The organism is Rhodococcus sp. 14-2470-1b (assembly GCF_002259415.1).
Classification (GTDB): domain Bacteria; phylum Actinomycetota; class Actinomycetes; order Mycobacteriales; family Mycobacteriaceae; genus Rhodococcoides.
Genome location: NZ_NPFY01000012.1, coordinates 173,015 through 286,531, shown reverse-complemented (window position 1 = coordinate 286,531; position 113,517 = coordinate 173,015). Strand labels below are relative to the sequence as shown.

Below are 113,517 nucleotides of genomic sequence, written 5' to 3'. Positions count from 1 at the left end.
ACGCCGTCGACGGGCGGTCCGATATCTGTTCCCGACGTGCCGTCGCGCCTACCGTCGGCGATCAATGTGACACCGAGGACCTTGTCAGCGGCGACGGGGCCGTTGCCCGCGCCGATGTCGGCGGCGATGTCACCGGCGATGACCGCACCCTGCGAGAAGCCGGCGAGTACGTAGCTCGTCAACGGGCAGCGATCGCTGACGCGAGTCAGTTCGGCTTCGGCCGCGGCGGTGCCCTCGGTCCTGCTGTTGTTGTAGGACTGTTGCCCGTCCGGCGGGAACGCGACCGGGTTGGAGAACTGAGCGACGTAGGGAACCGTGTACACGCTCGCCCGCGACGGATCGAACTGTTCCTGCAGCGGGCGGGTCACGTTCAGCATCAGCGACGCCGGGTTGGCCGTCGGGTTGTACGGATCGTCGCCGACGGCCGACTCCCACGTTCCCGGAATCGCGATGACCGCGACGTCGGCGCAATCGGCGGGCTGCGACTGCGGCTGATCCGGCCCTGGCCCCGGCAGAGGCGACGGGATCTCCTTCGGGAGACGTCCGGCCAGCAGGTACCACAGGGCGACGACGATCAGCCCGAGAACGACCACCACTGCGAGCAGCTTCGGCAGCAGCCTTCTCTTGCGCTTCGTTCGATTGGCCATCGACGTGTCCGTCAGGCCTTGCAGATGGTGTTCTGAGCCGACGCGATGTAGACCTGCGCGGTCTCACCTGCCTGCTCCGCGGACATCTGCGTACCGGCGGCACTCGCCTCGACGCCGACGTTGGCGGTCACGAACGTTGCGATCTCGTCGGCCGGCACGCCCTGGGACTGGGCGGAGCAGATGTACGACGCCGTCGAGATGGCGATTTCGCCGTTACCCGCAACGGTGACGCCCTGCTTCTCGAGCTCGTCCAGGAACGCCTGGCCCCGCGCGTCGACGGGCGCTTCCGTCGGCCCGGGGAATCCCTCGGGCACCGGCTGCGGCTGCTCCGGCGGTGCGGTGGCCGCATCGCCGGGGCTGGTCGTCGGAGCCGCACTCGACGTCTCCTCCGACGAGGTTGCCTCCGCGCTGGTCGTCTCGGCGGCCGTGGTGGTCGACGACGTGGACGGTGATCCGGTCGCGGTGGAATCGTCGCTACCGCAGGCGACGAGCAGGCCGCCCGCCGCGACGCTCAGTACCGCCAGGGACAGTGTCCGGGAAAGAGAAGTGCGCATGATGGAAAGTCCTTCGACGTTTCGTTGGGACCATGACCCGGAGGTCGATGGGTTCACGACCGGGCGGCCGGACGGACGACGACAAACCGAGACGCTACCGACGGCCACTGAGAGAACTCTGAGGGACCCTGCAGGAGCCGACGTGCCACGACGTCACGGCGCGATGGTGACCTTGCCGTCCTTGACCGTGATGATGCCGAACTGGAAGTTCTGCTGGATTCCGCCGCCGTCCATCTCGAACTGATCGCTCGTGACGTAGCCCAGCCGGCCGGCTTCGTAGCCGACGCTCTTCCACGCGTCGAAGATCTCCCCGTTGCGAATCGCCCAGGCGCCGGTCAAAGGGCTCCAGTAGATGTTGCCGCCCTCGAACTCGTTGAACCTGCCGCCGTCCCTGATCGGGCCGAGCTCGCTGCTCTTCGGGAAGCCGAGAGGTCCGTTCTCCCAGCCGATCTGGCCGTACTTTCCGAGGATCATGCCCTGCACGGAGTGCGTACCGAGATCAGGGTTCCAGTACATCGCACCGATCTCGAATCCCTGGACCGCGCCGGGCTTCGACGGTGTGGCGACCTCGTCCAGCACCGGGTAGCCGAGCGGCCCGGCCTCGTAGCCCTGGCGTGCCCACTGGTCGAGAATGGCTCCTCGTACGGCGTGCGCGCCGGTCTGCGGCGTGAAGTAGACCATGCCGTTCTGGAATGCATTGGCTCGTCCGCGGCCGTCGGGGGTTCCGAACTCACCGGTCTTCGGGAAGCCGAGGGGCCCCTCCGGCCCACCCGAGCCCTGGTAGTTTCCGCCGATGGCTCCGGCTACGACCTGGGCGCCGGTGTCCTGGCTGAAGAACACGCGACCGAACCGGAAGTCCTGTGCACGGCCACCCGCGACGTTGTACTCCGCCGTCAGGCAGTCGCCCAGCCAGGAGTTCGCTCCAGCGGCGTTTCCGATTGCTCCGGCAACGCTGCACGACGGCTTGTCCGCCTCGACATCGAGCGCGCTCGCGAGTTGCGGCCACAGTTGCTTGAGTTCGAACTCCCAGTACTCCCACGTGTGCAGTCCCGACGGGCGGTAGACCACCTGAGCGGGGATGCCCAGTTTGTTGAGCTTGGTAGCGAACGTCTGCGACGTGAGGCGGGACAGAATCTCGAGGCCCATGCCCGCGTAGTTGGAGCTGACGCCGGGGATGCCCGACGGCGGATCGTACGGTCCGGCAACGCCGTTGCCGCTCGAGACGTACAGGCTGATGCCCTTCAACTTCTCCGCGAGAAGGTACGGATCATGTTGTGCCCACAGGTCGTTCGACGGTGCGCCCCACATCGCCTTGGAGTCGAAGCCACCGGCGTCCGCCATCGCGTACTGGATTGCCTGCGGCATCCCGAGGGTCGTGGTCGTCAGCATTCCGGACAGCGACCCGGCGAACTTGAAGAAGCCTTCGTTGCGAGCAGCGAGGAACATCGCAGCGGTGCCACCCATCGACAGGCCCACGACGCCGCGGGTCTGGTTGGTGCGCCAGCTGCTTTCGAGAATCGGCGGGAGTTCCTTGGTCAGGAACGTCTCCCACTGGTAGTTCTTGCCGTTGTCCTGGTCCACCCAGTCCGAGTAGAAGCTCGACTGTCCACCGACCGGGAGGACGACGTTGACGTTCTTGTCCGCGAAGTAGGATTCCGCGTCGGTCTCGGCCGTCCAGCCGTTCTCCATGTCCGTGGCGCGCAGACCGTCGAGCATCCACACCGACGGGAACGTCGCCTGGGGGTTGATGTTCCAGTCGCGAGCGAGCAGGAGCTGAACCTGGATGGGAGTTCCCATCGACGGGGAGTCGATCCACAGGGCGACGCGGCGGTCGGACAGCCAGTCGACGGCCGTGACGCTCGCACCGGACGGGGCCTGCTGAGTCTGCGCCGGGGCGGTCAGGGCCGTCGGGGCGGCCTGAGCGATGCCTGCGGCTCCGAACGGGGAGATCAGCGCAGCAGCGACGACTGCAGCCGTCGCCATCCGGCGAGCTCCTGCTTTCGTGGATTTTGCTTGCCAGGCCGCCGTTCCGGCCGTTCGACCCCGGCCGAACTTGTTGGACCCAGTACGCATGGTGGTGACTCTCTTTCTATTACCTGATCAAGTCCGCACCGAACGCATGAGTCGCAGACTTGTAGTTCTCAAGTATTTCTACACGCGAAGTGCGTCGGTCAGGCCGAGGCTCGCTGTGACTGATGGTGCAATTGTGAATCAGGGATCGTCGCGATCCCGATGACACCGCTGATCGTGGCCGGAAACGCGCCGATGCCGCCCTGCACACGGCAGGACGGCATCGGTGAACGAAACACAGGTCAGGCGTTCAGAGCCTCGAGGATCTGGCCGCGAGCCTTGAACAGCTCGGCGGACCAGTACGGCCAGCTGTGGATACCGTTACTCGGGAAGCTGAAGGTAGCCGGAATTCCGAGCGTCGCCAGGCGGACCTGGAATGCGCGGCTGTTGGCCAGTGCCAGAGCTTCCAGAGCCATGCCGTTCGCGGTGTTGTAGAAGTCGATCGGGGCGCGCGGCTTGTCGAACTCACCGGGCAGGCCCGACGCGGCGGAGACGTACAGCGACAGTCCACGAAGATCGGGTGCGAAGACGAACGGGTCGTTGCGCAGCCATGCCGGGCTCCACGGAGGTCCCCACATGGAGTCGACGTTGAACCAGGACTGGCTCAGCATCGCGACGCGAATGGCTTCTCGCATGCCGGGAGCCGAGATGTTGAGGTAACCGGAGAACGAGCCGGCGAACTTGAACTGATCGCGGTGGTACGCGGCCAGCGTCAGTGCAGCCGAGCCGCCCATGGAGATTCCCAGAACAGCGTTGTTGGAGCGCGAGACTCCGTAGCCCTCCAGGAAGGCAGGCAGATCTTGCGTCAGGAACGTCTCCCACTTGTAGGTGACTTCCTGGCCGTTGAGGTTCGATGCTGCGTACCAGTCACTGTAGAAGCTGGCCTGGCCACCGACCGGCATGACGAGGGTGACGTCGTCGCCTGCGAACTGATCCTGGGCGTTGGTCTCGAAGGTCCACGCGTTGCGATCGTCGCGGGCGCGGAGTCCGTCGAGCAAGTAGAGGGCGGCGTTGCCACCGCGAGCGGCCCACTGGACCTGAACCTTGATCGGGCCCATCTCGGACGGTACCCAGAGATCTTCACGCCCACCGGCCGGAGCCTTGTGCACGACCGCGGTGGGCGCTGCAACTGCTGCTGCTCCACCGACGACACCGGCTGCGAGGGGAAGGACCAGCGCTGCCGCGCCGAGTCCGAGCAGTCGCTGCCGCCATCGTTTGGTCACACTCGGCTTTGTCGAGGGGCCGGAAAATCGCATGGATCGTGCTCTCTCTCGTTCTGCTGCGGTCTCCGCGGTCTGCGGCCCCCGGCATTCCAACAGGGCTGTCTTCGGCCCCGTCGGGCCGTAGTACTTGGGTATCTAGTTGTGAAGCGCACACGTCCAGTGGACGTACGCACCGAAGGGAGGTTATTCCACTCCTTCGCCCCGAAGCAAAACTGTGATCTGGATCTCGTGCTTGCTTCGAGGGCGATATCAGACTGTGACACTATCCTGCGCGACCGCCGCAAGCCACCCTGTCAAACCAGTGATTTCTCACAAACAAGGTGGCCTGCGGTATCGAGCGGGCTGAATCAGCCGATGTTCGCGCTGAGGTCCGGTGCCATGATGTGTGCCTGTTCCTGCCAGTAGCCCCACTGATGGGTGCCGACGGCGGGGAACGCATATGTGACGTTGTTCGCACCGATGCTGGCCATGCGAATCTGGAACGCGCGGCTGTTCGCCAGTGCGATCGCCTCGAGGCCCATCGCATTACCGGTGTTGTAGTAGTCGATGAAGCTGCGCGGGCGGTCGAGACCACCGGGCAGACCACTACCCGCGAAGACCCACACTCGGGTGCCGTTGTCACGCAGACGCGGAGCGAAGACGAACGGGTCGTTGCGCAGCCACGCCGGATCCCACGGAGGTCCCCACATGGCGTCGATGTTGTAGCGACCCGAATCCAACAGCGCCACTCGCATGGCCTCGCGCATACCGGGTGCCGAGATGTTCAGGTACCCGGACAGCGAACCGGCGTAGGAGAACTGATCCGGGTGGTAGGCAGCCAGCGTCAGAGCCGCGCTTCCGCCCATGGAGATACCGACGACTCCGTTGCGGTTGGGATTGAACCCGAGACGGTCCCGCAGGTTGTAGCGCAGGTTCTGCGTCAGGAAGGTCTCCCACTTGTACGTGGACTTCTGACCGTTGAAGTTGGACGGCGCGTACCAGTCCGAGTAGAAGCTGGACTGCCCACCGACGGGCTGAACGACATTGATGTTCCACGACGCAAGGTAGGCACCTGCGTCGGTCTCGTGCTCCCAACCGGAGATGTCGTTGGTGGCGCGGAGTCCGTCCAGCAGGTAGACGACGCGGTCGGTGTTGCCGTCGGCCGCACGCCAGATCCTGCTCTTGATCGGGCCCATGCTCGAATCGGTCCAGAAATCCTGGGCACCGGGATCGAACGCGGCGCTGGCGGTCGCACCTGTTCCGACCACGGCCAGACCGAGCGGCAGTGCAACAGCCATCACCAGAGATGTAGCTATCCGGCGGAGGCGCCCCCCGGCACCCTTCTTCGTTCTACCCAGCATGCAATTCGACCTCTCAGCAGTGTCGGTGAACCGTGCAGTCTCTGCACGCAACACCCGTTTCGGCGGTCATGCCCCTCCTTCGACGCTCATCGAGAGCGTCGACCCGGCCGACAGACCAGGGGCAGTCACACACATCTTTCGCATACATCGTCCGTGAGGCGCTGTCCGTTACCGAAATGAGATATCCCATCTTGGCGACGAACGGATTGCGACGCGACCCGATCGACTAATTGTGACCTTCCAGAATCGGAGGCTCCAAACCACATCGTTGTATTTCGTACTCGGGAACGCGATCGAACCGATATCCGGCGTAGAACAGCGACCGCTTGATGTTACGAACGAACAATTCCTTCGTCAGCGGGGCCCGGTACGACGCGATCAGCTCCTGCGTATCCGCGCAGGACAGTGCGACTCGCGCCTGCGTCACCCAGTCCTCGTCCATGTACCACGGCAGGTACGGGTGCTCGCCGACCATCCCGAGATCCGCGACGACCCAATCCGGGTACAAGTTCTTGTCGTGGCCGATGCGCCCGTTCTCCAACCTTTCGGTGTGCGATGCCAGCGGGTATGCAAGACCCATCTGATCGATCACGCGCACGTCGAGGCCGACGTTCATGCTGGTCATGCCCAGGTTGAGGAAGAACACCGTATGGCCGGCGCCGCCGGGAGGAATCGGCAGCGGTGGCGGCACGACGTCCCAGTAGGTGAATTGGGCGCTCGGCAGCAGCAGGCCACCGTCCGGGGTGTTGTCGATGGCTTCCACCATGGCGCGCATGCGCGGATAGTCCAGGTAGTCCGACGCCAGGATCGGATGCGCGTGACCGGTGTTGAGCGCGTAGAACGCACGCTCGTCGACTATGCCCGATCTTCCGACGATCGAGCCCTCGGGCATACCCGTCGTGTTCGCCGCGAAGAACGCCCAGACGACCGTCGTGACCCATACGAGACCTCCGACGGCGAAGACGGCCACCTGCCGGACGTCGGACATGCTTGTCGGGACTCGGAGCGGAATGACTGCGACCGGCAGGAGAAGCGTGAAGAGGGCGGGCAACAAGGTCCGTCCATGCATGAAGTCGCCGCCGACGCGCACTGCGTAGACCAGCGACAGCACGCCACCCACCAGAACGAACGCGACGACGGCCGTCGGGCTGCGGAGCCATTGCTGCGCGTCACGGACGCTGCGCGGAACCGTCGGGCGCGACGCGGACACGACACCCGCGAGCACCAGAAGAATCAGTGGGAGCCACAACATGTACGGGCCGAGCAGGTTCCACAGGTAGTCGAACCCCTGCGCCCACTTGGCTCCGCCCGCATCCTTGGACACCGCGGTGTTGGGATACGGCAGACCGTAGTAGCCCATCCGCCAGATCTGGTACAGCACCGGCGTCGCACCCGCGACGGCGAAGACGAGGATGCGACTCGGCCAGCTCTGTCGAGCCAGGAAGATCATGACGAGCGACAACCCCGACAAGATCACCAGCTCCGGACGCACCAGCGGGCCGAAGCCGGCCCAGAACGCCAGGAACAGCACGCCCACGGTGCTCGTGTCCCGGGTCGCCCAGCGCACCATCAGCAACCACAGCACGGCGATCCAGAAGATCACCAGGCAGGTCTCGAGCCCGGACGTCGCGAAATCGCGTGCCGGAGGAACCGCGATGTAGACGAGCACCCCGGCCGGAAGGAACGCGGTGATGCCGGCGGTCCACCGACCGGCGCGATGCAGCGTGAACGTTCCGATCATGGCCACCGCGACGGCGGCAGTCGACAGGACGAGTGCGATCGTGAGCACCACGTACTCGAGGCGCACCTCGCTGAGCCAACTGCCCGCGTACACCAGGTAGGTCCAGATGGTGCTCGTGTTCGTCTCGACGCGTTCACCTGCGTTGAACACAGGCCCGTTGCCCGCCAACAGGTTGCGCACCGTGCGGAGGACGATCAACCCGTCGTCGGCGATCCAGCGCCGTTCCCAGGCACCGATGAAGAAGAGCACCGACGTCACGACGACGCCGACGGCGAAAATCGCCTTGCTCGTCAGGCCCCCGCGTGAAGCCTGCTGATCTACCTCAGCCGGCGACGTATACAGCGACACCGACTACTCCGATCCACGCAAGAGCCAGCACCTGCAGCACCCTGTCGCCGAGCGCGATCTCTTCGGGCTCACCGGCCTGCCCACCGTCGACGTCCACGGCGTACCGCAGGATCGCGATCGTGAACGGAATCATCGAGATGGCGAACCAGTTCGAGTTCGTCTCGGCGTCTTGTTCGAAGGCCCACAATCCATAGCAAATCACGACTGCCGTGGCGGAGAGCGTCCAGACGAAGCGAAGGTAGGTGGTGGTGTAGTTCTCGAGGGATTTGCGGATCTTCGCGCCGGTGCTCTCGGCGAGCTGAAGCTCGGCGTAGCGCTTGCCTGCGGCCATGAACAGCGAACCGAACGCCATGATCAACAGGAACCACTGCGACAGCGGAATCGACGCGGCGACGCCACCGGCGATCGCGCGCAGCAGGAAGCCGGACGACACGATGCAGATGTCCAGCACGGCCTGATGCTTGAGGCCGAAGCAGTACGCCAGCTGGATCGCGATGTAGACGCCGATGACCAGCGCGAGCTTCCAGTTGGCGATGAACGACAGACCGATCGCACCGCCCAGGCACACCACAGCCATCGCGTACGCGAGGTTGACCGGAAGGACACCCGCGGCGATCGGACGGAAACGCTTGGTGGGGTGGGCCCGGTCGGCCTCGACGTCCATCGCGTCGTTGACGAGGTAGACACCCGACGCCGCGAGGCAGAACACGACGAACGCCAGCGCGACCGGCAGCAGCACGTCGGCCTGCGTCACCGAACCAGCGGCGAGCGGCGCCGCGAGAACGAGAACGTTCTTGACCCACTGACGTGGACGAAGCGCCTTGATCACACCGTCGAGCAGATTCTTCGGTGGCGCTCCGACGGCGGTGGCTTCCTCGCTCATTTGTCTCCTTCGAACTTGCACACTGCGGCTGCAGACAAAGCGCCGAGCGCAGATCCTGCAAGAACATCTGTGGGGTAATGCACGCCGAGCACCAGCCGCGACAGCAACATCGGCGGTACCAGGACCGCAGGCAAGGGTAGCCCCGTCAACCGACCGAGCAACACGGCGGCTGCTGTGGTCGACGTGGCGTGCGAGGACGGGAAGCTGAGCTTGCTCGGTGTCGACACGTTGATCTTCACCGACGGATCGTTGGGACGAGGGCGCCTGATGACACGCTTGACGACTATCGACGCGGCGTGCGCGCCGACTGCTCCGACGGCCACTCCGGCCCACTGCCTGCGCCGGCCCGGGTCGGCGACGGCGCCGATGCCGGCAACAGCCACCCAACCGAGGGCGTGCTCGCCGAAGTGGGACATGCCCCTCGCGACCGACACCACGCCGGGCTGTGCCCCGATCGTCGACTGGATCGCCGACAGGATGCGTACCTCGGCGGCGGATTCGGTCTGGTTCTTACGCCTCGTAACGAAAGACACGTTCCCAGGTTTCCTTACTGGTGAGGTGAGGGACGGCGTCGCGGTAGCGACCCTTCAGTTCGGGGAACCGGCGCGACAGCTCGGCTCGCAGCGACATCGCTTCCTTCAGCAGCGCTGCTGCCTTGTCTCGGTCGCGCTGGCGGTAGACCACCCCTCGTCCGTCGGCGGTGGTGACGGTGACGCCGTCCACCTGCGACAGCAGGAACCAGCGAGCGTCGAGCGTCGGGACATTGAGCTGCGGCCGCTCGTGGTGCCGCTCGTGGGCGGGCCGGACATTGTGCAGCAGTCCCGACGCGAGGCGCTTGACCTTCGCGAGCGGATTCTTCGGCTCGCCGACGGCTCCGACTTCCTCACCGGATGCGTGCGGTAGTTCCGTCGAGGATCCGACGACGACGGCGTCGGGATAGGTCTTGCGCAGTGCGTGCACTTCGCCGAGCGACGTCGGAAGGATGTCGAGAATGTGCTCGGGTCCGGCGAGGAAGTCGCGGATCGCCTTGTTCTGGATCGCGACCGTCGAGTACTCCAGGCACAGCAGGTGCTTGACGGTGGCCTTGACGGTGTCGACCACGATGCCGCGTCCGTTGCCCGGAGCGTGCAGCGCGGCGACCACCAGGCGGTTGCGGAGGTGGAAGTACGCCTGCCAGTCGATGGCGTCGTCCTTGTCGCTCCACGCCATGTGCCAGATCGCGGCACCCGGCAAGGTGACTGTCGGGTATCCGGCTTCCCGTGCGCGCAAACCGTATTCGGCGTCGTCCCACTTGATGAACAGCGGCAGCGGTTGGCCGATCTCCTCGGCGACGACGCGCGGGATCATGCACATCCACCAGCCGTTGTAATCGACGTCGATGCGGCGATGCAGCAGCTTCGACGAGCGCAGCGGGTCCTCGGAGAAATCGTGGTCGTACTCCACGTTCTGAGCGCCGGTCCACATGAAGTTGCCGCGGTTGATCACTTCACCCATGACGTGCAGGTGACTGCGCGCCTGCAGGTTCAGCATCTGACCGCCGACCAGGGTGGGAACTTTGGCGAAACGCGACATCGCGAGCGCACGCAGGATCGAGTCCGGCTCGATCTCGATGTCGTCGTCCATGAACAGAATGTGCTGCGCCGACGTGTTCTTCAGCGCCTCGTACATGATGCGGCTGTATCCGCCGGAGCCGCCGAGGTTCGCTTGATCGTGGACCGCCAACTTGCCGCCGAGACCGGCTGCGGCCTCGGCGAACCCGGGCTCGTCCTTGGCTTTGCGGGTGCCCTGGTCCGGCATGATGACGGCCTCGACGACGTCGAGGACCAGCGGGTCCGAGCCAAGCGCGACAAGGGCTTTCACCGCGTCGGTGGGCCGGTTGAACGTCGGGATGCCGACGGCGACGCTCGCCTCCCCCGGCGCGTCGATCGGCGCGTACCAGCCGGCGCTCTCGAGGACGACCTCTGAGTCGGAGGTGATGTCGAACCAGATCCAGCCACCGTCCTCGAAGGGACCGAGGTCGATCTCGAATTCCTGCGCCGCATCGCTCGGGGTCACTTCGCGGCCTTCGACGTGAATGCGCGACGCATCGGCCTTCGACCGGTAGACGTCGATGCGGCAGTGCCCGGAGACCTCGACACGCAGGACCACGGATTTCAGGATGCTGTAGCGACGCCAGTAGCTCGCCGGGAACGCGTTGAAGTACGTCGCGAAGGACACCTCGGACTCCGCACCGATGGCGACGGACGTACGCGAGACCGAGTGTGCCCGTCGGGCATTGGTTTTGGCTTCTTCGAGGTACAGGGTTCGTACGTCGAGCGGCTCCCCGGACCGCGGCAGCAGAATCCGCTGCAGCAGTGATTTACCGAGAACAGGTGCTACGTCGGCGATTCCGTCGTCGAGCAGATGTTTGGCCGTCATTTGTCCCCCGCCAGCGACGCACCGGTCTCGAAATGCGGTGCGAGCGTGTTGTCGTACAGGTTCAGCGCACTGGCGATGGCCATGTGCATGTCCAGGTATTGGTAGGTGCCGAGCCGGCCACCGAACAGCACCTTGTTCGACGCGGTTTCGGCCTTGGCGCGGTTCCGGTACGCCTCGAGCTTCTGCCGGTCGTCGGGGGTGTTGATGGGGTAGTACGGCTCGTCGCCGCTCTCGGCGAACCGAGAGAACTCGCGCATGATGACCGTCTTGTCGGCCGGGTACTCCCGCTCGGGGTGGAAGTGACGGAACTCGTGGATGCGGGTGTAGCCGACGTCGCCGTCGTTGTAGTTCATCACCGGCGTGCCCTGGAAGTCACCCGTCGGCAGCACCTCTGTCTCGAAATCGAGTGTGCGCCAACCCAGTTCGCCCTCCGAGTAGTCGAAGTACGCATCCAGCGGGCCGGTGTAGACGATCGGCGCGTCCGGGCTTTCCTTCGTCAGTTCCTCGCGGACGTCGAACCAATCGGTGTTCAAGCGAACCTCGATGAGGTCACTGGCCGCCATGTTCTCGAGCCACGCGGTGTACCCGTCCACAGGAAGGCCCTCGTAGGTGTCGTTGAAGTAGCGATTGTCGAAGTTGTAACGCACCGGCAGGCGCGTGATGTTGCCCGCGGGCAGATTCTTCGGATCGGTCTGCCACTGCTTCGCCGTGTAGTCACGGATGAACGCCTCGTACAGAGGGCGGCCGATCAGCGAGATGGCCTTCTCCTCGAGGTTTTGCGCATCCTTCGCGTCGAACTCGCTGGACTGCTCCTCGATGAGAGCTCGAGCCTCCGCCGGCGAGTAGTACTTGCCGAAGAACTGAGAAATAAGGCCCAGCCCCATCGGGAACTGGTACGACTGGCCCTTGTGCATCGCGAACACACGGTGCTGATAGCTGGTGAACTCCGTGAACTTGTTGACGTACTCCCACACACGCTTGTTCGAGGTGTGAAACAAGTGGGCACCGTACTTGTGGATCTCGATACCCGTCTCCGGCTCCGCCTCCGAATAGGCATTACCGCCCAGGTGGTGGCGACGATCCAACACGAGCACGCGCTTGCCCAGCTGGGACGCTGCACGCTCCGCCACGGTCAGGCCGAAGAACCCCGATCCGACGACGATCAGGTCGAATCGGCCGGTCACGGATGCATCGGATGAGGTGGGCTCAGGGCTTACAGCAGTCACGGGCAACCAGGGTATCCGACAGCCGAGCATTCACTTCCCATGGTCACTCCTGCAGGCTCCGCTCCCGGCTTCCCATGGTCACTCCTGCAGGCTCCGCTCCCGGCCTCCCATGGTCACTCCCGAAAGACCCCGCAGGTACTCGTCAGCGCCGAGCACGCAGTACGTAGATATCCATCACCCAGCCGTGTCGAGCCTTCAGCTCGGCCCGGATCGACGCGATCTCGTCGACCACGTCGTCGAGAACGCCCGCCACCAACTTTTCATCTTCCGTTCCCAGGTTGGCACCCCAGTAGATGTCCCACGGCCGCGATCCGACCAGCTCCCGGCAGGCCAGGCCGCCGTCGAGCATCACGACGAGGTTGTCCGCCCCCGCCGCGACGTCCTTCTGCAAGGCCCGGCCGGTGGTGATCACGATCGGTCCACCGATGCGGTTCAGCACGATGCGATGCGACGCCGCCAGCATCGACACACTGCTCACACCTGGCGTGACGTCGAACTCCACGCCCAATTGCTCGACGACACGAATAGTGCTGTCGTAGAGCGACGGGTCACCCCACACCAGAAAACCCACGACAGTGTCCGACGGCAGGCCGTCCAGGACCTCCCGGTACGCGTGCGCCCGGGCCTCGTGCCAGTCGGTCACCGCCGTGCCGTAGTCACTCGGCGTTCGATCCCGCGCCGGGTCCGGCACCTGAACGACCCGGTAGTCCCCCGTCACATGGCGCCGCAGAATCTCCGTTCGCGCCTCCGCCAGATCGCCGACGCCGTCGCCCTTGTCGGCAACGAGAAAGACATCCACCTGCTGGAGCTTCTCGATCGCCTGCACCGTCACCTGATCCGGATGCCCGCCACCGACACCGACGAGATGGACCTTCATGTCCTGGCTCGGTTCACGTCGTACAAATGCGACTCCACAGCAAGCCTCTCGGGTCGTTCCGCAGGCTCCACTCCTGGCCTTTCGGGTCGTTCCCGTCCGGGCGTGCGGCCGAGGGCTGGGCCGACCAGAATCACCGCTGCTTGTTTCAGACCTGCGGCGTCGACCTGATCCGCGATGTCGGCGAGGGTGCCCGTCAACGTCAACTGGTCCGGCTTGCTGGCGTGGAAGACGACGGCGGCCGGGCAGTCGGCACCGTAGTACCCCGCCAGCTCGTCGGCGAGCTGCCTCGTGCGCGTGATCCCCAGATGCAGCGCGAGCGTCGATCCGGTCGCTGCGAACGCGGCCAGCTTCTCGCCGTCGGGCATCGCCGTCGAACGGGCGTGAGCTCGAGTCAGCACCACCGACTGCGCTATCTCCGGGACCGTGAGCTCGACGCGCAACTCGGCCGCAGCAGCCGCGTACGCGGGCACACCCGGCGTGACGTCCCACGGAACACCCGCTTCGTCGAGACGCGCGGACTGCTCGGCGAGCGCCGAGTAGAGAGATGGATCACCCGAGCACAGCCGTGCGACGTCTTCCCCGCGCTCGTGCGCGCCGACGAGTTCCGCGGTGATCCGGTCCAGGTCGAGCTTCGCGGTATCGACTTTTCGGGCGCCCGGAGGGCAATGGTCCAGAATCGCGTCATCTATGTAGGTACCTGCATAAACGCATACCGGGCTGGTGCGCAGATGCTCGACGGCTCGCAGCGTCAGCAGATCTGCTGCGCCCGGTCCCGCACCGATGAAGTGAACAGTCACGGAACAAACCTATGCCGACGCGCCGCGGGCCGGTCAATCCATGAGCTGGCTAACTCTCAAGCTAAGGTTTAGCCTTGTGTCGGATGAGGTTGATGTGACTCCTGTGACAGAAGAGTAGTCAACCTCGAAGCAATTCGCAAGCCTGTTCGAATCGTGTCGCACAGGCACGCACCAACAACCAGGGAGTACCGCCTTGCACCGTCGAACGAAGCCGTCGATCGTTCTCGGCGCTGTCGCCTTGCTGGCCGTCGCGAGTCCCGTGGCGGTCTACAGCATTTCCGGCGACTCCGCGTCCACCGATGTTCGATCGGCAAACGAGACCACCCCTGTGACCGTGCCGACCAAGATCGTCGAAACAGCACTGACTGCGGCACCGGACATCGTCATTCCTCTGCAGGAATTGACGGGTCTGCCGTTGCCCGACCTGCGCCTGTCCGATCTGAAGTACCTGCCGCTTCCGGACAACATCACCATCCCGCCGATCCAGATTCCCGAAATCCCCGGCATCACCGTGCCGTCCCCGACGAGCCCGTCGGCTCAGGCGCCGGTGCCGGGCCGCAACGACGTCGCGGCCCCGATCGCCCCGCCTGCTTCTCCCCCGGCCGGCGACGACCCGGGCGCCCCGCTCGGAGCGGTCGTGAAGGAACTGCGTCAGGACGATCCGTTCAGCATGGTCGCGTTGACGTCGACCGCCGTGGACGGTGCCGTCGCGCAGGTTCGTCGCCAGCTCGACGACGGGTCCTGGGGCCCGTGGATCGCAACCGAGCCGATCGACACCGCAGCCAGCGACGTGGCGGCCGAGCCGGACAAGAAGGGCACCGAGCCCATCTTCGTCGGAGCCACGAAAGCCGTTCAGCTTCTCCTGACACCGCCCGCCACTCCGGCAGCGCCGGCACCCGAAGCGGCACCTGCCCCTGCACCTGCTGCGGCCCCCGCACCGGAACAGGAGCTGGGATACACCCCGGCGTCGGTCTCGAAGCCGCTGCGCCAGCAAGAGACCCAGGTGGCAGATGCGCTGGCCGACATCAGCGCCGTACTGATCCAACCCGGCAGCTCCCCCGCCGACTCTGCACTCTCCGACATCGCGACTCCAGTCGCAGGCAACGCAGGACCGAAGGTCATTTCGCGGTCGCAGTGGGGCGCCGACGAGTCGATTCGTTGCGCCACACCGACGTACGACGACTTCCTCGGCGGCGCGACGGTGCACCACACTGCGGGCAGCAACGACTACTCCAAGAACGAATCGGCCGAGATCGTGCGAGCCATCTACGCCTACCATGCACAGACGCTCGGCTGGTGCGACGTCGGCTACAACGTGCTCGTCGACAAGTACGGTCAGATCTTCGAAGGCCGCGCAGGCGGACTGGACCGTCCCGTCCAGGGCGCGCACGCCGGTGGCTTCAACGAGAACACCATGGGCATCGCGATGATGGGCGATTACTCCAGCGAAGCACCGTCGACCGAGACCCTCGATTCCGTGGGCAAGTTCCTCGGATGGCGTTTGGGCAAAGCAGGTCTCGACCCACACGGTGAAACGACGATGACGAGCGAAGGCACCAACTTCACGTTCGTCGGCAAGGGCCAGAGCGTCGACCTGCCGGTCATCTTCGCGCACCGCGACGTCGGCAACACCGCATGCCCCGGTGACGGTGCCTACGCCCGGATGGACGAAATCCGCGACATTGCCGCCGCCAACCTCGGAGGCGGCGGAAGCGTCGACACCGCCCCGGCACCGTCCGACAGCACGGACACCGAGGGCAACTCCGACTCGTCCGTACCCACCTCCGATGCGAGCAGCACTCTGGGAGAGAACATTCCAGGACTCGTCGACGAGTTGGTCCGCCTCGCCAGTTCCAACCCCATCGCCCAGAAGTGGCTGGCGTCCGGCGGCGAAACCGGCACCCTCGGTACACCCGTCAGTGGCCTCGTTCAGGTCAAGGGCGGCGGAGAGGCCGCTCAGTTCGCCAACGGCTCGATCTTCACTTCCCTTGCCGGCCAGGCTGTTGCAGTGATCGGAAAGATCTTCGAACAGTTCATGGCACTCGGCGGAGAGAACGGCGAACTCGGCTTGCCGACCACCGACGAGTACCGCGTCCCCGAGGGTCTGCGCACCGACTTCGAAAACGGTTCACTGATCTTCAACGAGCTCACCGGCATCGTCACCACGGTCATCAAGACCTACAACGACACCTACGAGCAGCAGATGCAGAACCCCGTCGCAGCCCCGATCGAGCCGGCCCCGGCCCCGGAGCCCGCACCGGTCCCGTAAATCACCACCCACAGTCGAGCGGCGATTCCGATCCACGAATCGCCGCTCGACTCGTCTCCGCCCCTCCCCCACCGACCCCACCGATGACCGACCCCACCGATGACCGAATGAACCGTTCGATCACTTGGAGTGACCGAACGCCACGTTCGCTCCCGTCGGGGGGTCAAATCCGCATTCGTACACGCCCGATGCAATGAATTGCCCGATACTTCGACGAACAGCGGAAGTCCGCCGATTTCAGAAGTATCGGGCAATTCATCTCACTGCGCATGCACCGGCGCCGCTCAGCTACCTGCCTTCCGGCAGCAGCGTCGACGCGATCGTCGTCAGAGCCTTGACTGCCGATGTGGCGTCGAGCTGGCACTGAGCTTGTACAACAGCACCATCGATCGCCACTGCGAGCGCTTGTGCCGCGCGGGTTCGGTTCGGGCCCTGCGGAAGTGTCGCTTTGATAGCCCCGACCATATCCGCCTTGTGGCGAGTGGCGATCTCGTACACCTCCGGCAGTTCAGCCCCGATCTCGTTGACACTGTTGATGAAGGCGCATCCTCGGAAGGTATCCGAGGTCAGCCACTCCTCGACTGCCGAGACCACCACCGGCCTGCGACGGTTGCCCGCAGCGTAGCGGTCCAGCGCGTCGACGAACCACTCCATCCAACGCCGATGCCGTAGGTCCAGGAACGCCAGGATCAGCGTGTCTTTGCTTGGGAAGTGGCGATAGAAGGTCACCTTTGTGACACCTGCCTCCGCGATGACTTTGTCCACACCGGTTGCTCGTATTCCTTCGCGGTAGAACAGCCGATACGCGGTGGCCAGTATGCGCTCCCGAGCGGGGAGGGCCGACACGTCGACCTGCGGATCAAGAGTCTGGGAGATGCTCACGTCGCAAGAGTAGACAAATCTGTCCACCGGCGCCACATGCATGTGGACAAGTCTGTCTACATGGCGTACGTTCTTGTCATGTAGACAGCGTTGTCTACATGGGCAGAGCACCTCGACCAACCCTTGAAGCAAAGGACGATCAATGACCGCAAATGTGGAAACCACCACGAAGCCACCGGTTCCGCCGTTCACCGACGAATCAGCGGTGCAGAAAGTCAGGCTGGCCGAAAATGCCTGGAACAGCCGAGATCCCGAGGTGGTTGCGCTGGCCTACTCGATCGACAGCGTCTGGCGGAATCGGTCCGTTTTCGTGACCGGCCGTGCGCAGATCGTCGAATTCCTGAGCGGTAAATGGAACCACGAGCACGAGTACCGCCTCATCAAGGAACTGTGGGCGCACAGTGACGACCGCATTGCCGTCCGCTTCGCCTATGAGTATCAGGATGATTCGCGTCAGTGGTTTCGAGCCTACGGCAACGAGAATTGGCTCTTCGACAAGGACGGCCTGATGACGCACCGCCACGCAAGCATCAACGACGTACCGATCGACGAAAGCGAGCGCAAGTTCTTCTGGGACCGGAATGCACCGCGACCGGCAGAGCATCCGAGCCTGTCCGACCTCGGCTTGTGACCACCTGATGCGCCGCGTTCCGCTCTGCCTGCGGACCAGCCAACCGTCGAGGCGAGGGTGACCGAATGAACCGTTCGGTCACTTGGAGTGACTAAACGTCACGTTCGCTCCCGTCGGGGGGGTCAAATCCGCATTCGTACACGCCCGATGCAATGGATTGCCCGATACTTCGACGAACAGCGGAAGTCCGCCGATTTCAGAAGTATCGGGCAATTCGTCCCACCCACCGCACCGGCCGGCGCCGCCAACGGGGACCGGGTGAGTGACCGAACGTGCCGTTCGGTCAGTTGAACTGACCAAACCCCACGTTCGGTCCGGCGACGGAGGTCACCACCAGCGTTCGAGGACCCTTGCCACGCCGTCGTCGGCGTTGGTTGTGGTGATTTCGTCGGCCGCTGCAGCTGCTTCGGGGTGTGCGTTGCCCATTGCGACGCCCAGGCCGGCCATTCGAAGCATGGGGACGTCGTTGGGCATGTCGCCGAATGCGGCGATGTCGGCGGCGGGGACGCTCAAGCGTTCGGCGACGAGGGCGAGGCCCGATGCTTTGGTCACGCCGGGTGCGGAGAGTTCGATCAATCCGTTGTCGGTGGAGAAGGTGATGTCGGCCCGGCCGTCGAGGAGAGGTGCCAAAGCGGACACCATGTCCCCGCTGGACGCGCTGGAGAGCCGGATCAGCAGTTTTACGGCAGGGACGTCGATGACCTCCGCCAACGACACTTCGGTGTTGTCGGGGTTGAGCCATGCGTGTTCGTAGCCGGGCGAGCTGACGAACTGCGGTGTCGCAGCGTCGTGCGCTGTTTCGCCGACGCGTTCCGCGGCCAGCCCGCACCCGGGCAGGGCCTCGTACGCGAGATCCGCGAGCCAGCGCAGCGTCTCGCCCGTCAGAACCTCGGCGTCGATGATTCTGTCGGTGCCGGCGTCGTAGATCACGGCGCCGTTCGCGCAGACGCACATGGGCGCGAAGCCCAGTTGATCGACGATTGGTGGAATCCAGCGCGGCGGGCGACCCGTCGACAGCACGAACGGTGTGCCGTCCTCGACCATCGCCAGTACAGCGCGTCGGGTGCGCTCGGTGACCTTCTCGCGGTGGTCGAGGAGCGTTCCGTCGACATCACTGGCGACGAGGCGGGGTGCGCGGCTGGTGGTAGGCATCGAGGTCATTGTGCCTGAGATGGCTCCGGCAGTGCCCGCCGCTGGGTCCCTTAGACTTGCGAACCGACGAGGGAGGGAGCCGACGATGCCCGGGGTGTCCGAGGACTCGCCCGACGCTCGGATCGTTGCGGCGCTGGTCGCAGGCGAACTTCCGGGCCTCGGCGACGCGTACGACAGGCATTCCGGCCACCTGTTCAGCTACGCGAAGGCAATGCTGGCCGACGAGGACGCCGCTGCCGACGTCGTTCACGACACGATGCTGATCGCAGCAAGGCGGATCTCCGTCCTTCGCGATCCGGAACGATTCCGATCCTGGTTGTACGCGATCGCACGGGGCGAATGCCTGCCTCGGCGACGCCGCGACCGGTGTGACTTCAGATCCACGATCGCGTCCGACGCCACCGACGAGGAACGGTCCGTTCAGGAGGTCGTCGCGACGGCGGCAGCGACGTCCAGCCCCGAGCATCGTGAAGTCCTCGACCTGAGCATTCGCCACGGTCTCGCCGACTCCGAGGTCGCCGCCGTCCTGGGGATCGGGACGCATCGCGCGTCGACCCTGATCTCCCGCGCGCGCGAGGAGCTCGAGCGTTCGACCGGCACCGGCCGGATTCGCGTCGCCGGAGCGGCCGCCATTCTCAGGCTTTTCCCGCTGGCAACCGCGCCGTTCGGCCTGCGCGAGAAGATATTGACCGACTCCGAGATGGGGGTCGTCGTGAATACGACCACCCTCGATCGGACCGACCGACACGGCTTCCCGACGCATGGTCCGGCCTCCGGGAAGGTCGTGTGGGCGGCGGCGGCCGGATCTGCTCTGCTGATCGCGGCGGGGATCGGATTCCTGGTGGCGGAGCCCGCGAGCCGCCCGACGGCACCGGCGCAGGTCGACGTCGCGCCCGGCCCCGTCCCGAGGACCATCCCCACCACGACGAGCGAATCGCCGTCCCCGTCGCCCGCGCCGCCGACGACTACCCCCGCCCAGGTCAACACCGTAGTCCCGGAAGCGCCTGCCCCCGTCGTCGTACCTCCCGCACCGGCGCCCGTCACCACCACTGCCGTCGTGCCGACGACGACTGCCCCACCGGTGACGACCACCGAGCCGCCCGTCACGACGACCGAACCCACCTCGACGACGTCGAACGCTCCCGTCACCACGACGACCCAACCGCGGCTCGAGAACGGCTGAGTTTCTCAGCATCGATCCGTACACTCGGCGGGATGCTCATGACGCAAGATGCTGCGAGGGCGGCTCGCTGGCGCGGATTCCACGCGTATCTCGACGTTGCCGTCGTCGTGCTCGTGTTGATCGCAACGAACCTCATCGCGCATTTCACGACGGTGTGGGCCAGCATCGCGACGGTCCCGATCGCCGCGGTCGTTCTCGTCGCCTTGACCAGGCGCCGGGGTCTGGGCTGGTCCGAGCTCGGTCTGTCGCCCAAGCAGTGGAAGACCGGTTCGATCTACGCTCTCGCAGCCGTGGGGCTGGTCCTCGCCGTCATCGCGATCGGCGCACTGTTGCCGATCACTCGGCCGTTCTTCATGGCCGATCGATACGCAACCATCTCGGCCGCGCTGGTCGCGTCGATGATCGTCATCCCGCTGCAGACCGTCATCCCGGAGGAACTCGCCTTCCGCGGCGTTCTGCACGGCACCCTGGGACGGATCTACGGGGCGCGCGGAGTGTTCGCGGCCGGCTCGCTGCTGTTCGGCCTCTGGCACATCGCGTCGTCGCTCGGCCTCACCGCCAACAACACCGGCTTCAGCAACTTCCTCGGCGGCGGACTGTTCGGCCAGGTCGTCGGCATCGTCGGGGCGGTGATCGCGACAGCTGCGGCGGGATTCGTGTTCACCTGGCTTCGCAACCGGAGCGGCAGCCTCATCGCTCCCATTGCCTTGCACTGGTCCCTCAACGGCCTCGGCGCCCTCGCCGCTGCGTTGGTCTGGCACGCCTCGACCAGCTGAGCAGTCGAGGGACAGTCGACTATTCCTTCGCCCTCCGGGCCTTTTCGTCCGCTTCGATGATCGCTGCTTCGTCGAGGGTGGGTGCGCTGCCGCCCAATCGTGCGGGTACCCACCGGGCACCTGCCGGGTGCTCGTAACCTTGCTGCGCCGCGCCGAGAGCGCTTTCCAGTCCACTGCGCAGGGCTGTGGTGAGTTCGTCGGGGGTCCCGTGCGGCGCAATTGCTTGTCCGACGGGGATGTGCACGGGAAAGTTGTGTCTGCCCAAAGCTTTCGGCATGTCCTTGGTCATGATGCGCTGCGACCCCCAGATGGCGACCGGAACGATCGGAACGCCCGCTTCCAGTGCCATCCGTGCGGCACCGGATTTGAACGCCTTCAGCTCGAAGCTTCTGCTGATGGTGGCCTCCGGGTACACGCAGACGAGCTCACCGTCCCGAAGCGACTGCACGGCAGCGGCATACGACTCGGCTCCGGCTGCGCGGTCGACTCCGATCGCTTTGCAGTGACGCATCAGGAACCCGACGACGGGATTGCGCCCCAGTTCCTTCTTCATCATGTAGCGAACTCGTCGCTTACCTTGGCGCGCAACGAGTCCGACCTGCATGAAGTCGAGGTACCCGGTGTGGTTGACGGCGAGTACGACGCCGCCGCGGCGCGGAATGTTCTCGGTTCCCCGATAGGTGATGCGTAGGCCCTGCACAGCGGTGATCGCACGAACCAGCCCGGTCAACGCGGCATACACCGGTTCGCGCGACATGGCGTCAGCCCTCCCTTTTCGCCTTTCTTGCTGCCGCGTCCGCGGCGTCGAGCTTGTCCGCTTCTTCGAGTGTCGGAGCGCTGCCACCGAGGCGTGCCGGCACCCAGTACGCACCCTGCTCGTGCGGGTATCCGTCCTGCAGTGTCAGCAGCATCTCTTTCATCGTGGAATGCAGCTTCTCGGTCAGCTCGTTCGCCGGGCCGACAGGCTCCAGCGGTGCGCCGACGGCGATGCGGATAGGAGTGTTGGTGCGGCCCAGCCTCTTGGGGAATCCTTTGGTCCAGACGCGCTGCGCACCCCAGATGACCGTCGGGATGATGGGAACACCTGCCTCGATGGCCATGCGTGCCGCGCCCGACTTGAATTCCTTGATCTCGAAGCTGCGGCTGATGGTCGCTTCCGGATACACCCCGACCAGCTCGCCCTTGCGTAGATCAGCGACCGCGGCCTTGTAGGACTCCGCGCCGGCGCCGCGATCGACAGGAATGTGCTTCAGTGACCGCATGATGGGACCGGAAATCTTGTTGTCGAACACTTCCTTCTTGGCCATGAACCGGATGTACCGCTTCACCCGCCGGGGCGGCAGCCCGGCATAGGTGAAGTCCAGGTACCCGGTATGGTTGACGGCGATGACCGCGCCGCCACTGGCAGGAATGTTCTCCTCACCCTCCACCTCGAACTTCAGGCCTTGGGACGCGAAGACGACGCGGGCGATGCCGATGACAGTTCGGTAGACGGGTTCCACAGTCGGCTAGCGTAGTCGTATCGGGCGGTCGCGAGAAGAACGCTCCGGGGAGAAGCCGTGAACGGGGAAGGTCAGCTAACCATGAGTTCGCTTAGCAGAATCGCTCGTGCCGGTGTAGGGCTGCTGGGGGCAGTCCTGGTACTCACCGCATGCGAGGGTGACGGCCAGCAGGGCATCCCCACCGATCCACCGTCGGCACCCACGACGGAGGAGACGGCCACAGCGACAACCCCGACGACGACCACCCCGACGACGACCACGCCCGAACCGCCTCCCGGACCCGCCGTCGGCGACGTTCCGGGCAATCCGCAGGCTGCGTCTGCCCTGCGGGCGTTCCTGACCGACCTGCAGGCCGGAGGGCCGCCGGCTGTGACGCCGACGTGTTGGACCGTGCCGCCGGCGGACATTCCGGTGCGGTACTCCGACGTCGCCTCGATTCTCGACGCGGCCGGTCAGCCGGGTGTCGACGGTCAGTACGCGGTGACGTGGACAGGCCCGGTGTCGACGGTGTCGATCAAGCGCAGCGAGATCGCCTCCGGTTATGCCTGCCCGAGCGTCTACCCGACCGGCACCGCACCGGTCTTCACCGACCTCGACGCGACGTACACCGTCGAGCGGTACCTCGGGCGATTCACGGGAGCGCCGGTCGACCCCGCCGACCTCGAGGGCGACTACCCCCTCGTCTGCGACGCTCGCCCGACGTGGGATCCACAGGGAACAGGCGTTCCCACGCCCGCGCCGCTGGCGAACAACCCGGGCAGGCTCACGGGGTCGGCGTCGTACGACCCGGCGAGCGTCTACGTCGCCTTCACCAACGGGGACTACAAGACGGTGTACGCCGACGTGACGAACGTGTCGGGATTCGAACAGAACCAAGTGTTCACACTGGGCATCGGGGCCAACGGGTACTGCATAGGCGACATCGCCTGACGCAGCGTCCACGAACGGGGGGTACGACACGATGCTGGGGATCGACACCAAGATACTGCTGCTGCTCGCCGGGCTGATCCTGCTGTGGGCACTGGGCCTCGGCGTGTGGAAGTACCGTCAGATGGCGACGTCGCCGACGGCTCTGGCTCACCCCTACGTCGACATCGCACACCGCGCTGCACTGATGTACTCCTTCGCGACCCTGATCCTCGCAGCCCTGGCAGAGTTCTCCGGTTTTCCGACGGCCGTGAACCTGATCGCCGGACTGGTCGTCACCTTCTTCTTCGTCGCGGCCATCGCCAGCTACATGGTTCACGGACTGTTGAAGGACACGGACAACCAATTCGAGAACCCCGTCCACGGCACCCACGCCTTCATGTGGACCCTTGCCGTCGCCGAAATCGGAGGAACCGGGGTACTGGTTGCCGGCTTCGTCGTCGGGCAGTTCTTCTGAACCCATGGCTACCCGACGTGTACGTTCGGCCGTCGATCTCGGTCGGGTTCGGCCCGGCGCAATACTTCTCTGGTCACCGGAGCGACTTCGCCGACGCCGATGAAGAGGAAACGCAGTAGGTTCACCAGTGGATTGCCCTCGGACCATTCGAAGTAGACATCGGGGCGTACATCGGTCACGTCTCTGATCTGCAGCAGCACTGCGGCAATGGAATTGGGTACGGCCGAGGCGTCGACCCACAGCACCCGGTAGTCGCCCTTCTGCTCTCCGTGGACGAGGAGGTCCGAGCTGAAGTCCGAGGCGTCCCGGATATTGGCCTCCAGGAACAGGATCGGCTCGTCCGCGGGAATGTTGCTGTCGCGGCGCTGCTGCTTTTCCTTCGCGGCATACTCCGCCGGGTCCAGATGCCGGGCGTCGTGGCAGACGATGCGTATCCGGCCGCGTGCGGCCGCTTCCTCGATGAACTGCAGTGACTCCTCGTCGAATTCGACGGAATCTGTGCGTAGTTCGAACGACCTCGTGACCCTCGACCAGAACGACACGGTCATGATCACCAGAATGAAGAACGACGCCACCTTGACGCCGTCGGGACGCTCGAAGATGTTGGTGACGGTGGTGTAGACGAAGACGACGGCGATGACCGAGAAGACCCACATCTGCACACGCTGACGGTTCCGCGCAGCGGAGATCGCGACTGCAACCGACGCGGAGGTGATGAGTACCAGAACACCCGTCGCGTAGGCAGAACTCTGAGCGTCGACGCTTGCCTCGAAGTAGAGCGTGACGGCCATCGCGATCAACGAGAACACAAGCACCAGTGGTCGAACCGCGCGAGCCCACTCCGGTGCCATGCCGTACTTCGGCAGGTAGCGAGGGACCAGGTTGAGCAGTCCCGCCATCGCCGACGCCCCGGCGAACCACAGGATCGCGATGGTGCTGACGTCGTAGGCGGTGCCGAACACTTCGCCGAGGTATTCGTGCGAGAGATAGGACAACGCGCGTCCGTTGGCTCCCCCGCCGCTCTGGAACTCGTCCTGCGGAATGAGGACCGTGGTGATGATGCTCGACGTCAGCAGGAAGCCACTCATGATGAGGGCAGCCGTGGTGATGAGCCTTCTGGCGTCGCGAATCCGGTTGGGAAGCGCATCGTCACCGTCGGCGGCGATCTGAGGCATCACGGCGACGCCGGTTTCGAAACCGGACAGGCCCAGTGCCAGTTTGGGAAAGACGATGAGGGCGACGGCGATCATCATGAGCGGGTTGCCGTGCTGCGCGGTCATGGCGTGCTGCCAGTCGGACAGCAGCGACGGATTCTTCGCGATCTCCCAGAATCCGACGAAGACGACGACGAGGTTCAGCGCGAGGAACGTCCCGACGAGGACGACGGCGATTCCGATCGCCTCGGTGAACCCTTTCAGGAAGACCGCGGTGAGCAACGCAAGCAGCACCAGGGTGACGATCACCTGCGCGCTGTCCAGACCTGCTGGCGCGAATGGGTTTTCGATCACGTGCGCCGACGCGTCGGCCGCGGACAACGTCATGGTGATCAGAAAATCCGTGGCCGCGAACCCCAACAGCACGAGCACCAACACCTTGCCACCCCACTTCGGCAGCAGCTTCTCGAGCATCGCGATGGAACCTTCACCCGTCGGGCTCTCCCGGGCGACGCGCCGATAGACCGGGAGAGCCCCGAACAGCGTCAACACGATCAGTACGACGGTGGCGAGCGGTGCAAGAGTGCCCGCGGCGAGGGCCGCGATTCCCGGCTGATAGCCGAGCGTCGAGAAGTAGTCGACGCCCGTCAGGCACATCACCTTCCACCACGGGTGGGTGTGTTCGGCTTCGGTGGGTTTGCGGTACGGACCCAGATGCCCGGATGGGTTCTCGGTCACCTCGCCGAGGAACCACGAGCGCAGACGCACCATGCGACAGAGCGTAAACCCGCCGGGCGGCAGGCGGCGGAACTACTGTGGATCCCATGACTCACGTGGTGGTAGCGGGTGCCGGTCTTGCCGGAATTGCATGTGCGCACGATCTAGGCCGAAAGGGCATCGACGTCACCCTCGTCGACCGCAACGACTATCACCAGTTCCAGCCCTTGCTGTACCAGGTGGCGACGTCACAGCTGCCCGCCGAGGACATCGCCCGGCCGTTGGCGTCGATCTTCGAGTCGATCAAGTCGGTGCGCGTCGTCCAGGCCGAGATCACCGATCTGAACTTCTCCGAACGCTCCCTCGTAGCGGGTGGCGAACGGGTGTCCGGCGACTACCTGGTGGTGGCTGCGGGTGCGACGGCCAACTTCTTCGGCACCCCGGGCGCCGAGGAACACTCGTTTCCGCTCTACTCCGTCGCCGACGCCGAGAAGCTGCGTCACCACGTCAGCGACCTCCTCCGGGGCGAACACGACCCGCTGGACGTGGTGATCGTCGGAGGCGGTCCTACCGGAGTCGAAACCGCGGGCGCGTTCGCCGAGCTGTTCACGGCGCTGCGCAAGATGAACCACCCGGGCGGCCGCGGCGAGGCGTGGTTGATCAACCACGGGCCCGCGCTGCTCGCGCCGTACAGCGAACGCTCCCACGAGTACGCCCACGACAAGCTCGTCCAGCACGGCGCGAAGGTCCGGCTCGGCGTCGGTGTGGCGTCCGTCGACGCCGACGGTGTGCAGCTGTCCGACGGCTCTCGCCTGGCCTCCCGCACGGTCGTCTGGGCAGGCGGGGAGTCCGCGTCACCCATCGCGTCCACGGCGTCGGTGACGCCCGGCCACGGCGGCCGCATCGACGTACTCGCCGATCTGACGGTACCGACGTTCGACCACGTGTACGCCGTCGGCGACGTGGCCAACATCCCCGGTTCCGACGGAAAGGCACTGCCTCAGTTGGGATCCGTCGCGCAGCAGGCAGGAGCGTGGACCGCCCGCAACATTCTGTTGTCCATCGCGGGTGAACCTCGAAAGCCGTTCGCCTACAAGGACAAGGGCATCATGGCGATGATCGGACGCGGCGCCGCGGTCGCCGAGGTGGGAGCGCACCGTCACCAGGTGGAAGGTCCGCTTGCGTTCGCCGCCTGGTTGGGTGTGCACGCCGCCCTGCTCAGCGGCGCCCACAGCAAGGTCGACGCCTTCCTGTCCTGGGCGTGGGACTATTTCGACAGCGACCACGCTGCCATCGTCGAATGCCACGGCGACCCCAAACGCATCGCCTGGGCAGGCGACGCCAAGCCGACGATCTGACGCTAGGGCCTGCCTCGGGCGTAGTGCACCACTCGGCGCGCCGATCGTGCGACGGCCTCGTCGATCAGACGTCCGTTCTTGTCGACGCCGACGCCGGATGTCGCGCGCGCAAGGGCCTCCAGGATCTCCTCGGCCTCCTGCACCGCCTCCGACGTCGGTACGAAGGCATCCCGTGCCGGAGCCACCTGGGCCGGGTGGATGCACGCACGGCCGCGGAATCCCAGCCTGCGCAGTTCCACGGTGTCGGCAGCGAACGCATCGGTGTCGCGGAACTCGACCGAGACCGCGGCAAGGGGCGGTTCGAGTCCCGCTGCCGCGCTCGCGACCACGACCTGACTGCGTGCGAACAGCAACGCGCGACCGTCGTCGCCGGGCTCGATGGACAGGTCGGCGGCGAGGTCGACCTCGCCGATCTGCAGGAACCGCAGCCTCGGGCCCGTCGCGATCGCCGGTAGGGCGAGTAGCCCTTTTCCCGTCTCGATCAGCGCCGAGAGTTCCGCGTGCGGTGCGACCGAATCCAGAATGCGCGCGGCTGCTTCGATCTCCTCCAGCGATTCGACCTTGGCTAGCCAAATCCCGGTGAGGTTCGGGCCGGCAACCGCACGAATGTCCGCATCCTGCAGAGCACCCGGATTCACCCGCACCCAGATCTCGACCTGTCCCGGTTCGCAGGCGGCCAACCACTTGGCGACGGTGCTGCGCGCCTCGTCCTTGTTCGACGCCACGACTGCGTCTTCCAAGTCCAGGACCACGGCGTCCGCTCCGGATCTCGACGCCTTGTCGAAACGAGCGGGTACGTCGCCCGGCACGTACAGGAACGTCAGTGCGGTCATCCGATCACTCCGTGGCCTGCCACGAGTGCCTTGGCGATGACGGTGCGCATGATGTCGTTGGTTCCTTCACCGATCGCCATCAGTGGGGCATCTCGGTACAACCGCTCGACCACGAATTCCGTGGAGTATCCGTAACCGCCGTGAATGCGCATCGATTCCAAGCTGGCTTCGATCGCGGTTTCGGAGGCGAAGTACTTGGCCATCCCGGCTTCCATGTCGACGCGTTTGCCCGAATCCGCCTGTGATGCCGCCCAATACGTCATCAATCTCGCGGCTTGCAACCGTGTGGCGATGTCGGCAATCTTCAGTTGGATGGCCTGGAAGTCCGCAATGGGTTGGCCGAATGCGGTCCGTTCCTTCGCGTACTTCAGCGCCGCATCGTAGGCGGCCTGGGCGATTCCGACGCTGCGGCCCGCGATGTTGAGTCGCCCGATCTCCAGCCCGGACAGCGCCTGCTGCAACCCACGACCCTCGACACCACCGAGGAGGGCCGACGCTGGAACGCGGACGTCCTGGAGGTGGATTTCGCACGACTCGGTGCCCTTGTAACCGAGCTTGCCGAGATCGCGCTGTACTTCGAATCCCTCGGTCTCGGTGTCGATCAGCAACAGGCTCATGCCCTTGTGCGCTGGATCGGCGGTGTTGTCGGTCTTCACCAGCGTCGGCAGGACGTTCGCGTAGCGGGCGTTGGTGATCCACGTCTTGGTCCCGTTGACGATGTAGTGGTCTCCGTCGCGCTTGGCGGTCGTCCGAATTCCCTGCAGGTCGGTTCCGGCACCGGGCTCGGTGAGGCCGACGCCGGTGCGATACACACCTGCCGCCAGTTTCGGGAGCAACTGTTCCTTCTGCTCCTGTGTACCGTGCTTGGCGATCATCCAGCAGGACAGGTTGTGACTGCCGAGGATGCCCGCCACACCCATCCACCCACGTGCGAGTTCCTCGTAGACCAGAGTGAAGGACACCTTGTCCAGGTCCAGTCCGCCGAACTCTTCGGGAGTGGTGATTCCGAACAGGCCCATCGCTTTGAGATGTTCGACGATTTCCGTCGGGTATCGGCCGCTGCGCTCGTATTCGCTTGCAACCGGGATGATTTCCTTGTCGACGAACTTTCGCAGTGCGGATCGAAAGTCCTGCTGTTGCTCGGTGAACGTGAAATCCATGACGTGTCCTAGGAGTCGGTTGTTCGGGAGATCTCCGCTGCCAGATCGAGCACGCGGGTCAGATCGGGTTCGAGTTCGAGATGCGCAACGATGTCGGCCAGCTCGGCGGCGCGTGGATGCTCACCACAGTTGGCCAGGAACTTGGCGCGCAGTTCGTCGTCGGTCAACGGCGAACTCGGCGTCCCTCGGCTGCCACCGACCTCACCGGTGAGCGTGGAACCGTCGCGCAGGGTGACGACGGCCTTGCCCGGTGCTGCGGCGGCCGGACCGTCGGTGGGCGCGTCGATCACCTCGACCGCCTTGGCGATCTGCAGAACATCACTGCGCGAGATCGATTCGTCGGTATAGGTCGCGATGGTCACCGACCCGTCGACGAGCAACGCGGCCACGCTCCACGGCAAATCGAACTTGGCATCGTAGGTACTCCGCGGTGCGGCCGTACCCGCGTGCTCGCCGCACACGAAGGGCGACGAATCCGGATGTACGTGTACCTGCACGGACACGATGTCCGACGGGTCGACGACGGTTCCTGCCGTCGCTGCGGTCACGGCATCGAGGGTCACGTGCATGAGCTGGCACGCCGGGTACGGTTTGATGCCGATCTGCGTTGCTTCCCAGCGTGTTCCGAGATCCTCGGTCAACACGGCGAAGTCGACGGGCCGATCGGCAAGCGCTGCGTACACACCCCGGCGACCGTCGAGCACGGTGCGTGGCCCGGTGGCACCGGCGGCGGCGAGACGGGCGGCGAGAATGCCGTCGACACTCGCGCTACCCGGGTGCAGCGACTTGGTGTCGGCTGCCGTGTCGAGGAATTCGAGGAGCCCGCCGCTCGAGGATCCGGCGATACCCAGTGCGTCGACGACGGTGTCCTCGTGCGAGCCGGCGAGTTTCGATGCCACCACGGCTGCGGCGAGTGGTCCTGCTACCGCAGTGGCGTGCAGGCCTCGTGCATGGAATCCGTGCGGACTGACGGCGCCGAGGCGGCACACCGTCTCCATGCCGATCACCGACGCCGTCAACACCTCGGCACCCGTCGCGCCTACCTCCTGGCCGACAGCGAGTGCGGCGGGAAGCACCACTGCAGTGGCATGCACGAGTCCGCCGGCGTGGGTGTCGTCGAAATCCAGTGCGTGCACCATTATTCCGGTTGCCATGGCAGCGGCAGGCGCAGAGAGTGCGACGTCTCCGCTGAGCGCTCGGGCTTCACCCGGCCCACCGAGTGCGTGCGCGACGGCCCACCCGGGAGCGCCCGCACCCAGCCTCCGCGCGGCGATGGCGTCGCCGATCCCGTCGAGGAGGTGCCGTTTCACGGCGTGGGCGACGTCATCCGGAACGTCGTCGGAACCGAGTGAAACAACCCATCCAGCAAGGGTTTCCGATGCAGTGCTCATACGGTGATGCCTACTGCATTCTTTCCGAACGCACCGCTGCGGCGAAGTTCGGCGACTGTCTCGGCGTCGTAGCCGAGCGAGTCGAGCACGTCGTCCAAGTGTTCTCCGCGGAGCGGGGCGCGGGTGTAGACGGCGGGCTCGCTGCCGAACCGAACGGGCGATGCGACCTGTTTGATCGTGCCGAGATTGGGGTGTTCGGTCTCCACGATGAGGCCGCGAGCGAGAGTGTGCGGTTCGGTCAGCGCCTCGGCGATGTCGTTGATCGGCCCGGACGGCACACCCGCCGGGCCGAGCAGCGAAAGCCAATGCGCCACGGACTCCGTCGCGAAGATCTTCTCCAGTATCGGCAGGAGAGCGTCGGCATTCTTTCCGCGTTCGGTGAAGTTCGCGAACCGTGGGTCCGACGCCAGGTCCGGCGCACCGATGGCCTCGACAAGGCGCTGCCAGAACTTCTCCTTCGCACAACCGACCACGAGCCAACCGTCCGACGCCTCGAAGGCCTGGAACGGAACGAGCGACGGATGAGCCGAGTTCTTGGTCCGGACCGGTTCGAACCCTTCGTTGAGATGCCACGTGGCCGGATAGGTCAGCAGTCCCATGGCCGTGTCGTACAACGACAGATCGCAGTCGCCGCCGACGCCGTCACGCCGTGCCGCATGAAGGCCGGCGAGAATGCTGATGGCCGCCACGAACCCGCCCGAGTAGTCGACCAGGGACAGACCGGATTTGGTCGGTGGACCGTCGGGATCACCGGTGACGGACATCCACCCGGCCAGGCCCTGGAGAATGTAGTCGTACCCGGGTTCTTTCGCGCGTGGGCCGGTCATGCCGAACCCGGTGAGGCTGCAGCACACGATGGCAGGATTCAGATGCTTCAGGTCGTCGTAGGTGATGCCGATCTTCGCCGGCACGTCGCCGCGGAGATTGGAGTAGACGACGTCGCTTTCTCGCACCAGATCCTCGAAGACGCGGCGCCCGGACTCGGTGTTCAGATCGATGGAGATACTGCGCTTGTTCCGGTTGAAGGTCTCGAAGAACAGCGAATCCTCACCCGACGCGTACGGAGGCACGTACCGCCCCACGTCACCTCCGACACCGGGGTCCTCGACCTTGAGGACGTCGGCGCCGAGGTCCGCCAGGTGGAGGCTGCCGAACGGGCCGGCACCGTACTGCTCGAGCGACAGGATCCGTACGTCTTCCAGTGGTCTCATTTCGCCACCCCGTTGGTGCCGGTCGAGACGAGGGCCGACAGTTCCAGTGGCCCGGTCTTGGCGTCGGGAAAGTAGTTCTGGCCGATTCCGCTTGCGCGAGTGGCGATCATGACCGACCGCCTCCAGGAGATGATTTCGTCGCCGTCCTGATTCAGCCCGCGCGTGATCATCGAGATGATCCCTGCATACGGCCTGGACTTGGATTCGCGTTTGTCCGTGCAGAGACTTTCCGCGTACAGGGTGTCGCCTGCGTACAGCGGGTGACTCATCTTGATGTCGGTGAACGCGAGGTTGGAGATCGCGTTCTGACTCATATCGAGCACCGAGATACCGAGAACAACGGCGACGGTGAGCCCGGAATTGACGATCACTCGTCCCTCGGTGATCGGATTCTGTTCTGCAACATGCGCGTTGAAGTGATTCTGATTGGTGTTCATCGAGAGCAGCGTGATCCACGTGTTGTCGGCTTCGCTGATGGTGCGACCGAGCGGATGCTGGTACACGTCGCCGACGACGTAGTCCTCGAAGAATCGTCCGAGCGTTGCGGGGTGAGTTGCCACGGTGCCTCCTCAGGCTTGGGCTGTAGCGTTGCTCACACCATAAACATCAGATGTTTAGCGAGTCAAGGGCTGCGTAGGGTCGAAAATGGGTGCAGCTCCGCCGTCTTCTCAGCCAGAGGGCCACGTCTTGACGGGTTAAACATCTTATGTTTAGAGTTGAGTATCTGTTACTTACGTCTCATTCATCACTGTGAGTGGCCGAGGTCATCGCGGCGGCGCTACGCCGCTCGAATCCGCAACAAGTCTACGAGGCCTGCCATGTTCCTTCATCGAACCGCCGCCCTGTCGGTGGCGTTGACACTCGCTCTCGGACTCACCGCCTGTGGGTCGGATCCGGGTCCCGACGCCGACCCCGAGAACCCCGTCACCATCGACGTCACCGTGTCCGCAGCCGCGGAGATCTACAGCATCCCGTGGCTGGTCGCCCAACAGCAGGGCCTCTTCGAAAAGCACGGGGTCATCGTCGAGAACATCGTTCCGGGCAAAGGCGGTAGCGCCACCATGCGCACGCTGCTCGACGGAAACATCCCCATCGGCGAGGTCAGCTATCCCTCCATCGTCCAGGCCGACGCAGGCGGTTCCGAACTTCGGATCGTCGGAGGTGGTACCCAGGGGCCGTACCCGATGAACTTCTACGCACTGGCATCGAATCCGTCGATCAACTCCATCGAGGACGTACGCCGGTGGGCGTACACCCGCCCCAACTCCGCCTCCGATGCGCTCACTCTTCTGCTACCCGACCTCGCGGGTGTCGACGCGAGCAAGATCGAGCGGGTGTCGTCGGGCGGCATCGGTGAAGGCCTGGCTCTCCTGGAAGCGGGCTCCGTCGACATCGCGCTCATCCCCTCCATCGTCGCCGAGCAGCGACCCGAGGACTTCAAGCTCATCGTCAGCAGCCCCGACTACATGCAGAGGTTCCTGCAGTCCACGATCACCACCACGAAGGACTACGCCGAATCCAATCCAGGTGTCGTCCGCGCCATCAACGCCGGATACACCGAGGCCGTGGCGTCGATCAAGGCCGATCCCGAAGCCGCGGCGCAGATCTACGCCGCGTACACAGGGTTCGACGCCGAGTCGGCACTGGCGGTGGTGGAACGTGCATCTTCGGTCGACACGTGGGGCGGCGGATTCGACCCGGCTTCCGTGACATCCGCACAGGCAGGCGTCGAAGCATCCGGTAGCGACCGCGAACCCGACTTCTGCACTCTCTTCGACCCCGATTTCCTGGCCGACGGCGTCGCACGCGACATGCCGATCGACTGCACCACCTGACGTCCACTCCGCCTGCACGAGAGGGTATTCCACGTGACACAGACAGACGATCGACCACGCACCACCACCACACCGAACATTGCCGTCGCCGACTCGGTGTCCCGGCACTTCGGCGACGTGACCGCTCTGCACGACATCGACCTGACGATCGGCCGGGGTGAGTTCGTCTCGATCGTCGGCCCCAGCGGATGCGGCAAATCCACGCTGCTCGAGATCTTCGCGGGCCTGCAGGACCACGACGGGGGCACCGTCACCGTCGACGACCGTCCACTCACCGGCCCACGGAGCAAGACCGCCATCATCTTCCAGGAATCGGCGACGCTTCCGTGGCGGACCGTCCGCGACAACGTCGCGTTCGCGCTCGAGGTCAAGGGCGTCGGAAAGAAGGAACGACGGGCACGCGCCGACGAGCTGCTCGCCACCGTCGGACTGTCGAAGTTCGGCGATCATTTTCCGACGCAGTTGTCCGGCGGTATGCGCCAACGCGTCGCCATCGCCCGATGCCTGTCGATGGAACCCGATCTGATTCTCGCCGACGAGCCGTTCGGCGCGCTGGACGAGCAAACTCGGCTCGTCATGTCCTACGAGCTCTTGAAGATCGTCGAAAAGCTCACGTGTGGAGTGCTGTTCATCACCCACAGCATTCAGGAGGCGGTGTTGCTGTCCGACAGGGTGCTCGTGATGAGCGCGCGGCCGGGCAGATTCATCGACGAGATGCCGATCGATCTTCCGCGGCCGCGGTCGGAGGACGTCTTGTCCAGCCCCGAGGCCATCACCGTTCACGAGCGAATCTGGTCGACTCTGCGGGACGAGGCCAAGAAGACGATGAGCGTGGAGCCATGACGACCACGTCCACCGCGGCAGAAACTACGCGACAACGCTCCGTCGTACCGGGTTATCTGCGTCCCGCACCGAAAACCGTACTGAAGATTCCAGCTGCCGGCTGGACCGCAGCGGTCATCGCACTGGCTGTGCTGGTGGTGGAGGTGTACGCACGCTCCCCGTTGGCCTCGCCACTCGACATCGTGCCGGTATCCGACATGGCCGCCACAGCCCTGCAGCTCATGACCGATCCGGATTTCCTCGTCGACGCACTCGGGCGGACCCTCGGCATCATCGTCGTCGCATTCGTTCTCAGTTCGCTGCTCGGGATCGGTGCGGCCTACCTGCTGTGGCGGTTCGATCTGTGGGACAGAGCATTTCAGCCCTACCTCAACGTGTACTACGCTGTGCCCACCTTCGCGCTGTACCCCATCATGGTCGTACTCTTCGGTAGCGGCATCGCCCCCATCGCCATACTCTCGACCATCTTCGCGTTCGGTGTCGTCGCGATGAATGCTCGAACAGGGTTCAACTCCGTCAGCCCGATCGTCGCCAAACTCGGGTCGACCTTGAGATTGACTCGGTGGCAGTACTTCCGGTCGATACTCCTGCCCTACGCATTGCCCAACATCGTCACCGGGCTCAAGCTCGGCCTGTCCTACGCCATCATCTCCGTGCTCGCCAGCGAGTTCATCCTGTCGACCCAAGGCCTCGGTCACTACATCTCCATCGCCTACGACAGCTTCGACATCGCCGAGATGTACGCAGGAATCCTGGTCGTCACCGCCCTCGCCCTTCTCGCCACCCTCGGCATCTCCGCTGCCCTGAACCGATTCGATTGGAGGCGTCGCCGATGAGCACCGTGACCGCGAAGGTTGCCACCGCACCGAGTGCCGCACCGAAACGCTCCCCCTCGCCGAAACCCAGCCTGCTGCGGCGGTTCGCACCCCCGGTCGTCGTCGCAGTCCTGGCCGTCGCTCTCTGGTGGCTCGCCGCCGTGGTGGCGGACAGCCTGATCTTTCCGACGCCCGCCGAGGCCATGTCTTCCCTCGCCGACGACCTGGGCAAAGCCGAATTCCGTGCGAACGTTCTCGATTCGTTGCGCATCCTCGCCCTCGGCTACCTCGCGAGCACCGTGGCCGGGTCGCTGCTGGGACTCGCTCTTGGAATCAGCCCGTTCTGGACTCGGTCGATCCTGCCCATCTTCTATTCCATCAACAGTATTCCCAAGATCGTCCTGTACCCGATCTTCCTGTCGTTCCTCGGAATCGGCGAACTGAGCCGAGGCGGTTTCACGTTCTACGCGGCCTTCGTACCCATGTTTCTCGTCGCAGTCGAGAGCACCGCGTCGGTCCAGCAGATCCACCTGAAGATGGCAGCGTCACTGAAGGTCAGCTGGCCACGGCTGATCCGTCAGATCGTCATTCCCTCGGCGCTGCCGGCGTTGGCCACCGGAATGCGCATGACGTTCGGCCTGGCGTTCCTGGGATTGCTTCTCGCCGAGATGTTCTCGTCGTCCAGCGGCATCGGCTACGAACTGCTGCGCAACGTCAGCCTGGTCCGCATGGAGAACATCATGGGCACAGTCGTACTGATCATGGTGATGGCGCTGCCACCCACCATCGCACTCCAATGGCTCGAGCACCGCATCACCGCCAAGTTCGGCGGATGACCCCGCGCGTCAGCGCAGAACATCCGTTCCGACGAAGGGCACCAACGCTTCCGGTACCCGCACGGTACCGTCGGCCTGCTGGTGATTCTCGAGGATGGCGACGATCCACCGGGTCGTCGCCAGGGTGCCGTTGAGCGTCGCCGCGATCTGGGGCTTGCCGTTCTCGTCGCGGTACCGAACGCCGAGACGACGCGCCTGGAAGGTCGTGCAGTTCGAGGTCGAGGTGAGCTCGCGGTAGGCGTTCTGGGTGGGCACCCATGCCTCGCAGTCGTACTTGCGCGCGGCCGACGAACCGAGATCGCCACCGGCGACGTCGATGATGCGGTACGGAAGCTCCACCGCGGCAAGCATCTCGCGCTCGAACTCGAGCAGCTTCTTGTGCTCGGCCGCAGCGTCCTCCGGCTTGATGTAGGAGAACATCTCGATCTTGTCGAACTGGTGGACCCGGATGATGCCGCGGGTGTCCTTGCCGTAACTGCCTGCCTCGCGGCGGAAGCACGACGACCAGCCCGCATAGCGCTTGGGACCGTCGGACAGATCGATGATCTCGCCCGAATGATAGCCCGCAAGAGCAACTTCCGACGTTCCGACGAGATAGAGGTCGTCGGCTTCGAGCCGGTAGATCTCGTCCGCGTGCGCCCCGAGGAAACCAGTGCCTGCCATGATCTCCGGCCGCACCAGCACCGGCGGGATCATCATCGTGAAACCGTTCTTCACGGCCTTCTGCGCGGCGAGTTGCAGCATTCCCTGCTGCAGCAGGGCGCCGTACCCGGTCATGAAGTAGAACCGTGAGCCGGACACCTTCGCGCCGCGTTCCATGTCGATCAGGCCGAGCGACTCGCCCAGTTCGAGGTGATCCTTCGGCTCGAAATCGAACGTCGGGATATCGCCGACCGTCTCGAGCAGAACGTAGTCGTCCTCGCCGCCGGCGGGTGCGCCCTCTTCGACGATGTTGGAGATCTTGCGGGCCGCGACGTCGAGGGCCGCGTCGGCCTCGTTCTGCGTCGCCTCGGCAGCCTTGACCTGAGCCGCCAACTCGGACGCACCGGCCAGCAGAGCCGGGCGCTCGTCGGGAGACGCCTTGCCGACCTTCTTGCCCAGCGCCTTCTGCTCGGCGCGGAGTTGATCCCCGGCCAGCACAGCTGCGCGACGAGACGCATCCGCCTCGAGCAACGCGTCCACCAGTGAAGGGTCTTCACCACGTGTGCGCTGCGAGGCTCGAACTACGTCAGGATTCTCGCGGAGGAACTTGAGGTCGATCACGGAGACAAACCTTACTTGCCGAGCAACCCCAGGTAGTCCTCGCGTCCGAACATCCGAGCTGCATCGATCGCCGACGGGTGACCCCCTGCCGGGTCGGCACCACCGTCGACGAGCGCCTTCACGACGTCGTCCTCGCCCTTGAACACGGCACCGGCCAGTGGCGTCTGACCTTTGTCGTTGGGTCGATTCACGTCCGCACCCCGCTCGACCAGGGCATCAACCGTCGTCGCATGCCCGTGGTACGCCGCGAGCATCACCAGCGTGTCCCCGGCAGAATTGTTCAGATCGACCGGAACACCCGCATCGACGTACGCCGTCAGCGCCTCGGTGTCCCCCGCACGAGCCATGTCGAACAGTCGTCCGGCGAGCTCGGCAACGTCGTCGGCGTCATCAGGTCCCGTCATGACAGTAGAAGTTACTCGGGCATGATGGAAGGCGATGTCCAGCAAGCCCGAGAAACCGAACCAGCGCACCGTCACCGCCCACGTCGCGCGTCGTGGCCTGGTGCTCGTCGCCATCGGCGCCGTCGCCGCCGCAGCGATCACCCTCTTCGTCTCCGACGGTTTCTCCCAGCCCGAGAAGATCACGACGCATTCCGAAGCAGGTCCCGCCACCGACGGCCCGGTGTCCGCGTCGTCCTTCGGCTCGGCCGACCCGGGCACCTGCCTCGACTGGACGCCGACCGACGACCCCGAGACCGACCGCCAGGATCTGGCGGAAGTCTCCTGCGCCGAGCCGCATCGATTCGAGGTCGCCAAGGACGTCGACATGACCGCGTACCCGGGCCTCGAGTTCGCCCCGGGAGCCGCGTACCCCGGGGCCCTACGGTTCGGGCAACTACGCGACGAACACTGCATCGACGTCGTCGACGACTACCTCGGCACCAAGTTCGATCCCAGTGGCAAGTTCAGCGTCGGGCTCATGTTCCCCAGCCAGGCCGGGTGGGCGTCGGGCGAACGAACGTTGCGCTGCGGAATCCAGCAGTCCTCCAACACCGGCATCCCGCAGGAGATGAGCGGCTCGGTACAAGGTCAGGACCAATCGAACGTGTGGGACGTCGGAACCTGCATCGGCATCAACCAGAACGTCCCGGCCGACCCCGTCGACTGCGCCCAGGCACACGCCTTCGAAGTCGCATCGATCATCGACCTGCAGCAGCAGTTTCCCAGCGGCATCCCCACCGAAGCCGACCAGGACGCCTACCTCGAACAGACCTGCACCGAAGCCGTCAACGGCTACCTCGGCTCGGACACCGCGCTGCGAGACAAGACGCTCACCCTCTTCTGGAACACCATCGACGTCACCAGCTGGCTCGCCGGCTCACGCCAGGTGAGCTGCTCCATCGGCAAGGAACTCGACGAAGGCGGCTTCGCGACCATCGCCGGATCCGCGAAGGGCGACATTCTCATCAACGGTGAAGCCCCCGTGCCGCCCCCCGCCGCTCCCGACGGCCGAGCCCTCCCCACTCCGCTGCCCGGCGCAGCGCCGATCACTCCCGGAGGGTGACATTCCCACCGACATGACCCGCGCCGAGTTCGAAGAAGCCGTCGCCGACGCCCTCGACACTCTCCCGCCCGACATCACCGACCGCATGGACAACGTCGTCATCCTCGTCGAAGAAGAACACCCGACGGAAGACATCCTGGGCCTGTACGAAGGCGTCGCCCTCACCGAGCGCTACGAATACAGCGGGCACCTACCGGACGTCATCACGATCTACCGGCTACCCATCCTCGACATGGTCGACGACGCCGACACCGCCAAACGCGAAATCGCCATCACCGTCGCCCACGAAGTCGGCCACCACTTCGGCATCGACGACGAACGCCTCCACGAACTCGGCTTCGGCTGACCCCCGGCCCGGCTGCGGGCGGGAGGCGCTAGGCCGAGACGGATTCCCGCGTAGGAGACGAGGCGCGGTCGGTGAGGAAGGCGAAGACCAGGCCGAGGCCGAGCCACAGTGTTGCCTGGGTCGCCAGGGACGACAATCGGAATTCCCAGAGCAGTGTGGCGGGGAAGTCGTCGCCGACCTCGTTGATTCCGGGTAGCAGGACGTACCCGAGTGCCGCAACGACGAGGAAGGTCAGGGCCGGGGCCCCGATGCGGATGGCGACGGAGGTCTGCGTCGACACGAGCCTGGCAACGTAGACACCGATGCCGACAGCGGCGAGTCCCAGAACCACTGCTGCCAGCCACAGCCAGGTTCGTTGGGTGATCGTGTCCGGGTCTCCGACGGCGGGTGGGTTCGCGGGGTACTTGAAGAACGGGACCGCTTCGATAGCCACCCACCCGAGGAACGCCGTCGCGAGCGCGAGGATCGATCCGGGCAGTGCGGTGAATCGTCGGGCGTAGTGCAGTACCGCGGCGAAGATCGCTCCCAGAGCGAGACCGGCCAGCCCTGTCGCGAGGAACAGTCCGGCGCGTTGTCCGTCGCGGCTGACGAGCGCTTCCTCCTCGTCGTGCGAGTGTCCGGCCGCAGCCTCTTCACCGTGCGAATGCTCGCCCGCGCCTGCGGCTTCTTCGATGGCGATGGCCGAGTCGATGTGTGGCTCACCGATGGTGAAGGCCACCGCACCAGCGAGTAATCCGGCGATCAGGCCGGCCAGCAGACCGCGCACGAGAAGCTGGAGGAACGTGCCTCCGAGTGTGGTCAGTGGCACGGGAGCCCCAGCAGGTGGCGTCCGTCGTGCATCAACTCGTGCATGTACATCCCGCTTCGCGAGATGGCGCCCTGGTCGAAGCCGACCAGGTAGAGCACGAGGAATGCGAGAAGGATGACCGCTCCCACCACGAGGGCGAGGGCTGCGGACTCCGCGGATCTGCTGGGATGGACGACTGTAGCCATGATTCGGTGTTGCCTCCTGGGATTGTGCGTCCCGTAGAAACGTCCACGACGTGTGAGTTTTCTGGCTGACAGGCCGGGGCCTGCTCACAGTGGCGCAACCGCTCCGGATTTTCATCGGATTACCTGCACACGTCGCACTTACCCGCGAACTGTGGCACCGATCTCCCACAGCTGTCAATCGAAACTACAGTGACGAGCGTGGGCAATTCGGTGCTGCGACTGACGCTGGTCAGCCATGCCGTCACCGCAGCGCAGCGTGGGGCGCGCTTCGAATCGGACGAACCGGTCATTTCCCCTGTCGCCGTTCGGTATCCAGGCATCGCCGACGCCGTCCTGATCGCTCCTGAACTGCGCGCCCGGCAGACTGCGGAGGGGCTCGGATTGACGGGCTCGACCACGCAGGCGATCGCGGACATCGACTACGGCGACTGGCGTGGCTCGACGATGGATGAACTCCCCGAGCCCGACGTTCTGGCGTGGCTGACGGACACTTCGTTCGCGCCGCCCGGCGGTGAATCCGTCGACGATCTCTTCTCTCGGGTCACCGGTTGGATGGATCGTGTCGCCTCCGATCCGGCGAGAGTCTGTGCGGTGACCCATCCCGCGGTGATCAGAGCGGCGGTCGTGAGAACTCTCGACGCACCGAGGCTGTCGTTCTGGCGCGTCGACATTCCGCCGCTGACCTCGACGACAGTGCAGTGTCGGGCGGGTCGATGGACGCTCCGCTCGGTCGCGGAAAAAATTAGCTGAGCTTTTTCTCGTTCTGCTGGAACCGATCGGGTTCCGGTCTCGTCCAATCCATACGAAGGGCGAATTCTCGGCAGCGAGGGCCGCCCCGCATCGCGAAAACAACGTGAACGAGGAGTGAGCATGCCAGGTACCGTGCGGGTCGATCCTGTGGCCCTCGACGCTGCTGCAGCGGATCTCGATGCCGCGGCCGCGCGGTTGCAGGCGAACCTCACCGCGGTGTCACTGCCCATTCAACCGATCCCCTCCGGTAGCGAGGAAGTTTCTCTGCTCGCCAACCGGTTCTTCAGGAATTCGGCGGGCACGTTCTCCCCGGCCGCGGCCCAGGCGGTGGAGGAACTGATCGAGACGGCAGCCGCCCTCCGTGCGCAGGCCGCGGCCTACCGCAACGTGGATTTCGAGCACGGAAAAGCGCTGGGCAGCTGACAACCTCCGCGCGCCGAAGAACCTTCTTTCACGCCCACTCATCCTTGGGAGCAAAACGATGACACTCGGAGTCACCGGTGTGGTGTGGATGCCACGCTTGGCGATGGTCAACTCGACGTCGCTGTTGGCAGGTGCGGGCGCTGCGCCGTTGGCCACTGCCGGCGGAGCCTGGCAGGCCGTCGCTGCTGCGTACGCGGACACCTCGATCACCCTCACTCGCGTGATGGCCGTACTCGCCGCCGGGTGGGAGGGTGAGGCCGCCAATGCCGCTCAGGAGCGACTCGGTGGTTTCCTCGCTTGGACGCAAGGCGTCACGGCGAAGGCCACTCAGATATCCGGAATGGCTGCCGGCGAAGCCGCGGCGTACTCGACGGCTGCGCTGACCATGCCCAATCCCGTCGAGATCGGCGCCGTGCAGAGTGCCAAGATCGCCGCCTACGGTGCCGGTGGTGCGCTCAACGGGAGCGCCCAGGCGCTCGAAGTCGCCGAGCGAGCCCTCGACGTCCGGGCGGGCCTGGTCATGGAGGGCTACGAGGCCGCGACGACACCCCTTGCACTGCAGGTATCGTTCGATCATCCGCCGAAGATCGTCAACGACTCTGCCGTGAGCGGAGCCGTCGACAGCGCCGGACGCCCCATCGACTCTGCGCGATCTCATTCGGAGACAGGCATATTCGGCTTCAGCGCCAACACATCCCCGGCTCAGGCAGCTCTCGCCGCCGTCGGGTCCGCGCTGCAGAATCCCGCGTTGGCGAGTGCCGCGGGCCAGATTGCGAGCACGGCAGGTTCGGTGGCCGGGTCGTCGGTCACCACCGTGGCGTCGGCGGCAACCAACATCGGCAGCGCCGCGGTGTCGTCGCTGATGAGCTCCAACTCCAGTTCCACCGGGCAGGCGTCGTCCCCTGCATCGTTCAGAACAGAGTCCCCGACGGCGGGGACGACGTCCACCCGTGCGGTGTCCGCGTCGAACGTCGGCGTGCCGGGCGCCGGTGGGCTGCGCTCGGGCGGCGGATTCGGTTCGGCTGCAGGTTCACTCGGCAGTCCGGTCGCAGGGTCACCGAGTTCGGGCCCCGGGGTGGGCAGCGAACGCGCAGTCGGAACCGGGTCCATGTTCGGCTCTGCCGCACCGGACGGCGCCGCGGCGGCACGCGGAGCCCACGGCGCAGGACCCGTCGGTGCAGGCCACAGCGGTAACAACGAAGACGACGAACACGACACACCCGGTTACCTACGTCAGTTCGAGCATTTCTCCGACGGGCGCACGGTTGCTCCCTCGGTGATCGGGGCCGATCCGTCCTGGAACGATCGTTGATCGACTTGGGAACCCAACCGCTCGGCCATACTCTCCCGTTCGCCGAGTTGGACGCGGACAGAACGGATTTCCTCGTCGACAGTTTGAGCATCGTCGAGCTGCCTGTCGTTCTCGACGTGTTCCCTCGCTACGACTCGTTCGAGAAGAAACACGAATCGCTTGCACGCGGCCATGCAGGCCTGGTCCAGGACAATCTGATCGTCGACGGCTTCATCCACCCGGACCTGGAGGCGTGGCTCCGGATTCTCGAGCAGCCACGATGGTACGTATCGGCACGTCGAGTTCCCACGCCGTACACGGAGGACAGTCCGATTCTACGAATCTGCCTGGCAGGCAACAGCACCGGCACCGTGATCGCAACCAAGGCGGAAGGCCGTCTACGGCTGCGCATTGCAGCTGCCGACCCGGCCGTCGAACTGTTCACCGAGCTCGGTAGTGGCCGGGCGCTGGAGTTCCGTGGCGTGTCGGCTCCGACGGATGGACTCGCGGAGGCGCTCGACGCTGCGCCTACCGACTCCGGAGCTACCGCGTCCCGCCTGGCACACCTCGGAATCGACAGCGATGTGGCCCGAGAGGTGGCGTCGGCGATCAGTATGTGTTCGGCGCAGGCCGAGATCACCTCGGTCACCGTCGAATCCGGGAACAGATCGGCAGGCGCTCACCCCGTCGCCTTTTTCGACACCCCCCGGGGACGGATTGCCGCGACGTCGAGCCGCGCTGCCGACGGGAGCCACTGGACCACCCTGTCTCCCGGCACCGACACCCGCATCACGGCGGCCCTGTCCGAACTGATCGGCAGGGCACTCTGATCGCCAGGGCGCTCTGATCGCCAGTACGCTCCGATCGGCAGGGTTCTAGGAGATCGGGTTGTCCGCCGTAGTGCTTCCCTTGCCTTCGAACGGCGGCAGGAACGTGCCCCAGCGCTCGCAGGTCCAGCCCGTGCCCGACGGCACCAGCTCGATCGTCTCGGTATTGTCCAGATGGTTGTCCGCAGCGAATGTGCCGTCGACATCGGCGAGGACGGCGGCGACCAATCTGATCACGGCGCCGTGGCTGACCACGACGACATCGGCTGAATCCGGGGACGTCAGGTACTGCTCGCGCAGCTCGTCGAGAACCGGCACGTATCGGTCGAGGATACTGCGCCCACTGTCCCCGCCGGGGACCGTGGCGTCGAGATCGCCTGCGTGCCAACGTCCGTAGATCTCGGTGAAGCCCTTGTGCGCGGCGTCGTCGCCGCGGTCCTCCCATTCACCTGCCTGCGCCTCGTGAATACCTTCGCGCTGTTGGGGCTCGAGTCCGGTGGCGTCACCGATGTGCGTCGCTGTCTGCACGGCACGGATCGCGAAGGACGACACGAGAACGCTCGGAGGTGTCGACGCGATCGAGGCGCCGTAGCGCCTGGCTTGTTCGTGACCGTGATCGGTCAGCTGTGCCCCCGGCAGCTTCGTGTCGAGGAGCTTGTCCACGTTGGAGAACGTCTGTCCGTGACGGACGAGTACGAGCTTGCCCGTCATCGATCCTCCTCTTCGTCTCGGTGCGCACCCCCACGTAGCGCACTCAACCATTCGATCTCCTCCTCCAACGACGGAGGACGGTGCCCTGTTCCCGTCGCGACGGGCCAAGATCCGAGGAAGCGTAATTTCATCTTGCGGTGCAATGCACGCAGTGCCTCACCGACGGCTTCGTCGTCGATGTGACCGGCGAGGTCGAGGTAGAACCAGTAGGTGCCGAATTGCTCACGCGTCGGCCGTGATTCGATGCGCGTGAGATCGATGTCCCTGATGCCCAACTCCGCGAGAGCCCGGTTGAGCACACCGGGAACGTTGTCCGGCATGAGCACCAGCGCGGTGCGATCGGCCCCGGTTCGCGGCGGCGCGGATCTCGGCGGCGCGACGAGCACGAATCTGGTGCGCGCGTTGTCGACGTCGGCGACACCCGCGGCAAGCGTCGGCAATCCTGTTTTCTCGCCGGCCAGCGGCGTGGACACCGCCGCGTCGGCCAACCCGGCCGCAACGTCCTCCGCCGCAGCGGCATTCGAGGAGGCGAATTGCACCTCCGCACCCGGGATCGTGGCGTCGATCCATTGCCGAACCTGCGCCGCGGCAATCGGATACGCACGAATCGTACGAACGTCGTCCAGCGCGACACCGGGCGCGCCGAGAATCGAGAACGCGACGTCCACCTCGGTCTCGGCGAGAATCTGCAGCCTGCTGCCCGCGCCGAGAGCGTCGAGAGTGGGTGAGACCGAACCCTCGACGGAACTCTCGATGGGCACCACCGCTGCGTCGACGTCGCCTGCCCGGACCGCGTCGAGCGACGCCGGCGGACTACCGAGTGGACGTCGTTCGATATCTCCGACGAAACCGAGATCCGCGAAGACGCCCTGCGCTTCGAACTGGCCGAGTGCCATCTCGGTGAATGTTCCCGATGGACCGAAATACGCGATTGTGGGCACGGAAGACGAGATTACGCCGACGGTGCCGGAACCAAGCCCGCTGCCGCGAGATCGTGATGCGCGGCGGTGGCGTCGTCGACCTCGATGCCGAGAAGTACCGTCCGCACCGCCTCCGCGGCCTCGGGCCGCAATGCCGCCAACGCGGCCGTGTCGGGGTTCGCCCATGCGGTGGCGATGTCGTCGCCGCGCAGGGCTGCGACGGTGGCGGACAGCAATGCGATGACCTCGGAACCGGACCGCGCCCGCGCGAAGAATCCGCCGTCGGCGTGGGCGACGACGGCGAGCACGTCGGCGACCTGCCGCGGCGACGCCGACGCGATCAGACCGGGGATGCGGTGCGCTTCGACGATCTGCGTGACCGCGTCGAGCGTCGGTCCGTCACCGAGGTCGGGAAACAGAACCAGCGGCGACGGGACGCGCAGGGCGGTGGCGTCGTCGATGGTCTCGGCGTCGACGTCGAGGTGGAACCGGACGGCTTCGTAGACGGCGCGGGATCCTCGGAGTTCGTCGGGATCGATGTCGAGGTCGACGACGAGTCTGCCGAGCGCGGGTTCCCCCGGGTGGTCGCGCAACACCGATGCGGACACGATTGCCGGACCGCTCGTCACCTCGTCGGCATCCCGCTCGACTCGCTCGGAGCTGCGGGAACGCTGGTGGAGGAGGCCGGCGACGAGGGCTCCCGGTTCCGGCCGGTGGGGTACGCCCAGGGTCAGGGGAATGGACACGGCTCTCACGCTAGCGCGGAGGAATTTCGGACGTGCACTTGCGATAGCGGCTTCCGTGATTTAACTTAGGTTTGCCTCACCTACTAGCAATCGCATCGGAGGAGCCCATGATCGGCGCCACGACGACCGGACCGTCCACCGCAGAACGAGTCCGCAGCGCCTGTGCGCGTGCCGAGGGTGCGGCATTGGCGATCGAAGGCAGCGAACCCGTCGTCACCACGCTCCATCACCTACGTTCCAACGGTGAAGTAGTGCTTGCGGTGCCCAGCGATTCTGCTACCGGCGCCATTGCGTGGCAGTCGACCCGTGCAGGGGTCCCGGCTGTCCTCGAACTGACCGATCACGCACCACTGGCGTTGCGTGAACCGGTTCGTTCGTTGGTGTGGCTGCGCGGCGAGCTGCGGCCCGTACCGGAGTCGCTCATGCGACCCATGGCCGGTGCCGTCGCCGCCGAGCACCCACACCCCGCACTGCTCGACGTCGGACATTCGACGGTGTTACTGCGGCTGATCCTCACCTCGGCCGTCGTCGCGGACAGCACCGGCGCCGAGCCGGTCGCCGTCGACGACCTGCTCTCCGCCGAGCCGGATCCGTTCTGGGAGATGGAAACCAGCTGGCTGCAGCACCTCGACGAGGACCATGCAGATCTCGTCAACCAACTTGCCCGACGCCTCCCGCCGTCGCTGCGGCAGGGACGCATCCGACCTCTCGGCATCGATCGATACGGCATCAGGTTGCGCATCGAGAGCGACTACGGCGACAACGACGTTCGCCTCGGTTTCGCCGAACCCGTCGACGACACCATGGCACTGAGCCGTGCACTCCGCGTACTCGCTGGATGCCCGTTCCTGAACGGATTGCGCGCACGGGGCTAGCTCATACTTGATCCGTGATCGATCTGAAGGGCTGGATCAACCCGCCGAACTCGGCCGTCGACCCACCGCTGGAACCGCGAGAACGACGAGTGATCAAGATCGAGATCGCGATCGTTCTGCTGGTGACCTTCGGGCTCAGCGGCGCGAGCAGCATCCTCTCCCTCGTCGAAGATGCCTTGCTCGCGGGCAGTCTGTCCGACCAATCGGTAGCGCTGAACACGTCGAACTCCTCCCTCGGTGTCATCGATCTGCTGTACCAAGTACTGCGCATCCTGCGACTGTGCGCGTGGGGAGCCCTCGGTCTGTACCTACTGTGGCGCGCCGGGCTGGGGCCGCGGCTCGTCGGGCTCGCGAAACCGAAGCTCGGGAAGGATGTGCTGGCCGGCGTCGGGCTGGCCGCGCTGATCGGCCTGCCAGGCCTGGTGTTCTACCTCGTCGGAAACGCCGTCGGACTCAATCTCACCGTTGTCCCCAGCACGATCGACGACACCTGGTGGCGCATTCCCGCCCTCGTGACCTTCGCCTTCGCCAACTCCGGCGCCGAGGAGATACTCGTCGTTGCCTACCTGATCTCCCGATTGCGGAAGCTCGGACTCGGCGAGAACTCGTCACTGCTGCTCTCCGCCCTGCTCCGCGGCTCGTACCACCTCTATCAGGGCCTCGGAGCCGGCGTCGGGAACTTCCTGATGGGCCTGGTGTTCGGACGGTTCTGGCAGAAGACCAACCGTCTGTGGCCCCTGCTCATCGCCCACGCCCTCATCGACATCGTCGCTTTCGTCGGCTACGCCCTCCTCCGCGACCATCTCTCCTGGCTACCCTAGATTTGTAGGTACATTCGACGGGTGAACGACGACGACCGCAGAAGACGAGGCACCCCGCCACAGGGTCCACCTGCTGCGCCTCGAGATCCAGGGCGTCGTACACCTCCGCCCGGTTACCGGCCACCGCCGCCGGCCGGGTCTCAGCCGCCGCCCGGTTCTCCGCCGCCGCCCGGTCATCGTCAGCCGCCGCCTCCGGCCGATCGCCGCCCGCCTCCCGCCGGCGGCCGGCCGCACGACGGTTATCGGCCGCCCCCTCCCGGTCCTCGCCCGCCGCTCCCGCCGCGGCAGGAGGGCACTCAGATCATTCGACGCGACGGCCGGCCGGACTCGCACCGGCCATCGGCGTCGCAGCAGGCGTGGTCGCAGGCACCCGAGCCGGGAGTCGTTTCACGCGATCGCACCGCCGGATATCGCCCGACCGAGCAGTATCCGCCTCGGGACAGACCCGATCGCTACAACGGTGATCACGCGCCGCGGCAGACTCCTCAGCCGTACGTCGAGGAACCTCCACGTCGCCGAACTCCTCCGCCCCCGCAGCGAGCCCTTCGACGGCCCGAGCCAGCGAAGCCTCCTCGGGTTCGCAAGAAGCGGCACTGGGGTCGACGCTTCGGCCTGACGTTCCTGGTGCTGCTTCTGGTCGTCGGCGGGTTGGTCTACTACGTGGACAGCTCGCTCACCCGCGTCGATGCGCTGACGAGCTACGACGGACGCATCGCGGACACACCGGGCACCAACTGGTTGCTCGTCGGCTCCGATTCTCGAACCGGTTTGACGCCCGAGCAGGAGGCATCGCTGTCGACGGGTGGCGAGACAGGTCCGTCTCGCACGGACACGATCATTCTCATCCACATTCCCGAGGGTGGCGGCGCCACGACGATGGTCAGCCTCCCGCGTGACTCGTACGTGTCGATCCCCGGTTACGGCCAGGACAAACTGAATGCGGCATTCGCGTTCGAAGGCGCGCCCCTGCTGGTGCAGACAGTGGAAGGTGCGACGGGTCTGCGCATCGACCACTACGCGGAGATCGGTTTCGGCGGCTTCGCGGGAATTGTCGACGCTGTCGGCGGCGTCGACGTCTGCCTGCAGAACGCGATTTCCGATCCCCTCGCCGGGATCGATCTGCCCGCCGGATGCCAGGAACTGGCCGGATCGGACGCCCTCGGATTCGTTCGCACCCGCGCGACCGCGCTCGCCGACATCGACCGCATGAACAATCAACGCCAGTTCATGTCCGCCCTGCTGGACAAGGCGACGAGTCCGTCGACGTTCCTCAATCCGTTCCGTCTGTGGCCTTTGGTCAAGGACGCAGCCGGGTCTCTCAGCGTCGACGACGGTGATCACATCTGGAATCTCGGCGCCCTCGCCTGGGCCATGCGCGGAGACCTCGTCACGACGACGGTGCCCGTCGCTGGATTCGAGAACACCGACGTCGGCAACGTTCTGCTGTGGGATTCCGACCGCGCCTCGCAGTTCTTCGGACTGCTGGCGGACGACCAGCAGATTCCGGAGGACCTCAGGACGTCAGGGCCCTGACGCAGGAGTGGAGCCTGCGGAACGACCGGGGACCTGACGCAGGAGTGGAGCCTGCGGAACGACCGGGCTCGAGCAACCCCCAGCGGTAATCTGGGGTGCATGACTTCGAGCGACGGCAGCAACGCTTTTCACGACCTACTCCGCGCTCAGGTGCATCACGAGTTCACGGCGTCTCATCAGTACTTCGCGATTGCAGTGTGGTTCGAGACCAACGATCTCCCTCAGCTCGCGGCGAGGTTCTACGCACAGGCGGCCGAGGAACGCGGGCACGCTTTGATGATCGTGCATTACCTCATCGAGCGAAAGGTGAAGGTCGGGATCTCGGGGATCGGCGACGTCGTCGACGAGTTCTCGAAGGTCGCCGAACCTGTCGAGTTGGCGCTTGCTCAGGAGAAACGGGTGACCGAGCAGATCACCGCACTCGCGCGTACGGCACGGGACAACGGTGACTACATCGGCGAGCAGTTCATGCAGTGGTTCCTGCAGGAGCAGGTCGAGGAAGTGGCCAGCATGAGGAGCCTGCTGAACATCGTGCACCGGGCAGGCAATCAACTGTTCGACGTCGAGACGTACGTTGCGAGGGAGACCGCCGCGCGAGTGAACCGCACCACAAACGCTCCGAAACAAGCCGGCGCAGTATGACTTTCTCGCTGGTCATAGTCAAGAATTAGGGCCTGTTTATTTAGGCAACCTTGACCTCAATAAGGGTGAACTTGGGTGACAACAGCCCCTGACCTGCATATTCTCTTCACCATGAGCGCAGACGTCAAAGAAACCAACCACTCCAAATTCCACGCACTCCTCCGTGATCAGATCCGGAACGAGTTCAACGCGTCGCACCAGTACATCGCCACGGCGGTCTACTTCGCCAACACCGACCTGCCGCAGTTGGCCAAGCACTTCTACGCGCAAGCTGTCGAAGAGCGCAACCACGCCATGATGATCGTCCAGTACTTCCTGGACCGCGACATCACCGTCGAGCTCACCGGAGTCGACGGCGCGAAGTCCGTCTTCACCGACGCCCGCGAGCCGATCGCTCTGGCGCTTGCCCAGGAAGAGACCGTCACCGAGCAGATCATCGCGCTCGCGAGCACCGCACGCGAAGAGGGCGACTACCTCGGCGAGCAGTTCATGCAGTGGTTCCTCAAGGAGCAGGTCGAGGAAGTTGCGAGCATGAAGACGCTGCTCAACGTCGCGGACCGTGCCGGACACAACCTGTTCGACCTCGAGCAGTTCGTTGCTCGTGAGTACAGCAACACTGTCCCCTCGGACAGCGGTGCACCTCAGGCTGCCGGCGGCGCCATCTAAGTCGCACGTCCCGCGCTCGTGAGTGGAAATGTGTCCTAGCGGACACATTTCCACTCACCACGGATTATCTGAGCGTCACCTGACGCCCACGCAGTCCGTCGCGCGACCGCCGCTGCTCCGAGGTCAGCGGCGCATCCACAGCCAAAGCCTCGGCAAGCTTGCTTCCGAACTGAACGGTGGGCGCGGCCCATTCCGTCGGGTGCATCTCCGGATCCAAATCGAACACGGGCACGAGCAGCCCGTGAGTCCGGAACGAACCGGCGTATCGAGAGCCCTCGCCGAGCGTCAGATCACCGGCAGCGTGCAGACGCGCCAACGCGAGCATCAGCTCGTCCTCGCTTTCCGGACGAACCCACCGCAGGTGCGCTTTGTCGCCCGCATCGACCCACCACGCCGCAGTCAGGCCCTCACCTTCGAGGCGAGCCGACGGCATGATGGCCCCATTGGCACGCTCCACCGTCGCCGCGACGTCGGCAGCAGGCTCAGCGCCCTCGGGAAGCCACCAGTTGAAATCCTGGTGCACGGTGATGTCGAGTTCCAGCGTCGGATCCAGCACCTCCGACAGCGCAGGAGTGTTGCCGTCCGGCCCAGCCGACTCCAACGACTCACCCGGCTGCGCGATGGACGCCCACGACAACGCACTGGACAGGTCGGCCGCGACATTCCGCGAATGCACCTGCACCTGCAGGCCAGCGAAGCCCCGCACGTCCCCGCTCTCCTCGCGCACCAGCGCAGCAACCGCACCGGGCAACACCGTCGCCACCGTCAGCGTGCGACCGTCCACCACGACCGGTGCCGTCGCCGACGGAACGAACTCACGCATCGCAACGAGATCGCACTCGGCCTGCACGCCATGGAACGGCCGCACCGGCGCCGCGGACAGGTTCTCCCGCTCGGCCGCACGCTGAGCGAGCTTCGCTGCGCGATTACTGTCCTGCTTCGGACCACTGTTTCTTTTGCTCTTACCCACGACCGAAACCTACAGGGTCTCCCCACCTGCACGTCCAGCAAGCCCAATGCTCCAGCTCACTCCGCAGGCTCCGCTCTGCCTCACCGGCTCACTCCGCAGGCTCCGCTCCTGCCCCACCGAGTCACTCCGCAGGCTCCGCTCCTGCCCCACCGAGTCACTCCGCAGGCTCCGCTCCCGCCCCACCGAGTCACTCCGCAGGCTCCGCTCCTGCCAACCAGGCGCGGGTGCGCGCTGGGTTGTTCGTGGCAATCCACCCGACGCCCAGTTCACGGCACAGGTCGACATCAGCCTTGTCGTCGACGGTCCACACATACGTCGCGCGTCCCGACGCCGCAGCCCGGTCGACTATCGACGGGTGCTCGCGCAGGCTCTTGATCGAGGGCCCTACTGCCGTGGCACCGACGGTGGTGGCCGCGCCGCCCCCGAGATAGTGCGACGAGTCGCCGAGGAGAACTGTCGGCAGCATCGGCGCGGCTCGTCTGATTCGCCAGACAGCGGTGGCCGCAAAGGACATGATCACTGCCCGCGAATGGTCGGCGGACGCAGGTTGGCCGATGCCGAAACGGTGGAGTTCGGCCAGCACCTTGCTCTCGATGAGCGACCCGTAGCGCACCGGATGCTTGGTTTCGATGAACAGCTTCGTCGGTTTGGACGTCCAGTCCAGCACCAGCTGAATCAGGTCGCTGAGTGTCAGCAGATCGGCGGGCTCGGCGCCGTCGCCGTAGTCGTAACCCCGGAGGGTGTCGTAATCCAGCTCGCTGACGATTCCGGTGCCGGAGGACGTGCGGTCGATTCTCCGGTCGTGCACGCACACGATGTGGCCGTCGCGGGTGAGCCGAACGTCGCACTCGAGGCCGTCGGCACCGTCGCGAAGCGCCAGGTCGTACGCAGCGAGCGTGTGCTCCTTCTTTTCCGCCGACGCTCCGCGATGCGCAACGACGAACGGTCCACGACGATCTCCGCTCACGACGCCGCCGCCTTCTCCGTTTCGGTGACCGAACGTGACGTTCGGTCACTCTGAGTGACCGAACGGTTCGTTCGGTCCGGGAGGGGGACGTCGGCGACGGTTTCACGTGGAACCGAGACGACCCATCGCGTCGGCGAGGGTTTGTGGGTGCCGCGCCAGCCGAGGTCGTCGATGCTGTGGAGGAGGTGGACGGTCCACAGGGCGGTGAGGACGCCCACCAGGGCGACGATGGCGGAGAGCAGTACGCCGTCGGCCTGTGCTTGGAGGGAGTCGCGCAGCCGCCAGAGGGATGCGGCGACGACGAGTGCCCAGTTCAGGACCCACAGTCCCCACCAGATGCGGATGTCACGGACCAGACGTGGCTTGCCGACGCCGGCTTTGGCGTCGGCCAACTCGGTGAGAAAGACCCCGGGCAGCGCGAGAGACAGCACCGGAACGAGTGTTCCGACGAAGATGGTGCGCGACGAGCGTGGATCTCGTGTGCCGGCTCGTTCGAAGAAGATCCGTCGTCGATCCACCAACCAGCAGGCGGATCCGACGGCTGCGGCGATTCCGATGACGATCGACGCGGTCTCGGCGAACAGCACCAACGCGTCGGACGTCACGAGGGTCATCTGCCCGACGAGGCGCGTGCGGTTGTACAACAGGATCCCGTACCGGAACAGCTCCGCTGCTGCGGCGAGGCCGAGCAACGACGCGGCCAGTACCAGCAGACCGGGCGCGGCGCCTGCCCAACGTCGAAGTCGCGGTTCCCGTTCCTGGACGTTCGATACGGGTTGATCTATCAGACCCCAGCGCGGGATCTCGTCGTACTTCGGTGTCGCGGTGCGGCGTGGATGCGACGGACCGGCCGGCCGCGAGGTCTTGTTCCGTGCTTTCTTGGCGACCCAGCGGAAGTTGCGGGTACCGGTTGCGGGCGCTTGCGCGGACACCGGAGACAGCAGCACGCCGTGGCAGCGCGGACACCACACTGCCGGTCGCGTTCCGACGGGCCACCGCGTCGCGCAGCGGGCACAGACCTGAAAAGCGGACACTAGACGATTCTCGCCTCGGCGCCGTCGTCGCGCACGAGTGGACGGCCTGCGTGCTGCCACGCCGACATGCCGCCGTCGACGTTGGTGGCCTCGTATCCGATCTGCGCGAGGTATTCGACGACGCGGAGCGAGCGCCCGCCTGCCTTGCACACGACGTACAAGTCCGCGTCGGCGTCGATCTCACCGATGCGGGACGGCACTTCGGCCATCGGGATGTGCACGGCACCGGGTGCGTGGCCCTGTTGCCACTCCTCGTTCTCACGGACGTCGAGCAGAATCACCGACTCGCTCAGCTCGGTGGGTAGCTGGGCGACGGTCACTGAGGGCAGATCCGGAGCAGACACAAAACGATCTTGTCACGCAATCCACTGGCCCTGCCACCCGTTCCCTGTGGATGGAGGGAGGAAGTTATCCACACTATCCACAGACCGATCCACAGAAACCGGACATCTGCCGGTTTCATCCACAGGCCCGGAGGGTCTCAGCTCGATTCCCTAGACTCGATTCCATGGCCTCCATCGAACTTCGTATCTTCACCGAACCTCAGCAAGGCGCCACCTACGACGATCTTCTTCGCGTCGCCCAGACTGCAGAAAATCTGGGCTACGGCGCGTTTTTCCGCTCCGATCACTATCTGGCGATGAACTCGGACGGCCTGCCCGGTCCGACGGACGCGTGGATCACGCTCGCCGGAATTGCACGCGAAACGAAGACGATCCGCCTCGGAACTCTCGTCACGTCGGCCACCTTCCGTTATCCCGGGCCGCTGGCCATCAGTGTCGCGCAGGTCGACGCGATGAGCGGGGGCCGAGTCGATTTCGGTCTCGGCGCGGGATGGTTCGAGGAGGAGCACTCGGCGTACGGCATTCCGTTCCCGCCGCTGGGCGAGCGCTTCGACAAGCTCGAGGAGTCGCTGGCCGTCATCACCGGCCTGTGGGAGACCCCCGTCGGCGAGACGTTCTCGTACGACGGCAAGCACTTCCCCATCGTCGACTCGCCTGCGCTTCCCAAACCCGCGCAGTCCCCACGCCCACCGATCCTGATCGGCGGTGGCGGCAAGAAGCGCACCCCGGCGTTGGCCGCGAAGTACGCCGACGAGTTCAACATCCCGTTCGCCTCGCTGGAGGCCACCGGAACGCAGTTCGATCGAGTGCGAGCGGCAGCGGCCCAGACCGGACGAGAACTGGTGTATTCGAGCGCGCTCGTGCTGTGCTGCGGCAAGTCCGAGGAGGAGATCGCTCGACGCGCCGCTGCGATCGGTCGTGACGTGTCCGAGCTGCGGGAGAACGGTGCAGCTGGTTCCCCCGCGGAACTGGTGGACAGGATCGGGCGTTACGGCGAACTCGGGGCATCCCGGGTGTACCTGCAGGTCCTCGACCTGGCCGATCTGGACCATCTGGAACTGGTGGCGTCGGAGGTCATGCCTCAGCTCTGAACCCTCAGCTCTGGACCCTCAGCTCTGAACCCTCGGCTCTGAACCCGCTTCGGCCCGTGCGCGCCTGCCTCAGGCGTGCGCGGGTCGACGCAGTCGGCCGCCCAGCCAGCGTGCAGCGGGAGTCTCGACCCATCGGTAGACGATTTCCGACACGGCGGCCGTGGCGACGAGAAACGCGAGGACCGCGCCCGTCGGGCCGGTGTACGGAACGACGTTCTCGTACACCCGATAGAGAATCAGTGTGTGGACCAGGTAGATCGCGTAGCTGCGGGTCCCCGTCCAGCGAACGATCGCCCAGTGCGCGATCCTGCCGTCGTACCGCGCGAGGAGCAGGACCAGACCGGTGACGACGACGATGGTCCACATGTACTGATCACCCGCCCAGTACGCGTGGACGTCGGTTGCCAGTCGCACCACCTCGGCCTGCGCGATGACCGAGACGGCAACCCATCTCCAGCTGATGATCCTGGCCCACCCGAGGTAAACGATCTGCCCGAGGAACAGCGTCGGGAGCGTCGCGGCGATCTTCGACAGCATCGGCACCGACCACGGCTGCGGGATGTAGAGGTTGTAGATCAGCACCGCCGCACACAAAAAAGCACCGACGAGGGGAACGACGACGGGCCACTTCCGCAGGATGTCGCGGGCCGCGACGCAGTACAGATAGAACATCAGCTGGACCGTCAACGTCCAGGTGACGCCCAGTACGGCGACTTCGGGCTTCAGAAAGAATCCGCCGAGCACGAAGCTGAGCGCGGCTTCGGAGTTGCTGATCCCGTTCTGACCGCTGAACATGCCGTTGATACCGAGACGCACCAGCAGAATGGCCAGCGCGACGGAGACCCACAGGGCCGGGACCAGGCGAGAGAGCCTGCTGACCGCGAAATCCCGTCGCGATTGCCGCATTGCCGAGCGGGTCACAAGCAGTCCGGTGAGGAGCATGAAGATCGCGACGCCGACGAACGAGAGATGGTTGTTGAGGCCGGCTTCCTGGATGAACACCCGGTAGACGACGTCGATCATCCACCAGCCTTCACCGCGGTCATCGATCAGGTAAAACGAGATGTGCGAGTAGAGAACGGCGAGCACCGCGATCAACCGCAGCAGGTTGGCGCCGTCGAGTTGAACCCTCGGCGCGTACACGTCCGTGACCGCCTGTCGGGCGTCGACCGCATCGGTCGACCTGCGATGGGGGCTCACGGCGGCCAGTCTAGATTCCTGTTCACCTGCCGGACCAATCGTGGCGCCGAGCTGTGACCTCGCCGTGACCTCCCGAGGCTGCCACGCAGGCGTGGTTTTATTCCGAGAAATGCGTCTCGAGTACAACAGTTGCACTGGGGGTACTAATGAGATTGGGTTGAACCCGAGAGAAGATCCGCAGCATTACGCGCCGCACTTCGTTCGATGAAGCCGGCGTCGACAAAGAAGGGAACCACGTGTCCGAGTACACCTTGCCCGACCTTGATTTCGATTACTCCGCCCTCGAGCCACACATCTCGGGCGAGATCAACGAACTGCACCACTCCAAGCACCACGCAACGTACGTCGCCGGCGCCAACACTGCGCTCGAGAAGCTCGCTGCAGCCCGCGAAGCCGAGGATCACGGCTCGATCTTCCTGCTCGAGAAGAACCTCGCGTTCCACCTCGGCGGCCACGTCAACCACTCCATCTGGTGGAAGAACCTCTCCCCCAACGGTGGCGACAAGCCCGAGGGCGAGCTCGGCGCAGCTATCGACGACCAGTTCGGTTCGTTCGACAAGTTCCGCGCACAGTTCACCGCTGCAGCCAACGGTCTGCAGGGCTCCGGCTGGGCCGTTCTCGGCTACGACTCGCTCGGCAAGAAGCTGCTGACGTTCCAGCTCTACGATCAGCAGGCCAACGTGCCGCTGGGCATCATCCCGCTGCTCCAGGTCGACATGTGGGAGCACGCCTTCTACCTGCAGTACAAGAACGTCAAGGCCGATTACGTCAAGGCGTTCTGGAACGTCGTGAACTGGGCCGACGTCCAGGCTCGCTTCGAGGCAGCCACGTCGAAGACTCCGGGTCTGATCTTCCCGTAACTCTTCCGCACCGCAGAGGGCCATCACGCATCGCCGTGGTGGCCCTTTTCGTATTGTGCTCGTTAGCACTCGACACGGCTTGTGTGCCAGCACGTTTCTGGGTCATATTGGGGTGTACCCAGCGTGGCGTACCGGATATTTCTGGGCGAACGAGGAGTGCACATGAGCGATCGCGATCTGATCGGCGTTTCCCCTTTCCATGCCGCAGGGCTGCTGCGCGGGTTCGTGATCTCCGGGCGGTGGCCGGATACGACGAAGGAATGGGCGCAGTTTCTCGTGCTGGCCGTCCAGGTCGCATCGATGCCGGGCCTACTCACGACGTCGACGGTCTTCGGGGCACGCGAGGAGCTTCCCGACGATCCGGCCCCCGGAACCATAGGTCTCGTCCTCGCCGAGGGGCCTGTCGTGGGTGAGACAGCTGTCACACCCGAACGGTTCGCGCACCACCAGCCGGCGGCGATGTTGATGCTGCATCCACCGTCGGAAACCACCCCGTCGCTACCCGAATGCGCGGGTGCGGCGTCCGGATGTGTCCTTCTTCCCGGCCTGCCGCATCTCGGCCTCGATCACCGTGCTGCCTGGGTGGAAGCCGAATCCGACGGGACCGTGACCTCGATGGTGAGTCGCATCGGCCTCGACCCGATCAGCGATCCCGACACTGCAGTTTTGGCCATGCTCCTCGCCTCCTGAACGGGGCCCGTACAAGAGTTTTCGGGTTCCCAAACTTGCTGCGGCATTGGACTTTTCGGTGTCGTCCTCCTACTGTTGACAGCAGCGAAGGGGAGTAGCCCCCAATCACAGTGTCGACATACTGGTCCGCAATCGGGCCCGGCACCGTGAACCGATACCGCACACGCACACGCTGCGTGCTCGGCGCCGGTGGGCGAGACCTTCGGTCATTCAGACGACCGAAGGAGTGTCTCCACATGCTGTCCGCGTTGCTGCTGAGTTTCGCAGTCATCTTCGTCGCCGAACTCGGCGACAAATCACAGCTCATGGCCATGACGTTCGCCTTGCGCTACAAGTGGTACGTCGTCATCGGCGGCATCACGATCGCCACCACCGTCACCCACCTCGTGTCGGTCGCCGTCGGCCATTTCCTCGGACTGTCGATCCCCACTCACCTGATCTCGATCGTCGCCGGTATCGCCTTCGTCATCTTCGGACTGTGGACGATCAAGGGAGACAAGCTTTCCGACGACGAAGGCGACAAGGCCTCCAAGGTCACCCGCTCGGCGTTCATCGCAATCGCGTCGGCATTCTTCCTCGCCGAACTCGGCGACAAGACCATGCTCGCCACCGTCACCCTCGCCGCGGACAACAACTGGGTCGGAGTCTGGATCGGCTCGACCGTCGGCATGGTCGCAGCGGACGCCCTCGCCATCGTCGTGGGCGCAGTCCTGGGCAAGCATCTGCCGGAGCGCATCATCCAGTTCGGTGCCGCGATCCTGTTCTTCGTGTTCGGCGTCTCGCTGTTCTTCGAGGGCGTCATGCCCGGAACGTCCGCGCCCGTGATCGCCGGCGGCGTCGTTCTCGCCCTGTCGGTTGCCGTGTGGGGGGCAATCGCCGCTGTCCGGCGCCGTCGCCCTGTGCCGGCCGAGGTATTGAACGACAAGTAAGAACCGACGTATCATCTGCCCCGATCAGAACCAGGGGCACATGACAACCATCGACGACATTCCCAGCAGGAAGCTGCGCAGTACCACCCACGACGACAACACGTCGTCGGAGCGGCTTCTCCGGACGGTAGCGCGCTTCGTCGCCGCCGGTTACCTCATCTACTTCGCGATTCTGCTGCCGGATTTCCTCCGCACGGCGTATGTCACGGAATCCTGGTGGACGCCCACAGCGATGATCGCCGTGTTCGGAACCGGACTGTCCATGGGTTTCGCCTCCCTGGCCGCGGACACCAAGTGGATCCGAGTCACCGGTGCCGTCGCGACATTCGCCTTCCTGGCCGCTGCACTGAGCTGGTGGCTCGCATGGGACACCTCCGTCGTCGACACCAACGGGATGCCCCTGGCGTCGTTCCCCGGCCTGGCGGGACTGGCCGCGGCCGCGTCGCTGCCGTCGTGGCTGGCCTTCGCACAGTTGACCGTCACTGTCGTCTCGGTTCAGCTCAGCATCAACATCCTCCGCGGTCCACTGCTGGACGGCCCGTTGCTGGCGGACATCACGTTCGCGCTGATGTTCTGTTCCATCTTCGTGGCCGCCACCCTCGGCGTCATCCGCACCGCGCGCATTCTCGACAGCACGCGCGACACCACCCATCGACAGGCGGCGACGGAGGCTGCGGTGAGCGCCCGGGCCGTCGAGCGGGAACGTTTCGACGCGCTCATCCATGACGGGGTGCTGTCCTCCCTCCTCGCGGTGGCTCGCCTCGGTCGCACCGAGGGAGTGATCCGACAGACCGAACACACTCTCGCTCAGCTGGACTCGCTGCGAAATCACTCGTCCGCCACGACGTTCGATGTCGACGAGGCGCTCGCCCGGTTACGTTCGGCCGCAACGAATGTCGATGAGGAGATCGAAATCGCCGTCGAATCACGCACCGACGCTTTGTATCCCGCCGAGGTCATCCGCACGGCCAGTGCCGCCTTGGCCGAGGCAGTTCGCAACAGCGTCACGCACGCAGGTTCCGACGCGACGCGGGTCGCGACGTTGTCGCTGCGAAAGGACGACATCTCCATCGTGCTGTCCGACGACGGGTCCGGGTTCGACCCCGCATCGGTCGCGCCGCATCGCATGGGGATCGCGGTGAGCATCGTCGGACGCATGCGCAGCCTGCCCGGTGGCTCCGCGCGCGTCGACTCGGACAAGAACGACGGTGGCACGACGGTGGCACTGCACTGGTCGGCACCGTCGTGATCGGCACCGTCGTGAACGGCACCCGGAGCGGGGACGACGCGTGTCAGGACGGCTCGGGCCAGGATATTCGCGACCTCATCGGACTGCGGTCGCGATTCGCGACGGGACTGGTCGCCCTCTACATCTTCACGTGTTTCCTCTGCGCGGCAGCAACGTTGGACGGAGTGAGCTCCCCGTGGCCGATCTTCGTCTCCGCTGGGTTGTGCTCGATCGGTGCGATCACGATGATCACCGCACCAGGAGATCCACTGCCGTGGCGGCACACCGCCTTCATCGCTGCCCTCGGCCCCGTCAGCTGCGCGTTGACCTACAGCGTAATTCCCGTTCCGGTCAGCAGCCCGCTGCAGACCTGGCCGCTGGGCACGAGCGTCGCACTGTTCACGGCCCTGTGTGTGCGAGGGCGAACGTCGGCGGCGTGGGCCGGGCTGGGGACGACGGTTGCCGTGACGATCTTCTGGTCCGTCCAGACCGGGCAGGGCGCCGCCTACGGCATCGCCTTCGGCGTCATCAACGCTGCCCCACTGCTGATGTCGACGTTCTTCGCGTTCACGCTCCGGCCCCTCGCTCGCTCCGTCTTCGCGCTGCGTGACCAGTCGACGACGCGAGTCGCATCCGAGGCGGCCGCCGCAGCCGTGCTCGAAGAGCGTGACTCGCAACTGCGTCGGCTCGACGAACTCGCTCGCCCACTCCTCGAACGCACAGTCCACGGCCCCGACCTGGCTCCCGAGGAGATCGCGTCGTACACCCTGCTCGAAGCCGAGTTGCGGGATTCGTTGCGTGCACGTGCACTCGTCACCGATCGTCTACGCACGTCGGTTCGGACGGCACGCGACCGCGGAGTCAGCGTCGTACTCCTCGACGACCGCGCCGACGTCGAACTCGACACCGCGGTGCGCGACCTCGTCGTCGACTCCGCAGCAGAGCACATCGACCGGATGCCGAGCGGATCGGCGACCCTGCGGCTGCTCCCCGCAGGCCGACCCGCCCTCGCCACGATGCTCGTCGATTCCGAACGGACCTACCGAATCGAATACGAGCACGACGGTCGAGCCCACGAAATCAGTAACTGACACCGAGTGTGATCCACTCCACTTCTGTCACGCCGCTGGGCGCGTCTCACTGCTGTCCGGTTATGGTGCAGGACGAGACAATCACGGTCAGCGCTGATCGTTTGCGCCGATCGTCCACCGCTCTAGTCGAGGAGATGTGTACGTGGAGATTTCGGGAACAGCAGCGTTGGTCACAGGCGGGGCATCCGGCCTCGGTGCGGCAACGGCCAAGCGCCTCGCCGACGCCGGGGTGACGGTCTTCGGCCTCGACCTGGCCCAGTCGATCGAGCGGGCGGGCGACAGCGTGCCCGCCGGCGTCACGCTCATCGCCGCCGACGTCACCAGCGAAGCCGACGTCGAGGCAGCCCTCGACACCATCACCGCGTCCGGCGTGCCCCTGCGGATCGTCGTCAACTGCGCCGGTGTCGGCTGGGCGGGACGCATCCTGTCGAAGAAGGGCCCGCACGAGCTCGAGCTCTTCCGCACCGTCATCACCATCAACCTGCTGGGCACGTTCAACGTGATGCGCCTCGCCGCCAACCGAATTCAGTCACTCCCGACGGTCGACGACGCAGGCCAGCGCGGCATCATCATCAACACCGCCTCCGTCGCCGCCTTCGAAGGCCAGATCGGCCAAATCGCGTACACGGCATCCAAGGGCGGAGTGCACGCAATGACCATCACCGCCGCCCGCGACCTTGCCCAGGTCGGCATCCGCGTCAACACCATTGCCCCCGGAATCGTGGACACCCCGATGCTCGCCGGCGTCACCGAGGAGTACCGCAAGGGCCTCGAAGCGAGCGTCCCGTTCCCCTCACGCCTCGCACAACCCGCGGAATACGCACAGCTGGTCCAGATGCTCGCCGAGCACGACTACCTCAACGGCGAAACCATCCGCATGGACGGCGCAATCCGCATGGCGCCGCGGTAGAGGTCTACCGGGCCGGACAGCCGGGATCTCAGGCTCGGGCGCGTAACGATGCGAGGGTGGGAATCTCGAGGTCCGCGCGGTCGGTCATCCACTCGCGCAGGACTTTCGTGGCCTGGACGTCGTCTTCGTTGTAGACGAGCAACCGCTCGCGCTGAGTGAGGTCGGGTTCTCCGTCGTAGCCGACGGCGTCGCGGTACCAACCCATGGACGCCTCGCCGCCGGCTTCGTCGTCACGCCAGGTGAACCCGGCAACGGGGGCGATTTTCTTCAGCCCTTTGCCGCCGGGGCAGATGAATTGGTCGCTGACGGCCTGGTAGATGTCCACCCATTGTTCACTGTCGATGAATTCGCGGATCTCGGCCTCGGTGGGCACGCCGGGTACGGCGCTGAAGCGTCGGGCAGAATCGAGGAGCCATTTGTCCTCGGCCTGACGCGAGTAGCAGTACGCAGCAAAGGTTTTGCCGCGTGCAGCGGCGTCGCGGCGCTTGCCCATCAGCCAGCCCCAGAACTCTGCGAACGATCGTCCTTCGTCGACGGTCGGCAACGGATCCCAGGTCACGAATCCTCGGTAGACCGCGGGCTGCCCTCCCTGCTCGGTGAGCAGCGTGCCCCACAGGTAGGCGCCGTGCTCCTGGAAGCTCTCCATGTCCACGTCGACCTCGACGTCGGCGCGGTGCACCGTCGTTTTCTCGGTCCGACGCAGAAGCGGCACGTCCGCTCGCCACGCCGTCGCTGCGGCAACGGCGTCGTCGAAACTGCCGAACGGCCAATCCTCCGGCTCCGGGCCGGTCCAGTCCGCGAGGTCGTCGATGGTGAAGACGCCTTGCCTGCGCAGTACCTCGGCCCGCATCCCCGACGCCACCAGAGACACGTCGCGATTGGCGGTCAGCTGCGGTTTGCAATCCGACCACCACGAGCACGATCGGCATTCGCTTACTTGGGACGGCACGGTGAAGCTCTCGCCACGCGCCACCGCGAGGCGGTCCGCGAAGCGCGAATCGTATTCCGCGAACACGGTCTCGAGGTCGTGAACGAGGATGCACTCGGCGCGGTATCCGATTGCGCCACCGACCGCGGTGGACGATGCGAAGCCCTCTCGCTCGAGCATCCGATAGAGATGCGCGAGCCGCAGTTGGTCCCGCAGCTGGCTTCGCACCTTGCGACTCTCGTCGACGCTCGGTGCCCACTCGCCGAACGGGGTGGTGGTTGCCCCGCGGCCCGGGTCGGTGACCTTGTGATTGACGACGATGACCGGGATGTATCCGGAACCGGACGGATCGAGCATCAGCATCTCGCTGCGACCGCGTCGACCGTGCTCGTGGTCGAGAGGAAGCACGGCATTCCAGATCCAACGGGCCTTCCGCCTACACGCGGCCAGGGTCAGTTCCGCCGCGGTCCTGGCGTCGGGGGCGTCGATCTCCGTCCACCCGGGTGCGGTGGCCGCGAAGGACGTACGAGTGGCTTCGCGATGCGCTGCTGCAGCCTCACGCCGTTGCCGTACGCCAGGGTTCTCCGGTTCGTCGCGCTGCAGCGCTGAGTAGGCCGTGTCCAGGTACAGCCGATGACGGCACCGCGTCAGGGACCCGGCGTCGATGAGTACCGACGACCGTATTCCGGCTGACCGTGTCGCCGCGACAGGCTGGCTGTTCACAGTTGATGAGCCTATGTCCCCCCACCGACACGCCCCATGCGACCCACCGCTGCGTCAGCGATAGGCTGTGTGTCAGCCAGCGCGAATACCGCGCCCGAACCGTACCGAAGCTGACGTTAGGGGCCTTGTCGATGGGGTTGTTCCGCAAGCGCAAGGGTCGTGCCACTCGTAAGGCCGAGGCCAAGGCGCTCAAGCACAAGGCAACACTCGAGGCCAAGCTCGGAGCGAAGAACGAGCGCAAGCAACTGAAGTCCATCGCGAAGGCGCAGAACAAGCTGAGCGCGGTCGAGGCCAAGTCGCAGAAGAACGTCGAGAAGGCGCAGATCAGGACCCTTCAGGCGCAGCAGAAGGCGGCGCTGCAGGGGTCGTTCAACGCGGCTCAGGTGCGCAAGTACATCTCGATCGCACGGGTATTGATCCCCGTTCTGACCCCCATCGTCTACCGCGGCGCTGCGGTCCTGCGGAACCGTCTGGACGAGCGCAAGGCAGGCAAGCTGGGCGTCAACCCCGCCGAGCTGAGCGAGTACAGCGGCTACGGCGCGAAACTGAGCGCACGTATCGCTGGTTCGGAGAAGTCGCTCGCCCAGGTCACGGCCAACAGTTCCGACGCCGAGACTCGCAAGTTCTCCGACGCGATCTCCCAGCGCCTCACGGATCTGGGTACCGCGGTGCGGACGTCGGAGCAGATGCCTCCCGCACGTCGCAAGGCTGCGCACAACGCCATCTCGGCCGAGCTGGACGGCATCGAAGCCGACCTTCTGGCTCGTCTCGGCGTTCGGTAGTACTTCCGGTTCCATGAGGTCGCCCGCTGCTTCGCTTCGCGGCGGAGCTGTCGGCGCGACGACGGTGTCGCTGTCCGTGGCAGCGCACGGGTGGGCCGACGGTGGTTACCCCTCGGGTTCGGCGGCCGTGTTGGTGCTGATCGTGGGTCTCGGGATCGGTGTCGTCTCCGCTGTGCCGCGGTCCGGCCGCGCGACCGTGCCGTTGCTTCTTGCGGGGTTGTTGCTCGGTCAGTTCGCGTCGCACGTCGCCCTTGTCGTCGGGGATCCGCACGCGGTGATGCACGGCCACACGATTCTGCCGAGCCCGACCATGGCTGCATTCCATGTTGCCGCATCGGCACTGGCCGCGGTTTCGGTGTGCACGGCCGAGCGGCTGTACGGGCCGATCACGGCCGTGGTCCGATCGGTAGTGGATCCACCGCGTCGCCTCGCTGTTCCACCCAGACTCACCATCGCGGCCTCGAACCCGGTCTCCGCCGCAACATTCAAGTTCACGACATCCATCTCGAGGCGTGGCCCGCCGACGTCGGCGTGAATCTCCGATCATCTCTGCCACATCGTCTTTCGAGAAAGTACCCATCACCATGAACAGCTTGATTCGTCGTGCCTCGATCATCGCAGGCACCGCATCACTCACCCTCGTCGTCGGAGCGGGTGCGGCCTCCGCACACGTCTCGGTCGTCGCACCCGACGCCGCGCAGGGCGGATACGCCGTCCTGACCTTCCGCGTCCCCACCGAATCGGACACCGCTGCGACGTCGTCGGTCAAGGTCGAACTCCCGGGCCTCAATTCCGCACGCACCCAGCCGATTCCGGGTTGGACTTCGGTCGTGGACAAGAACGCCGAAGGCCTCGCCACCGCAGTCACGTGGACTGCGAGTCCGGGCGCAGAGGTGCTGCCCGGACAGTTCCAACAGTTCCTGCTGTCCGCGGGTCCCCTGCCCGAGGAGGACACCGTCAGCTTCCCGGCCGTCCAGACCTACAACGACGGCGAGGTCGTCGAGTGGACCGAGGAACCGGCCGCCGATGGAAGTGAACCCGAATACCCGGCGCCGTCGCTGACGCTCGCGGCCGCCGGTTCCGACGGTCACGGCGGTCATTCGGTATCGACTTCCACCGAGGCGTCGGATTCCACCGAGGCAGCACAAGGTTCCGAATCCGACACCACAGCACGCTGGCTCGCCGGCGGAGCACTGGTTCTCGGTGCCCTCGGTGCCGCACTCGGCATCGGCGCGACCGTGCGAGGACGCCGGTCATGAGAAAGCTGATCGTTGCCGCAGTCGCGATCTCGGCGCTGCTGATCGGCGCGCCCACGGCATCCGCTCACTCCGTGGTCACCGGGTCCACTCCGGCCGACGGTTCCGAGATCGCCGCAGGGCCTGCGCAGGTGGCGGTCTCGTTCAACGAAGTTCCGCAGTCGCAGTTCGCAACTCTGAACGTCGTCGGACCGGACGGCAACCTGTGGTCCAAGGGTGACCCGCGGATCGAAGGCCAGAGCATCGTCGTCGACGTCGGCGAACTCGGCCCGGCCGGCGAGTACACGATCGCCTACCGCGTGACGTCGGCCGACGGCCATCCCATCAGCGGCACGATCGGGTTCACGTTGACCACCGAGGGTGCAGGTACACCAGGTGCCGCGGCGTCCGCTACCGGAGGCGGCGAGTCCGACGACGACAGCGGCGGAGGAATCCCCGTGTGGATCTTCCTCGTCGCGGGTGTCCTCGTCTTCGCAGGTGGTCTCGCCTACGCGTTGCGCAAGCCGAAGGACAAGTAGCTGAGCGCGTTCCGCCGGTGGTGGGTGCTCGCCGCAGGGGCGGCGGGCATCGTCGGGGTGGGCCTGGCATGGTTGCTCGCCCACCCCGACGGCCCCGACCCGTCGTCGGTGCTCCGCGTTGTCGCGGACTGCCTCGGGGCGACGACGCTCGGGCTTGCTCTGCTGCGCACGGATCTGTTTCCGGATCGGTCGAAGCCTCCGGTGTGGCGCACCGCCGTCGTCGTCGGTGGCCTGTGGACCGCAGTCGAGACCGCGCTGCTGGCGACGGCGGCGACGGAGTCGTTCGGGGGTGGGATCAGCAGACTGTCGGTGTCGAACTTCGCGACGTTCCTCACCGACATCACCGTGGGGCAATTGGGTGTGGTGACCGTTGCATGCATCGCAGCGGCGGTGACGTATTCGTTGTTCGCGTATCGGACGGCGATGCCCTCGAACTCTGCGAGGCAGCGTGGGCGCTGTCTGTCCCCGGTACCCGTCGTCGTCCTCACCGTCGTCGCGCTCGTGGCGCGTCCTGTCACAGGGCACATGTCGCAGCAGGTCCTCGGCGCGTTGTTCGTGTCCGTGCACACCGTCGCGGCGTCGGTCTGGATCGGCGTTCTGGCCGCGATGGCCCTGACCTTGCGTGCGCGGGGCGCCTGGGCCGCAGTGTTGCCCGTGTATTCGCGCCTGGCGTGGTGGTCGGTGTGGATTCTCGCCGTGAGCGGCACCGTCAACGCTGCTGTGAAACTCGGTGGCTTGTCGGCCCTGGTCGACACCGGATACGGCCGTATCGTCCTCGGCAAGACCGTTCTTCTCGTCGTCCTCGTGGTGCTTGCCCGACGGTTGCGCGCCACCTGGCTGGTGTCGGTAGCCGCTCATCGCACGAAAGCCGACGAGTCGACTGTGCGTGCTGCCGTCCACGTCTGCGTGCTTGCTGTTGCATTCGGTTTGGCTGCTGCTCTGGCAACGACGGCGTAGTCCTTCACGACCCGTCCACTTCGCGTTTCCCGCGGCGACCGACTCGCGTCGTTCGGGACGGTCACGATGTCAGCTTCGTCGTTCGTCAGGAGCTTGTCACGTGATACCTTTTCGCCGCCCGGCCGTGGGCGTCCTCGTTTCGATTGCCTCGATAGCTGCACTGTCCGCGTGCTCCGAGCCTGCCGATCCCGCTGCTGCCGGCACGGAGTCCAGCGGCGGCACCCTCACGGTCTACACCTCCGAACCACAGGCGAAGATCGACGCACTCAACGCGGAGTTCACTGCCGCGAATCCGGACATCGAGGTGCAGGTCTACCGCGCCGGTACCGGAGACCTCAACGCGCGCATCGCTTCCGAGCGTGAGACGGGCTCGATCGGTGCGGATGTGCTTCTGGCTGCGGATGCACCGACGTTCGAGGGGTACAAGGACGAGAACCTGCTGCTCCAGTACACCCCCGCGGACGTGTCCGCGTTGAACCCGGAGATCGTCGATCCGGACGGATACTACGTAGGAACCCGAATCATCCCCACTGTGATCGCGTACAACACCGGTGCCGTGTCGGAGCCGCCGACGTCGTGGCAGCAACTCGCCGATCCGAAGTACAAGGGACAGATCACTCTTCCCAATCCCGATGTCTCGGGTGCGGCGGCATTCAACACCGCGGTGTGGTTGAACGAGGAGTCCCTCGGCCAGCCCTGGCTCGAAGGTCTTGCTGCGAACGAACCGATCGTCGCCGAGAGCAACGGCCCTGTCGGACAATCCGTTGCGGCAGGTACTCAGCCGATCGGAATCGTCGTCGACTACCTGGTTCGCGAACTGGCGGAGAAGGGTTCGCCCATCGCCCTCGAGTACCCGACGGACGGTGTTCCGTACATCTCCCAGCCTGCGGGTATCTTCGCCGATTCGAAGAATCAGGACGCGGCGAAGAAGTACGTGGACTTCCTCGTCGGCAAGCAAGGTCAGGAGCTCGCGGTCGAGCAACAGTACCTCCCGGTGCGTGGTGACGTCGGAACTCCCGATGGCGCGCCGGCTCTCGCCGATCTGAATCTGCTGAACCCGGATCTCGACGAGATCACCGCATCTCAGCCCGAGGCGGTCAAGAGGTTCACCGAACTTGTCGGATAGTTCCTATGTGAGTGGAAATGTGTCCTGGAGGACACATTTTCACTCACAGGGTTTGTGGTCTCTGAGATTGCTGCTGTGGGTCGTGGTGTCGGTGTCGATCCTGGCGCCCATCGGCGCAGTGGTGTCGATCGGGCTGGGCGGCAACCATGTTCGCGAACTGATCGACGGCGGTATCGTCGACGCTGCAGTCAACAGCGTGGTGTCGGCGGGACTGTCGGCGTTGTTCGCCGTGGTGATCGCCGTCGCGATGGCCCTACTGCTCGACCGGACGGATCTTCCCGGCCGCTCGGTACTGCGGCTCGTCCTTTTGTCGCCGTTGCTGATTCCGCCGTTCGTCGGTGCGATCGCGTGGACCGGTCTGCTCGGGCCGAGCGGGATGATCAACTCGTTCTGGGCAGAGCGGTTCGGCGGACCGCTGTGGAACGTCTACGGCGGAGACGGCGTGGTCTTCCTCCTGACCATCCACTCCTATCCCATTGCGTACCTGATCGTCGCAGCAGCTTTGCGCCGCATTCCCGGCGACCTCGAAGAGGCTGCGCGGATGTCCGGGGCAAGCCCGCTGCGCGCGCTGACGTACGTGACGCTGCCGTTGCTGCGGCCGGCCGCGGTCGCGTCGTTCACCTTGGTGGCGGTATCGAATCTGGCGGACTTCGGGATTCCCGCCCTCGTCGGGCTGCCGGATCGATACGTGACGTTGTCGACGATGGTGTATCGGTTCATCCAATCCGGTACCGTCGCACAGCCATTGGAGGTGGTCTCGGCCATCGGAATCGTCCTGTTGCTGCTGGCGGTGGTGGCGGTAGTGGCGGACCGAGGACTCAGCCGCAGGAGTGCAGCTCTCGACGGGCCGGTCACTCCCCCGACTCGGCTCACGCTGGGGCGCAGCCGGTCCGCGGTGGGCCTCGCCACCTGGATTCTCGCACTGAGCATCACGGCAATGCCGATCTTCGCGCTCGCCACCCAGGCGTTGCTGCCCGCGCCCGGTGTTCCGCTGACGTGGGCCAACCTCACTCTCGACTCCATCGTCGCAGCAGTCACAGCACCTGGAACGGTTGTGGGCATTCAGAATTCGCTGACGTTGGCGCTCGGTGCGGCGGTGATCTGCGGAGTGGTCGGCCTGACCCTGGGCGTGGTCACGACACGCACCCGCTCACGCGACAACACCGGTCTCGACCTGGTCGCGATGCTCCCGCAGGCCATACCGGGTTTGGTCATCGCAGTCGGGTGGCTGATCGTCGGACGTTGGACCGGCTTGTTCGACACCCGTTGGGTGATCCTGTGCGCCTATGTCATGGCGTTCCTCGCGATCGTCGTGCAGGCCGTCAGGGCGCCGCTGCTCTCGACGCCGGTTCAACTCGAAGAGGTCGCCCGCTCCTCCGGCGCCTCGCCCGCGCGAGCCCTGTACGACGTCTCGTGGAAGATGACGATCCCCGCTGCCGCCTCCGGTGCCGTGCTGGTCGGCTTGACGGCGGTACGTGAGCTCACCATGTCGGTTCTCCTCGTCGCCCCCGGCACGCAGACGCTCGGGGTGTCGATCTTCAACCTGCAGCAGGCGGGCGACTACAACGCGGCGTCGGCCCTGTCCCTGCTCGTCGCCCTGGTCGGGATCGCCGGACTCGGCCTCGTCGCGGGCGTCACCGACCGAAAGAAGAGTGCCTGATGTCCGCCATCTCCCTCGATGCCGTCGACCTCGAATATCCCGGTGGCGCCGTCGGTTTACGCGCCATCGACCTTCACGTCGCCGACGGTGAATTCCTCGCGCTGGTAGGGCCGTCCGGTTCAGGCAAGACGACCCTGCTGCGCACGGTCGCGGGATTTCTGACGCCGACGACGGGCACCGTCACCATCGGCGGCGACGTCGTGGCAGGTGGGCGGCGCCCGATCGCGCCCGAACATCGCGGACTGGGCATGGTGTTCCAACAGCACGCCCTGTGGCCGCATCGCTCCGTCGGGAAGAACGTCTCCTACCCGTTGGAGCTCGCGGGGATGTCGCGCTCGGATCGCACACGGCGCGTGAGCGAAGTCCTCGAACTCGTCGGTCTCCCCGGCCTGGAGTCGCGCAACCCCGCGACCCTGTCCGGCGGACAACGGCAGCGTGTTGCGTTGGCACGTGCCCTCGCGAGGACGCCGCGGGCGCTGTTGCTCGACGAGGCGCTCTCGGCGCTCGACGAGCCTCTGCGCGATCGACTCCGACTGGAACTCCGCTCGCTGACGCGCGCCGCCGGACTCACCGTCATCCATGTCACGCACGACCGAAACGAAGCATTGGCGCTGGCCGACCGCGTCGCGGTGCTCGACGGCGGCTCGATCGCGCAGATCGGCACCCCGGAGGAACTGGTCCAGCGGCCTTCCTCGGCATTCGTCGCCAAGTTCCTGTCCGACGCCAACATCATCACCGGCATCGTCGACGGCGGCAGGTTCCACGCGGACGATCACCCGCTCGAGGTGATGCTCGATGTCGTCGAGCACGCGAGACAGGGTCGTGGAACGTTGACCGTCATGCCGTCGGACATCGCCCTGGGACCGGGTTCGCCGCACGACTGCGCGGCAGGCGTGATCACGTCGTCTCTCTTCGGCCGTGAGTCGAGCGACGTCGTCGTCGCCTCGCACGGAGTCGACTTTCGCTGCGCGGTTCGCGGGCCGCGCCCTTCGGTAGGTGACGCCGTCACCATGACCATCGAACGCGGAATGTTCACGGCAACTTCGGGGTAGTCCTTACCGTCGTACGCGGAGTCGGTCGGCTCCCTCGCGTGTCGCTTCGTCCGGATTGTCCGCTCTCGACGCCAGTGTGACCCACAAGATAGGTAAAATAGTTGTTTACCTCATCTATTTATCTATATGGTTGCGGACAGCAAGTAATTGACTCGAACCGTTGGAGCCCTCATGGCAGTACGAACTACCACCGCGGAGGCGCTGGTCGAAGAGGTTTTCCTCTTCGGTCGGGCGCTCAAGCGGGCCGTGACCACCGGAGATGAGGAATCACCCCTGCCGCAGGCACTGACCGGAGTTCTGGCCATCCTCGCGACGGAGGGTGAATGCAGACAGACCGACCTCGCCAACAGGCTCTGCGTCAGCCAGTCCGCCCTCAGCCGGCAGATCGCAGACCTGGTGGATCTCGGATACATCGACCGAACGCCCGATCCCGACGACAAACGCGCATCCAGAGTGCGCGTCTCGTCCGAAGGCGGGGAGAAACTCAAGGTCATCTGGGACCGTCGCGCGAATCGACTGCGCGAGATGTTGAGCGATTGGAGCGAGACGGAGGCGCTGGCCGCCCTCGATTCGATCCAGAAACTCAACAACACATTCAACGAAGACGCGCAGGACACAGCGCACTTGAAACTGATTGCGAGATAGAACAATGTCAACCACCGAAGCTCCGCCCAATATTCAACAGGCCGATCCCGACGCCATGTCCCACCGGCAAATCCTCGAGGCCCTCACCGGACTGCTCGCCGCGCTGTTCACCGCGCTGCTGAGCACCACGATCGTCTCGACGGCTCTGCCCACCATCATCGGTGACCTGCAGGGATCGCAGACCGCCTACGCCTGGGTCATCACCACCGCCCTACTGGCCAACGCCGCGTCGACGCCCATCTGGGGCAAGCTCGCCGACCTCTTCAACAAGAAGGTCCTCGTCCAGAGCGCGATCGTCATCTTCGTCATCGGCTCGTTGATCGCCGGCTTCGCCCACAACGTTCCGCTCCTGCTCGGCGCTCGCGTCATCCAGGGCATCGGTATGGGTGGCCTGACGGCACTCGTCATCGCCATCATCGGCACCATCGTCTCCCCGCGTGACCGCGGTCGTTACTCCGGTTACACCGGCGCTGTCATGGCTGTATCCATGTCCGGTGGTCCGATCCTCGGCGGCGTGATCGTCGACAGCCCCCTCGGCTGGCGCTGGTGCTTCTTCGTCTGCGTTCCGCTGGCCGTCATAGCCCTCGGACTGCTCCAGAAGACGCTCCACATCAAGACCGAGCGCAAGGACAACGTGTCCATCGACTGGCTCGGCGCACTTCTTCTCACCGCCGGTGTTTCGGTTCTGCTCGTGTGGGTGTCGTTCGCAGGCAAGGCCGACTACTACGCCTGGATCTCCCGTGAGACTGCATACCTGGTCGGCGGCGGACTCCTGCTGCTCGTCCTGACGGTCATCGTCGAGGCACGTCACAAGTCCCCGATCATCCCGCTGAAGATCGTCACCGAACGCACCACCGGACTCGCCATCATCGCGTCCATCGCAGTCGGTGTCGGCCTCTTCGGAGCCACCACCTTCCTCGGCCAGTACTTCCAGACCGCACGCGGCTACTCGCCCACCGAAGCCGGATTGCTCTCCATCCCACTGGTGTTCGGCATGCTCGTCGCCTCGGTCGGATCCGGCCAACTCATCACCAAGTTCGGAAAGTGGAAGCCGTTCATCGTCACCGGATCGGTACTGCTGGTCATCGGATTCCTGCTCCTCGGAACCATCGACCACGCAACCAGCCTGTGGACCGTCGGCGTCTTCATCACCATCGTCGGACTCGGAACAGGCATGTTGATGCAGAACCTCGTTCTCGCAGTCCAGAACACGGTGAGCGTCCACAACATCGGCGCAGCCTCGTCGACAGTCGCATTCTTCCGTACCTTCGGCGGCGCGATCGGCGTCTCGGTTCTCGGTTCGCTCCTCGCGACCCGTGTCGCCGAGAAGTCCGCGGCAGGCCTCGCCGAACTGGGCGTCGACGGTGCTTCGAGTGGTGGCGGATCCTTGGACCTCACGTCACTGCCCGCACCGATCCTCGCCGTCGTCCGCACCGCCTACGGTGATGCAACCGGACGGATCTTCCTGATCGCCGGATTCGTCGCCATCGTCACGCTCATCGCGGTCATCCTCATCCCGAACCGCCCGCTGCGCAAGACGATCGACTTCGCTCAGGCACCGGTCGAAGGCGAAGAGACCATCGAGATCCCGTCCTTCGGTGACACTCGCGAATACGTCGCAGCGGAACTCGACGGAACCGGGCGCCACGAAGCACCATCGGGTTCGGCACCGTTCGAGGGCCTCAGCACCGATGCACGTGATCGACTGCTGAACCTCTTGCTCCCCGAGCCCAAGGACACCCTCGAAGCACTCGACGAAGCCGAGGCCATCCGCGCCGAAGTAGTCGCACTGCAGCAGGAACTCGACGCGAAAATGCTCGACTTCGACGCCGTCTGCGAGCGACTCCGTCGCCTCGGACTCAGCGAAGATCAAATCGCCCGAGTGCTCGGTGACGCACACGTCCCTGAAAATCACACGCGCCCCGATCCTCGTCAGCACTACGTCAACTCCGGACTGAACGGCCACAGCGTCAACTAGTTCGACAGCACGAAAGAGCCCGCACACCCCCCGGTGTGCGGGCTCTTTCGGTATCGGAGCACTCCCACTTCGGAGCACTCCCTTCCCCACATTCCGGAGCACTCCCCTCCCCACATTCCGGAGCGAACGTAGCGTTCGATCAGTCAGACTGACCGAAGCCCACTTTCGCTCGGACGGATGGTCGTGGACTGACGGATGGTCGTGGACTACCGCCCCGGAAGGTACTTCAGTGCCTTCACGAAGGGAGGCATGATCTTCGCCCACAACTTCGGAGGCAATCCGCGCGGGCCGCCGAGGTTGAGCAGACGCGTCGTGGCGATGGTCTGCGATTCGGTGTACTTGAGCAGGCCGTCGGGTCCGTGGCGTCGGCCCATTCCCGAGACGCCCATTCCGCCCATCGGAGCGCCGGTGGTGCCCCACGCGGGTGCATAACCTTCGTCGACGTTGACCGTTCCCGAATGCAGCTGAGCCGCAATGGCTTCACCCTGAGCCTTCGTCTTCGCCCAGACGCTGGCGTTGAGTCCGTATTCGGTGTCGTTGGCCTTGGCGATGGCTTCGTCGACGTCGGTCACCGGGTAGATCGACACGAGCGGCCCGAAGGTCTCGCTTGCGGCGCACTCGGCGTCGGCGGGCACGTTCGTCAGGACGGTCGGCTCGTAGAAGAGCGGGCCGATGTCGGGGCGTGCGTTTCCTCCTGCGATGACCTTGGCGCCCTTGACCTTCGCATCGTCGACGTGCGCGGAGACCGTCTTGACCTGGTCCTCGGAGATGAGGCTGCCCATCTCGATGCCGAACTCGTAGTCCGCACCGAGGGTCATGTCCCGAACCCGCTGACCGAATCTCGCGGTGAACTCGTCGGCGATCGACTGCTCGACGTAGATGCGCTCGATGGAGATGCACAGCTGGCCCGAGTTGGAGAAGCACGCACGCACGGCGGCGTCGGACACTTCCCGCAGGTTCGCCCCGCGCGCGACGATCATCGCGTTCTTTCCGCCGAGTTCGGCGGAGAAACCGATGAGCCGACGCCCGGCCTGCTCGGCGAGAAGCTGGCCGGTTGCGGTGGAGCCGGTGAACATGACGTACTCGGTGTTCTCGACGATGGCGGTGCCGACGACGGAGCCAGGGCCGGGTACGACGGCGAACAGGTCACGCGGCAGGCCGGCCTTGTACAGAAGTTCCACGCAGGCCAGCGCGCAGTACGGGGTCTGGGAATCCGGCTTGAGCACGACGCCGTTGCCGGCGAGCAGCGCGGCGATGGCGTCGGACACCGCGAGGGTCATCGGGTAGTTCCACGGGGAGATGACGCCGACGATTCCCTTCGGCTGGTACCGCACCGTCGTCTTCGTCAGCACGGGGAGCATGCCCGCGACCCGCTTGGGGGCCAGCAGCTTGGCCGCGGTGCGGGCGTAGTGACGCGACGTCATCGCGATATCGAGCACTTCCTCCTGCGCGGCGGCGCGGGACTTGCCGGTCTCCGCCTGCGCCATGTCCATCAGTTCTTCACGATGGGCGAGAACCAGGTCGCGGTACCGGTGGAAGATCTCGGCGCGCTCGGACACGGGGCGCTTGGCCCATGCCTTCTGCGCGACGCGAGCGCGTGCGATGGCACCGGTGACGTCCTCGGCGGTTCCGACGGGAATGGTCGCGAGCTCTTTGCCGGTGAACACCTCCGTGATGGATTTCGTCGGCCGCGCGTCGACGTCGGGAATGGCGATCAAATCGGCGAGCCGCGAGAAGGTCGCAGCGCTCGGAGCTGGCATTTCGGTACCCCTACTGGTGAGTAGTTCTTGGAGTTACACATAACCTACATCGTCGGTGGCTGGGATCACAGTGTCGATTCCGCTGCCCTGGTCGGCACCCGTCGACGTGTGGCACCATGGGCGGTGGTCTTTCCTAGGCGTCGGGGCGCACTGGAGACGAAGCAGGGTGGGGCAATCTCATGAGAACGACCACACGCAGGGGACTCGTCGTCGCCTGCGCAGCAGCTCTAGCGCTCGCGTTGGCACCGTCGGCGCAGGCAGATCCGGTGGGTGACCTCGTCGCCCCTCCCGCGAATCCCGACGCCTATCTACCCACTCCGTTGGGGGATCCCTGGTTCACCCCTCCGGCGGGTTTCGAGAGCAGCCAACCCGGCACCGTCTTGAACACGAGAAGCGTTGCGGTACAACCCGGCACCACGTCGACACAGTTGCTGTTCCGTTCGACGGATTCGAAGAACAATCCCATCGCCGCCGCGACGACGATCCTGGTTCCCGACGCGCCGTGGACCGGCGGCGGCCCCAGACCCGTCGTCGCCTACAACGAGGCGACGGATTCGTTGGGCAACGCGTGTGCGCCGTCCTCGACGCTGCCGCGCGGAACCAACAAGGAACTCGACCGGATGCAGGAGTTGCTGGGGCGCGGGTATGCCGTCGTCGTCACCGACTATCAAGGTCCTCGCCAGGCGTACTCCGCCGGGCTGGTCTCCGGCCACACCGTGCTCGACGGGCTGCGAGCGTCCCGGACAGTCGGCATCGCACCGGACGCCCCCGTCGCGATCACCGGATACTCGGGTGGTGCGATCGCGTCGGGATGGGCGGCGCAGTTGGCGCCGTCGTATGCGCCGGAGTTGAACATCGTCGGAGTCGCGTTCGGCGGGCCTCCCACCGATTACAAGATCCTGCAGCGTTCGCTCAACGGCGGCATCGGCTCCGGGCTGTTCACCGCCGCGACCATCGGTCTGAGCCGGGAGTACCCGGAGATGCGTTCGCTGGCCAACGACAGCGGTAAGCGGCTCGCTCTGGTCCAGAAGGATCAGTGTGTGGACGTCCTGTCCTACAGCGGACTCGCACTGTTCGACCAGCAGAACCTGTCCAACGTGCCCGACGTGTTCAACCACCCGATCACGCGCACGGTGGTCGAGGAGAACCGAATGGGTCAGATCAAGCCCGAGGCACCGATCTACATCTACCAGGGCCTGCAGGACTTCCTGATCCCGAAGGAAGGCGCCGAGGCCGTGCAGGATCAGTGGTGTGCGGCGGGTGCGTCGGTCCATCTGGAAGAGATTCCAGGTGACCACACGGTGGCCGAGGGCGGCGGTAGACCCGGCGCGTTCGAGTGGCTTTCTCAGCGCCTGGCGGGCGTTCCCACCGGAGGATGCGAGAGAGTGGTCCGGTAACTGTTGACCCTCACGCCACGGGAGGCTGCACAGTGTCTTCTGTGAGCGATTCCGAAACGATGTTGGTGGGCGAAGTGGCCCGCCTCGTCGGAATCAGCGTGCGGACATTGCACCACTACGACGAGATTTCGCTGGTGGTGCCGTCCGGACGCACGGCGAAGGGCTACCGCAGCTATTCGGCAGAAGACGTCGAACGGTTGCATCAGGTGTTGACCTACCGCGAACTCGGTTTCGCGCTGGACGACATCGCTACCCTTCTGGACGACCCGTCGGTCGACGCGATGGCGCATCTGCAGCGTCAGCGGGAGCTACTCGACGCACGGATCGATCGCTTGCATCAAATGGCTGCGGCCGTGGACAAGATGATGGAGGCAAAGAAGATGGGAATTCAGTTGAGTCCCGAAGAGCAACGCGAAGTGTTCGGGGAGAACTGGACCGGCGAACAGTACGCCGACGAGGCAGAACAACGTTGGGGCCAGACCGACGAGTGGAAGCAGTCCCAGGCGCGCACGGCGTCGTTCACGAAGGACGACTGGAAGCGCATCAAGTCCGAAACCGATGCGCTGGAAGCAGATTTCGCTGCGGCGTTGGCCTCGGGAGTAGCTACCGACTCACCACAGGCGGCTGCTTTGGCCGAACGCCATCGCGCGAGCATCGAGCACTTCTACGACTGCGGATACGACATGCACGTCTGCCTCGGCGAGATGTACATCGCCGACGAGCGCTTCACCAAGCACTACGACGACATCACGCCCGGGCTCGCGCAGTACATTCGCGACGCCATCGTCGCGAATGCTGCTGGCAAGTAGGCAATTTACCCCCCAGTTGTGCGTTCTCGAGCCTCGGAAACGCACAATCGGGGGGTAGATCGCCGGTCATTGCCACGGAATCCTGTAGGGCTCTTCGTCGTCCGGTGGTGGAGTCTGCTTGGCCGGGAACCAGATCAGCGCTGGGTCTCGTTTCAGCTCGCCGACTTCGGGCGGTACAGGCCTGGACATGGTTTCGATCTCGTGCCATGAGCACTCTCGTGCCATGAGCACTCTCCAGCCGCTACGCGCCCGGCGTACGCCCGCAGTTCGGGTGACGCACTCGCCAGCGACGCGATGGCGAACATCAGAGCACCGTCGACGTTTCGCGGTTCGTCGATGGACGAGAGCGGGGTCCGTTCGACCTCGGCCCGCGTCTGTGCCATACGGTCGAAGGCATCGGTCATCTTCTGTACCGCGCGGCGCAGGATCGGGTCGTCCGGTGCGGTCATGCGTCTTCCCAAGGTTGTCTACCTGTTCCAACCGAGAAAGACTCCTTCGGAACGTTGTAGACGGGCTCGGCGGACGCGGTGTCGTACACGTCCTTCACCAGTCGAGCGTTGTGGATTCCCTTGGTGATCGGTTCGAGTTTCTGCTGGAACTGCTCGTTCAAGTAACCGCTGGGACTGGCAACGAGCGAAAGGAATTCGTTGAATGCGTCGGTGACCATCCGAATGTCATCGAGCAGCTTCTTGGCGAGGGTGTATCCCGAATACAAGATGTCGGCGATCTTGTATATCTGGTAAAGGCTCCCCAGCGGGGATACCTTTTTCGACAAGAACTCGGCAACCTTGGCGGGGCTGGACACATCGACTTGTGCTTCGAGACGTTCTCTCATCGTAGTCACGAGTGTGAACACCGACTTGCGAATTTCGTCGGCGGCTCTGTCCGCGACAGCTTCGATGACGCGACCGCACGAACCCTCCCAGCGCATCGCTGCGATCTGCCGTGCGGCGTAGTCTTTGTACGCGACGGCAGCCAACCCGTCCCAGAACTCGTCGACGCGTGAAGTCCCTTCGGCGAGAGAATCACCGCCGGCGGACATCGCCTCCCCCGCAATCCGGTATGCCGCACCGAGACGTCTCAGATCGTTCCAGTTTCCGCCTATCGGATCGATGAGTTCGCGAAGCGGACTGTGCCCGATCAGCTCCTCGATCGCGTAATCGAGGTCCCCCAGCCACCCTGCTGCATCGGCGATGACGTCGGCTACGTCGTCGGGGAAGTGTGCGGGAGCCGGATAATCCATACCCTCCGGAGACCCGTAATGTGCACAGTCGCTGTAAGGTTCAACATTTTCCCGCGCCGGTCGATCCGCGTCACCTGGGTCCGGGTACGGCACCGGTACCAGGTCCGTGTGCGCGTTGAGCGCCTCGTAGTTCTTCTTTTCCTGATCCGCGTAAAGCCAGGCCGCGGTATTGAGCTCGTCACCCAATCCGGCGCAGTTCGTTGCCAAATGGACATGCCGATCGCGCCACACATCGCGGAGAGCATCGAACGTGACGGCCAACGAACCGAACAATTCCCCGTTGTCGACCCCTGTCAATTGTCCGTGGTCATTGAAATACCGATAGGACGTCAGCGTCTGCTGTCCAATCTCGGCCGTAAGCCGGCCGAGCCCGGCGACTTCGTCGGGAAAGGCTTTGAATCTCTCGTTCATGCGACTTCACCTGACTTACTTCGTTCGACGAAGACTGGAAACGATGTCCTCGATAGTTGCGGAGGACAGATCACTGGTGTCGTGTTTTTCGCTGAGCACCATGAACACAGCGACCGTTGCGTTCGAATATCCCTGTGTGGCAACTACATCGAAGGAAGCTTGCTCCGGATCGCAATCGAAGTCCCGGTTGAGATTCGATGCACTCACCGAGTACCTGACTGCCGTAGCGCCGTCGATCTCGAACTGGGTCGGATCCGAGTACTGGAGAATCACCGAATCGCTGGGATCGTCTCGGAAGATCAGTTCTGCTGACCGGCTGAGCTCGAAGGCCGCCGTCTGTACGTCGAGGCCGTTCCGACCGGTAATGCCGGTATGTGCCTTGGTGGCGCCATCGCGGAATTCGGGACAGTAGTCGTACCCGAAGTCGGCTACGTCTCCGAACCTGACCGACCCTCGATCGCCTTCCCAACCCACTACACCCCCGCGATGGAACCTCCAATCCCCCGGCACCGTGTAGCTGAGTCCGTATTTGGTGTCGATGGGAATGGGATCGCCCTCGGGCACCTCGATTTCCGGCGGCGCGAATTCCATCGACGGGAAGCCCGGTGGCAGGGTTGCGGTAGGTGCCGGTGCTGCCGTCGACGAAGGACGGGAGGTAGGCGGTGCCGCGACGCCTTCGAACCTGCCCGGTGCCTGCGGCCCCAATTTGGGCAACAGTGCGACAGCGGCATACAGCAACGCCAGAACCAACGCCGTGCGCAGCAGCTGCTTCTTCAACCCCATGTTCACTCCCCCCGAAGTCGGCACACGCTAACACGCCGGAGCGACAACCCTTGGGTGGATACTCGTGGACATGAACCTGACGATTCGCTCGGCCGTTCTGTCCGCCGCTGTCGGTAAGGCAAGTGGGTTTCGCAGTTCCGTGGGAATCAGCGTCGGGCTGCTGACCTGGTTCCGAGGGTCGAAGTACGAGCGTTGGGCGATCGGTGGATCAGCCGTGGCCACGGCGGGAGAGCTCGTCGGGGACAAGTTGCCGTCGACGCCGTCACGTCTCGATCCGGCTCCCCTGGGTGGCCGTATCGCGGCCGGCGCCGGGGCGGCCTACGCGATTGCCCGACGCTCGGGCGACGATCCGATCCCGGCGGCCGTAGTCGGGGGCCTGTCGGCCGTCGCCGGTTCCTACGCCGGCCACGCATACCGCGGATGGGCGTCGAAGCGGGTCCCGCCGGTCGCCGCCGCGCTGGTGGAGGACGTCGTCGCGCTGTCGATCGGTGCAGTCGTTCTGAAGGAAATCGGAGCGTAAGGTCCGTGAGGTGAAACCGAACTTCTGGCAGTACCTGGGCTACCAGTTCGGCCGAGTGCTGCCGCCGTCGATGCAGGATTGGGTGCGCGAGGATCTGGTCGGTCACGGTGCCCAGGCTCGCTACCTGATCCGCTTCACGCTGCCGGTGATCCCATTCCTGTGCCTGTTCCTGTTGGTTCCCGGACCGTTGTGGATCGGGTTGGCGATGATGGCGCTGCTGTTCATTCCGCTGGTCTACTTCGCGATCGCGCTCATGAACGTGTATCGACGCCACCGCCTCCTGGTGCACGATTTGGATCCGCAGCTGCTGGGTGCCAGCACCCAGGCGAAGTTGGATCGCACCCGGGACGACTACGAGAGGCGTCACGGAAGGCTGGACTAGGCAGGAGTGGAGCCCGCAGGAACGACTCCAGTGAGCAGGAGTGGAGCCCGCAGGAACGACTCCAGTGAGCAGGAGTGGAGCCCGCAGGAACGACCCACTTATGCTGTCCGGTATGACTTCCGTCGAATTCAAGGCAACTGCTGACCTGGCCGACGAGATCGGGCCTGAAATCCGCAGCTGCGATACACAATTCATTCAGTTCGGCAAGAACACCGAGTTCGCCGGACCGATCACGACGATAAAGTGCTTCCAGGACAACCTGCTCGTCAAGCAGACTCTCGGTGAGCCGGGTAACGGTGGAGTCCTGGTGGTGGATGGCGATGCGAGCATTCACACCGCGCTCGTCGGCGACATCATCGCAGGCAAGGGAGTCTCCAACGGCTGGGCCGGGGTCATCGTCAACGGTGCCATCCGGGACTCGGCGATTCTGCGGACTCTCGACATCGGCGTGAAGGCACTCGGCACCAATCCCCGCAAGAGCACCCAGACGGGCTCCGGGGAGAAGAACGTTCCGGTCGAAATCGGCGGTGTGACGTTCAATCCGGGCGAGATCGTCTACAGCGACTCCGACGGCGTGGTCGTCGTATAACTCGCCGAAAATCCACCCACCTGTTGTGCGTCCGCTAGCCCTCGGAACGCACAACAGGTGGGTGTATTTCGCTTCGGATCAGCGACGCACCCGCGGAACCCCGCGCCATTCGTCGAACAGGAACAGAGCGAGCGCGACGACGAGCATTCCCGACGCGATCCAGGCCGCGCCGACACCCAGGCCCCGTACGGCGAAGGCGCCGAGTACGGCACCGGCGAGGAATCCTGCGATGACCGATCCGAAGTTGACGGCCCGCAGTCCGGCGGCAGCGTCACCGTCGGACAGTCGGTGGTAGATCGCCTGCGAGAAACTGCGAAGGTTGCCGGTGGTCATCGTCGTGCTGAAGGCCTGGTCGACGAGCACCCTGAAGGTCGTCACCTGCAGAGCGGCGACGAATGAGATGGATACCGTGACAACGGCATTCGGCACTGATTCCGGGACGAAGCCCACGGCGAACAGCACCAGGATCTCGATGACGAGGACGGCGCGGATCGGCCGACGAACGATCCGGCTCACGGCGGGGCTGGACAGGGATTCGGCGACGAAGACCCCGACGACGAATGCCACCAACGGCGGGAGGTATCCCGCCGCGGACCGCCAATGGCCCCCTGCGGCATCGATACCGAAGAGGACCACGTTGGCGGTCTGGGCGTTCGCGAACACTCCGTCGCGCGTCATGAAGGTGTAGACGTCGACGAAACCGCCGACCGCAGCCAGAAGGACGCCGAGTCGGACGGACTCCGAGGTCACGACCGGCTGTCGATTCTGTTCCGGCACGGCCGGATGCTACCTCGCTTCGTGAGTGGAAATGTAGGCTCTGGCCTACATTTCCACTCACATAGGCTATTTGACGAAGTTCAGCAGCGCTTCGTTCACTTCCTGGTAGTGCGTCCACAGAAGTCCGTGGGGGGCACCTTCGACCTCGACGTACTCGGCCTCGGGGAATGCCTTGGCGAATTCGCGTCCCGTCGAGTCGATGGGGAGGATGTTGTCCTTGGTGCCGTGCAGGATCAGGGTCGGCTTGCCGGACTCGCGCACCTTCTGCACGTCGCCACGGAAGTCTTCGAGCCACGTCGGGACCACAGCGTAGGCGGCTACCGGTGCGCTTCCTGCCGCGGTGGCGAAGTTGGCGCGCACGGTTGCTTCGCTGATGCGGCTGCCCAGGTTCTCGTCGAGGTTGTAGAAGTCCTTGTAGAAGTTGTCGAACCACGCGAAGCGGTCTTCGCGAGCGGCTGCGTCGATTCCGTCGAAGACCGACTGCGGGACGCCTGCCGGGTTGTCGTCGGTCTGCAGCAGGAACGGTTCGAGCGATGCCAGGAACGCGAATTTTGCGACGCGATCCGTGCCGTACTTGGCGGCGTAGCGTGCCAGTTCCCCGGTGCCCATCGAGAAGCCGACGAGGATGACGTCGGTCAAGTCGAGTTCGGTGAGGACCGCGTTCAGGTCGGCGGCGAAGGTGTCGTAGTCGTAGCCGGTCACGGGCTTGCTGGACTTTCCGAATCCGCGACGGTCGTACGTGATGACCCGGTAGCCGGCTTTCAGGAGCTCACGGCTCTGGCGCTCCCAGGAGTTGCCGTCGAGCGGGTAGCCGTGAATGAGCACCACTGCCTGCCCGCTGCCGTGATCCTCGTAGTAGACGTCCACAGGTGTGCTGTTTTCCGTGCCCACATTGACGAAAGCCATGTTGTTGCCTTTCCCTCGGGATCTTCCGAGCGGAGAACGGACGTTCTCCCGCCATGGACTACGGTAGAGAACGATGGTTCTCTGCGCAAGGAGGTGGTGGCAGTGGAAACGAGCGACGCACGATCGGCCGTCTTGGTAGCCGCTGACGAGCTCTTCTACACACGTGGCGTCCAAGCAGTGGGTATGGACGAACTGCGCACCGCCGCCGGAATCTCGCTCAAACGCATGTACTCCCTGTTCCCGTCCAAGTCGGACATCGTGGCCGCGGTACTTGCCGGCCGCACCGCGGTGTGGAACGAGCGCATCCTGATGGAGGCCTCCAAGCACGACTCGCCGCGAGACAAGGTCCTCTCCATCTTCGACTTCCTGGACGCCTGGTTTCGTGAAGACAACTTCCGCGGATGCGCTTTCATCAACTCGTTCGGCGAGCTCGGTGCAACCATGCCGGCCGTCGCCGACGCCGCACACCGGCACAAACGCGAATTCGTCGAGTACGTGACCGATCTGGCCGTCGAGGCAGGATGCCCGCAGGATCTCGGCCTTCAGATCGCATTACTTGCCGAGGGCGCGCAAACCACCGCAGCCATCTCGGAATCGCCCGAGTCCGCCACTGCGGCAAAGCAAGCCGCGACGGTCCTGCTCGACGCGGCGAGCCGATGAGCGCGGCCGGCCGATGAGACTGAAAGCGTGCATCAACGGCCCTCGAACACCGGCCGAGCACAACGCAATTCCGATCACCCCGGACCAGATCAGGACAGAATCCCTCGGCGCAGTGAACGCAGGCGCCGAGGCAATTCACCTACATCCGAAGACTCCGGACGGCACCGATTCGCTTGCCGCAGAACACGTGGCCTCCGCAGTTCGCGCTGCACGCGAAGCCGGAGTTCCGGTCGGTGTCACTACCGGAGCGTGGAGCACACCCGACGCCGCATCCCGGCTGGCCGCAGTCGAATCTTGGACCACCCTGCCCGATTTCGCGTCGGTCAACTGGCACGAGGAGGGCGCGGCGGATCTGGCAAGACTGCTGATGCGCCGAGGTGTCGGCGTCGAGGCGGGCCTGTGGACCGCCGCAGCCGCACGCGCATGGCTGGCCTCCGGCCTCACCGGAGACTGCATACGGGCCTTGCTGGAAGTCCAGCCGGGAGATACCCCGGACGTCGCCGACGAGCTCGTCGCACTCACCGAATCGAGTGGGGTACCGCTGCTGCTGCACGGTCAGGACGACACGTGTTGGGCCACTCTACGATCGGCAGTTGCACGCGGATTGGCCACACGCATCGGCCTGGAAGACACCCTGACCATGCCCGACGGCTCTCCTGCCACCGGAAACTCCGACCTGGTGACCTCTGCGCTCGCATTTTTCCGTGTCTGACGAAGTCCGCCGGTAATGTCCGAAGTGTGAACCTTCGCTCGGCAGTACTCCCGCTTGCAGCTGCCCTTGTGCTTGTCTCGTGTTCTGCTGAGCAGAGCTCGCCTGCACCCACCGATCCAGGAACCATTCGCACTGCCGACGCCCAGGCCGTCGTCGACCAGTTGGTGAGCGCGGGAGCGCCGGCCGCCGTCATCGCCCTTCGGGACGGCGACAGTGAATGGGAAGGCGCGGCGGGCGTCGTCGAACGCGGGTCCGACGAGGCCGCGTCGGCCGAGGATCCTCTGAGAATTGCCAGTATCACCAAATCCATGGTGGCGGCCGTTGTTCTGCAGTTGGTCGACGAGGGGAAATTGACCCTGGAGACAACCGTCGACGACGTGCTTCCCGGTCTTCTGCCCAAGCCGGTGACCGTCCGTCAGCTGCTCGATCACACCAGCGGTTTGCCGAACTATCTCGAGACTCTCGTGCCGTCCGACGCAGCGGGGCTCGTCGAGGCCGCCGACGACACCTATTCCGACGACGAACTGATCGCGCTCGCGCTGGCACAGCCGTGGCCCGCGGCTCCTGGTGCCCAGTTCTCCTACTCCAACACCAACTACGTCGTGCTCGGCCAGATCGTTGCTCAGCTCGACGGCAGGAGCATCGCAGATTCGTTGGACGAGCGGGTGTTCGAACCACTACAGATGACGTCGACGTCCTATCCGAGCGTCGCCGCCATTCCGGAGGACGGCCTGCACGGGTACATCCTCGAAGGTGACACTCTCATCGACATCAGCGATGTCGATCCGTCGATCTGGTCGGCAAGCGCGGCCGTCGTCTCCACCGTCGGCGACGTCAACACGTTCTTTCGCGCTCTGTTCGACGAGACCCTGCTACCGCGAACGCTCGTCGACCAGATGCAGCAGGTGACCCCGTCGGGGTACGGCCTGGGTTTGCTCGTCGGCGGTGACGCGTGCAATCCGGGGGCGGCCGAGGTGGTGTTCGGTCAGCGCGGCAACGGTTTCGGGTACCGCACACTGTCGTTCTCCAGTCCCGACGGCGGCAGGCAGGTCACTCTCGGATGGACGGCGTCGGCCATCGACCCGGCGACGGATCCATTGGAGCAACCCGCCCTGAACGGTCTCGTGGCCGGCCTCACCGCCACCTGCCCGGCGTGAACGTCAGAGAACGGTGACCCAGCCGTGCGCCTGGTCTCCGGTCAACGCGTCCTGATGGCGCTTGCGCAGCGTCGACGAGACAGGGCCGAGCACGGGCGCGGATCCGACGGCTCGGCCGTCGATCTGGAAGACGGGCGCCACTCCTGCTGACGTGCCGCACACGAACACCTCGTCGGCGATGTACAGCTCGGTGAGGTCGACGACGCGTTCCTGCACTTCGAGTCCTTCCTCGCGGGCCAGCGTGAGGATGGTCCGGCGGTTGATGCCGTCGAGGATGTCGCTCGTGACATCGGGAGTGATCAGGGAACCGTTTCTGACCAGAAAGATGTTCGCGGCGCTGAGCTCGCAGACGTGGCCGTTGAGATCGAGGAAGATGCAGTCGTCGAAGCCGCTGTCGATGGCGTCCTGCTTGGCGAGCACGGAGTTGACGTACGCGCCGTTGACCTTTGCTCTCGACGGGATGGCATTGTCCGGGATTCGGCGCCACACACTGGTTTTCAGGCGCATCCCGTCTTGCGGGACGATGGGCACCGCGTCGTACAGGAAGATGGACACCGTGGTGCTCAAACCACGGACTCGTGTGCCCGGAATGGACTCGTCCACATGGACGGTCGCTCTGACGTACACCTCGCGCTGAGGGTCGTTGGCCTGGACGACCTCGCGCACGACCTGGGTGAATCGTTCGTACGTCCACTGCTGCGCGAACGTGTCGATCCCGATTATCCTGCAGGACTCCAGAAGTCTCTGGAAGTGATCCTGAAGTCTGAACGCCGTGCGCGTCTCCGCCGATACGTGCACCGGGAACACCGTGTACACGCTGAGCCCGTACAGGACTGCGGAAGTGGCGACCCCCAGCTTCGCGTCATGGGCTTCGACGATGCCGTTTCCGAAGAACACTTTGCCGTGAGGAGTAGCCATGCGGGGGATGCTATCGGCTGCCGCAGCACCGGCGACACCGATTATCCGGCGTAGGGTCTGTAGTCATGGTTCCTACCAGAACACTGTGGAAGAACGGCCCCACCGTCGGCGCAATCGGCCTCGGCTGCATGGGCATGACCTGGGCATACAAAGCTGACGAGCACTCCGAGAGTCCCGACCGCATCATCGGCCACGCTCTCGATCTCGGGGTGAACTTCATCGACACCGCCGACGTCTACGGACCGTTCACCAACGAGGAAGTGGTGGGCGCAGCCATCGGTTCCCGGCGCGGCGAGGTCACCTTGGCAACCAAGGGCGGGCTCGAATCACACGTCGGCGACGCTGGGGAACCGGTCATTTCGGGCCCCAACGGTCACCCGGACCACCTACGTTCGGCCATCGACGACTCGCTCAGGCGACTCGGAACGGACTACGTGGACCTCTATTACCTGCATCGCCCCGATCCGAAGGTCCCCGTCGAGGACAGCATCGGCGCGATGGCGGAGATGGTGCAGGCCGGTAAGGTGCGCGCACTGGGCGTTTCGGAGTTCACCGTCGATCAGCTGGACCGTGCACAGTCGGTACATCCCATTTCAGCCGTGCAGTCGGAACTGTCGTTGTGGACGCGGGATCATCTCGCGACGTCTCTGGCGTGGACCGAACGCAACGGCGCCGCCTTCGTACCGTTCTCACCTCTCGGTCGCGGTTTTCTCACCGGCAACTTTCGTGGATCAGCGCCTGCCGCGGACGACTTCCGCGCGCAATTGCCCAGGTTCAAGCAGGAGAACCTGGATGCGAACATGGCCATCGTCGACGCCGTCGCCTCCGTCGGTCACGAGGCGGGAGCCACCCCTGCGCAGGTTGCCCTGGCGTGGGTGCTGGCACAGGGTGAGCACGTCGTCCCCATTCCCGGTACGCGGCGCTCGTCACGACTGGACGAGAACGCAGGCGCCGCGTCGGTACGCCTGACCCCCGCTCAGCTGCAGACTCTCGACGACCTCCCGGACCCGGCGGGGGCGCGTTACTGATCGCTCCGGGTGTCGAACACGCCTTCCTTCTCCCGAACTTGTCGGACTCCGGTGATACCAATGGAGCTACAGGCCAAGACGTGCAAGAGAAGGGAGTGTCGATGCGAACCGTCGAAGATCGTTGTGAAGGAACGCTCGTCATCCACGCAGTCGGCGACGCCGAATGCACGGAGCCGGACTGCGTGGATATGGAGTACGTCCGTCATTTCCTCGTGCTGGACTGCGAGGAGATCACCGGCGGATGCCAGTGCGTCGGCGTGATCGAACTGGCCGAGGCGTCGTAGGCGAACTCCGCCCCACTGGGGTAGAGCTGAGCAGCCGTGCAGAAGAACTGGTCCTCACTCCCAGACGATTCGTTCAGCCAATTCGAGCAGTTTTCGACGGCGGGTCGGGCTGGTCTCCCCTATCCGTGCGATCCGTCCGTACAGGTGCGCTCGGAAATCGGTGAGCGCGGACAGGTTCTGTTGGTCCGGGCCGGTGACGGCGCAGTTGTGCAGGATTGCGCGCAGTGCGTCGTACTCCTTTCGCGGCACCGACGGCCAGTCGTTCACCACCAGGCCGGTGAGCTGCTGGCGCTTGTGTGCACGACGCACGCGGGTCTTGTACGGATGGACCGCGAGGCCTTCGTCGGCGATGATCGTGCTCGCGCTCCAGATGATCTTGTCCGCGTCGATGTCGCCGGAGAATGCCAGGTCGTCGGCGTACCGTGTGTACCTCGCGCCCAGGGACTTCGCCAGCGCGGTCAGCCGAATGTCGAGCCGCCGCGAGACGAGGTTGGCAAGCGCAGGGGACGTGGGAGCGCCTTGCGGTAGATGGCGAGTGCGCAACAACGACGCAGTGGCGTAGGGAAATCCGTTCAGCTGTTCTGCGGGCGTAGTCGTCGTACAGAGGTAGGCAAGGTTCCACGCAACAGATTTCGGATAGCCGAGCGCATCGAACACCGCGACGACACGCTCGATTCCGATCGAGGGAAAGTAATCCTTCAGATCCACCGAGACCACGACGGTGTGCCCCGCATGCGGAATCCCGAACGTGCGTGGGCTTCGGCCCTTGACGAATCCGTGCGCAGCACTGTGAGCAGGAACGTTGTCGAGTATGCGCCGCAGTATCTTTCGCTGGATTTCCCGCAACCGCGGTTTGGGTATCTCGAGAATTCGGAATCCGACTCGCTTGGGTACGGGCGTGACGCGGTAATGCCGAAGCGGCGTCGCGGCCGTCCGGAGCCGGGACTGTGCGTCGGTGAACCACTCGATTTCGCTGATCGTCAGATCGAGCGATTCCGCCAGGTCTCCGGTACTCGCGTACCGAGGGACGTCGAACAACCACGGCTTGAAACCACCTGTGCGACGCGATGGTTCGACGGATGCAGGCTCGGGTAGCAGTGGGAGCCCGGTGATGAGTCCGCGGAGCGATTCCGGGTCGTACGGCGCGACCGGCGACAGGTCGATCAGACGATCCGCCAGACGCGGCGCCTTCTCACCCAGAATCGGCAGGAACGCCTCTTCCAGGCCACCACGCGTCCACGGAGCATCCGCAGCGAGCGACGCGAGCCACGCCGCCATCTGCGGGCTGAACTGACGGCTCATCGAGGCACCCGTTGCAGGTGCAGCGGCGCCGGACGACCTGAATCTTGTGTACTCGGCGCCGTCAAGCACGCGGAGCGTGCGGACCGGCGTCGGACGCAGTGACCAGTTCTTCTGTCTCGCCCAGGGGTTACCCCTGAGATCGGCCCAGCGGACCGACTCTCGCCCGTGCACCGCTGCATGTCCACCACTGTGCCAGATGAAAACCGTCGTCCGTGATTACTCGCTCTGATCTACACGTGCTCGGACACCAGGACTGCTGAGGTGTCGGCGTTCAGTGCTTCGAAGATGTGGGGCGCGTCGCCGGGGTAGCTGATGTAGTCACCCGGGTGGAGCTCGACGGGCTCGTCGGTGGGCCCCACGAGTGCTCGGCCGGCGGACAGGATCACGTGTTCGACGACGCCGGGTGAGTGCGGGTCGGACCTCCGAGGCTCGCCGATCTGAGCGCTGACGAGATAGATGTCGCGGCGTGCGTTCGGTGGGCAGGAGGCGAGCAGCGTCGCTACGTAGTCGGCTGTGTCGGAGGAGAACTTCGGCCCCTCTCCTGCTCGGATCAGCTGCACGCGTGGTTTCACCGGCTCGACCAACCGAGCGAACGGGACGTTCAGTGCCACGCTCAGCGCCCACAGTGTTTCGACGCTGGGGTTACCTGTTCCTGATTCGAGCTGGGACAGGGTCGACTTGGCTACTCCTGCGCGTCGGGCGAGCTCGGCCAGCGACAGTCCCATCCTGTTTCGTTCGCGGTGCAGGGACGCGGCGATGGCGGCGATCGGAGCGGACATGGTTGTTCATTCTATCGGTACGAGCGTCCATCTTGACGAACACAGCACGTAGGGTTCATTATTCTGTCCATGCGTTCGATCTGGCGAACCCGCCGCGACATCGGTCTCGTCTGCCTCGCCGACGGCCTCGTCGGTGCGTCGTTCGGCGCCATCGCCGTCGGCGCAGGCCTTCCGATGTGGGTTCCTATAGCGATGTCGGTGCTGGTCTTCGCGGGTGCGGCTCAGTTCATCGTCGTCGGAGTGCTCGCAGCAGGCGGAAATCCGCTCGCCGCGATGGCCGGCGCACTACTGGTGAACACGCGTCTCATTCCACTCGGATACTCCGTCGGAGATTCGTTCGGCGGAGTGTCCTGGACTCGCAAAATTCTGGGTGCTCACCTCGTGACGGATGAAAGCGTGGCGTTTGCAACCGCCGAACCCGATCCCCAGCGTCGACGATCCACGTTCTGGCTGTGTAGCGTCGGCCTGTTCGTCGCGTGGAACATCGGGGTGCTGGGCGGGGCATTTCTCGGCGGGAGGATCACCGATACCGCTGCCCTCGGACTGGACGCCGCATTTCCGGCGGTGCTCATCGCGCTCGTTGCTCCCGCGCTCCGCGATCCGTTGACGAGAAACACCGCTCTGCTCGGCGCGGTGATCGCCGTAGCTGCGGCGTTGATTCTGCCGCCGGGCCTGCCGGTGTTGCTTGCCCTGGCAGCGGTGGTGCCCGCGTTCGTGGCAACGAAAGCAACGGCATGAACTACGTGCTTCCCATGGTCGGGCTCGCGGCGGGAACCCTGGCGTTTCGGCTCGTCGGACCGTACCTTCGCAGCCGAACGACTATCTCGCCCCGCGTCGAGCGACTGGTGTCCGTCGCTGTGGCCGTCATCTTCGTGGCGTTGATCGCGACGTCCGCACTGATCGTGGACTACAGGTTCGCCGGGTTCGCCTGCCCGGCCGGTGTGCTCGTCGCCGCCGTCCTTGCCTGGCGCAAAGCACCGTTCGTGACGATCGTCGTGGCAGCCGCCGCTACAACTGCGGCGCTCCGATGGTTCGGAGTTGCGTGATAATGGGCGCCATGAATCCCACCCCCACCGGCCTCCTACGCGCCACCGCATCGGGCGTCGACGTGGAGATCACCCGCGAGATCACGTCAAGCCGCGACGACGTGTGGAACAGCGCCACCGATCCCGATCGGACCGCCCTGTGGTTCGGACCGTGGGAGCGGCTCGCGGACAATCGAATTCGTGTCCAGATGGTATTCGAAGACGGCGAGCCGTGGATGGAGATGAACATCGACGCCTGCGAGCCACCGCGGCGACTTGCGATCTCCACCACCGACGGATGGGCGCTCGAACTCGTGCTGACCGGGGATGGTCCGGTCACCACCGTCACCCTGATTCACCATCGCGAGAGCACCGACGGAGTCGGTGAGATCGGACCCGGTTGGGAGTACTACCTCGACATGCTGATCGCATCACGGACAGGCGCCGAGCAGCCGACATTCGAGGAGTACTACCCCGCCCAGAAGGAGTACTACGAGTCGCTCACGCCTCGGTAGCGGCGCGAGGCAGCGATGATTCTGGCGATGCCGTCAGCGACGCGCGCGATCTCGTCGGCGCCGACCTCCTTGCCGACGGAGTCCGCCCAGGCATGCTGATCGTCTCGCAACGTGGCCACCGTCTCGCGCCCACGCTCGGTCGGCTGCAGCAGCTTCGCCCGTCGATGTCGGGGATTGTCGACGTATTCCGCCCACCCCTTGTCGACGAGGATGTCGGCGGTGCGTTGCACACTCTGACGTGCCAACCCCAGGCCGACGCGACGTGCGATCTCGGCCACGGCGAGCGGTTCGTCGAGGGTCGCACCCAGCACCTGCCACCAGGCAGGCGTCAAACCTGCGGGTGCTGTGATGTCCTGTGCGGCAGCGAGGAATTCACCGTTCAGCTCGAAGGCGGGAAGCACGATGGACGTCAACGCATCACCGGCGGGAGTTCTGGTCATGCCCCGGCCAACTGCTCGTAGTACCTCTTCTCGCCGGTCGTGTAGAGCCCGTACCAGGCGTCGACGATGCTCTGCGGGAACAGTTCCAGCGCCTCGAACACAGCCTTGGCGAACTCGAGCGGCGACGTACCCGGAGCAGTGATGAGAGTGCCGTCGGCGACGGTGCGCTCGTCCCGGTACCGATCGGTGCCGGTGTACTGCTCTGCCGCCGTGAGGAATTCCGGAGCATTGCTGGTGTGCGGCCGTGAGTTCAACACGCCGAATCGAGCGAGCCCCAGCGTCGCACCGCAGATGCCGCCGACGGTGACGCCGCGATCCAGCAAGTCCACAGCCAAGCCCAGGACCTTGTCGTGCCCTTCCCCCCACGTTGCACCGCCGGGCAGAATCAACGCCGCGACGTCCGCCGTGTCGAGGTCGGCGAGGTCGCCGTCGGGCAGGATCTTGATTCCGCCGAGGCTGGTGACCTGTCCGCCGCCGTCGGACAGGACCAACAGGCGGTAGCGCTCGTCGCCTTGCTCGTTGGCCATGGCAATGCCGGCGACCAGATACGAGTACTCCCAGTCCGCCATCGTGTCGGTCGCGTAGAGAACGATGTTCTTCGCCATGACTACCTCCGTGATTGACAGTGTCCTGTCAATCTACGATTACGACAGCACACTGTCAATGCCGGCCACGCGACGCCGAATCCGGGTACACGCAACTACACACGGGCATACTGGAAACATGGTCGTCCGCGCTCGCTGGCCCAAGAGCCTCCCGCTGCAGCCGCTCCCTTCCGAATCGTGGGCAAAACAAGAGCCCACGTGGAAGGGCGCCAATCCCCAAGTCATCGAATCGGCGTTGAAGCGAGCCAAGACCCGACCGTCGGGCAACTGGTTCGTCTTCGCCGCGAGCCGCGACGTCGGGACCAAGGAACCGTTCGGCAGGACTGTCGGCGGAATGGAGCTGGTGGCCTGGCGCGACGAGAACCGCGGCATTCACATCGCACCCGGATCCTGCCCGCACCTCGGTGCGCCGCTCGACAAGGCGAAGATAGAGTGCGACACCCTTATCTGCCTCTGGCACGGCATGCCACTCGGACCGAAGGGACGCCCCGGCTGGCGACCCTTCCCGGCCTTCGACGACGGGATCCTCGTCTGGGTTCGCCTCGACGACCTCGGTGGTGAAGAGCCCACGGATGCGCCCCTCGTACCCGTCCGGCCGCCCGCCGCCACGAGCGTCGACGCCGTGATCACCCTGACCGGCATCTGCGAGCCCGACGACGTCGTCGCCAACCGACTCGACCCGTGGCACGGTGCGTGGTTCCACCCGTACTCGTTCGCCCGGCTTCGCGTACTCGACGCCCCCACCGACATCGACGTCCCCGACGAGGACGACCGCTTCCTCGTCGACGTCACCTTCCGCGTCAGCCGCGGCGTCGGCGTCCCGGTGACAGCAGAATTCGTCTGCCCGGGCCCACGCACCATCGTCATGCGCATCGTCGACGGAGAAGGTGCGGGCAGCGTCGTCGAAACCCACGCGACGCCCCTGGGCCCCGGTCCCGACGGCAAGCCTCGAACCGCCGTCATCGAAGCCACCGTCGCCAGTTCCGACCGCAAGGGCTTCCGGATTGCCCGACGCGTGGCGCCGTTGTTGCGTCCGCCGATGGGCTGGACAGCCGCCAGGCTGTGGAAAGACGACCTCGACTACGCGGAGCGTCGCTACATGCTCCGGTCGAAGGGGCTCTGACGGAAGACTGAACTACGACGAGGTCGGCGCCACGCGTTCTGGGATCTTGCCCGACGGCTATCACCACGTCCGTCGACGTGAACTGATCGGCTCGGGACGCACTGCCTTCGACGCTGCAGCTGAAACGCTGATGACCTGGAAGATGCACCGGCGGTCGTTGCCTCGGGTGCGGCCGTCTCGTGGCCGGGTGGAAGTCGGCTCGACGGTGTCACTCGTGGCGGGGTTTCGCTGCGAGGTGGTGTATCTCATCCAGGAGCCCGGCCGCATCGGCTTCGCCTACGGAACCTTGGGCGGCCACCCCGAATGCGGCGAAGAGTCTTTCCTGGTCGAGTTCGACGCCGGTGATGTCTACTTCGTGATCACAGCCTTCTCCCGACCCGGGACCTGGTACGCGCGGCTGGCAGGTCCGGTGGGCCGTTGGGCGCAGCAGCGGATCACCGATCGTTACGTCGCGGCGCTTCGCAGTTGAGCTGCCGCTCAGACGACGCGCGCGATTTTGTCGAAGACTCGGTATCGCCCGCGGGTCGGGACGGTCCAGATGTCGTGCCCGGCGAGGCCCCAGCTCTGCAGCAGGGTGTTGGCGGCGTGCAGACCGGTGGTTGCGGCGCGTTCCATGAGGGCGACCGGCAGGTCGATGCGGATGCCGTCGCCGGCCAGCACGAGTCCAGGTTCGGGCGTGCGCACCGTCGGCCTCCTGGCGAAATCACCCAGGCCGAACAACGGACAGTCGTTGCGCCATTCCGATCGAGCCGCGATCACGGTGGCATCGCGGGTCTCCGGATAGATCTCGTGCATGCGCGCCATCAACTGTTCGCGGGTGACGTCCTCGGATTCGGTTGCTGCGTAGGCGTGCAACTCCACGACGGATCCGCCGGTGCGGGAGGCCCACTCCGCTGCTTCGTCCTCGAATCGTTCGAGGACGCTGATGTTGTCGATGGGCGGCATTCCACCGGTACCGATGAACGGTGGACGGTCTGCGGCGACCGGCTTGTCGAGCCAGACTCGGTGTACGAGGAAGGGCGGAGTGTTCTGCAACGCTGCGACATCCGCGCGCCACTCGTCGGTGCCGAGTGAGCCGACGAGACTCTGCAGCCCCTTGATGTCCGCAGCCAGGACGACACCGTCGAACTTCTCGCCGTCGACGGAGAATCCGCGTTCGATCGACGACACCGAGGTTCCCATCCGGAAACCGACTCCGAGCCCACGCAGATACTCGCCCAACGGTTCCCACAGAGTCTGCGGGTACGGGCCCGTAGGCACGTCGAACACTAGCCCCTCGGACGAGCCGAGGAAGTACAGGTGGAACATCATCGCCAGCTCGGCGGCCGACATCTCCTCGGGATCGGCGAAGAAACTGCGCGAGAACACTCCGAAGGCCAGGTGCCGTGCAGCCTCGGGGAAGTTGATGCGTCGCAGGAATTCTGCTGCCGGGACCTCGTCGAGCTGCTCGTACGTCTCGGGAACGCTGACTGTCATGAGCGGCAGCGCGGCAATACCGTTCAGCGCCTTGAGGTCCCGCCACCGGAACGTCGGGCTCTTCCCGACGAAGGCGACGGCGTTCAACCCCGGCGTCGACGGTAGGCCTTTGAATCCGTCGATTCGGCCGTCCGCGTCGATCAGCGGGTAGTCCTCGACAGCGTGCAGACGCTGCAGACCCGGATCGGTGCGCTTCAACACATTGCGGAGGTTGTAGTACTGCCGGAAGAACGCGTGGAAGCCTCTGCTCATGGTGGCCGTCGAACCGTCGTCCAACGTGGTGGACCATCCGCCGACGCGGCCGCCGAGGAAGTTCTCCTTCTCGAAGACCTCCACGGACACACCACGTTCCGCCAGAGCAGCTGCCGCCGACAGTCCGGCGATACCGCCGCCCACCACCGCGACGCGCGGAACCGACGCCAACGACGACGCCGACGCGTACCCCGCCGCCGCTGGATGCAGAACGCTCTTCTTGTCAATCACGTGGCCGCGCCCCCAGGAAAGTGTGCACGATGCCGTTCTGCCACCCCGTCATCGTTTCGGTGTCGAGCGAGGTGAACCCTGCGTGCTGCATGCGTCGAGCGAATTCCGAGACACCGTCGAAACTGGTGACACTGCGCCACAGATGGCGGTAGAGCGTGAAGTCGCGGGTCGCGGCGTACCCGAGCGGGATGATGATCGCCCAGCAGACCAGCGTCCAGACGATCTTCGCGCGCAGCGACTCCTTGACCGAGTACTCGTGGAACGCAATGGACGATCCAGGCTTCAGCAGGGAGAGCAGTGACCCGAGAACGGCGTCCGGATCACCCACGTTCCGAACCAGATACGCCGCCAGAATCCCGTCGAACGGCCCTTCGACGCCGTGAGAGGCAAGGTCCTCGACCCGCGAATGAACGAATGTGACGTTCGATGGCCACTGCTTGCTCCGCGCCACCTCGAGCATCTCCGACGACGCATCGGCCGCGATGATCTCCGCATGAGGCGCGGCCTTCAGCAGCGCAGCTGTGGAAGCACCGGTGCCGCAGCCTATGTCGAGCAGACGCAGGCCGGCGCCGAGCCCGGGAAGCCGAAGCCGCTCGGCCGACTTCGCGAGATGCGCGTGGTAACCGGGGTTGGCTCCGACGAGCCGGTCGTACGATTTCGCGTCCTGATCGAACGCACTGGGCACCTGGTCACGGGGCAGACCCCGTCGGCCTACGCTCACCAGCCACCACCGTTGACGACCCGAGCAGACGGGCCTCCCTCGATCGAGACGATGTCGCCCTGATGCAGCTGCCGGCCGCGCCGAAGATCCACCTCACCGTTGACGCTGACCACCCCGTCGGCGATGAAGCTCTTCGCCTCGGCGCCGGATTCGATCAGGTTCGCGAGCTTCAGAAATTGTCCGAGCCGAATCGACTCGTCTCTGATCGGTACGTCCACTGCATCAGCCATGCCCCCATCTTGACTCATGCGGGAGCGAAGCGCCGCAATCGCAGACTGTTGGTCACCACGAACACCGACGAGAAGGCCATTGCGGCACCCGCGAGCATGGGGTTGAGCAGGCCTGCAGCCGCCAGCGGAATGGCCGCGACGTTGTACGCGAACGCCCAGAACAGGTTGCCCTTGATCGTCGCGAGAGTCTTTCGCGACAACCTGATGGCGTCGCCGACGGCTCGCAGGTCCCCGCGCACCAGCGTCAGGTCGCTTGCCTCGATGGCGACGTCGGTGCCGGTCCCCATGGACAATCCCAGGTCGGCGGTGGCCAACGCGGCGGCGTCGTTGATGCCGTCCCCGACCATCGCCACGACCCTGCCTTCGGACTGCAGTTGCGCGACGACGTCGACCTTCCCCTGCGGGAGCACTCCGGCGAAGACTTCCTCGATCCCGACGTCGGCAGCGATCTTCCTCGCGGCCGCCTCGTTGTCACCGGTCAGCATCACCGGGGTCAGTCCGAGCTCACGCAGTTCCGCGACCGCCTGCTTCGACGTGGGCTTCACCGAGTCGGCGACGACGAGCACTCCCCGCGCCTGTCCGTCCCACCCGACGGCGACGGCAGTGCGGCCGTCGCGTTCGGCGTCGGCGAAGGCGGCGGCGAGGTCCGCGGGAAGGGTCATGGACCAGTCGGCCAGCAACGAGGCTCGCCCCAGAACCACGGCCCGACCGTCGACGATTCCCGTCACGCCGAGGCCGGACACGGCCACGAAGTTCTCGACGTCCGGCAACGCGCCGCTGCGGCGGGCGGCATCGGCGATGGCTTTGCCGATGGGATGCTCCGAACCTGCTTCCAGAGCCCCGGCCACGAGCAGCAGCTCGTCGTTCTCGGGAATCACCGAGAGCAGGGACATCTGGCCGGTGGTGACGGTGCCGGTCTTGTCCAGTACAACGGTGTCGATGCGCTTGGTGGACTCCAGGATCTCCGGTCCCTTGATCAAGATGCCCAGCTGCGCGGCGCGGCCGGTGCCGACCATCAGTGCCGTCGGAGTCGCGAGGCCGAGGGCACACGGGCACGCGATGATCAGAACGGCGACGGTAGCCGTGAAGGCCGCAGCGACGGATCCGCCGGTGCCGAGCCAGAATCCGAGTGTGCCGGCTGCGATCGCGATGACGATCGGAACGAAGATTCCCGAGATTCGATCGGCGAGCTTCTGCGCCTGCGCTTTCCCGGTTTGCGCGTCTTCGACGAGCTTGGCCATCTGGGCCAGCTGGGTGTCCGAGCCGACGCGGGTAGCCGTCACGACCAACCGGCCGCCGACGTTCACCGTCGCACCGACGACCGTGTCGCCCGGCGACACCTCCACCGGCACCGACTCACCGGTCACCATCGATGCGTCGACGGCAGAGGATCCGGATTCGACGGTTCCGTCCGTCGCGATCTTCTCGCCCGGCCGGACCACGAACGTGTCGCCTACCGCGAGATCTTCGACGGGAACCTGCTTCTCGACGCCGTCGCGCAGCACCGTCACGTCCTTGGCACCGAGATCGAGCAGGGCGCGCAACGCTGCACCTGCCCGGCGCTTGGACCGAGACTCGAAGTACCGGCCGGCCAGAATGAACGTGGTGACGCCTGCTGCCACCTCGAGATAGATGTTGGCCGATCCGTCCATCCGGTCGATGGTGAGCTCGAACGGGTGTTTCATGCCGGGAACGCCCGCGGTGCCGAAGAACAGTGCGTACAGCGACCATCCCAGCGCAGCCAACGTTCCCATGGACACGAGGGTGTCCATGGTCGACGTGCCGTGCCGCAGGTTCGTCCACGCGGACTTGTGGAAGGGATACGCACCCCACACGACGACCGGTGCCGCCAGCGTCAGCGACAACCATTGCCAGTTGGTGAACTGCAGAGCCGGAATCATCGCCATCGCGATCACCGGCACCGACAGAACCGCCGAGACGATCAGACGCTGCTTCAGCGGATCCGTCTCGGGCGTGGAGTCCGGCTCGGCAGCGGGGAGTGTCGCGGTGTACCCCGCGGCCTCGACAGCGCCGATCAGATCCTCGACGGGCACACCGTCGGACCGAACACGCGCCTTCTCGGTCGCGTAGTTCACCGTCGCGGTCACTCCGTCGAGCTTGTTGAGTTTGCGCTCGATTCTGTTGGCACACGACGCGCACGTCATGCCGCCCAGAATCAACTCCGTCTCACTCATGGTCCACCTGCGCGTGTTCGTGACTTGCGGGTGCCTCACCGACAGGGCCGACCGCGCCGCCGATCAGGAATGCGGCAAAGAACACCAGTGTGATTCCGAGTACGAAGCCTGCCAGTTTGATCGTCGTGTTCACGCGAAGCACCTCTTTCGTCTCACCTGTTCTACCATACCCCCCTAGGGTATCGGGAGGTCTCGATCCGGTCACGGTGTAACGCGGGGTTCCTCCGCGGCGACTTCCGTGTAGCCACCGCGTAGTGCAGCGGCGGTGTAATCGGTTCGGGGAACAACTGATTGGGAAGCCATGTCTCTACGCGTTTCGACTCGCAGGCCTGCGAATCGTCGACGGCTCGTCACCAGCGCCGTTGCGTTCGTATCGCTGGGCGCTCTGGCCGTCGGTGCCGCCGTCCTCACGACCGACAAGCTGTCGTCGTCGGACGCCGAGGTCGAGCTCGCATCGACCGCCACCTGCTACGACATGGTCAGCATCGCCGTCGGTGGCCGAGGCGACTCGCCCGAGGCCGGCAAGACCAAGATGCTCGAAACCCCCACCGGAACGCGACTGCCCGCAGCGCTCGCCGGCGATTTCGAGAGCGACTGGATCGACCAGATGGTCGGCGCTCCCAACGGCCAGGTGAAGGACGGCTCCTACGCAGCCGTCTACATCGAGTACCCGGCCAACATGGCCAGCTACGAATCCTCGGTCGAGACCGGCGTCGCGAACACCAAGACGGTCATGAACGCCATCGCCGCGTCGTGCCCCAAGACCCGCTTCGCCATCGTCGGCTACAGCGAGGGCGCCGACGTCACGCGTCGCGCAGCGATGGAAATCGGCAACCAGCAGGCCGACACCAACGGCAAGTTCGGCATTGTCGACCCGGGCAACGTGGTCGGCGTCGTCATTCTCGCCGATGCAGGCCGCAAAGACGGCGAGACCGCATTCCCCGGTTCCGCGTCGGGCACCAACCCCGACGGCTTCGACACCAAGTACCAGAACGGCTCCGGTCCCGCCGGCGCCGGCGCTCTACCGTCCACGCAAGGCGGCTTCGGTGTACTCGACGGCCGCGTCGCCTCGTTCTGCTCACAGGGCGACCTGACGTGCGCGATGCCCAAGAACACCTCGCTGCTGCACCTGGCCGCCAACGTCGGACGCCAACTCGACGTCGACGCCATCCAGCGCGACAACACCCTGACCCCCGCCACCGGCGCCGACCTCGCCATGGTCCTCGGCAAGATCGCCGTCGCCGCCTTCGCCGACATCACCAGCCAGGACAACTGGCTCGCCGGCGACGAGACATTCCTCGACGTGCTCATCAAGGTCTCCGAGCCCGGCTACAAGCCGGCCGACCCGACCACCAAGGTCGCCGCGAAGCCCGAAACGGACGAGAACGGCGAACCGCTGCCCGCAGAGAGCGCAGTCAACCTCGCCTACCTGCCGTCGAAGATCGCCAAGGAAATCATCGGCTTCATCGGATCCAACACCGACACCATCCCCGTCGCGATGAACGATCCGTACGGTCAGACCCTCGGACCGGGCTCCGGACACCACTTCGACTACTGGCGTGACGCCGACAAGGCCAACGGCAAGCCGCTGACCTCGGCCGAATACGCTGCCGCATGGCTGACCCAGCTCGCCAAGGACGCCCAGGCCGGCAAGCCCATCAAGTCCAAGGAAGTTCAGGAGCAGGCCCGCCTGACCGTTCTGTCCGCCACCGCGACCCCCACCACGACCGCGCCGACGAGCACCTCCACAGCTGCTCCCGTCGTCGCACCCTACGTCGCCCCCTATGGCGCACCTGTGGTGCCGGAGGCAGGCGTTCCCGCCCCGATCGTCGACCCGGCCGCTCCCGTCGATCCGAACCTGACCGCAATACCTGTCGTACCCGCCCCCGACGCCGCGGGCGCAGTCGTCGACGGCTCGGTCGTCACCACCCCGCCGGCTGCTACCTCAGCAGCTCCGACCACCACAGCCGTCCCCACGACCACCGTCGTACCGGCTGGGTAGTCGTACTCCCTTTCCCATTCGGAGCGAAAGCGCCGTTCGGTCAGTCTGACTGACCGAACGGCGCTTTCGGTCTTCCAAGGGAACTGTCGGGGGAAGGTCCGGACCGATCAGGAATCGAGAAGTGTCCGACGCCGAGGCCTACTAGCGTCTTTCCACATGAACATCACCATTCATTCCTCGTTCCTTCCCCATGACGATGCCGATGCGGCGCTGGGGTTCTATCGCGATCTCCTCGGTTTCGAGGTGCGCCTGGACGTCGGGTACGACGGCATGCGCTGGCTCACCGTCGGGCCGGTCGGACAGCCGGACACGGCAATTGTCCTGACGCCACCGGCGGTAGATCCCGGCATCACCGACGACGAGAAGAAAACCATCCTCGAGATGATGGCGAAGGGCACGTACGCGGGCCTGCAGTTGGCGACGCCCGACCTGGACGCCACGTTCGACGCGCTGCAGGCCGGGGGCGCCGACATCGTGCAGGAGCCCATCGATCAGCCGTACGGTCTTCGTGATTGCGCCGTCCGCGACCCTGCGGGGAATCTGCTGCGAATCCAGCAGGCCCGCAGCTGACGGACATGCTTGAATTCGCATGATTGGATGCCAGTCCCACCGAGAAACGGAGATGTCCTGATGGCCCGACGCGCCAGTTCGACGACCGAGGTCCACAAGGCCGACAGCCACGATCTGATCCGTGTGCAGGGCGCGAGGGTGAACAATCTGCGCGACATCAGCGTCGAGATCCCCAAGCGCCGGTTGACGGTGTTCACCGGCGTTTCGGGGTCCGGCAAGTCGTCGTTGGTGTTCTCCACGATCGCCGCGGAATCCCAGCGGATGATCAACGAGACGTACAGCGCGTTCGTGCAGGGGTTCATGCCGTCGCTCGCGCGGCCGGACGTCGACGTGCTCGACGGGTTGACCACCGCCATCATCGTCGACCAGCAGCGAATGGGTGCCAATCCGCACTCGACCGTCGGTACCGCCACCGATGCGAATGCGATGCTGCGAATCCTGTTCAGCCGTGTCGGAAGGCCCTACATCGGTTCGGCCCAGGCCTTTTCGTTCAACGTCGCGTCGGCGTCCGGGGCGGGTGCGGTGAAGGTCGAGAAGGGCGGGCGTCAGACCACCGAGAAGCGAACCTTCTCGGTCACCGGCGGCATGTGCCTGCGCTGCGAGGGGCGCGGATCGGTGAGCGACATCGACCTGACCGCTCTGTACGACGACAGCAAGTCTCTCAACGAGTCCGCCATCACCATCCCCGGCTACAGCATGGACGGCTGGTACGGCCGGATCTTCCGTGGCAGTGGATACTTCGACCCGGACAAGCCGATTGCCAAGTACAACAAGAAGGAACTGAACGACCTTCTGTACCGCGAGCCGACGAAGATCAAGGTCGAGGGCATCAACATCACCTACCTCGGCCTGGTCCCGCAGATGCAGAAATCCATGCTGTCCAAGGACGTCGACGCGATGCAGCCGCACATTCGTGCCTTCGTCGAACGCGCCGTGACGTTCCAGACCTGTCCCGAATGCGACGGCACCCGCCTGAACGAGGGCGCTCGGTCCTCGAAGATCAAGGGAATCTCCATCGCCGATGCCTGTTCCATGCAGATCAGCGACCTCGCCGCCTGGGTCAGCGGTCTGAAGGAGCCGTCGGTGGCGCCGCTGCTCGACTCTCTGCGGGAAACGTTGGAGTCGTTCGTGCAGATCGGGCTGGGCTACCTGTCCCTGGAACGGCCCGCCGGAACCCTGTCCGGCGGCGAGGCCCAGCGCACCAAGATGATTCGCCATCTCGGATCGTCGCTCACCGACGTCACCTATGTGTTCGACGAACCGACGACAGGCCTGCATCCCCACGACATCGAGAACATGAACCAGCTCCTTCTGCAGTTGCGAGACAAGGGAAACACGGTTCTGGTCGTCGAGCACAAGCCGGAAACCATCGTCATCGCGGATCACATCGTCGACATCGGCCCCGGCGCCGGGACCAACGGCGGTCAGATCTGCTTCGAGGGGTCCGTCGACGACCTCCGCACGAGCGACACCGTCACCGGCCACCACTTCGACGACCGCGCGGTGATCAAGGATTCTGTACGCGAGTACTCCGAGGTCATCGAGATCCGCGGTGCGGACTCGCACAACTTGCAGAGCGTCGACGTCGACGTGCCACTGGGCATCCTGGTCGTCGTGACAGGCGTAGCCGGCTCCGGCAAGAGTTCACTGATACACGGTTCGCTCGGAGAGCTCGACGACGTCGTCTCGGTCGACCAAGGTGCCATCCGCGGGTCCCGTCGCAGCAATCCTGCGACGTACACCGGGCTGCTGGAGCCGATCCGCAAAGCGTTCGCGAAGGAGAACGGCGTCAAACCTGCTCTGTTCTCGGCTAATTCGGAGGGCGCGTGCCAGGTCTGCAACGGTAACGGCGTCATCTACTCGGATCTGGCGATGATGGCGGGCGTCGCCACGATGTGCGAGGAGTGCGAAGGAAAGCGGTTCCAGGCGTCGGTGCTCGAGTATCACCTCGGCGGTAAGAACATCAGCGAAGTGCTCGCCATGTCCGTGGCGCAGGCCGAGGACTTCTTCGGCAACGAGGTGAAACTGCTTGCTGCTCACAAGATTCTGGTCCGGCTCGCCGACGTCGGCCTGGGTTACATCAAGCTCGGCCAGCCCCTGACGACGTTGTCCGGCGGCGAACGTCAACGCCTCAAGCTGGCCGTTCACATGGCCGACAAGGGCGGAATCTACGTCCTCGACGAGCCGACCACAGGACTACACCTCGCCGACGTCGAGCAATTGCTCGGACTGCTCGATCGCCTGGTCGAGTCCGGAAAATCCGTCATCGTCATCGAACATCACCAGGCCGTGATGGCCCACGCCGACTGGATCATCGACCTCGGCCCCGGTGCAGGCCACGACGGCGGCTGCGTCGTTTTCGAGGGAACTCCGGCTGATCTCGTCGCCGACGGTTCGACGCTCACCGGGCAGCACCTGGCTGCCTACGTGGGGAGCTGACGGCACGCCCGGTTTCGGGGCAGAATCGAGCGCATGACGACACTGCTGTTCGTGCACGGCGCCGGTGGTTTCACGGAGGACAGATCGCTGGCCGACGCCCTTGCGGGGGCGTCGGGTGTCGACGTGGACATGCCCGAGTTCTCCGACGAGGACATGTCTTTCGAAGCGTGGGCGCGTCCACTGCGAGTTCGATTGGAATCGTTGGACCCGTCCGACATCCTCGTGGCGCACTCGTTCGGTGCGTCCGTATTACTACGCGTCCTCGCGGAGCGGCAGTGGGGCTTTTATGAGCCGGCCACCCTGCTGGCAATGCCGGATTGGGGGGCCGGCGGGTGGGACGTTCCCGAATACGCGTTCGACGGACCCGAGCCCACTACCTCTCTGGCACTTCATCATTGCCGCGACGACGAGGTGGTCCCGTTCGAGCACCTGGCGTCGAACGCGGCGTTGTTGCCGTCCGCTCGCATCGTGGAGCACCCGTCGGGTGGTCACCAGTTCCACGGAGCGGATTGGCCGACGATGTAGTTCGAACATATGTTCGACAAATGGCGGTTTTCGGGCTATGGTGGAGTCATGCTTTTGGGGGAGAGCGTCGACGATGTAGCCGGGGACCTTCGGGTCGATACGGCGCGTGGTGTGTTGCCGATCGAGGACCCTGCGTTGCGTGCTGCGGTGGAGGAGATGGAGTCCGCGTGGGGTGCGGTTGCGGAGGCGTCGTTGGATGGTCGGGTTGTCGGTGATGCGGACCGGCGTGCGGTGTTGGTGCGGATGGAGACGGTGTCGCGGGCGATCTACGGCACCTCGCACACGTGGTTGACGGAGTTGGTGGACGGTGACGGTTTGGCGGTGATGCCGGAGCGGTCGAATCCGTCGCGGTTGGCGTGTTTGTTGCGGATCGACTCCGCAGTCGCGGGTAAGCGCATCAAAATCGCGGGAAAATTGGCGCGGCGGCGTTCGTTGACCGGGGAGCAGCTCGATGCGTTGTTGCCGGTGACTGCGCGAGCGCAGTGCGAGGGTCATCTCGACGCTGCGCATGTGCGGGTGATCGAGAAGTTCTTCGACACCCTGCCCGCTGGGATCGATCACGAGTCGTTGGTGCAGTCGGAGATCTTGTTGGTGGACTTGGCGAAACAGGTCTCGCCGGAGCAGTTGAAGGTTGCGGCGCACAGGTTGACGGCGTTGTTGGATCCGGATGGGGAACTGCGGGACAAGAAGGACATCGCGAGGAAATGCTTTCTTAGACTCGGCCCGCAGGAGGTCGACGGGACCTCGAAGATGGCCGGTGTCATCGACGCTGAGTTCCGTGCGTATCTGGAGCCGGTTCTCGCCAAACTCGCCCGCAAGGGAGTGTTGAACCCCGACGAGCCGAAGCCCGTGCACGACACCGACCTGAGTACCGCCTACCCCGGCAGCATTCCCGACAGCAACGACAGCAACGACGATGACGGGCAGAACGAACCGGACGACATCGGCTCGGACGACGACGGTGCAGACGGTGAGGGCGCGGACGGTGAGGGCACGGACGGTGAGGGCACGGACGGTGAGGGCACGGACGGTGAGGGCACGGGCGAGCAGGATTGCGACGCCACGAGTTCCAGTACTGCGGGATCCGATGCCGCGGGATCCGATGCCGCTCGGGCGGGTGCTGCGGGATCCGATGCCGCTCGGGCGGGTGCTGCGGGATCCGATGCCGCGGGATCCGATGCCGCTGGGGCGGGTGCTGCCGGGTCGGGTACTACTTCTGCAGGGTCGCCGGGTCCGCTGACGCTGTTCGATCCCGAGGAGACTGCTGCTGCTGCTGCGGAGCTGGAGGCACGCGCCGGCCGGGACCTACGCACCCAAGGGCAACGGAACCACGATGCCGTCAAAGCGGTGTTCCGTCAGACCCTCGCAGCCGGCACCCTCGGAACCCACCGCGGACTACCGGTCACTGCGGTGATCTCGATGTCCGCCTCCGATCTGGCCACCGCGTCCGGGCATGCCGTCACCGGCACCGGATCGCTGGTCTCGATTCGCGACGCCATCCGCATGGCCGCCCACGCCCACCACTACCTCGCTGTTTTCGACGACAACGGACGCGCCCTCTACCTCGGGCGCGGTAAACGACTCGCCTCGGCCGATCAACGCATCGTCCTCATCGCCCGCGACCGCGGCTGCAGTTTCCCCAATTGCACGCGCCCCGCCACCTGGAGCCAGGTCCACCACATCGACGAATGGGCTGACGGTGGCAACACCGACATCGACGACCTGACCTTCGGGTGCGACTGCCACCACCCCCTCGTCGGCGACGGACCGAACCAGTGGGCGACCACCACCACCGGAACTGATCATCCCCAACCCGGCCGCACCGCCTGGCATCCACCCGAATCCGTCGACCCCCGACGCAAGGGGCTCGTCAACCACTACCACCATCCACAGGAATACCTCTACCCATCAGACGATCCCGACGCCGAGACCCGGACCGGATAGCTCGGCCCCCGGCACCATCGAATCGAACACCCACCCGTGAACGGCACAACCACCACCTGTGCCGCTCACACCCTTGGCCTCAGCACCCCGTAACCTGAGCACCGTCCGCGGGAAGCTCCCCGCGGACGGATGAGTATCCCGGATACGGCGATGCCGCGTTACCATTCCGGGGATGGGGGAGATCGAGGATCCGAGGCAGCGTTTGGCGCGTCTGGTGATCGAGCGTGTCACGGTCGAGGGCGGGGCTGGGGCTCGGCTGGATTCGTCGGCGTTCGCGGTGAGGTACGACGAGGCGTCTGTCCTACCGCTCGACAATTTGTTCCACGACACCGCGGGAGCGTCGGAGCTGGCGCTCGAGTCGCATGTCGCGCATTTCGTATCGACGACGATGTCGTCGAACTTCTGGCCCGGTGACTCGCACGAGGCGCTACCGAGGCTGCGTCCGGTGTTGAAACCGTCGACGTACGCGTTGGGCTCACCGTCGGGTTTGCTGTTGTCGCGGCGCGTGTTCCCGTTGGTCGACGAGCTCGTCGCGGTGGACATGCCATCCCACAGCTCGATCGTGTCGTGGGACACGATCGAGACGTGGGGTGTGGATCCGTCCACGGTGTTCGCCGCGGCCCGGTCGAATCTGGCCACCGTCACCCAGCATGCCGATCCGACGAAGGGCCGCGCCACTCAGCGGTTGGTCGACCGCGGCGGGCAGTACTACACGTCGTGGCTGTTGGACTCGGGGTGGCTCGAGTCGCACAGGTCGCGGTTCGGTTGTGCACCTGTGGCATTCGTTCCCACGGTAGACACGCTGTACGTCGTGCCCAGCGACGACGAGGACCTGCTGGCCAGACATTTCGGTCTCGCCGAGGAGCAGTACCTGCACACATCGCGGTTCCTGTCACCGCAGGCGTACACCGTCGACGACTCGGGTGCTGTGGTGACGCTCGACGTCACGGCGCCGGACAATCCAGGCAGCGCTCGGGCCCGCTGCGTGCACATCTCGAAAGAATATGCAGCACAGGCCGACTGGCTACAGCGTCAGTACGAGCTGGATCGTGTGCACTCCGAGATCGGCACGGTCACCGTCAAGTCGACCCCGTTCGGTCCCCGTACGGTCACGATCTGGGCCGACGAGGTGGACTGCACGCTGCCGGAGACCGACCTCGTGGCGTTCTGCCGCGAGGGCGTCGAGCCGTTCTTCGTCCAGTTCGCCGACGTGGCGTCCATCAGTGGTGTCCAACCGATGGCAGGCCTGGACCCGGCTCGCTATCGGGTTCCCGCCTGGCCACCGCCGGACATCGTCGAACGGTTACGCGCGCACAGCATCCTGGTGTGACCTACGACGGTCGGTCGAGCGTGTACTCGTTGATGACCACGCCGGATCCATACGGTGTGCTCGCGACGAGATTCAAGCCCGCGACCGAGTATTCGCGGTCGGCGAAGAGGCGCTTGCCCGATCCCAGCAGAATCGGGTTGATCTTGAGGATGATCCGATCGATCTCGTCGACGAGTGCGGACGCGAAGACCCCTCCACCGGCCAACCAGATGTCCGATCCGCTCTGCTGCTTCAGCTCCCGCACCAGTGCAACCGGATCCCCGTTCGTCACCGTCACCTCCGGCACAGCATCGTCGGCGGTGTGCTGGCGGGAGAACACGTACTGCTTCAGATGCTCGTACGGTCCGCCGCGCCGGTGTTCACCCTCCGCCGCGTAGGTGCCCCACCCCATCATCACCGTGTCGAACCTCGTCAGAGGCGGCGTCAGGCCGGTGGCCTGGAGGCCGAGCGTCGGGATCGTGTCGGTGTACTCCCGCAGGATCATGTCGATGTGATCGCCCGTCTGGGGGAACGCATCGAACGTGTCGTCCGGGGCAGCGATGAAGCCGTCGAGGCTGGCGGCTACGTAATAGACCAGTTCACGCATGAGAATCTCCAATCACGACGGATGTAGTGGTTCGACTCAGAGAGTACGACACCTGTCGTGGTTGCGCTAGTCTTTTTCCATGGCTCGCAATTCGCAACGCAGATCAGAGCTCGCCGACGCCGGCATTTCGATCCTGGCCGCCGAGGGCGCACGCGGGCTCACCCACCGTGCCATCGATGTGCAGGCAGGCGTACCGAAAGGCACCACGTCGAACTACTTCAAGACGCGCGAGGACGTCATCGCCGGGTTGATCGAGCGCATCGGCGAACGCCTTGCCCCGGATCCCGACGTGCATGCCCCGCTCGCCGCGAAAGCGCCGAGTGCGGAATTGTTCGCCGAGTACACCCGCGACATCGTCGCGCGGCTCCTGACCAACCGAGAAGTGACGCTGGCACTGTTCGAACTGCGGCTGGAGGCGTCGAGACGGCCGGAGATCGGCGCCGTTCTCGGCGCATGGCAACGCTCGAGCTTCCGCGGCGACGTCGAATTCAACCTTGCCGCAGGACTTCCCGGGGGCGCCAAGGAGATCGCACTGTTCCACTACGCGATCGACGGCCTCCTGTTGGACCGGCTGACCTACCCGATCGACCCGGAGACCTCGACCGACGACATCGTCGACGATTTGGTGAACGGCCTGCTCAGGTGAACTCGACTCCCTGCGCGAGAGGCAGCTCATTGGAGTAGTTCACGGTGTTGGTTGCCCGTCGCATGTAGGATTTCCATGCGTCCGAACCGGATTCGCGTCCGCCACCGGTTTCCTTCTCGCCGCCGAACGCACCGCCGATCTCCGCTCCCGACGGTCCGATGTTGACGTTGGCGATGCCGCAGTCGGATCCGGCTGCGGACAGGAACCGCTCGGCCTCACGCAGATCCGTCGTGAAGATCGACGACGAAAGACCCTGTGGCACATCGTTGTGCAACGCGATGGCCTCGTCGAGCGTCTCGTAGGTGAGAACGTACAGAATCGGCGCGAACGTCTCGTGACGCACGATGTCCGTCTGTGCAGGCATCGTCACCACCGTCGGCTGGACGTAGTAGGCGTACTCGCCGAAGATGTCGACGCGCGAACCGCCTGCCTTCACGACGCCACCAGCGCCGACGGCAGCGTCGAGCGCCTTCTGGAAGCCGGCGAAGGCCGGCGCGTCGATCAGCGGCCCGACGAGCGTGTCGGCGTCCAGGGGTGAACCGATGGACAGCGATTCGTACGCCTTCGCGATCCGCCCGACCAGCTCGTCGGCGATGGAGGAGTGCACGATCAGTCGTCGCAGCGACGTACACCGTTGCCCTGCAGTACCCGCCGCGGAGAACACGATCCCCCGGGTCGTCAGATCCAGATCGGCGGACGGGGTGACGATGGCGGCATTGTTGCCACCGAGTTCGAGCAGGACCCGACCGAACCTCTCCGCGACGCGGGGCGCCACGGCTCGGCCCATGCGTGTGGACCCGGTCGCGGACAGGAGCGCCACGCGGGAATCGTCGACGAGCGCTTCACCGGCCACGCGGTCGCCGATGACCAACTGCGCAACGAGAGGGTCGACGTCCGCGTTGGCGGCGGCACGCTCGAACAGCGCCTGAACAGCGAGCGCGGTCAGGGGCGTCTTCTCCGACGGCTTCCATACGACGGTGTCGCCGGCGACCAAGGCGAGAACGGTGTTCCACGACCAGACTGCGACAGGAAAGTTGAAGGCAGTGATGACGCCGACGACCCCGAGCGGATGCCACTGCTCCATCATGCGATGGCCCGGACGCTCGGTTGCGATGGTGTTGCCGTACAGCTGACGCGAGAGCCCGACTCCGAAATCGCAGATGTCGATCATTTCCTGGACCTCGCCCAGACCCTCGGACAGGATCTTTCCCGCCTCGATGGAGACCAGCTCGCCGAGATCGGCCTTGTACTCACGCAGTAGCTCGCCGAGTTCACGGATCAGGCCACCTCGAACCGGAGCGGGAACGGCGGACCACTCGGTGAACGACGATGTCGCCACGGTGACGACGGCGTCGACATCGGCCGCGGTGGCCGCGGCGAGGGACGCGAGATTCCCACCGGTGATCGGCGAACGGGCGACGACCGGAAGTTCCGACCTGGGCACGTCGAGGTCGGCGGTCACCCCCAGGCGTCCCAGGATTGCGCGGGTACGGACGCTCAGCTCGTCGTGCTTGACCGGGGAAGTCATTGTGAAGATCACCTTTCGTCGCCGTGGCAGCGACATTCAATCTAGCCGACGGGTCACAACGCAGTAAAAGTTCCTGCAATATGCGTTTCTTTACGGAATATTATCGGGTACGTTGGCGATCATGACGCAGGTATTGCACACCCCACATGCCTCCGGTTCCTTCGGCGCTTCGGACGTTCACGCCGCGATCGGCCGCCACATGCTCGCCGACGGCTTCGAGATGGTGCTGGACCTGACGGCGTCCCGCGGATCCACTCTCGTCGACGCGCGGGACGGCACCGAGTACCTGGATCTGTTCACCTTCTTCGCATCCAATGCTCTCGGCATGAATCACGCCCGGCTGACGGACGATGCGCAGTTCCGAGCCGACCTGCTCGAGGCCGCGATGAACAAGCCGAGCAACTCCGACATCTACTCGATCCCGATGGCTCGGTTCGTCGACACGTTCGCACGGGTGCTCGGCGATCCGCGGCTACCTCACCTGTTCTTCGTCGAAGGTGGTGCACTCGCCGTCGAGAACGCGCTGAAGGTCGCCTTCGACTGGAAGAGCCGCTGGAACGAAGCGCACGGGTTGGACGCCGGCCTGGGCACGCAGGTACTGCACCTCGAGCACGCATTCCACGGGCGATCCGGTTACACGATGTCGCTGACGAACACCGACCCCAACAAGGTGTACCGCTTCCCCAAGTTCGATTGGCCGCGCATCCCGTCGCCGTACATCCGGACGGGCGCGGACATGGACGCACTGGAGGACGACGCCCTGGCCGCGGCACGCCTCGCGTTCGAAGCCAACCCGCACGATATTGCCTGTGCCATCGTCGAACCCATTCAAGGCGAGGGCGGCGACAACCACTTCCGGCCGCGGTTCCTGCAGAAACTACGGCAGCTGTGCCATGAACACGACGCACTGTTCGTCGTCGACGAAGTGCAAACGGGTGCCGGAATGACAGGCACCGCCTGGGCTTTCCAACAGCTCGGCGTCGTACCCGACGTGGTGGCGTTCGGAAAGAAAGTCCAGGTGTGCGGAGTCATGGCAGGCGGCCGCGTCGACGATGTCCCGAACAACGTCTTCGAGGTCTCGTCGCGCATCAATTCCACGTGGGGTGGCAACCTCACCGACATGGTGCGGGCTCGTCGCATTCTGGAGGTGATCGAGTCCGAGAACCTGATCGAGCGCGCCGGTGCGCTCGGTGAACGCGTGCTGGGACGGATGCGGGACATCGCGACGCGGCACGCCGTGGTGACCGAGGTACGCGGCCGCGGTCTGATGTGCGCCTTCACCCTTCCCGACGCCACCACCCGCGACCGCCTGATCGACGACCTCCGCGAGACCGAGCACGTCCTTGCTCTCGGATGTGGCGGAAGCTCGGTTCGCTTCCGGCCGGCACTGACGATCAGCCAAGCGGACCTGGACCGAGGACTCGACGCGGTGGAGCGGTGTGTAGCACGGCTTCAGGAACACCGAACCTAGATGGGAGCGGTACTTTCGGCCCAGGGTCCGGTGGTCACGTAGCGGCCGACGGCCCAGGCTCGGTCGGCCGGGGGCACGACGGCGTCGACGACCTTGCCGTCCTGGTAATAGCTCCGGTGGTCGATCAAGCCGGAGTCGACGGCATCCCGCCAAGCAGCGGTCGGTCCTTCGCCGAACCAGAGCCACGGGGTGATGTCGTCCATGACGACGACGGTGTCCGTGGTGCTGAACGCGCGCGCGTCCGCCAGGTCCGCACGCGCGCCGTCCAGCGAATGGTCACCGTCGACGAACACGACGTCGAAGCGCACGTCGGGATTCGAGCGGGCGTACTCGGTGACGGTGGAATGCGAATCTCCCCGGATCAAGGTGTGTCGGCCCGGGAACAGTTCGTCGATGTGAGCTTTGGCGGCATCGCTGTACTCGTATTCGGCCAGATCGAACGACACGACCGTGACCGTCGGCGACGCGGACAGGAAGGCCCACGTCGAAAAGCCTGCGTTGAAACCGATCTCGCAGATCAGCTCCACGCCGTCATCGGCCGCCAATGAACTCAGATAGGCGAGCTCCGCCTCGTCGGCGCCGTACTCGAACGGCTGGCCTGCAGTGACGGTGCGTTTCACCATCGCCTCGAGCTCACTCAATCCCACATCGACCTCCGTCTCGATTCGTGTCTCGCCAGTCCACTACCCCCAACGCCGCCAACCGAACCCCCGCTTTGCTCCCGAACACCTGGGTCATCCCGACGGGCCGAGCACGCCGACCCGTCACCGAATGGTGCTCGCGCGGCGCCGACCCGTCGCTGCACGTCAACGTCGGGCTGGGTTGGATCAAGGATCGGTTCGCGGGAGTGCGACCACTTCCGGCTGTGCAGGAATCCGAGCCGATAGTAAAGTTCCCTTCGCGAAAGACCGACCGGTCTCTACTTGGAGGGAAGTTCGATGCCGTACCTCGGCCTGATCATCATGATCTTGTGGGTGTTCTGCCTGATCGACGTCATCACCGCCGACGAGGGCGGTGTACGGCACCTACCCAAGATGATGTGGCTGCTGTTGGTCATCTTCATCCCGCTCGCCGGATCCATCGTGTGGCTTCTGGTGGGACGGCCCGTCGACGGTGGAATCTGGGGCGGAGCAGGCGGCGGAAGTTCGGCTCGACGCAGCAACTCGCCGTACCCCGAATACGACACGCGCCCCGGCCGGGCAACAGGAACCACGGCCGAAGCCGACGAGGAATTTCTGCGTCAGTGCCGGGCCCGCGCCGAGGAACAGCGTCGTAAAGCTCGCGGCGACGGCGCCTGACGGCGGGGTCATCGAACAGCTCTTGTGACGAGTGGCTTGTAGGTGACCTGCGGATACGTGCCGGTCTCGTCCAATTCCACCGCCGCCCGCACGTGGTAGACCTCCTGCACCAGCTCCTGGGTGATCACGTCCGACGGCCTGCCGACGGCCACGACTTCTCCTGCTTGCAGCACCACGATGCGATCGCAGAACATCGACGCCAGATTCAAATCGTGCAATGCGATGAAACTGGTCAACGGCAGGCCCGAAATCAACGCCAGGATGTCGAGTTGGTGCTGGATGTCGAGGTGGTTGGTGGGCTCGTCGAGCAGCAGTTCGGTCGGTTCCTGCGCCAACGCACGAGCGATCTGCGTGCGTTGACGCTCACCGCCGGACAGGGTGTGCCACAACCGATCCGCCTTCGACGTCATCCCCGTGTCCGTCAGGGCCTTGTCCACGGCGATGTCGTCGGCTGCTGAATCTCCGCCGAGCAACCCGTGATGCGGGATTCGACCGAGTCGCACCACGTCGCGCACCGCGATGTCCACCTCGGTGTCCGAATGCTGATCCACCATCGCCACACGTCGAGCGATCTGCTTGCGCCGCATCGACGCCATCGGCGCGCCGTCGAGCGTGACGTCGCCGGAATCGGGTGAGACGA

118 protein-coding genes and 1 riboswitch (2 of these 119 only partly in view) are annotated in these 113,517 nt (G+C 65.1%); of the genes, 63 read left to right on the top strand and 55 right to left on the bottom strand.

Annotated elements, in window-relative coordinates:
• From CH293_RS11335 to CH293_RS11280, 12 genes are all read right to left on the bottom strand, one after another.
• Positions 1–647, bottom strand: the 5' portion of a protein-coding gene (locus CH293_RS11335) for a cutinase family protein (protein WP_094720233.1). It extends 322 nt beyond the left edge of the window; 647 of the gene's 969 nt are visible here — the first part of the coding sequence; the start codon lies at positions 645–647; the stop codon falls past the left edge of the window.
• Between the two features lie 11 nt (positions 648–658).
• The gene (locus CH293_RS11330; protein ID WP_037112563.1) at positions 659–1,201 is read right to left on the bottom strand and encodes a DUF732 domain-containing protein; all 543 of its coding nucleotides are present in this window, start codon (positions 1,199–1,201) and stop codon (positions 659–661) included.
• A 153-nt stretch (positions 1,202–1,354) separates the two neighbouring features.
• Complete coding sequence (locus tag CH293_RS11325) at positions 1,355–3,184, bottom strand: alpha/beta hydrolase-fold protein (protein WP_037112562.1); 1,830 nt, start codon at positions 3,182–3,184, stop codon at positions 1,355–1,357.
• A 329-nt stretch (positions 3,185–3,513) separates the two neighbouring features.
• Positions 3,514–4,527 carry an alpha/beta hydrolase family protein gene (locus tag CH293_RS11320; protein ID WP_176459975.1) on the bottom strand — a complete coding sequence of 338 codons (1,014 nt, stop codon included), beginning with the start codon at positions 4,525–4,527 and terminating at the stop codon, positions 3,514–3,516.
• A gap of 314 nt (positions 4,528–4,841) precedes the next feature.
• Positions 4,842–5,834 carry an alpha/beta hydrolase family protein gene (locus CH293_RS11315; protein ID WP_170945219.1) on the bottom strand — a complete coding sequence of 331 codons (993 nt, stop codon included), beginning with the start codon at positions 5,832–5,834 and terminating at the stop codon, positions 4,842–4,844.
• Positions 5,835–6,060: 226 nt separating this feature from the next.
• Entirely contained in the window at positions 6,061–7,923 is a 1,863-nt protein-coding gene (gene zomB / locus CH293_RS11310) for a flagellar motor control protein ZomB (protein ID WP_094720231.1), read from the bottom strand.
• Complete coding sequence (locus CH293_RS11305; RefSeq protein WP_037160477.1) at positions 7,898–8,806, bottom strand: decaprenyl-phosphate phosphoribosyltransferase; 909 nt, start codon at positions 8,804–8,806, stop codon at positions 7,898–7,900. Before CH293_RS11305 ends, zomB begins: the two co-directional genes overlap by 26 nt.
• Complete coding sequence (locus CH293_RS11300) at positions 8,803–9,339, bottom strand: phosphatase PAP2 family protein (RefSeq protein ID WP_052059503.1); 537 nt, start codon at positions 9,337–9,339, stop codon at positions 8,803–8,805. The genes CH293_RS11305 and CH293_RS11300 overlap by 4 nt, the downstream gene beginning before the upstream one ends.
• The gene (locus CH293_RS11295; RefSeq protein ID WP_037112555.1) at positions 9,317–11,224 is read right to left on the bottom strand and encodes a glycosyltransferase; all 1,908 of its coding nucleotides are present in this window, start codon (positions 11,222–11,224) and stop codon (positions 9,317–9,319) included. The genes CH293_RS11300 and CH293_RS11295 overlap by 23 nt, the downstream gene beginning before the upstream one ends.
• The gene (glf, locus tag CH293_RS11290) at positions 11,221–12,450 is read right to left on the bottom strand and encodes a UDP-galactopyranose mutase (protein ID WP_026348132.1); all 1,230 of its coding nucleotides are present in this window, start codon (positions 12,448–12,450) and stop codon (positions 11,221–11,223) included. The genes CH293_RS11295 and glf overlap by 4 nt, the downstream gene beginning before the upstream one ends.
• A gap of 142 nt (positions 12,451–12,592) precedes the next feature.
• Positions 12,593–13,327 carry a precorrin-6A synthase (deacetylating) gene (gene cobF / locus CH293_RS11285; protein ID WP_094720230.1) on the bottom strand — a complete coding sequence of 245 codons (735 nt, stop codon included), beginning with the start codon at positions 13,325–13,327 and terminating at the stop codon, positions 12,593–12,595.
• Positions 13,324–14,124 carry a cobalt-precorrin-4/precorrin-4 C(11)-methyltransferase gene (locus CH293_RS11280; protein ID WP_094720229.1) on the bottom strand — a complete coding sequence of 267 codons (801 nt, stop codon included), beginning with the start codon at positions 14,122–14,124 and terminating at the stop codon, positions 13,324–13,326. Before CH293_RS11280 ends, cobF begins: the two co-directional genes overlap by 4 nt.
• Positions 14,125–14,317: 193 nt before the next feature.
• Here CH293_RS11280 and CH293_RS11275 point away from each other — a divergent pair, with 193 nt between their 5' ends.
• Entirely contained in the window at positions 14,318–16,393 is a 2,076-nt protein-coding gene (locus tag CH293_RS11275; protein ID WP_094720228.1) for an N-acetylmuramoyl-L-alanine amidase, read from the top strand.
• Positions 16,394–16,681: 288 nt separating this feature from the next.
• On the opposite strand, the gene CH293_RS11270 is transcribed toward CH293_RS11275, so the two are convergent.
• Positions 16,682–17,275 (bottom strand): TetR/AcrR family transcriptional regulator, encoded by a 594-nt coding sequence (locus CH293_RS11270; protein ID WP_094720227.1) that lies wholly within the window; start codon positions 17,273–17,275, stop codon positions 16,682–16,684.
• Positions 17,276–17,417: 142 nt separating this feature from the next.
• Between CH293_RS11270 and CH293_RS11265 the strand changes: the two genes are divergently transcribed.
• Positions 17,418–17,906, top strand: coding sequence for a nuclear transport factor 2 family protein (locus CH293_RS11265; RefSeq protein ID WP_033189346.1), 489 nt, complete (start codon positions 17,418–17,420; stop codon positions 17,904–17,906).
• Between the two features lie 327 nt (positions 17,907–18,233).
• Here the strand turns inward: CH293_RS11265 and CH293_RS11260 are convergent, their stop codons facing one another.
• The gene (locus CH293_RS11260; protein WP_094720226.1) at positions 18,234–19,067 is read right to left on the bottom strand and encodes an HAD family hydrolase; all 834 of its coding nucleotides are present in this window, start codon (positions 19,065–19,067) and stop codon (positions 18,234–18,236) included.
• A 76-nt stretch (positions 19,068–19,143) separates the two neighbouring features.
• Here CH293_RS11260 and CH293_RS11255 point away from each other — a divergent pair, with 76 nt between their 5' ends.
• Positions 19,144–20,241: an RNA polymerase sigma factor gene (locus CH293_RS11255; protein ID WP_094720225.1), complete on the top strand. Its 1,098-nt coding sequence runs from the start codon at positions 19,144–19,146 to the stop codon at positions 20,239–20,241.
• A 32-nt stretch (positions 20,242–20,273) separates the two neighbouring features.
• Complete coding sequence (locus CH293_RS11250; protein ID WP_019667113.1) at positions 20,274–21,017, top strand: CPBP family intramembrane glutamic endopeptidase; 744 nt, start codon at positions 20,274–20,276, stop codon at positions 21,015–21,017.
• Positions 21,018–21,036: 19 nt separating this feature from the next.
• On the opposite strand, the gene CH293_RS11245 is transcribed toward CH293_RS11250, so the two are convergent.
• The gene (locus tag CH293_RS11245; protein WP_094720224.1) at positions 21,037–21,774 is read right to left on the bottom strand and encodes a 1-acyl-sn-glycerol-3-phosphate acyltransferase; all 738 of its coding nucleotides are present in this window, start codon (positions 21,772–21,774) and stop codon (positions 21,037–21,039) included.
• A gap of 4 nt (positions 21,775–21,778) precedes the next feature.
• Positions 21,779–22,519, bottom strand: coding sequence for a 1-acyl-sn-glycerol-3-phosphate acyltransferase (locus CH293_RS11240; protein WP_037112542.1), 741 nt, complete (start codon positions 22,517–22,519; stop codon positions 21,779–21,781).
• Positions 22,520–22,600: 81 nt separating this feature from the next.
• Here CH293_RS11240 and CH293_RS11235 point away from each other — a divergent pair, with 81 nt between their 5' ends.
• Together CH293_RS11235 and CH293_RS11230 are read left to right on the top strand one after the other, a co-directional pair.
• Positions 22,601–23,449, top strand: coding sequence for a hypothetical protein (locus tag CH293_RS11235; protein WP_255122807.1), 849 nt, complete (start codon positions 22,601–22,603; stop codon positions 23,447–23,449).
• 31 nt (positions 23,450–23,480) lie between these two features.
• Positions 23,481–23,903, top strand: coding sequence for a hypothetical protein (locus CH293_RS11230; RefSeq protein WP_094720222.1), 423 nt, complete (start codon positions 23,481–23,483; stop codon positions 23,901–23,903).
• Between the two features lie 8 nt (positions 23,904–23,911).
• Here the strand turns inward: CH293_RS11230 and CH293_RS11225 are convergent, their stop codons facing one another.
• Positions 23,912–25,828 (bottom strand): amino acid transporter, encoded by a 1,917-nt coding sequence (locus CH293_RS11225; RefSeq protein WP_094720221.1) that lies wholly within the window; start codon positions 25,826–25,828, stop codon positions 23,912–23,914.
• 53 nt (positions 25,829–25,881) lie between these two features.
• Between CH293_RS11225 and CH293_RS11220 the strand changes: the two genes are divergently transcribed.
• Positions 25,882–27,132, top strand: coding sequence for an NAD(P)/FAD-dependent oxidoreductase (locus CH293_RS11220; protein ID WP_094720263.1), 1,251 nt, complete (start codon positions 25,882–25,884; stop codon positions 27,130–27,132).
• A 2-nt stretch (positions 27,133–27,134) separates the two neighbouring features.
• On the opposite strand, the gene CH293_RS11215 is transcribed toward CH293_RS11220, so the two are convergent.
• From CH293_RS11215 to CH293_RS11195, 5 genes are read right to left on the bottom strand one after another with little or no spacing between them, the layout of a single operon-like run.
• Positions 27,135–27,965 (bottom strand): CoA ester lyase, encoded by an 831-nt coding sequence (locus CH293_RS11215; RefSeq protein WP_094720220.1) that lies wholly within the window; start codon positions 27,963–27,965, stop codon positions 27,135–27,137.
• Positions 27,962–29,125 (bottom strand): acyl-CoA dehydrogenase family protein, encoded by a 1,164-nt coding sequence (locus CH293_RS11210; protein ID WP_020111785.1) that lies wholly within the window; start codon positions 29,123–29,125, stop codon positions 27,962–27,964. The genes CH293_RS11215 and CH293_RS11210 overlap by 4 nt, the downstream gene beginning before the upstream one ends.
• Positions 29,126–29,133: 8 nt before the next feature.
• Complete coding sequence (locus CH293_RS11205; protein WP_094720219.1) at positions 29,134–30,516, bottom strand: MmgE/PrpD family protein; 1,383 nt, start codon at positions 30,514–30,516, stop codon at positions 29,134–29,136.
• Entirely contained in the window at positions 30,513–31,727 is a 1,215-nt protein-coding gene (locus tag CH293_RS11200; RefSeq protein WP_037112530.1) for a CaiB/BaiF CoA-transferase family protein, read from the bottom strand. The genes CH293_RS11205 and CH293_RS11200 overlap by 4 nt, the downstream gene beginning before the upstream one ends.
• Entirely contained in the window at positions 31,724–32,287 is a 564-nt protein-coding gene (locus CH293_RS11195) for a MaoC family dehydratase (protein WP_094720218.1), read from the bottom strand. The genes CH293_RS11200 and CH293_RS11195 overlap by 4 nt, the downstream gene beginning before the upstream one ends.
• Before the next feature lie 258 nt (positions 32,288–32,545).
• Here CH293_RS11195 and CH293_RS11190 point away from each other — a divergent pair, with 258 nt between their 5' ends.
• From CH293_RS11190 to CH293_RS11175, 4 genes are read left to right on the top strand one after another with little or no spacing between them, the layout of a single operon-like run.
• The gene (locus CH293_RS11190) at positions 32,546–33,562 is read left to right on the top strand and encodes an ABC transporter substrate-binding protein (protein ID WP_037112528.1); all 1,017 of its coding nucleotides are present in this window, start codon (positions 32,546–32,548) and stop codon (positions 33,560–33,562) included.
• 33 nt (positions 33,563–33,595) lie between these two features.
• On the top strand, positions 33,596–34,405 hold the full coding sequence (locus CH293_RS11185) for an ABC transporter ATP-binding protein (protein ID WP_037112527.1): 810 nt from the start codon (positions 33,596–33,598) through the stop codon (positions 34,403–34,405).
• Positions 34,402–35,241 carry an ABC transporter permease gene (locus CH293_RS11180; protein ID WP_094720217.1) on the top strand — a complete coding sequence of 280 codons (840 nt, stop codon included), beginning with the start codon at positions 34,402–34,404 and terminating at the stop codon, positions 35,239–35,241. The genes CH293_RS11185 and CH293_RS11180 overlap by 4 nt, the downstream gene beginning before the upstream one ends.
• A complete protein-coding gene (locus CH293_RS11175; RefSeq protein WP_094720216.1) occupies positions 35,238–36,056 on the top strand; it encodes an ABC transporter permease in 819 nt (272 codons plus the stop codon). Before CH293_RS11180 ends, CH293_RS11175 begins: the two co-directional genes overlap by 4 nt.
• A gap of 9 nt (positions 36,057–36,065) precedes the next feature.
• Here CH293_RS11175 and serS read toward each other — a convergent pair whose 3' ends face one another.
• Complete coding sequence (gene serS, locus CH293_RS11170; protein WP_019667097.1) at positions 36,066–37,319, bottom strand: serine--tRNA ligase; 1,254 nt, start codon at positions 37,317–37,319, stop codon at positions 36,066–36,068.
• A gap of 11 nt (positions 37,320–37,330) precedes the next feature.
• On the bottom strand, positions 37,331–37,723 hold the full coding sequence (locus CH293_RS11165) for an ankyrin repeat domain-containing protein (protein ID WP_094720215.1): 393 nt from the start codon (positions 37,721–37,723) through the stop codon (positions 37,331–37,333).
• A 34-nt stretch (positions 37,724–37,757) separates the two neighbouring features.
• Here CH293_RS11165 and CH293_RS11160 point away from each other — a divergent pair, with 34 nt between their 5' ends.
• The gene (locus tag CH293_RS11160; protein WP_037112515.1) at positions 37,758–38,825 is read left to right on the top strand and encodes a septum formation family protein; all 1,068 of its coding nucleotides are present in this window, start codon (positions 37,758–37,760) and stop codon (positions 38,823–38,825) included.
• 13 nt (positions 38,826–38,838) lie between these two features.
• Entirely contained in the window at positions 38,839–39,171 is a 333-nt protein-coding gene (locus CH293_RS11155) for a metallopeptidase family protein (RefSeq protein WP_019667094.1), read from the top strand.
• Between the two features lie 28 nt (positions 39,172–39,199).
• On the opposite strand, the gene CH293_RS11150 is transcribed toward CH293_RS11155, so the two are convergent.
• Positions 39,200–39,979, bottom strand: coding sequence for a CbtA family protein (locus CH293_RS11150; RefSeq protein WP_037112512.1), 780 nt, complete (start codon positions 39,977–39,979; stop codon positions 39,200–39,202).
• Complete coding sequence (locus tag CH293_RS11145) at positions 39,970–40,164, bottom strand: CbtB domain-containing protein (protein WP_019667092.1); 195 nt, start codon at positions 40,162–40,164, stop codon at positions 39,970–39,972. The genes CH293_RS11150 and CH293_RS11145 overlap by 10 nt, the downstream gene beginning before the upstream one ends.
• 57 nt (positions 40,165–40,221) lie before the next feature.
• Positions 40,222–40,285: riboswitch (cobalamin riboswitch) on the bottom strand.
• Positions 40,286–40,362: 77 nt separating this feature from the next.
• Here CH293_RS11145 and CH293_RS11140 point away from each other — a divergent pair.
• The 4 genes from CH293_RS11140 to CH293_RS11125 all read left to right on the top strand — a co-directional run bounded on the left by CH293_RS11140 (position 40,363) and on the right by CH293_RS11125 (position 43,458).
• Positions 40,363–40,914: a histidine phosphatase family protein gene (locus tag CH293_RS11140; protein WP_094720214.1), complete on the top strand. Its 552-nt coding sequence runs from the start codon at positions 40,363–40,365 to the stop codon at positions 40,912–40,914.
• 120 nt (positions 40,915–41,034) lie between these two features.
• Complete coding sequence (locus tag CH293_RS11135) at positions 41,035–41,337, top strand: PE domain-containing protein (protein ID WP_170945216.1); 303 nt, start codon at positions 41,035–41,037, stop codon at positions 41,335–41,337.
• Positions 41,338–41,395: 58 nt separating this feature from the next.
• Positions 41,396–42,649 carry a PPE domain-containing protein gene (locus CH293_RS11130; RefSeq protein ID WP_255122806.1) on the top strand — a complete coding sequence of 418 codons (1,254 nt, stop codon included), beginning with the start codon at positions 41,396–41,398 and terminating at the stop codon, positions 42,647–42,649.
• A gap of 5 nt (positions 42,650–42,654) precedes the next feature.
• Positions 42,655–43,458 (top strand): ESX secretion-associated protein EspG, encoded by an 804-nt coding sequence (locus CH293_RS11125; protein WP_255122805.1) that lies wholly within the window; start codon positions 42,655–42,657, stop codon positions 43,456–43,458.
• Positions 43,459–43,503: 45 nt separating this feature from the next.
• Here CH293_RS11125 and CH293_RS11120 read toward each other — a convergent pair whose 3' ends face one another.
• The 3 genes from CH293_RS11120 to CH293_RS11110 are packed head-to-tail and all read right to left on the bottom strand — an operon-like array spanning position 43,504 to position 45,832.
• Complete coding sequence (locus tag CH293_RS11120; RefSeq protein WP_037112505.1) at positions 43,504–44,166, bottom strand: histidine phosphatase family protein; 663 nt, start codon at positions 44,164–44,166, stop codon at positions 43,504–43,506.
• Positions 44,163–45,107 (bottom strand): prephenate dehydratase, encoded by a 945-nt coding sequence (pheA, locus tag CH293_RS11115; protein WP_094720211.1) that lies wholly within the window; start codon positions 45,105–45,107, stop codon positions 44,163–44,165. Before pheA ends, CH293_RS11120 begins: the two co-directional genes overlap by 4 nt.
• 11 nt (positions 45,108–45,118) lie before the next feature.
• Positions 45,119–45,832, bottom strand: a complete 714-nt coding sequence (locus tag CH293_RS11110; protein WP_094720210.1) for a hypothetical protein — start codon at positions 45,830–45,832, stop codon at positions 45,119–45,121.
• A 107-nt stretch (positions 45,833–45,939) separates the two neighbouring features.
• On the opposite strand from CH293_RS11110, the gene CH293_RS11105 reads away from it, so the two are divergent.
• The 5 genes from CH293_RS11105 (at position 45,940) to CH293_RS11085 (ending at position 50,369) form a co-directional block, all read left to right on the top strand.
• Positions 45,940–46,707 carry a DUF2470 domain-containing protein gene (locus CH293_RS11105; protein WP_037112501.1) on the top strand — a complete coding sequence of 256 codons (768 nt, stop codon included), beginning with the start codon at positions 45,940–45,942 and terminating at the stop codon, positions 46,705–46,707.
• Positions 46,708–46,730: 23 nt separating this feature from the next.
• Positions 46,731–47,528, top strand: a complete 798-nt coding sequence (locus CH293_RS11100) for a CPBP family intramembrane glutamic endopeptidase (RefSeq protein ID WP_255122812.1) — start codon at positions 46,731–46,733, stop codon at positions 47,526–47,528.
• 300 nt (positions 47,529–47,828) lie between these two features.
• Positions 47,829–49,061: an LCP family protein gene (locus CH293_RS11095; protein ID WP_255122811.1), complete on the top strand. Its 1,233-nt coding sequence runs from the start codon at positions 47,829–47,831 to the stop codon at positions 49,059–49,061.
• Positions 49,062–49,160: 99 nt separating this feature from the next.
• Positions 49,161–49,703, top strand: a complete 543-nt coding sequence (locus CH293_RS11090; protein WP_037110553.1) for a ferritin — start codon at positions 49,161–49,163, stop codon at positions 49,701–49,703.
• Between the two features lie 111 nt (positions 49,704–49,814).
• On the top strand, positions 49,815–50,369 hold the full coding sequence (locus tag CH293_RS11085) for a ferritin (protein ID WP_019667080.1): 555 nt from the start codon (positions 49,815–49,817) through the stop codon (positions 50,367–50,369).
• A 64-nt stretch (positions 50,370–50,433) separates the two neighbouring features.
• On the opposite strand, the gene CH293_RS11080 is transcribed toward CH293_RS11085, so the two are convergent.
• The 4 genes from CH293_RS11080 to CH293_RS11065 all read right to left on the bottom strand — a co-directional run bounded on the left by CH293_RS11080 (position 50,434) and on the right by CH293_RS11065 (position 53,660).
• On the bottom strand, positions 50,434–51,339 hold the full coding sequence (locus CH293_RS11080) for a DUF5926 family protein (protein WP_176459974.1): 906 nt from the start codon (positions 51,337–51,339) through the stop codon (positions 50,434–50,436).
• 187 nt (positions 51,340–51,526) lie between these two features.
• Positions 51,527–52,306: a glycerophosphodiester phosphodiesterase gene (locus tag CH293_RS11075; protein WP_037110556.1), complete on the bottom strand. Its 780-nt coding sequence runs from the start codon at positions 52,304–52,306 to the stop codon at positions 51,527–51,529.
• Entirely contained in the window at positions 52,303–53,340 is a 1,038-nt protein-coding gene (locus tag CH293_RS11070) for a DUF4328 domain-containing protein (protein ID WP_217900752.1), read from the bottom strand. The genes CH293_RS11075 and CH293_RS11070 overlap by 4 nt, the downstream gene beginning before the upstream one ends.
• Positions 53,340–53,660 carry a rhodanese-like domain-containing protein gene (locus CH293_RS11065; protein ID WP_020111775.1) on the bottom strand — a complete coding sequence of 107 codons (321 nt, stop codon included), beginning with the start codon at positions 53,658–53,660 and terminating at the stop codon, positions 53,340–53,342. Before CH293_RS11065 ends, CH293_RS11070 begins: the two co-directional genes overlap by 1 nt.
• A gap of 188 nt (positions 53,661–53,848) precedes the next feature.
• Here CH293_RS11065 and CH293_RS11060 point away from each other — a divergent pair, with 188 nt between their 5' ends.
• A complete protein-coding gene (locus CH293_RS11060) occupies positions 53,849–54,775 on the top strand; it encodes an LLM class F420-dependent oxidoreductase (RefSeq protein WP_037110559.1) in 927 nt (308 codons plus the stop codon).
• 69 nt (positions 54,776–54,844) lie between these two features.
• Here CH293_RS11060 and CH293_RS11055 read toward each other — a convergent pair whose 3' ends face one another.
• Positions 54,845–55,918, bottom strand: coding sequence for an acyltransferase (locus tag CH293_RS11055; protein WP_255122810.1), 1,074 nt, complete (start codon positions 55,916–55,918; stop codon positions 54,845–54,847).
• A gap of 293 nt (positions 55,919–56,211) precedes the next feature.
• Here CH293_RS11055 and CH293_RS11050 point away from each other — a divergent pair, with 293 nt between their 5' ends.
• The 6 genes from CH293_RS11050 (at position 56,212) to CH293_RS11025 (ending at position 61,683) form a co-directional block, all read left to right on the top strand.
• A complete protein-coding gene (locus CH293_RS11050; RefSeq protein WP_019667073.1) occupies positions 56,212–56,835 on the top strand; it encodes a superoxide dismutase in 624 nt (207 codons plus the stop codon).
• Positions 56,836–56,997: 162 nt separating this feature from the next.
• A complete protein-coding gene (locus CH293_RS11045; protein WP_037110562.1) occupies positions 56,998–57,525 on the top strand; it encodes a hypothetical protein in 528 nt (175 codons plus the stop codon).
• A 236-nt stretch (positions 57,526–57,761) separates the two neighbouring features.
• Positions 57,762–58,454 carry a TMEM165/GDT1 family protein gene (locus tag CH293_RS11040; protein ID WP_037110564.1) on the top strand — a complete coding sequence of 231 codons (693 nt, stop codon included), beginning with the start codon at positions 57,762–57,764 and terminating at the stop codon, positions 58,452–58,454.
• Positions 58,455–58,494: 40 nt separating this feature from the next.
• The gene (locus tag CH293_RS11035) at positions 58,495–59,703 is read left to right on the top strand and encodes a sensor histidine kinase (RefSeq protein ID WP_094720205.1); all 1,209 of its coding nucleotides are present in this window, start codon (positions 58,495–58,497) and stop codon (positions 59,701–59,703) included.
• Positions 59,700–60,773: a hypothetical protein gene (locus tag CH293_RS11030; RefSeq protein ID WP_255122804.1), complete on the top strand. Its 1,074-nt coding sequence runs from the start codon at positions 59,700–59,702 to the stop codon at positions 60,771–60,773. Before CH293_RS11035 ends, CH293_RS11030 begins: the two co-directional genes overlap by 4 nt.
• Positions 60,774–60,915: 142 nt before the next feature.
• Positions 60,916–61,683 (top strand): SDR family NAD(P)-dependent oxidoreductase, encoded by a 768-nt coding sequence (locus tag CH293_RS11025; protein ID WP_094720260.1) that lies wholly within the window; start codon positions 60,916–60,918, stop codon positions 61,681–61,683.
• 28 nt (positions 61,684–61,711) lie between these two features.
• Here the strand turns inward: CH293_RS11025 and CH293_RS11020 are convergent, their stop codons facing one another.
• The gene (locus tag CH293_RS11020; RefSeq protein ID WP_094720204.1) at positions 61,712–63,334 is read right to left on the bottom strand and encodes a TM0106 family RecB-like putative nuclease; all 1,623 of its coding nucleotides are present in this window, start codon (positions 63,332–63,334) and stop codon (positions 61,712–61,714) included.
• Between the two features lie 131 nt (positions 63,335–63,465).
• Here CH293_RS11020 and CH293_RS11015 point away from each other — a divergent pair, with 131 nt between their 5' ends.
• The 10 genes from CH293_RS11015 (at position 63,466) to CH293_RS10970 (ending at position 73,308) form a co-directional block, all read left to right on the top strand.
• On the top strand, positions 63,466–64,116 hold the full coding sequence (locus CH293_RS11015; RefSeq protein ID WP_019667066.1) for a DUF6474 family protein: 651 nt from the start codon (positions 63,466–63,468) through the stop codon (positions 64,114–64,116).
• A 13-nt stretch (positions 64,117–64,129) separates the two neighbouring features.
• The gene (locus CH293_RS11010) at positions 64,130–64,651 is read left to right on the top strand and encodes a hypothetical protein (protein WP_037110567.1); all 522 of its coding nucleotides are present in this window, start codon (positions 64,130–64,132) and stop codon (positions 64,649–64,651) included.
• A gap of 49 nt (positions 64,652–64,700) precedes the next feature.
• The gene (locus CH293_RS11005; RefSeq protein ID WP_094720259.1) at positions 64,701–65,375 is read left to right on the top strand and encodes a YcnI family protein; all 675 of its coding nucleotides are present in this window, start codon (positions 64,701–64,703) and stop codon (positions 65,373–65,375) included.
• Complete coding sequence (locus CH293_RS11000) at positions 65,372–65,890, top strand: copper resistance CopC family protein (RefSeq protein ID WP_094720203.1); 519 nt, start codon at positions 65,372–65,374, stop codon at positions 65,888–65,890. The genes CH293_RS11005 and CH293_RS11000 overlap by 4 nt, the downstream gene beginning before the upstream one ends.
• A 24-nt stretch (positions 65,891–65,914) precedes the next feature.
• Positions 65,915–66,847 (top strand): CopD family protein, encoded by a 933-nt coding sequence (locus CH293_RS10995; protein ID WP_094720202.1) that lies wholly within the window; start codon positions 65,915–65,917, stop codon positions 66,845–66,847.
• A gap of 100 nt (positions 66,848–66,947) precedes the next feature.
• On the top strand, positions 66,948–67,973 hold the full coding sequence (locus CH293_RS10990) for an ABC transporter substrate-binding protein (protein ID WP_255122803.1): 1,026 nt from the start codon (positions 66,948–66,950) through the stop codon (positions 67,971–67,973).
• Positions 67,974–68,025: 52 nt separating this feature from the next.
• Positions 68,026–69,633, top strand: coding sequence for an iron ABC transporter permease (locus CH293_RS10985; protein ID WP_255122802.1), 1,608 nt, complete (start codon positions 68,026–68,028; stop codon positions 69,631–69,633).
• Positions 69,633–70,685, top strand: a complete 1,053-nt coding sequence (locus CH293_RS10980) for an ABC transporter ATP-binding protein (protein ID WP_094720200.1) — start codon at positions 69,633–69,635, stop codon at positions 70,683–70,685. The genes CH293_RS10985 and CH293_RS10980 overlap by 1 nt, the downstream gene beginning before the upstream one ends.
• 171 nt (positions 70,686–70,856) lie before the next feature.
• Positions 70,857–71,330, top strand: a complete 474-nt coding sequence (locus CH293_RS10975) for a MarR family winged helix-turn-helix transcriptional regulator (protein ID WP_037110572.1) — start codon at positions 70,857–70,859, stop codon at positions 71,328–71,330.
• 4 nt (positions 71,331–71,334) lie between these two features.
• Positions 71,335–73,308: an MDR family MFS transporter gene (locus CH293_RS10970; RefSeq protein ID WP_094720199.1), complete on the top strand. Its 1,974-nt coding sequence runs from the start codon at positions 71,335–71,337 to the stop codon at positions 73,306–73,308.
• Positions 73,309–73,514: 206 nt separating this feature from the next.
• Here the strand turns inward: CH293_RS10970 and CH293_RS10965 are convergent, their stop codons facing one another.
• Positions 73,515–75,068 carry a succinic semialdehyde dehydrogenase gene (locus CH293_RS10965; RefSeq protein WP_094720198.1) on the bottom strand — a complete coding sequence of 518 codons (1,554 nt, stop codon included), beginning with the start codon at positions 75,066–75,068 and terminating at the stop codon, positions 73,515–73,517.
• A gap of 179 nt (positions 75,069–75,247) precedes the next feature.
• On the opposite strand from CH293_RS10965, the gene CH293_RS10960 reads away from it, so the two are divergent.
• Complete coding sequence (locus CH293_RS10960) at positions 75,248–76,465, top strand: lipase family protein (protein WP_094720197.1); 1,218 nt, start codon at positions 75,248–75,250, stop codon at positions 76,463–76,465.
• Positions 76,466–76,524: 59 nt separating this feature from the next.
• Entirely contained in the window at positions 76,525–77,274 is a 750-nt protein-coding gene (locus CH293_RS10955; RefSeq protein ID WP_094720196.1) for a MerR family transcriptional regulator, read from the top strand.
• A 152-nt stretch (positions 77,275–77,426) separates the two neighbouring features.
• On the opposite strand, the gene CH293_RS10950 is transcribed toward CH293_RS10955, so the two are convergent.
• The 3 genes from CH293_RS10950 to CH293_RS28565 are packed head-to-tail and all read right to left on the bottom strand — an operon-like array spanning position 77,427 to position 79,711.
• Positions 77,427–77,723: a DUF2019 domain-containing protein gene (locus tag CH293_RS10950; RefSeq protein ID WP_255122801.1), complete on the bottom strand. Its 297-nt coding sequence runs from the start codon at positions 77,721–77,723 to the stop codon at positions 77,427–77,429.
• Entirely contained in the window at positions 77,720–78,928 is a 1,209-nt protein-coding gene (locus CH293_RS10945; RefSeq protein WP_094720195.1) for a hypothetical protein, read from the bottom strand. Before CH293_RS10945 ends, CH293_RS10950 begins: the two co-directional genes overlap by 4 nt.
• A gap of 15 nt (positions 78,929–78,943) precedes the next feature.
• Entirely contained in the window at positions 78,944–79,711 is a 768-nt protein-coding gene (locus CH293_RS28565) for a hypothetical protein (protein ID WP_255122799.1), read from the bottom strand.
• Between the two features lie 70 nt (positions 79,712–79,781).
• Between CH293_RS28565 and CH293_RS10930 the strand changes: the two genes are divergently transcribed.
• The 3 genes from CH293_RS10930 to rraA all read left to right on the top strand — a co-directional run bounded on the left by CH293_RS10930 (position 79,782) and on the right by rraA (position 81,202).
• Positions 79,782–80,231 (top strand): hypothetical protein, encoded by a 450-nt coding sequence (locus CH293_RS10930; RefSeq protein WP_241483790.1) that lies wholly within the window; start codon positions 79,782–79,784, stop codon positions 80,229–80,231.
• 10 nt (positions 80,232–80,241) lie between these two features.
• Positions 80,242–80,613, top strand: coding sequence for a DUF5313 family protein (locus CH293_RS10925; RefSeq protein WP_033189378.1), 372 nt, complete (start codon positions 80,242–80,244; stop codon positions 80,611–80,613).
• Positions 80,614–80,725: 112 nt separating this feature from the next.
• The gene (gene rraA, locus CH293_RS10920; protein ID WP_255122798.1) at positions 80,726–81,202 is read left to right on the top strand and encodes a ribonuclease E activity regulator RraA; all 477 of its coding nucleotides are present in this window, start codon (positions 80,726–80,728) and stop codon (positions 81,200–81,202) included.
• 78 nt (positions 81,203–81,280) lie between these two features.
• Here the strand turns inward: rraA and CH293_RS10915 are convergent, their stop codons facing one another.
• Entirely contained in the window at positions 81,281–81,979 is a 699-nt protein-coding gene (locus CH293_RS10915) for a YoaK family protein (RefSeq protein ID WP_094653359.1), read from the bottom strand.
• A 66-nt stretch (positions 81,980–82,045) separates the two neighbouring features.
• Positions 82,046–82,885 carry an alpha/beta fold hydrolase gene (locus CH293_RS10910; protein WP_176459973.1) on the bottom strand — a complete coding sequence of 280 codons (840 nt, stop codon included), beginning with the start codon at positions 82,883–82,885 and terminating at the stop codon, positions 82,046–82,048.
• A 93-nt stretch (positions 82,886–82,978) separates the two neighbouring features.
• Between CH293_RS10910 and CH293_RS10905 the strand changes: the two genes are divergently transcribed.
• From CH293_RS10905 to CH293_RS10895, 3 genes are read left to right on the top strand one after another with little or no spacing between them, the layout of a single operon-like run.
• On the top strand, positions 82,979–83,545 hold the full coding sequence (locus CH293_RS10905) for a TetR/AcrR family transcriptional regulator (protein WP_037104809.1): 567 nt from the start codon (positions 82,979–82,981) through the stop codon (positions 83,543–83,545).
• Between the two features lie 13 nt (positions 83,546–83,558).
• On the top strand, positions 83,559–84,257 hold the full coding sequence (locus tag CH293_RS10900) for a 3-keto-5-aminohexanoate cleavage protein (protein ID WP_094720191.1): 699 nt from the start codon (positions 83,559–83,561) through the stop codon (positions 84,255–84,257).
• Between the two features lie 26 nt (positions 84,258–84,283).
• Positions 84,284–85,414: a serine hydrolase gene (locus CH293_RS10895; RefSeq protein ID WP_241483604.1), complete on the top strand. Its 1,131-nt coding sequence runs from the start codon at positions 84,284–84,286 to the stop codon at positions 85,412–85,414.
• Between the two features lie 3 nt (positions 85,415–85,417).
• Here the strand turns inward: CH293_RS10895 and CH293_RS10890 are convergent, their stop codons facing one another.
• Positions 85,418–86,332 carry an aminotransferase class IV gene (locus CH293_RS10890; protein WP_176459972.1) on the bottom strand — a complete coding sequence of 305 codons (915 nt, stop codon included), beginning with the start codon at positions 86,330–86,332 and terminating at the stop codon, positions 85,418–85,420.
• A gap of 65 nt (positions 86,333–86,397) precedes the next feature.
• Here CH293_RS10890 and CH293_RS10885 point away from each other — a divergent pair, with 65 nt between their 5' ends.
• Both CH293_RS10885 and CH293_RS10880 read left to right on the top strand, forming a co-directional pair.
• Positions 86,398–87,360: an aldo/keto reductase gene (locus CH293_RS10885; protein WP_094720190.1), complete on the top strand. Its 963-nt coding sequence runs from the start codon at positions 86,398–86,400 to the stop codon at positions 87,358–87,360.
• Positions 87,361–87,461: 101 nt separating this feature from the next.
• The gene (locus CH293_RS10880) at positions 87,462–87,644 is read left to right on the top strand and encodes a hypothetical protein (protein WP_051104983.1); all 183 of its coding nucleotides are present in this window, start codon (positions 87,462–87,464) and stop codon (positions 87,642–87,644) included.
• A 54-nt stretch (positions 87,645–87,698) separates the two neighbouring features.
• On the opposite strand, the gene CH293_RS10875 is transcribed toward CH293_RS10880, so the two are convergent.
• Together CH293_RS10875 and CH293_RS10870 are read right to left on the bottom strand one after the other, a co-directional pair.
• Positions 87,699–88,946, bottom strand: a complete 1,248-nt coding sequence (locus CH293_RS10875; RefSeq protein ID WP_255122797.1) for a reverse transcriptase family protein — start codon at positions 88,944–88,946, stop codon at positions 87,699–87,701.
• Between the two features lie 230 nt (positions 88,947–89,176).
• Complete coding sequence (locus tag CH293_RS10870) at positions 89,177–89,725, bottom strand: helix-turn-helix domain-containing protein (RefSeq protein ID WP_094720189.1); 549 nt, start codon at positions 89,723–89,725, stop codon at positions 89,177–89,179.
• A gap of 69 nt (positions 89,726–89,794) precedes the next feature.
• Between CH293_RS10870 and CH293_RS10865 the strand changes: the two genes are divergently transcribed.
• From CH293_RS10865 to CH293_RS10855, 3 genes are read left to right on the top strand one after another with little or no spacing between them, the layout of a single operon-like run.
• Complete coding sequence (locus CH293_RS10865; protein ID WP_094720188.1) at positions 89,795–90,463, top strand: AzlC family ABC transporter permease; 669 nt, start codon at positions 89,795–89,797, stop codon at positions 90,461–90,463.
• Positions 90,460–90,771: an AzlD domain-containing protein gene (locus CH293_RS10860; RefSeq protein ID WP_094720187.1), complete on the top strand. Its 312-nt coding sequence runs from the start codon at positions 90,460–90,462 to the stop codon at positions 90,769–90,771. Before CH293_RS10865 ends, CH293_RS10860 begins: the two co-directional genes overlap by 4 nt.
• 11 nt (positions 90,772–90,782) lie before the next feature.
• Entirely contained in the window at positions 90,783–91,265 is a 483-nt protein-coding gene (locus CH293_RS10855; RefSeq protein ID WP_369597561.1) for an SRPBCC domain-containing protein, read from the top strand.
• Here CH293_RS10855 and CH293_RS10850 read toward each other — a convergent pair.
• Together CH293_RS10850 and CH293_RS10845 are read right to left on the bottom strand one after the other, a co-directional pair.
• Positions 91,241–91,705, bottom strand: a complete 465-nt coding sequence (locus CH293_RS10850; protein ID WP_094720185.1) for a MarR family winged helix-turn-helix transcriptional regulator — start codon at positions 91,703–91,705, stop codon at positions 91,241–91,243. The genes CH293_RS10855 and CH293_RS10850 overlap by 25 nt on opposite strands.
• Positions 91,702–92,310, bottom strand: a complete 609-nt coding sequence (locus tag CH293_RS10845) for a DJ-1/PfpI family protein (RefSeq protein WP_094720184.1) — start codon at positions 92,308–92,310, stop codon at positions 91,702–91,704. The genes CH293_RS10850 and CH293_RS10845 overlap by 4 nt, the downstream gene beginning before the upstream one ends.
• A gap of 118 nt (positions 92,311–92,428) precedes the next feature.
• Here CH293_RS10845 and CH293_RS10840 point away from each other — a divergent pair, with 118 nt between their 5' ends.
• Positions 92,429–93,433 carry a DUF5914 domain-containing protein gene (locus CH293_RS10840; RefSeq protein ID WP_037104786.1) on the top strand — a complete coding sequence of 335 codons (1,005 nt, stop codon included), beginning with the start codon at positions 92,429–92,431 and terminating at the stop codon, positions 93,431–93,433.
• A gap of 7 nt (positions 93,434–93,440) precedes the next feature.
• Positions 93,441–93,902, top strand: coding sequence for a DUF1990 family protein (locus CH293_RS10835; RefSeq protein WP_094720255.1), 462 nt, complete (start codon positions 93,441–93,443; stop codon positions 93,900–93,902).
• A gap of 8 nt (positions 93,903–93,910) precedes the next feature.
• Here the strand turns inward: CH293_RS10835 and CH293_RS10830 are convergent, their stop codons facing one another.
• The 5 genes from CH293_RS10830 to CH293_RS28185 are packed head-to-tail and all read right to left on the bottom strand — an operon-like array spanning position 93,911 to position 98,671.
• Entirely contained in the window at positions 93,911–95,392 is a 1,482-nt protein-coding gene (locus CH293_RS10830; protein WP_094720183.1) for an FAD-dependent oxidoreductase, read from the bottom strand.
• The gene (locus tag CH293_RS10825; RefSeq protein ID WP_019667018.1) at positions 95,385–96,113 is read right to left on the bottom strand and encodes a class I SAM-dependent methyltransferase; all 729 of its coding nucleotides are present in this window, start codon (positions 96,111–96,113) and stop codon (positions 95,385–95,387) included. Before CH293_RS10825 ends, CH293_RS10830 begins: the two co-directional genes overlap by 8 nt.
• Complete coding sequence (locus CH293_RS10820; protein ID WP_019667017.1) at positions 96,110–96,343, bottom strand: RNA-binding S4 domain-containing protein; 234 nt, start codon at positions 96,341–96,343, stop codon at positions 96,110–96,112. The genes CH293_RS10825 and CH293_RS10820 overlap by 4 nt, the downstream gene beginning before the upstream one ends.
• 14 nt (positions 96,344–96,357) lie before the next feature.
• Positions 96,358–98,538, bottom strand: coding sequence for a cation-translocating P-type ATPase (locus tag CH293_RS10815; RefSeq protein ID WP_094720182.1), 2,181 nt, complete (start codon positions 98,536–98,538; stop codon positions 96,358–96,360).
• Positions 98,531–98,671: a hypothetical protein gene (locus CH293_RS28185; RefSeq protein ID WP_176459965.1), complete on the bottom strand. Its 141-nt coding sequence runs from the start codon at positions 98,669–98,671 to the stop codon at positions 98,531–98,533. Before CH293_RS28185 ends, CH293_RS10815 begins: the two co-directional genes overlap by 8 nt.
• Before the next feature lie 168 nt (positions 98,672–98,839).
• Here CH293_RS28185 and CH293_RS10810 point away from each other — a divergent pair, with 168 nt between their 5' ends.
• The 6 genes from CH293_RS10810 (at position 98,840) to CH293_RS10785 (ending at position 107,348) form a co-directional block, all read left to right on the top strand.
• Positions 98,840–100,540 carry a cutinase family protein gene (locus tag CH293_RS10810; RefSeq protein WP_094720181.1) on the top strand — a complete coding sequence of 567 codons (1,701 nt, stop codon included), beginning with the start codon at positions 98,840–98,842 and terminating at the stop codon, positions 100,538–100,540.
• Between the two features lie 156 nt (positions 100,541–100,696).
• A complete protein-coding gene (locus CH293_RS10805; RefSeq protein ID WP_019667013.1) occupies positions 100,697–101,110 on the top strand; it encodes a VOC family protein in 414 nt (137 codons plus the stop codon).
• Between the two features lie 60 nt (positions 101,111–101,170).
• A complete protein-coding gene (locus CH293_RS10800) occupies positions 101,171–103,549 on the top strand; it encodes an excinuclease ABC subunit UvrA (RefSeq protein WP_094720180.1) in 2,379 nt (792 codons plus the stop codon).
• A gap of 33 nt (positions 103,550–103,582) precedes the next feature.
• Positions 103,583–104,074 carry an alpha/beta fold hydrolase gene (locus CH293_RS10795; RefSeq protein ID WP_094720179.1) on the top strand — a complete coding sequence of 164 codons (492 nt, stop codon included), beginning with the start codon at positions 103,583–103,585 and terminating at the stop codon, positions 104,072–104,074.
• Positions 104,075–104,122: 48 nt separating this feature from the next.
• Complete coding sequence (locus CH293_RS28560; protein WP_255122796.1) at positions 104,123–106,018, top strand: HNH endonuclease signature motif containing protein; 1,896 nt, start codon at positions 104,123–104,125, stop codon at positions 106,016–106,018.
• Between the two features lie 172 nt (positions 106,019–106,190).
• Positions 106,191–107,348, top strand: coding sequence for a hypothetical protein (locus tag CH293_RS10785; protein WP_094720177.1), 1,158 nt, complete (start codon positions 106,191–106,193; stop codon positions 107,346–107,348).
• Position 107,349: 1 nt separating this feature from the next.
• Here the strand turns inward: CH293_RS10785 and CH293_RS10780 are convergent, their stop codons facing one another.
• On the bottom strand, positions 107,350–107,934 hold the full coding sequence (locus CH293_RS10780) for a dihydrofolate reductase family protein (RefSeq protein ID WP_094720176.1): 585 nt from the start codon (positions 107,932–107,934) through the stop codon (positions 107,350–107,352).
• A gap of 79 nt (positions 107,935–108,013) precedes the next feature.
• Here CH293_RS10780 and CH293_RS10775 point away from each other — a divergent pair, with 79 nt between their 5' ends.
• On the top strand, positions 108,014–108,580 hold the full coding sequence (locus CH293_RS10775) for a TetR/AcrR family transcriptional regulator (RefSeq protein WP_094720175.1): 567 nt from the start codon (positions 108,014–108,016) through the stop codon (positions 108,578–108,580).
• Here the strand turns inward: CH293_RS10775 and CH293_RS10770 are convergent.
• Positions 108,573–110,108, bottom strand: coding sequence for an aldehyde dehydrogenase family protein (locus tag CH293_RS10770; protein WP_037104259.1), 1,536 nt, complete (start codon positions 110,106–110,108; stop codon positions 108,573–108,575). The genes CH293_RS10775 and CH293_RS10770 overlap by 8 nt on opposite strands.
• 121 nt (positions 110,109–110,229) lie before the next feature.
• Here CH293_RS10770 and lat point away from each other — a divergent pair, with 121 nt between their 5' ends.
• A complete protein-coding gene (lat, locus tag CH293_RS10765) occupies positions 110,230–111,579 on the top strand; it encodes an L-lysine 6-transaminase (protein WP_094720174.1) in 1,350 nt (449 codons plus the stop codon).
• On the opposite strand, the gene CH293_RS10760 is transcribed toward lat, so the two are convergent.
• Positions 111,576–112,226: a class I SAM-dependent methyltransferase gene (locus CH293_RS10760; protein ID WP_094720173.1), complete on the bottom strand. Its 651-nt coding sequence runs from the start codon at positions 112,224–112,226 to the stop codon at positions 111,576–111,578. The genes lat and CH293_RS10760 overlap by 4 nt on opposite strands.
• A gap of 291 nt (positions 112,227–112,517) precedes the next feature.
• On the opposite strand from CH293_RS10760, the gene CH293_RS10750 reads away from it, so the two are divergent.
• Positions 112,518–112,877 carry a PLD nuclease N-terminal domain-containing protein gene (locus tag CH293_RS10750; RefSeq protein WP_037104097.1) on the top strand — a complete coding sequence of 120 codons (360 nt, stop codon included), beginning with the start codon at positions 112,518–112,520 and terminating at the stop codon, positions 112,875–112,877.
• 8 nt (positions 112,878–112,885) lie between these two features.
• Here the strand turns inward: CH293_RS10750 and CH293_RS10745 are convergent, their stop codons facing one another.
• Positions 112,886–113,517, bottom strand: partial view of an ABC transporter ATP-binding protein gene (locus CH293_RS10745; RefSeq protein WP_037104095.1) — the 3' portion only. It continues 151 nt past the right edge of the window; 632 of the gene's 783 nt are visible here — the last part of the coding sequence; its start codon lies off the right edge, out of view; its stop codon occupies positions 112,886–112,888.

Coding starts and splice junctions, on each gene's coding strand:
- CH293_RS10845 (WP_094720184.1), bottom strand. CDS start 92,310: ATGGCGAAGAACATCGTTCTCTACGCGACCGACACGATGGCGGACTGG.
- CH293_RS11105 (WP_037112501.1), top strand. CDS start 45,940: ATGATCGGCGCCACGACGACCGGACCGTCCACCGCAGAACGAGTCCGC.
- CH293_RS28560 (WP_255122796.1), top strand. CDS start 104,123: ATGCTTTTGGGGGAGAGCGTCGACGATGTAGCCGGGGACCTTCGGGTC.
- cobF (WP_094720230.1), bottom strand. CDS start 13,327: ATGAAGGTCCATCTCGTCGGTGTCGGTGGCGGGCATCCGGATCAGGTG.
- CH293_RS11330 (WP_037112563.1), bottom strand. CDS start 1,201: ATGCGCACTTCTCTTTCCCGGACACTGTCCCTGGCGGTACTGAGCGTC.
- CH293_RS11190 (WP_037112528.1), top strand. CDS start 32,546: ATGTTCCTTCATCGAACCGCCGCCCTGTCGGTGGCGTTGACACTCGCT.
- CH293_RS10780 (WP_094720176.1), bottom strand. CDS start 107,934: ATGCGTGAACTGGTCTATTACGTAGCCGCCAGCCTCGACGGCTTCATC.
- CH293_RS10885 (WP_094720190.1), top strand. CDS start 86,398: ATGGTTCCTACCAGAACACTGTGGAAGAACGGCCCCACCGTCGGCGCA.
- CH293_RS11180 (WP_094720217.1), top strand. CDS start 34,402: ATGACGACCACGTCCACCGCGGCAGAAACTACGCGACAACGCTCCGTC.
- CH293_RS11090 (WP_037110553.1), top strand. CDS start 49,161: ATGACTTCGAGCGACGGCAGCAACGCTTTTCACGACCTACTCCGCGCT.
- CH293_RS11060 (WP_037110559.1), top strand. CDS start 53,849: ATGGCCTCCATCGAACTTCGTATCTTCACCGAACCTCAGCAAGGCGCC.
- CH293_RS10770 (WP_037104259.1), bottom strand. CDS start 110,108: ATGACTTCCCCGGTCAAGCACGACGAGCTGAGCGTCCGTACCCGCGCA.
- CH293_RS10785 (WP_094720177.1), top strand. CDS start 106,191: ATGGGGGAGATCGAGGATCCGAGGCAGCGTTTGGCGCGTCTGGTGATC.
- CH293_RS11225 (WP_094720221.1), bottom strand. CDS start 25,828: ATGGTGCGTCTGCGCTCGTGGTTCCTCGGCGAGGTGACCGAGAACCCA.
- CH293_RS11000 (WP_094720203.1), top strand. CDS start 65,372: ATGAGAAAGCTGATCGTTGCCGCAGTCGCGATCTCGGCGCTGCTGATC.
- CH293_RS10815 (WP_094720182.1), bottom strand. CDS start 98,538: ATGAGTGAGACGGAGTTGATTCTGGGCGGCATGACGTGCGCGTCGTGT.
- CH293_RS11045 (WP_037110562.1), top strand. CDS start 56,998: ATGAGCGATCGCGATCTGATCGGCGTTTCCCCTTTCCATGCCGCAGGG.
- CH293_RS11250 (WP_019667113.1), top strand. CDS start 20,274: ATGCTCATGACGCAAGATGCTGCGAGGGCGGCTCGCTGGCGCGGATTC.
- CH293_RS10950 (WP_255122801.1), bottom strand. CDS start 77,723: ATGACCGCACCGGACGACCCGATCCTGCGCCGCGCGGTACAGAAGATG.
- CH293_RS10800 (WP_094720180.1), top strand. CDS start 101,171: ATGGCCCGACGCGCCAGTTCGACGACCGAGGTCCACAAGGCCGACAGC.
- CH293_RS11175 (WP_094720216.1), top strand. CDS start 35,238: ATGAGCACCGTGACCGCGAAGGTTGCCACCGCACCGAGTGCCGCACCG.
- CH293_RS11205 (WP_094720219.1), bottom strand. CDS start 30,516: ATGAGCACTGCATCGGAAACCCTTGCTGGATGGGTTGTTTCACTCGGT.
- CH293_RS11145 (WP_019667092.1), bottom strand. CDS start 40,164: ATGGCTACAGTCGTCCATCCCAGCAGATCCGCGGAGTCCGCAGCCCTC.
- CH293_RS11120 (WP_037112505.1), bottom strand. CDS start 44,166: ATGACGGGCAAGCTCGTACTCGTCCGTCACGGACAGACGTTCTCCAAC.
- CH293_RS11295 (WP_037112555.1), bottom strand. CDS start 11,224: ATGACGGCCAAACATCTGCTCGACGACGGAATCGCCGACGTAGCACCT.
- CH293_RS11035 (WP_094720205.1), top strand. CDS start 58,495: ATGACAACCATCGACGACATTCCCAGCAGGAAGCTGCGCAGTACCACC.
- CH293_RS10930 (WP_241483790.1), top strand. CDS start 79,782: ATGAACCTGACGATTCGCTCGGCCGTTCTGTCCGCCGCTGTCGGTAAG.
- CH293_RS11130 (WP_255122806.1), top strand. CDS start 41,396: ATGACACTCGGAGTCACCGGTGTGGTGTGGATGCCACGCTTGGCGATG.
- CH293_RS11315 (WP_170945219.1), bottom strand. CDS start 5,834: ATGCTGGGTAGAACGAAGAAGGGTGCCGGGGGGCGCCTCCGCCGGATA.
- CH293_RS11255 (WP_094720225.1), top strand. CDS start 19,144: ATGCCCGGGGTGTCCGAGGACTCGCCCGACGCTCGGATCGTTGCGGCG.
- CH293_RS11220 (WP_094720263.1), top strand. CDS start 25,882: ATGACTCACGTGGTGGTAGCGGGTGCCGGTCTTGCCGGAATTGCATGT.
- CH293_RS10840 (WP_037104786.1), top strand. CDS start 92,429: ATGGTCGTCCGCGCTCGCTGGCCCAAGAGCCTCCCGCTGCAGCCGCTC.
- CH293_RS10855 (WP_369597561.1), top strand. CDS start 90,783: ATGAATCCCACCCCCACCGGCCTCCTACGCGCCACCGCATCGGGCGTC.
- CH293_RS10975 (WP_037110572.1), top strand. CDS start 70,857: ATGGCAGTACGAACTACCACCGCGGAGGCGCTGGTCGAAGAGGTTTTC.
- CH293_RS11230 (WP_094720222.1), top strand. CDS start 23,481: ATGCTGGGGATCGACACCAAGATACTGCTGCTGCTCGCCGGGCTGATC.
- lat (WP_094720174.1), top strand. CDS start 110,230: ATGACGCAGGTATTGCACACCCCACATGCCTCCGGTTCCTTCGGCGCT.
- CH293_RS11305 (WP_037160477.1), bottom strand. CDS start 8,806: ATGAGCGAGGAAGCCACCGCCGTCGGAGCGCCACCGAAGAATCTGCTC.
- CH293_RS10970 (WP_094720199.1), top strand. CDS start 71,335: ATGTCAACCACCGAAGCTCCGCCCAATATTCAACAGGCCGATCCCGAC.
- CH293_RS10805 (WP_019667013.1), top strand. CDS start 100,697: ATGAACATCACCATTCATTCCTCGTTCCTTCCCCATGACGATGCCGAT.
- CH293_RS28565 (WP_255122799.1), bottom strand. CDS start 79,711: ATGGGGTTGAAGAAGCAGCTGCTGCGCACGGCGTTGGTTCTGGCGTTG.
- CH293_RS11235 (WP_255122807.1), top strand. CDS start 22,601: ATGAGTTCGCTTAGCAGAATCGCTCGTGCCGGTGTAGGGCTGCTGGGG.
- CH293_RS10775 (WP_094720175.1), top strand. CDS start 108,014: ATGGCTCGCAATTCGCAACGCAGATCAGAGCTCGCCGACGCCGGCATT.
- CH293_RS11320 (WP_176459975.1), bottom strand. CDS start 4,527: ATGCGATTTTCCGGCCCCTCGACAAAGCCGAGTGTGACCAAACGATGG.
- CH293_RS11155 (WP_019667094.1), top strand. CDS start 38,839: ATGACCCGCGCCGAGTTCGAAGAAGCCGTCGCCGACGCCCTCGACACT.
- CH293_RS10910 (WP_176459973.1), bottom strand. CDS start 82,885: ATGGCTTTCGTCAATGTGGGCACGGAAAACAGCACACCTGTGGACGTC.
- CH293_RS11005 (WP_094720259.1), top strand. CDS start 64,701: ATGAACAGCTTGATTCGTCGTGCCTCGATCATCGCAGGCACCGCATCA.
- CH293_RS11210 (WP_020111785.1), bottom strand. CDS start 29,125: ATGGATTTCACGTTCACCGAGCAACAGCAGGACTTTCGATCCGCACTG.
- CH293_RS11265 (WP_033189346.1), top strand. CDS start 17,418: ATGACCGCAAATGTGGAAACCACCACGAAGCCACCGGTTCCGCCGTTC.
- CH293_RS11325 (WP_037112562.1), bottom strand. CDS start 3,184: ATGGCGACGGCTGCAGTCGTCGCTGCTGCGCTGATCTCCCCGTTCGGA.
- CH293_RS11215 (WP_094720220.1), bottom strand. CDS start 27,965: ATGACCGCACTGACGTTCCTGTACGTGCCGGGCGACGTACCCGCTCGT.
- CH293_RS10865 (WP_094720188.1), top strand. CDS start 89,795: ATGCGTTCGATCTGGCGAACCCGCCGCGACATCGGTCTCGTCTGCCTC.
- CH293_RS11245 (WP_094720224.1), bottom strand. CDS start 21,774: ATGTCGCGCGAACCGGTGTATGCCGCGTTGACCGGGCTGGTTCGTGCG.
- CH293_RS11135 (WP_170945216.1), top strand. CDS start 41,035: ATGCCAGGTACCGTGCGGGTCGATCCTGTGGCCCTCGACGCTGCTGCA.
- CH293_RS11200 (WP_037112530.1), bottom strand. CDS start 31,727: ATGAGACCACTGGAAGACGTACGGATCCTGTCGCTCGAGCAGTACGGT.
- CH293_RS10875 (WP_255122797.1), bottom strand. CDS start 88,946: ATGAGCCGTCAGTTCAGCCCGCAGATGGCGGCGTGGCTCGCGTCGCTC.
- CH293_RS11165 (WP_094720215.1), bottom strand. CDS start 37,723: ATGACGGGACCTGATGACGCCGACGACGTTGCCGAGCTCGCCGGACGA.
- CH293_RS11260 (WP_094720226.1), bottom strand. CDS start 19,067: ATGACCTCGATGCCTACCACCAGCCGCGCACCCCGCCTCGTCGCCAGT.
- rraA (WP_255122798.1), top strand. CDS start 80,726: ATGACTTCCGTCGAATTCAAGGCAACTGCTGACCTGGCCGACGAGATC.
- CH293_RS11015 (WP_019667066.1), top strand. CDS start 63,466: ATGGGGTTGTTCCGCAAGCGCAAGGGTCGTGCCACTCGTAAGGCCGAG.
- CH293_RS10980 (WP_094720200.1), top strand. CDS start 69,633: ATGTCCGCCATCTCCCTCGATGCCGTCGACCTCGAATATCCCGGTGGC.
- CH293_RS10860 (WP_094720187.1), top strand. CDS start 90,460: ATGAACTACGTGCTTCCCATGGTCGGGCTCGCGGCGGGAACCCTGGCG.
- CH293_RS10945 (WP_094720195.1), bottom strand. CDS start 78,928: ATGAACGAGAGATTCAAAGCCTTTCCCGACGAAGTCGCCGGGCTCGGC.
- CH293_RS11010 (WP_037110567.1), top strand. CDS start 64,130: ATGAGGTCGCCCGCTGCTTCGCTTCGCGGCGGAGCTGTCGGCGCGACG.
- CH293_RS10960 (WP_094720197.1), top strand. CDS start 75,248: ATGAGAACGACCACACGCAGGGGACTCGTCGTCGCCTGCGCAGCAGCT.
- CH293_RS11160 (WP_037112515.1), top strand. CDS start 37,758: ATGTCCAGCAAGCCCGAGAAACCGAACCAGCGCACCGTCACCGCCCAC.
- CH293_RS10880 (WP_051104983.1), top strand. CDS start 87,462: ATGCGAACCGTCGAAGATCGTTGTGAAGGAACGCTCGTCATCCACGCA.
- CH293_RS10900 (WP_094720191.1), top strand. CDS start 83,559: ATGAGACTGAAAGCGTGCATCAACGGCCCTCGAACACCGGCCGAGCAC.
- CH293_RS10870 (WP_094720189.1), bottom strand. CDS start 89,725: ATGTCCGCTCCGATCGCCGCCATCGCCGCGTCCCTGCACCGCGAACGA.
- CH293_RS10810 (WP_094720181.1), top strand. CDS start 98,840: ATGTCTCTACGCGTTTCGACTCGCAGGCCTGCGAATCGTCGACGGCTC.
- CH293_RS10890 (WP_176459972.1), bottom strand. CDS start 86,332: ATGGCTACTCCTCACGGCAAAGTGTTCTTCGGAAACGGCATCGTCGAA.
- CH293_RS10750 (WP_037104097.1), top strand. CDS start 112,518: ATGCCGTACCTCGGCCTGATCATCATGATCTTGTGGGTGTTCTGCCTG.
- CH293_RS10955 (WP_094720196.1), top strand. CDS start 76,525: ATGTTGGTGGGCGAAGTGGCCCGCCTCGTCGGAATCAGCGTGCGGACA.
- CH293_RS10795 (WP_094720179.1), top strand. CDS start 103,583: ATGACGACACTGCTGTTCGTGCACGGCGCCGGTGGTTTCACGGAGGAC.
- CH293_RS10850 (WP_094720185.1), bottom strand. CDS start 91,705: ATGACCAGAACTCCCGCCGGTGATGCGTTGACGTCCATCGTGCTTCCC.
- CH293_RS11040 (WP_037110564.1), top strand. CDS start 57,762: ATGCTGTCCGCGTTGCTGCTGAGTTTCGCAGTCATCTTCGTCGCCGAA.
- CH293_RS10965 (WP_094720198.1), bottom strand. CDS start 75,068: ATGCCAGCTCCGAGCGCTGCGACCTTCTCGCGGCTCGCCGATTTGATC.
- CH293_RS11085 (WP_019667080.1), top strand. CDS start 49,815: ATGAGCGCAGACGTCAAAGAAACCAACCACTCCAAATTCCACGCACTC.
- CH293_RS10820 (WP_019667017.1), bottom strand. CDS start 96,343: ATGGCTGATGCAGTGGACGTACCGATCAGAGACGAGTCGATTCGGCTC.